99 protein-coding genes, 1 tRNA gene, 1 other RNA gene and 1 pseudogene (2 of these 102 only partly in view) are annotated in these 112,278 nt (G+C 68.2%); 50 read left to right on the top strand and 52 right to left on the bottom strand.

Annotated features, from left to right (window positions below; all coding sequences use genetic code 11):
- The 6 genes from AC3WJT_RS04250 to rpoH form a co-directional block, all read left to right on the top strand.
- Nucleotides 1-815 carry the 3' portion of a hypothetical protein gene (locus AC3WJT_RS04250; protein ID WP_492341818.1) on the top strand. The gene continues 82 nt to the left of window position 1, outside the view, so only the last 815 of its 897 coding nucleotides appear in the window; its start codon lies beyond the left edge, outside the window; the stop codon is at nucleotides 813-815.
- Nucleotides 816-945: 130 nt separating this feature from the next.
- Nucleotides 946-1,257 (top strand): ferritin family protein, encoded by a 312-nt coding sequence (locus AC3WJT_RS04245; protein WP_492341817.1) that lies wholly within the window; start codon nucleotides 946-948, stop codon nucleotides 1,255-1,257.
- Nucleotides 1,254-2,276: an RluA family pseudouridine synthase gene (locus tag AC3WJT_RS04240; RefSeq protein ID WP_492341816.1), complete on the top strand. Its 1,023-nt coding sequence runs from the start codon at nucleotides 1,254-1,256 to the stop codon at nucleotides 2,274-2,276. The genes AC3WJT_RS04245 and AC3WJT_RS04240 overlap by 4 nt, the downstream gene beginning before the upstream one ends.
- A gap of 354 nt (nucleotides 2,277-2,630) precedes the next feature.
- Nucleotides 2,631-3,209, top strand: coding sequence for a hypothetical protein (locus AC3WJT_RS04235; RefSeq protein ID WP_492341815.1), 579 nt, complete (start codon nucleotides 2,631-2,633; stop codon nucleotides 3,207-3,209).
- A gap of 78 nt (nucleotides 3,210-3,287) precedes the next feature.
- Nucleotides 3,288-3,572: a hypothetical protein gene (locus AC3WJT_RS04230; protein WP_492341814.1), complete on the top strand. Its 285-nt coding sequence runs from the start codon at nucleotides 3,288-3,290 to the stop codon at nucleotides 3,570-3,572.
- 172 nt (nucleotides 3,573-3,744) lie between these two features.
- Nucleotides 3,745-4,632, top strand: a complete 888-nt coding sequence (gene rpoH, locus AC3WJT_RS04225) for an RNA polymerase sigma factor RpoH (protein WP_492341813.1) — start codon at nucleotides 3,745-3,747, stop codon at nucleotides 4,630-4,632.
- Here rpoH and AC3WJT_RS04220 read toward each other — a convergent pair whose 3' ends face one another.
- The 4 genes from AC3WJT_RS04220 to AC3WJT_RS04205 form a co-directional block, all read right to left on the bottom strand.
- Nucleotides 4,633-5,439 (bottom strand): response regulator, encoded by an 807-nt coding sequence (locus AC3WJT_RS04220; protein ID WP_492341812.1) that lies wholly within the window; start codon nucleotides 5,437-5,439, stop codon nucleotides 4,633-4,635.
- A gap of 70 nt (nucleotides 5,440-5,509) precedes the next feature.
- A complete protein-coding gene (locus tag AC3WJT_RS04215) occupies nucleotides 5,510-6,550 on the bottom strand; it encodes a hypothetical protein (RefSeq protein ID WP_492341811.1) in 1,041 nt (346 codons plus the stop codon).
- A 163-nt stretch (nucleotides 6,551-6,713) separates the two neighbouring features.
- Complete coding sequence (locus AC3WJT_RS04210; RefSeq protein ID WP_492341810.1) at nucleotides 6,714-8,000, bottom strand: adenylosuccinate synthase; 1,287 nt, start codon at nucleotides 7,998-8,000, stop codon at nucleotides 6,714-6,716.
- Between the two features lie 153 nt (nucleotides 8,001-8,153).
- Nucleotides 8,154-8,978 (bottom strand): tetratricopeptide repeat protein, encoded by an 825-nt coding sequence (locus AC3WJT_RS04205; RefSeq protein ID WP_492341809.1) that lies wholly within the window; start codon nucleotides 8,976-8,978, stop codon nucleotides 8,154-8,156.
- Nucleotides 8,979-9,058: 80 nt separating this feature from the next.
- Here AC3WJT_RS04205 and AC3WJT_RS04200 point away from each other — a divergent pair, with 80 nt between their 5' ends.
- The gene (locus AC3WJT_RS04200; protein WP_492341808.1) at nucleotides 9,059-10,447 is read left to right on the top strand and encodes a leucyl aminopeptidase family protein; all 1,389 of its coding nucleotides are present in this window, start codon (nucleotides 9,059-9,061) and stop codon (nucleotides 10,445-10,447) included.
- A gap of 115 nt (nucleotides 10,448-10,562) precedes the next feature.
- Entirely contained in the window at nucleotides 10,563-11,624 is a 1,062-nt protein-coding gene (locus AC3WJT_RS04195; protein ID WP_492341807.1) for a substrate-binding domain-containing protein, read from the top strand.
- 106 nt (nucleotides 11,625-11,730) lie between these two features.
- Here AC3WJT_RS04195 and AC3WJT_RS04190 read toward each other — a convergent pair whose 3' ends face one another.
- Nucleotides 11,731-13,188: an SLC5 family protein gene (locus AC3WJT_RS04190; RefSeq protein WP_492341806.1), complete on the bottom strand. Its 1,458-nt coding sequence runs from the start codon at nucleotides 13,186-13,188 to the stop codon at nucleotides 11,731-11,733.
- A gap of 178 nt (nucleotides 13,189-13,366) precedes the next feature.
- Here AC3WJT_RS04190 and AC3WJT_RS04185 point away from each other — a divergent pair, with 178 nt between their 5' ends.
- From AC3WJT_RS04185 to AC3WJT_RS04165, 5 genes are read left to right on the top strand one after another with little or no spacing between them, the layout of a single operon-like run.
- Nucleotides 13,367-14,416, top strand: a complete 1,050-nt coding sequence (locus AC3WJT_RS04185) for a sugar phosphate isomerase/epimerase family protein (RefSeq protein ID WP_492341805.1) — start codon at nucleotides 13,367-13,369, stop codon at nucleotides 14,414-14,416.
- Between the two features lies 1 nt (nucleotide 14,417).
- Nucleotides 14,418-15,557, top strand: coding sequence for a Gfo/Idh/MocA family protein (locus AC3WJT_RS04180; RefSeq protein WP_492341804.1), 1,140 nt, complete (start codon nucleotides 14,418-14,420; stop codon nucleotides 15,555-15,557).
- Nucleotides 15,554-16,324 carry a TIM barrel protein gene (locus AC3WJT_RS04175; protein ID WP_492341803.1) on the top strand — a complete coding sequence of 257 codons (771 nt, stop codon included), beginning with the start codon at nucleotides 15,554-15,556 and terminating at the stop codon, nucleotides 16,322-16,324. Before AC3WJT_RS04180 ends, AC3WJT_RS04175 begins: the two co-directional genes overlap by 4 nt.
- Complete coding sequence (locus tag AC3WJT_RS04170) at nucleotides 16,324-18,015, top strand: GMC oxidoreductase (protein ID WP_492341802.1); 1,692 nt, start codon at nucleotides 16,324-16,326, stop codon at nucleotides 18,013-18,015. Before AC3WJT_RS04175 ends, AC3WJT_RS04170 begins: the two co-directional genes overlap by 1 nt.
- The gene (locus AC3WJT_RS04165) at nucleotides 18,015-18,743 is read left to right on the top strand and encodes a sugar phosphate isomerase/epimerase family protein (protein WP_492341801.1); all 729 of its coding nucleotides are present in this window, start codon (nucleotides 18,015-18,017) and stop codon (nucleotides 18,741-18,743) included. The genes AC3WJT_RS04170 and AC3WJT_RS04165 overlap by 1 nt, the downstream gene beginning before the upstream one ends.
- 8 nt (nucleotides 18,744-18,751) lie before the next feature.
- On the opposite strand, the gene AC3WJT_RS04160 is transcribed toward AC3WJT_RS04165, so the two are convergent.
- A complete protein-coding gene (locus AC3WJT_RS04160; RefSeq protein ID WP_492341800.1) occupies nucleotides 18,752-19,138 on the bottom strand; it encodes a DUF302 domain-containing protein in 387 nt (128 codons plus the stop codon).
- A gap of 34 nt (nucleotides 19,139-19,172) precedes the next feature.
- Nucleotides 19,173-20,033: an MBL fold metallo-hydrolase gene (locus AC3WJT_RS04155; protein WP_492341799.1), complete on the bottom strand. Its 861-nt coding sequence runs from the start codon at nucleotides 20,031-20,033 to the stop codon at nucleotides 19,173-19,175.
- A gap of 66 nt (nucleotides 20,034-20,099) precedes the next feature.
- On the opposite strand from AC3WJT_RS04155, the gene AC3WJT_RS04150 reads away from it, so the two are divergent.
- On the top strand, nucleotides 20,100-20,429 hold the full coding sequence (locus AC3WJT_RS04150; protein ID WP_492341798.1) for an ArsR/SmtB family transcription factor: 330 nt from the start codon (nucleotides 20,100-20,102) through the stop codon (nucleotides 20,427-20,429).
- Nucleotides 20,429-21,208 (top strand): sulfite exporter TauE/SafE family protein, encoded by a 780-nt coding sequence (locus AC3WJT_RS04145; RefSeq protein WP_492342369.1) that lies wholly within the window; start codon nucleotides 20,429-20,431, stop codon nucleotides 21,206-21,208. The genes AC3WJT_RS04150 and AC3WJT_RS04145 overlap by 1 nt, the downstream gene beginning before the upstream one ends.
- A gap of 15 nt (nucleotides 21,209-21,223) precedes the next feature.
- On the opposite strand, the gene AC3WJT_RS04140 is transcribed toward AC3WJT_RS04145, so the two are convergent.
- Genes AC3WJT_RS04140 through AC3WJT_RS04120 form a run of 5 tightly spaced genes read right to left on the bottom strand, consistent with a single transcriptional unit; the run spans nucleotide 21,224 to nucleotide 26,568 of the window.
- Entirely contained in the window at nucleotides 21,224-21,556 is a 333-nt protein-coding gene (locus AC3WJT_RS04140; protein WP_492341797.1) for an ArsR/SmtB family transcription factor, read from the bottom strand.
- 56 nt (nucleotides 21,557-21,612) lie between these two features.
- The gene (locus tag AC3WJT_RS04135; protein WP_492341796.1) at nucleotides 21,613-24,813 is read right to left on the bottom strand and encodes an efflux RND transporter permease subunit; all 3,201 of its coding nucleotides are present in this window, start codon (nucleotides 24,811-24,813) and stop codon (nucleotides 21,613-21,615) included.
- Nucleotides 24,810-25,841, bottom strand: coding sequence for an efflux RND transporter periplasmic adaptor subunit (locus AC3WJT_RS04130; protein WP_492341795.1), 1,032 nt, complete (start codon nucleotides 25,839-25,841; stop codon nucleotides 24,810-24,812). The genes AC3WJT_RS04135 and AC3WJT_RS04130 overlap by 4 nt, the downstream gene beginning before the upstream one ends.
- Before the next feature lie 34 nt (nucleotides 25,842-25,875).
- Nucleotides 25,876-26,238 (bottom strand): rhodanese-like domain-containing protein, encoded by a 363-nt coding sequence (locus tag AC3WJT_RS04125; protein WP_492341794.1) that lies wholly within the window; start codon nucleotides 26,236-26,238, stop codon nucleotides 25,876-25,878.
- 24 nt (nucleotides 26,239-26,262) lie between these two features.
- A complete protein-coding gene (locus AC3WJT_RS04120) occupies nucleotides 26,263-26,568 on the bottom strand; it encodes an ArsR/SmtB family transcription factor (RefSeq protein WP_492341793.1) in 306 nt (101 codons plus the stop codon).
- 157 nt (nucleotides 26,569-26,725) lie between these two features.
- On the opposite strand from AC3WJT_RS04120, the gene AC3WJT_RS04115 reads away from it, so the two are divergent.
- From AC3WJT_RS04115 to AC3WJT_RS04105, 3 genes are read left to right on the top strand one after another with little or no spacing between them, the layout of a single operon-like run.
- Entirely contained in the window at nucleotides 26,726-28,006 is a 1,281-nt protein-coding gene (locus AC3WJT_RS04115) for an NAD(P)/FAD-dependent oxidoreductase (RefSeq protein ID WP_492341792.1), read from the top strand.
- Between the two features lie 10 nt (nucleotides 28,007-28,016).
- Nucleotides 28,017-28,454 (top strand): thioredoxin domain-containing protein, encoded by a 438-nt coding sequence (locus tag AC3WJT_RS04110; RefSeq protein ID WP_492341791.1) that lies wholly within the window; start codon nucleotides 28,017-28,019, stop codon nucleotides 28,452-28,454.
- Between the two features lie 25 nt (nucleotides 28,455-28,479).
- Complete coding sequence (locus AC3WJT_RS04105; RefSeq protein WP_492341790.1) at nucleotides 28,480-28,683, top strand: YgaP family membrane protein; 204 nt, start codon at nucleotides 28,480-28,482, stop codon at nucleotides 28,681-28,683.
- Nucleotides 28,684-28,912: 229 nt separating this feature from the next.
- Here AC3WJT_RS04105 and AC3WJT_RS04100 read toward each other — a convergent pair whose 3' ends face one another.
- The 3 genes from AC3WJT_RS04100 to AC3WJT_RS04090 all read right to left on the bottom strand — a co-directional run bounded on the left by AC3WJT_RS04100 (nucleotide 28,913) and on the right by AC3WJT_RS04090 (nucleotide 43,757).
- Entirely contained in the window at nucleotides 28,913-40,876 is an 11,964-nt protein-coding gene (locus AC3WJT_RS04100; RefSeq protein ID WP_492341789.1) for a type I secretion C-terminal target domain-containing protein, read from the bottom strand.
- 197 nt (nucleotides 40,877-41,073) lie between these two features.
- On the bottom strand, nucleotides 41,074-42,996 hold the full coding sequence (locus AC3WJT_RS04095) for a sensor histidine kinase (RefSeq protein ID WP_492341788.1): 1,923 nt from the start codon (nucleotides 42,994-42,996) through the stop codon (nucleotides 41,074-41,076).
- The gene (locus tag AC3WJT_RS04090; protein WP_492341787.1) at nucleotides 42,993-43,757 is read right to left on the bottom strand and encodes a response regulator; all 765 of its coding nucleotides are present in this window, start codon (nucleotides 43,755-43,757) and stop codon (nucleotides 42,993-42,995) included. Before AC3WJT_RS04090 ends, AC3WJT_RS04095 begins: the two co-directional genes overlap by 4 nt.
- A gap of 765 nt (nucleotides 43,758-44,522) precedes the next feature.
- Between AC3WJT_RS04090 and AC3WJT_RS04085 the strand changes: the two genes are divergently transcribed.
- Nucleotides 44,523-45,737, top strand: coding sequence for a tyrosine-type recombinase/integrase (locus tag AC3WJT_RS04085; RefSeq protein ID WP_492341786.1), 1,215 nt, complete (start codon nucleotides 44,523-44,525; stop codon nucleotides 45,735-45,737).
- Between the two features lie 30 nt (nucleotides 45,738-45,767).
- Here the strand turns inward: AC3WJT_RS04085 and AC3WJT_RS04080 are convergent, their stop codons facing one another.
- From AC3WJT_RS04080 to hsdR, 4 genes are read right to left on the bottom strand one after another with little or no spacing between them, the layout of a single operon-like run.
- Nucleotides 45,768-46,397 carry a hypothetical protein gene (locus tag AC3WJT_RS04080; protein WP_492341785.1) on the bottom strand — a complete coding sequence of 210 codons (630 nt, stop codon included), beginning with the start codon at nucleotides 46,395-46,397 and terminating at the stop codon, nucleotides 45,768-45,770.
- The gene (locus AC3WJT_RS04075) at nucleotides 46,394-47,746 is read right to left on the bottom strand and encodes a restriction endonuclease subunit S (protein WP_492341784.1); all 1,353 of its coding nucleotides are present in this window, start codon (nucleotides 47,744-47,746) and stop codon (nucleotides 46,394-46,396) included. The genes AC3WJT_RS04080 and AC3WJT_RS04075 overlap by 4 nt, the downstream gene beginning before the upstream one ends.
- On the bottom strand, nucleotides 47,743-49,194 hold the full coding sequence (locus AC3WJT_RS04070; protein WP_492341783.1) for a class I SAM-dependent DNA methyltransferase: 1,452 nt from the start codon (nucleotides 49,192-49,194) through the stop codon (nucleotides 47,743-47,745). Before AC3WJT_RS04070 ends, AC3WJT_RS04075 begins: the two co-directional genes overlap by 4 nt.
- 11 nt (nucleotides 49,195-49,205) lie before the next feature.
- The gene (gene hsdR / locus AC3WJT_RS04065; RefSeq protein WP_492341782.1) at nucleotides 49,206-52,703 is read right to left on the bottom strand and encodes a type I restriction-modification system endonuclease; all 3,498 of its coding nucleotides are present in this window, start codon (nucleotides 52,701-52,703) and stop codon (nucleotides 49,206-49,208) included.
- A 136-nt stretch (nucleotides 52,704-52,839) separates the two neighbouring features.
- Here hsdR and AC3WJT_RS04060 point away from each other — a divergent pair, with 136 nt between their 5' ends.
- Together AC3WJT_RS04060 and AC3WJT_RS04055 are read left to right on the top strand one after the other, a co-directional pair.
- Nucleotides 52,840-53,622, top strand: coding sequence for a hypothetical protein (locus AC3WJT_RS04060; RefSeq protein ID WP_492341781.1), 783 nt, complete (start codon nucleotides 52,840-52,842; stop codon nucleotides 53,620-53,622).
- A 109-nt stretch (nucleotides 53,623-53,731) separates the two neighbouring features.
- The gene (locus AC3WJT_RS04055) at nucleotides 53,732-53,926 is read left to right on the top strand and encodes a helix-turn-helix domain-containing protein (protein WP_492341780.1); all 195 of its coding nucleotides are present in this window, start codon (nucleotides 53,732-53,734) and stop codon (nucleotides 53,924-53,926) included.
- A 474-nt stretch (nucleotides 53,927-54,400) separates the two neighbouring features.
- On the opposite strand, the gene AC3WJT_RS04050 is transcribed toward AC3WJT_RS04055, so the two are convergent.
- From AC3WJT_RS04050 to AC3WJT_RS04035, 4 genes are all read right to left on the bottom strand, one after another.
- A complete protein-coding gene (locus tag AC3WJT_RS04050) occupies nucleotides 54,401-55,081 on the bottom strand; it encodes a hypothetical protein (RefSeq protein WP_492341779.1) in 681 nt (226 codons plus the stop codon).
- A gap of 199 nt (nucleotides 55,082-55,280) precedes the next feature.
- Nucleotides 55,281-55,370 (bottom strand) — tRNA-Ser (locus AC3WJT_RS04045).
- A 97-nt stretch (nucleotides 55,371-55,467) separates the two neighbouring features.
- Nucleotides 55,468-56,232, bottom strand: a complete 765-nt coding sequence (locus tag AC3WJT_RS04040; RefSeq protein ID WP_492341778.1) for a crotonase/enoyl-CoA hydratase family protein — start codon at nucleotides 56,230-56,232, stop codon at nucleotides 55,468-55,470.
- Nucleotides 56,233-56,262: 30 nt separating this feature from the next.
- On the bottom strand, nucleotides 56,263-57,516 hold the full coding sequence (locus AC3WJT_RS04035; protein ID WP_492341777.1) for a dicarboxylate/amino acid:cation symporter: 1,254 nt from the start codon (nucleotides 57,514-57,516) through the stop codon (nucleotides 56,263-56,265).
- Between the two features lie 99 nt (nucleotides 57,517-57,615).
- On the opposite strand from AC3WJT_RS04035, the gene AC3WJT_RS04030 reads away from it, so the two are divergent.
- The gene (locus AC3WJT_RS04030) at nucleotides 57,616-57,990 is read left to right on the top strand and encodes a DUF1801 domain-containing protein (protein WP_492341776.1); all 375 of its coding nucleotides are present in this window, start codon (nucleotides 57,616-57,618) and stop codon (nucleotides 57,988-57,990) included.
- Here the strand turns inward: AC3WJT_RS04030 and htpX are convergent, their stop codons facing one another.
- The 3 genes from htpX to AC3WJT_RS04015 all read right to left on the bottom strand — a co-directional run bounded on the left by htpX (nucleotide 57,991) and on the right by AC3WJT_RS04015 (nucleotide 59,994).
- Entirely contained in the window at nucleotides 57,991-58,896 is a 906-nt protein-coding gene (gene htpX, locus AC3WJT_RS04025; protein ID WP_492341775.1) for a zinc metalloprotease HtpX, read from the bottom strand.
- 41 nt (nucleotides 58,897-58,937) lie between these two features.
- Entirely contained in the window at nucleotides 58,938-59,477 is a 540-nt protein-coding gene (locus AC3WJT_RS04020; protein WP_492341774.1) for a DUF4199 domain-containing protein, read from the bottom strand.
- A 100-nt stretch (nucleotides 59,478-59,577) separates the two neighbouring features.
- On the bottom strand, nucleotides 59,578-59,994 hold the full coding sequence (locus tag AC3WJT_RS04015; RefSeq protein WP_492341773.1) for a response regulator transcription factor: 417 nt from the start codon (nucleotides 59,992-59,994) through the stop codon (nucleotides 59,578-59,580).
- Between the two features lie 95 nt (nucleotides 59,995-60,089).
- Here AC3WJT_RS04015 and AC3WJT_RS04010 point away from each other — a divergent pair, with 95 nt between their 5' ends.
- The 7 genes from AC3WJT_RS04010 (at nucleotide 60,090) to dapE (ending at nucleotide 65,718) form a co-directional block, all read left to right on the top strand.
- Nucleotides 60,090-61,541, top strand: a complete 1,452-nt coding sequence (locus AC3WJT_RS04010) for an AMP nucleosidase (RefSeq protein WP_492341772.1) — start codon at nucleotides 60,090-60,092, stop codon at nucleotides 61,539-61,541.
- Between the two features lie 113 nt (nucleotides 61,542-61,654).
- Nucleotides 61,655-61,801 carry a hypothetical protein gene (locus AC3WJT_RS04005; RefSeq protein ID WP_492341771.1) on the top strand — a complete coding sequence of 49 codons (147 nt, stop codon included), beginning with the start codon at nucleotides 61,655-61,657 and terminating at the stop codon, nucleotides 61,799-61,801.
- Entirely contained in the window at nucleotides 61,798-62,088 is a 291-nt protein-coding gene (locus AC3WJT_RS04000; protein ID WP_492341770.1) for a type II toxin-antitoxin system RelE/ParE family toxin, read from the top strand. The genes AC3WJT_RS04005 and AC3WJT_RS04000 overlap by 4 nt, the downstream gene beginning before the upstream one ends.
- A gap of 54 nt (nucleotides 62,089-62,142) precedes the next feature.
- Entirely contained in the window at nucleotides 62,143-63,057 is a 915-nt protein-coding gene (gene argB / locus AC3WJT_RS03995; protein ID WP_492341769.1) for an acetylglutamate kinase, read from the top strand.
- The gene (locus AC3WJT_RS03990) at nucleotides 63,054-63,719 is read left to right on the top strand and encodes a pyrimidine 5'-nucleotidase (protein WP_492341768.1); all 666 of its coding nucleotides are present in this window, start codon (nucleotides 63,054-63,056) and stop codon (nucleotides 63,717-63,719) included. The genes argB and AC3WJT_RS03990 overlap by 4 nt, the downstream gene beginning before the upstream one ends.
- Nucleotides 63,716-64,561, top strand: a complete 846-nt coding sequence (gene dapD, locus AC3WJT_RS03985) for a 2,3,4,5-tetrahydropyridine-2,6-dicarboxylate N-succinyltransferase (protein WP_492341767.1) — start codon at nucleotides 63,716-63,718, stop codon at nucleotides 64,559-64,561. The genes AC3WJT_RS03990 and dapD overlap by 4 nt, the downstream gene beginning before the upstream one ends.
- Nucleotides 64,558-65,718, top strand: a complete 1,161-nt coding sequence (gene dapE / locus AC3WJT_RS03980; RefSeq protein ID WP_492342368.1) for a succinyl-diaminopimelate desuccinylase — start codon at nucleotides 64,558-64,560, stop codon at nucleotides 65,716-65,718. The genes dapD and dapE overlap by 4 nt, the downstream gene beginning before the upstream one ends.
- On the opposite strand, the gene AC3WJT_RS03975 is transcribed toward dapE, so the two are convergent.
- Entirely contained in the window at nucleotides 65,685-66,266 is a 582-nt protein-coding gene (locus AC3WJT_RS03975; protein WP_492341766.1) for a TetR/AcrR family transcriptional regulator, read from the bottom strand. The two genes, dapE and AC3WJT_RS03975, sit on opposite strands and share 34 nt — an antisense overlap.
- A gap of 62 nt (nucleotides 66,267-66,328) precedes the next feature.
- On the opposite strand from AC3WJT_RS03975, the gene AC3WJT_RS03970 reads away from it, so the two are divergent.
- Nucleotides 66,329-66,757 carry a PaaI family thioesterase gene (locus AC3WJT_RS03970; protein WP_492341765.1) on the top strand — a complete coding sequence of 143 codons (429 nt, stop codon included), beginning with the start codon at nucleotides 66,329-66,331 and terminating at the stop codon, nucleotides 66,755-66,757.
- On the opposite strand, the gene truA is transcribed toward AC3WJT_RS03970, so the two are convergent.
- Complete coding sequence (truA, locus tag AC3WJT_RS03965; protein WP_492341764.1) at nucleotides 66,745-67,488, bottom strand: tRNA pseudouridine(38-40) synthase TruA; 744 nt, start codon at nucleotides 67,486-67,488, stop codon at nucleotides 66,745-66,747. The two genes, AC3WJT_RS03970 and truA, sit on opposite strands and share 13 nt — an antisense overlap.
- Entirely contained in the window at nucleotides 67,488-68,414 is a 927-nt protein-coding gene (gene fmt, locus AC3WJT_RS03960; RefSeq protein ID WP_492341763.1) for a methionyl-tRNA formyltransferase, read from the bottom strand. The genes truA and fmt overlap by 1 nt, the downstream gene beginning before the upstream one ends.
- A 103-nt stretch (nucleotides 68,415-68,517) precedes the next feature.
- Here fmt and AC3WJT_RS03955 point away from each other — a divergent pair, with 103 nt between their 5' ends.
- On the top strand, nucleotides 68,518-68,832 hold the full coding sequence (locus AC3WJT_RS03955; RefSeq protein ID WP_492341762.1) for a cell surface protein: 315 nt from the start codon (nucleotides 68,518-68,520) through the stop codon (nucleotides 68,830-68,832).
- 3 nt (nucleotides 68,833-68,835) lie between these two features.
- On the opposite strand, the gene def is transcribed toward AC3WJT_RS03955, so the two are convergent.
- From def to ffs, 6 genes are all read right to left on the bottom strand, one after another.
- Nucleotides 68,836-69,384: a peptide deformylase gene (def, locus tag AC3WJT_RS03950; RefSeq protein WP_492341761.1), complete on the bottom strand. Its 549-nt coding sequence runs from the start codon at nucleotides 69,382-69,384 to the stop codon at nucleotides 68,836-68,838.
- A 5-nt stretch (nucleotides 69,385-69,389) separates the two neighbouring features.
- The gene (locus AC3WJT_RS03945) at nucleotides 69,390-70,655 is read right to left on the bottom strand and encodes a DNA recombination protein RmuC (RefSeq protein WP_492341760.1); all 1,266 of its coding nucleotides are present in this window, start codon (nucleotides 70,653-70,655) and stop codon (nucleotides 69,390-69,392) included.
- Between the two features lie 71 nt (nucleotides 70,656-70,726).
- On the bottom strand, nucleotides 70,727-71,329 hold the full coding sequence (gene recR, locus AC3WJT_RS03940; protein WP_492341759.1) for a recombination mediator RecR: 603 nt from the start codon (nucleotides 71,327-71,329) through the stop codon (nucleotides 70,727-70,729).
- 159 nt (nucleotides 71,330-71,488) lie between these two features.
- A complete protein-coding gene (locus tag AC3WJT_RS03935; RefSeq protein ID WP_492341758.1) occupies nucleotides 71,489-72,286 on the bottom strand; it encodes an SDR family oxidoreductase in 798 nt (265 codons plus the stop codon).
- A gap of 171 nt (nucleotides 72,287-72,457) precedes the next feature.
- Nucleotides 72,458-74,314: a DNA polymerase III subunit gamma/tau gene (locus AC3WJT_RS03930; RefSeq protein ID WP_492341757.1), complete on the bottom strand. Its 1,857-nt coding sequence runs from the start codon at nucleotides 74,312-74,314 to the stop codon at nucleotides 72,458-72,460.
- Between the two features lie 66 nt (nucleotides 74,315-74,380).
- Nucleotides 74,381-74,479: signal recognition particle sRNA small type (gene ffs / locus AC3WJT_RS03925), an RNA gene on the bottom strand.
- Between the two features lie 211 nt (nucleotides 74,480-74,690).
- Between ffs and nudC the strand changes: the two genes are divergently transcribed.
- The gene (nudC, locus tag AC3WJT_RS03920) at nucleotides 74,691-75,623 is read left to right on the top strand and encodes an NAD(+) diphosphatase (RefSeq protein WP_492341756.1); all 933 of its coding nucleotides are present in this window, start codon (nucleotides 74,691-74,693) and stop codon (nucleotides 75,621-75,623) included.
- A 133-nt stretch (nucleotides 75,624-75,756) separates the two neighbouring features.
- Here the strand turns inward: nudC and AC3WJT_RS03915 are convergent, their stop codons facing one another.
- Entirely contained in the window at nucleotides 75,757-76,197 is a 441-nt protein-coding gene (locus tag AC3WJT_RS03915) for an MAPEG family protein (RefSeq protein ID WP_492341755.1), read from the bottom strand.
- A gap of 86 nt (nucleotides 76,198-76,283) precedes the next feature.
- On the opposite strand from AC3WJT_RS03915, the pseudogene AC3WJT_RS03910 reads away from it, so the two are divergent.
- Nucleotides 76,284-76,372, top strand: a pseudogene (locus AC3WJT_RS03910) (hypothetical protein); the annotation flags it as partial.
- A gap of 8 nt (nucleotides 76,373-76,380) precedes the next feature.
- Here the strand turns inward: AC3WJT_RS03910 and AC3WJT_RS03905 are convergent.
- Nucleotides 76,381-77,229: a prephenate dehydratase gene (locus AC3WJT_RS03905; RefSeq protein WP_492341754.1), complete on the bottom strand. Its 849-nt coding sequence runs from the start codon at nucleotides 77,227-77,229 to the stop codon at nucleotides 76,381-76,383.
- Nucleotides 77,226-77,963, bottom strand: a complete 738-nt coding sequence (locus tag AC3WJT_RS03900; protein ID WP_492342367.1) for a 3-deoxy-manno-octulosonate cytidylyltransferase — start codon at nucleotides 77,961-77,963, stop codon at nucleotides 77,226-77,228. The genes AC3WJT_RS03905 and AC3WJT_RS03900 overlap by 4 nt, the downstream gene beginning before the upstream one ends.
- Nucleotides 77,964-78,130: 167 nt before the next feature.
- Between AC3WJT_RS03900 and AC3WJT_RS03895 the strand changes: the two genes are divergently transcribed.
- Entirely contained in the window at nucleotides 78,131-78,790 is a 660-nt protein-coding gene (locus AC3WJT_RS03895) for a c-type cytochrome (RefSeq protein WP_492341753.1), read from the top strand.
- A gap of 21 nt (nucleotides 78,791-78,811) precedes the next feature.
- On the opposite strand, the gene AC3WJT_RS03890 is transcribed toward AC3WJT_RS03895, so the two are convergent.
- A complete protein-coding gene (locus tag AC3WJT_RS03890) occupies nucleotides 78,812-80,020 on the bottom strand; it encodes a BaiN/RdsA family NAD(P)/FAD-dependent oxidoreductase (protein ID WP_492341752.1) in 1,209 nt (402 codons plus the stop codon).
- Nucleotides 80,021-80,075: 55 nt separating this feature from the next.
- Nucleotides 80,076-80,576: a hypothetical protein gene (locus AC3WJT_RS03885; protein WP_492341751.1), complete on the bottom strand. Its 501-nt coding sequence runs from the start codon at nucleotides 80,574-80,576 to the stop codon at nucleotides 80,076-80,078.
- Between the two features lie 145 nt (nucleotides 80,577-80,721).
- Here AC3WJT_RS03885 and AC3WJT_RS03880 point away from each other — a divergent pair, with 145 nt between their 5' ends.
- Entirely contained in the window at nucleotides 80,722-82,092 is a 1,371-nt protein-coding gene (locus AC3WJT_RS03880) for an MATE family efflux transporter (protein WP_492341750.1), read from the top strand.
- Here the strand turns inward: AC3WJT_RS03880 and AC3WJT_RS03875 are convergent.
- Entirely contained in the window at nucleotides 82,079-83,875 is a 1,797-nt protein-coding gene (locus AC3WJT_RS03875) for a flavin-containing monooxygenase (protein WP_492341749.1), read from the bottom strand. The two genes, AC3WJT_RS03880 and AC3WJT_RS03875, sit on opposite strands and share 14 nt — an antisense overlap.
- Nucleotides 83,876-83,989: 114 nt before the next feature.
- Nucleotides 83,990-85,594, bottom strand: a complete 1,605-nt coding sequence (locus AC3WJT_RS03870; RefSeq protein WP_492341748.1) for a GMC family oxidoreductase — start codon at nucleotides 85,592-85,594, stop codon at nucleotides 83,990-83,992.
- A gap of 157 nt (nucleotides 85,595-85,751) precedes the next feature.
- Here AC3WJT_RS03870 and AC3WJT_RS03865 point away from each other — a divergent pair, with 157 nt between their 5' ends.
- Nucleotides 85,752-86,546: a hypothetical protein gene (locus AC3WJT_RS03865; protein ID WP_492341747.1), complete on the top strand. Its 795-nt coding sequence runs from the start codon at nucleotides 85,752-85,754 to the stop codon at nucleotides 86,544-86,546.
- A gap of 6 nt (nucleotides 86,547-86,552) precedes the next feature.
- Here the strand turns inward: AC3WJT_RS03865 and AC3WJT_RS03860 are convergent, their stop codons facing one another.
- The 5 genes from AC3WJT_RS03860 to AC3WJT_RS03840 all read right to left on the bottom strand — a co-directional run bounded on the left by AC3WJT_RS03860 (nucleotide 86,553) and on the right by AC3WJT_RS03840 (nucleotide 91,072).
- Entirely contained in the window at nucleotides 86,553-87,719 is a 1,167-nt protein-coding gene (locus AC3WJT_RS03860) for an acyl-CoA dehydrogenase family protein (protein ID WP_492341746.1), read from the bottom strand.
- A gap of 9 nt (nucleotides 87,720-87,728) precedes the next feature.
- Nucleotides 87,729-88,583 carry a TauD/TfdA dioxygenase family protein gene (locus tag AC3WJT_RS03855; RefSeq protein WP_492341745.1) on the bottom strand — a complete coding sequence of 285 codons (855 nt, stop codon included), beginning with the start codon at nucleotides 88,581-88,583 and terminating at the stop codon, nucleotides 87,729-87,731.
- A 183-nt stretch (nucleotides 88,584-88,766) separates the two neighbouring features.
- Entirely contained in the window at nucleotides 88,767-89,597 is an 831-nt protein-coding gene (locus tag AC3WJT_RS03850; protein ID WP_492341744.1) for an enoyl-CoA hydratase/isomerase family protein, read from the bottom strand.
- Nucleotides 89,594-90,367: an SDR family NAD(P)-dependent oxidoreductase gene (locus AC3WJT_RS03845; RefSeq protein WP_492341743.1), complete on the bottom strand. Its 774-nt coding sequence runs from the start codon at nucleotides 90,365-90,367 to the stop codon at nucleotides 89,594-89,596. Before AC3WJT_RS03845 ends, AC3WJT_RS03850 begins: the two co-directional genes overlap by 4 nt.
- An 84-nt stretch (nucleotides 90,368-90,451) precedes the next feature.
- Nucleotides 90,452-91,072: a glutathione S-transferase family protein gene (locus AC3WJT_RS03840; protein WP_492341742.1), complete on the bottom strand. Its 621-nt coding sequence runs from the start codon at nucleotides 91,070-91,072 to the stop codon at nucleotides 90,452-90,454.
- A 182-nt stretch (nucleotides 91,073-91,254) separates the two neighbouring features.
- Between AC3WJT_RS03840 and AC3WJT_RS03835 the strand changes: the two genes are divergently transcribed.
- Nucleotides 91,255-92,379, top strand: a complete 1,125-nt coding sequence (locus AC3WJT_RS03835; RefSeq protein WP_492341741.1) for an acyl-CoA dehydrogenase family protein — start codon at nucleotides 91,255-91,257, stop codon at nucleotides 92,377-92,379.
- A 15-nt stretch (nucleotides 92,380-92,394) separates the two neighbouring features.
- The gene (locus tag AC3WJT_RS03830; protein WP_492341740.1) at nucleotides 92,395-93,651 is read left to right on the top strand and encodes an acyl-CoA dehydrogenase; all 1,257 of its coding nucleotides are present in this window, start codon (nucleotides 92,395-92,397) and stop codon (nucleotides 93,649-93,651) included.
- Between the two features lie 46 nt (nucleotides 93,652-93,697).
- Here the strand turns inward: AC3WJT_RS03830 and AC3WJT_RS03825 are convergent, their stop codons facing one another.
- Genes AC3WJT_RS03825 through AC3WJT_RS03815 form a run of 3 tightly spaced genes read right to left on the bottom strand, consistent with a single transcriptional unit; the run spans nucleotide 93,698 to nucleotide 96,079 of the window.
- Nucleotides 93,698-94,465, bottom strand: coding sequence for a DUF6065 family protein (locus tag AC3WJT_RS03825; RefSeq protein WP_492341739.1), 768 nt, complete (start codon nucleotides 94,463-94,465; stop codon nucleotides 93,698-93,700).
- Nucleotides 94,462-94,863, bottom strand: coding sequence for an OsmC family protein (locus AC3WJT_RS03820; RefSeq protein WP_492341738.1), 402 nt, complete (start codon nucleotides 94,861-94,863; stop codon nucleotides 94,462-94,464). The genes AC3WJT_RS03825 and AC3WJT_RS03820 overlap by 4 nt, the downstream gene beginning before the upstream one ends.
- Before the next feature lie 13 nt (nucleotides 94,864-94,876).
- Nucleotides 94,877-96,079, bottom strand: coding sequence for an acyl-CoA dehydrogenase family protein (locus AC3WJT_RS03815; protein ID WP_492341737.1), 1,203 nt, complete (start codon nucleotides 96,077-96,079; stop codon nucleotides 94,877-94,879).
- 102 nt (nucleotides 96,080-96,181) lie between these two features.
- Between AC3WJT_RS03815 and AC3WJT_RS03810 the strand changes: the two genes are divergently transcribed.
- From AC3WJT_RS03810 to AC3WJT_RS03775, 8 genes are all read left to right on the top strand, one after another.
- Nucleotides 96,182-97,063, top strand: a complete 882-nt coding sequence (locus tag AC3WJT_RS03810; protein ID WP_492341736.1) for an oxygenase MpaB family protein — start codon at nucleotides 96,182-96,184, stop codon at nucleotides 97,061-97,063.
- Nucleotides 97,064-97,112: 49 nt separating this feature from the next.
- A complete protein-coding gene (gene guaD / locus AC3WJT_RS03805) occupies nucleotides 97,113-98,411 on the top strand; it encodes a guanine deaminase (RefSeq protein ID WP_492341735.1) in 1,299 nt (432 codons plus the stop codon).
- Between the two features lie 173 nt (nucleotides 98,412-98,584).
- Nucleotides 98,585-99,517, top strand: a complete 933-nt coding sequence (gene cpaB / locus AC3WJT_RS03800; RefSeq protein ID WP_492341734.1) for a Flp pilus assembly protein CpaB — start codon at nucleotides 98,585-98,587, stop codon at nucleotides 99,515-99,517.
- A 5-nt stretch (nucleotides 99,518-99,522) separates the two neighbouring features.
- Nucleotides 99,523-100,866 (top strand): type II and III secretion system protein family protein, encoded by a 1,344-nt coding sequence (locus tag AC3WJT_RS03795; RefSeq protein WP_492341733.1) that lies wholly within the window; start codon nucleotides 99,523-99,525, stop codon nucleotides 100,864-100,866.
- Between the two features lie 9 nt (nucleotides 100,867-100,875).
- Nucleotides 100,876-102,036 (top strand): CpaE/TadZ family protein, encoded by a 1,161-nt coding sequence (locus tag AC3WJT_RS03790; protein ID WP_492341732.1) that lies wholly within the window; start codon nucleotides 100,876-100,878, stop codon nucleotides 102,034-102,036.
- Nucleotides 102,036-103,418 (top strand): TadA family conjugal transfer-associated ATPase, encoded by a 1,383-nt coding sequence (locus AC3WJT_RS03785; RefSeq protein ID WP_492341731.1) that lies wholly within the window; start codon nucleotides 102,036-102,038, stop codon nucleotides 103,416-103,418. The genes AC3WJT_RS03790 and AC3WJT_RS03785 overlap by 1 nt, the downstream gene beginning before the upstream one ends.
- A complete protein-coding gene (locus tag AC3WJT_RS03780; protein ID WP_492341730.1) occupies nucleotides 103,418-104,380 on the top strand; it encodes a type II secretion system F family protein in 963 nt (320 codons plus the stop codon). The genes AC3WJT_RS03785 and AC3WJT_RS03780 overlap by 1 nt, the downstream gene beginning before the upstream one ends.
- Nucleotides 104,381-104,384: 4 nt before the next feature.
- Nucleotides 104,385-105,326 carry a type II secretion system F family protein gene (locus AC3WJT_RS03775; protein WP_492341729.1) on the top strand — a complete coding sequence of 314 codons (942 nt, stop codon included), beginning with the start codon at nucleotides 104,385-104,387 and terminating at the stop codon, nucleotides 105,324-105,326.
- Here AC3WJT_RS03775 and AC3WJT_RS03770 read toward each other — a convergent pair.
- A complete protein-coding gene (locus AC3WJT_RS03770; protein WP_492341728.1) occupies nucleotides 105,323-105,805 on the bottom strand; it encodes a hypothetical protein in 483 nt (160 codons plus the stop codon). The two genes, AC3WJT_RS03775 and AC3WJT_RS03770, sit on opposite strands and share 4 nt — an antisense overlap.
- Nucleotides 105,806-105,906: 101 nt before the next feature.
- Nucleotides 105,907-107,115 carry an imidazolonepropionase gene (gene hutI / locus AC3WJT_RS03765; RefSeq protein ID WP_492341727.1) on the bottom strand — a complete coding sequence of 403 codons (1,209 nt, stop codon included), beginning with the start codon at nucleotides 107,113-107,115 and terminating at the stop codon, nucleotides 105,907-105,909.
- A gap of 63 nt (nucleotides 107,116-107,178) precedes the next feature.
- On the opposite strand from hutI, the gene AC3WJT_RS03760 reads away from it, so the two are divergent.
- The 4 genes in view from AC3WJT_RS03760 to hutG are tightly spaced (each overlapping or abutting the next) and all read left to right on the top strand, a layout consistent with a single transcriptional unit that may run on beyond the window.
- The gene (locus AC3WJT_RS03760) at nucleotides 107,179-108,504 is read left to right on the top strand and encodes a formimidoylglutamate deiminase (RefSeq protein WP_492341726.1); all 1,326 of its coding nucleotides are present in this window, start codon (nucleotides 107,179-107,181) and stop codon (nucleotides 108,502-108,504) included.
- Complete coding sequence (gene hutU, locus AC3WJT_RS03755) at nucleotides 108,501-110,171, top strand: urocanate hydratase (RefSeq protein WP_492341725.1); 1,671 nt, start codon at nucleotides 108,501-108,503, stop codon at nucleotides 110,169-110,171. Before AC3WJT_RS03760 ends, hutU begins: the two co-directional genes overlap by 4 nt.
- Entirely contained in the window at nucleotides 110,168-111,670 is a 1,503-nt protein-coding gene (gene hutH, locus AC3WJT_RS03750) for a histidine ammonia-lyase (protein WP_492341724.1), read from the top strand. Before hutU ends, hutH begins: the two co-directional genes overlap by 4 nt.
- Nucleotides 111,667-112,278, top strand: the 5' portion of a protein-coding gene (hutG, locus tag AC3WJT_RS03745; RefSeq protein WP_492341723.1) for an N-formylglutamate deformylase. Its footprint extends 168 nt past the window's final position; 612 of the gene's 780 nt are visible here — the first part of the coding sequence; its start codon is at nucleotides 111,667-111,669; its stop codon lies beyond the right edge, outside the window. Before hutH ends, hutG begins: the two co-directional genes overlap by 4 nt.

Here is a 112,278-nt window from a genome sequence, read left to right as displayed (position 1 = left end):
ACCTGGGCGTCGACAAGTCGGTGGTGGCGCGCTGGGCGACCGGCGCGGTCAGCCCGTCCGACCATAACCTGGCTGCCCTGACGACCCTGATAACCAGCCGAAAGCCCGGCTTCTCGATGCTCGACTGGGATCGACCGGTCGAGGCCCTGATGGCCCTGTTCGGCGGCGAGTCGCTCGGCGGCGGGGTCGTGGAGCCGCGCGGCCTGGACCTTCTCGATCCGCTGCTGGAACAGGCCCGGATGACCACGGCGCGCCGCGGCGCGGCCTATGAGGGCTTCTGGCAGTCGACCCGGCCGTCGGTGATGATGGAGGGCCGGTTCTTCCACGACCACGGCATGATCCGCCGCGAGGCCGACGGCCTGCTGCGGTTCCAGATGGGCGGCTCGGGCCTGCTGTTCCAGGGCTGGATGCTGCCGGCCGAGGGCCAGCTGTTCGTCATCCTCTACGACACGGTCGGCCTGACCCCGATCTTCCTGACCTTCAACGGCGTGCCGCTGCAGAAGGCCTCGCTGCTGGACGGAATCGTCATGGCCGCCGCCCTCAACGCCGCCCGCACGCCGTCGGCCTATCCGATCATCCTCGAGCGCATCGGCGACCTGACCGGCGACCGCGAGGCGGACGACCGGCGCTGCGAGGAGCTGCTGGCCATGGACCCGCTGGCCCCCGAGGGCTCGGTGCCGCCGGAGATCCACAACCACCTGATCCGCGATGTCGGGCCAGCGGCGGCCAGGGCCGGCGGCGATCTGTTCCTGCTGGCGCCGGTGACCACGACCCTGTCCCGCGGCGCCAGCGCCGGCGGGCACCTGACGGGCTGAAGCCTGCGCCTGTTCGTCACGGCCCGACTTGTCCGGACCATGTCGAAGAGAGGGAGAATTCGCGCTCCGATGGTGCGGAACCGGTCCGTCCGCGTTAGGAGTCTTCAACCCCGATCCAACGGAGCTCCGCATGTCGAGTGAAGGCCTTCACGTTCCCCGCGAGAAGCTGGGCAAGAAGACCCTGCTGCAGCACTACGCCATCACCTCGCTGATCGAGGAGCTGGAGGCTGTGGACTGGTATCGCCAGCGCGCGGACGACTGTGAGGACGAGGAGCTGAAGAAGATCCTCCTGCACAACGCCGCCGAGGAGCTGGAACACGCGGCCATGGCGCTGGAGTGGCTGCGCCGCAGCGACCCCGAGGTCGACAAGAACCTGCGCGAGTATCTCTTCAAGGAAGGCTCGATCACGGGCCACGAAGAGAAGGCGACCGGCAAGGCGTGACCCCGGTCGACGGCCTGCCCGATGATGAGGAAGCCCTTGAGCCGGACCAGCCCGGCGAGCGGGTGATCGAGATCACGCCTGAGGGCGCCGGCGCCAGGCTGGACAAGAGTCTGGCCGACCGGCTGCCGGAACTGTCGCGCGGGCGGGTTCAGGCCCTGATGGCGGCAGGCATGATAAGCCGCGACGGAACGGTGCTGACCGACGCTTCGGCGAAGGCGGCGGCGGGCCTCTACCGGCTGTTGATCCCGCCGCCGGAGTCGACAGAGGTGGTCGGCGAGGCCATCCCGCTGAGCGTGCTGTTCGAGGACGAGTATCTGATCGTCGTCGACAAGCCGGCCGGCATGGCCGCCCATCCCGGACCCGGGACGCCGGGCGGCACCCTGGTCAACGCGCTGATCCATCACTGCGGCACGAGCCTGTCGGGCATCGGCGGGGTCGCGCGCCCCGGCATCGTCCACAGGCTGGACAAGGACACCAGCGGGGTGATGGTCGCGGCCAAGACCGACGCGGCGCACCAGGGGCTCTCTGCGCTCTTCGCGACGCACGACATCGACCGGCTCTACATCGCGCTGACGCGCGGCGCGCCGAGCCCGTCGAAGGGCACGATCACGACGCAGATCGGTCGCAGCCAGCACGACCGCAAGAAGATGGCGATCCTCAAGACCGGCGGCCGCGAGGCGACGACCCACTACCGCGTGGAGCAGGCCTACGGACCGCAGGCGAAACCGGTGGCCGCGCGCGTCTCCTGCCGCCTGGAGACGGGGCGCACGCACCAGATCCGCGTCCACATGGCCAGCAAGGGCGCACCCTGTCTCGGCGATCCGACCTATGGCTCCGGACCGCCCGCCCCCGTCGTCCGCGACGCCATGGCCGCCGCCGGCCTCGAGCGCCAGGCGCTGCATGCGGCGGTGCTGGGGTTCGTGCATCCGGTCACGGGCGAGCTGCTGCGGTTCGAGACGCCCTTGCCGGAGGATATGCGGCGGCTGGAAGAGCGACTGGCGCGGATTCCTTCTCCCTGAGGGAGAGGGAATTTGAATCTGCACCGACCCTGCGAAACTCCCGCGACATATATTGTCGGGACGAGGCGAGACTTTCGAGGACTCGCCGCCCTCCCTTCTCCCCTTGCGGGAGAAGGTGGCCCGCGGAGCGGGTCGGATGAGGGGTCGATGGTCCGAGCCGCTTCGAAACGACGGGTCGCCCGCTCAGTAGTCTGGCGGCCCCCCTCATCCGTCGGCTACGCCGACACCTTCTCCCGCGAGGGGAGAAGGGTTCTGATCCTGATCTCGCTTTTGCTCGCTGCTTGCGTCCCGCCGCCGCCGGCGAAGCCGAAATCGCTGGTAACGCCAGCCGCCGTCTCGCCGGGCCTCGTCCCGTTGCCCTGCGCCGAAACCGGACCGCTGAGGCCGCATACGCGGGGCTACTGCCTGGCCCGGCGCCACTATGTCCGCGCGGGGCCGCGCGCGGCGCTGCTCGCGGCGGCGACCGCGCTGCAGGCGCGCTACCCGGGAACGGTCATCCGCTACATGGAGGGGTCCTGGCCCGCCGGGACGCGGCCGATGCCGCCGCATCTGTCGCATGGAGACGGGCGTCAGCTGGATCTGGCGCTGTTCTATGTCGACCGCAGGGGCCGGCCGCTGGAGCGCGCGCCGACCCGTTCGGGCTATGGCGCCTACGAACCGCCGCTGAAATCAGGCGACAGGCGTTGCACGGGCGCCACGAAACGCGCCCGAAAAATCGACGCGCCAGACCCGCGCGCGGATCGTCCCTGGCGACTCGATGAGGAGCGGTCAGCGGCCCTGATCCGGCTTCTCGTCGCCGACTCGCGGGTCCGGCGGGTGTTCGTCGAGCCGCACCTCAAGACCCGGCTGGGTCTTGGAACGCTGTCAAAAGTGCGCTTCGCCGGATGCCAGGCGGCGCGCCATGACGACCACCTGCATGTCGATTTCCACTGAAGCCGGAGCCTGACATTGATCAAATCCCCTGACCGGATTTGGCGGTAACCTGCCGTTGCTTCAACAGGAGGGTTCGTCATGACCACCGTAAGCATTCCCAGAACAGGCTTGGCTTTGGGCGTCCTGACAGGCGGGCTTCACGCCGCTTGGGCCGGGCTGGTGGCCGCAGGCTGGGGGCAGCCCTTCCTGGATTTCATTTTCCGGCTGCACTTCATCGATCCGCCCTACCACGTCGCCGCCTTTGATCTGGTCACGGCGGCGACCCTGGTCGGCGTGACCTTTGCGCTGGGCCTTCTCGGCGGCGTGACGCTGGCGATCGTCTGGAACAGCATCGGCGCGCGCGCGAACCCCCGCGCCGGGTAGATTTTTTCTGACAACCCACTGACACAATCTCGATATCCGAGCGCCACAGTCAGGGATTACAAATTCCTCACTGGCCTTCAAACGGCCGGAACGGCTTCCTATCTCGGAAGTTAGGGGGGCGCGGGACCACGCATTGTCGGCCACGCACCCGAGTTTGAAAGGGGATGTACCTATGGCCGCAACGTCTCTCGCCGTGATGACGCCCGATGGCGGTCTGTCACGCTACCTGACCGAAATCCGCAAGTTCCCCATGCTGGCCAAGGACGAGGAGTTCATGCTGGGCAAGGCCTGGAAGGAACACCAGGACCCTGAAGCCGCGCACCGCCTCGTCACCAGCCACCTGCGCCTGGTGGCCAAGATCGCCATGGGCTATCGCGGCTACGGCCTGCCGATCGGCGAAGTGATCTCCGAAGGCAACGTCGGCCTCATGCAGGCGGTCAAGAAGTTCGAGCCCGAGAAGGGCTTCCGGCTGGCGACCTACGCCATGTGGTGGATCCGCGCCTCGATCCAGGAATACATCCTGCGCAGCTGGTCGCTCGTGAAGATGGGCACCACCGCAGCGCAGAAGAAGCTGTTCTTCAACCTGCGCAAGGCCAAGGCCGAGATCAGCGCCTTCGAGGAAGGCGATCTGCATCCCGAGCATGTGAAGACAATCGCGACCAAGCTGGGCGTGCTGGACGAGGAGGTCATCTCGATGAACCGCCGTTTGTCCGGCGGCGACGCCTCGCTGAACGCGCCGATGCGCGCCGACGGCGAAAGCGAGTGGCAGGACTGGCTGGCCGACGACAACGCCGTCAGCCAGGAGACCCAGGTCGCCGAGGCCGAGGAAACCAGCCTGCGGATGGACCTGCTGCAGGAAGCCATGGCCGAGCTGTCGGACCGCGAGCGTCACATCCTGACCGAGCGCCGGCTGAAGGACGATCCCACCACCCTCGAGGAACTCGCCTCCGAGTACGGCGTCAGCCGCGAGCGGGTGCGTCAGATCGAGGTGCGGGCGTTCGAGAAGCTGCAGAAGACCATGCGCGCCGCCGCCCTTGAGCGGCAGATGGTCGAGGCCTGATCAGGCCGCGCGGGCGGCCTCGGCCGCTTCGGGCGGCATGAACACCAGAAGGCTGCCGATGGCGCCGTCCAGCGCCCGGCGATCCGTCGCGGTCTCGTCGGTGAGTTGCCGGCTGAGCGCCGCGGCGGCTTCCATCATGGTCGGATTGCTCACCGACACGGCCACCTTCTGGATGTCCGCGGCCTGGGCGAGCAGAGCGCGACGGGCCTGGGGCCAGTCACTGTCCAGGGCGCCGGCTGCGGCGCGAACGATCTTGAGGGCCTGGATCAGGCGCGCCTCGTCCGGCGTCTTGCGGGCGTCCGACTTGCGCTTGCGCGGGCCCGCATAATCGCCGGAGTTGAACCGGCGGCGGTCGGGCCCGACGTACTGCACGGCCTCGACCCAGTCGCGCGGCTTCAACGCCACCGCTTCCAGCCGCCGCAGCAGGTCCTTGATGGTGAAGGGCTTGCGCAGGAACTCATGCACGCCCGCGTCGCGCGCGCCGAGGATCGCCTGGGCCGTCGCCTCGCCGGTGACCATGATGATCGGCGCCTTGCGGCAGCTGAAGTCGCTGCGGCGGATCGCGCGGGCCAGCCGGGCGCCGTCCAGCGACGGGCCGGAGTGCTCCATGAAGATGATCTGCGGGTCGACCACGGCGGCCATCTGCAGCGCCTTCTGGTCCGTCGCCGCACTGACGATCTGGGTCGCGGCGATGGACCTGAGCAAATCCGCCAGCAACTTCACCGCTGCCGGCTGCGGCTCAACGATAAGAACCCGCTGAAGGTGCGGGGCCAGCCGTTGATGCAACTTGTCTTCGGCAGTGAACAAGGCTGGCTCCGGAGTCCCTGAATGGATCACCATTTGTCCGGGAAACCGGTAAAGAACGGCTTGACGAAAATCAGATCGCCAGTTGCTCCCCGAGGCCGGCCTCAAAATCCTGGAAGATGTCGATCGCCTCGTCGACCATCACCATCGCCAGGCGACTTGTCGGAAACCGGTAGCGCCAGAAACTGGCGATGTGCGAGACCTGACCGACCTTCTCGCCAAGGGACAGAAACTGTTGTGGCGCGTCGAGGAGGAAGCGCCGGAAGGCGGCGGGGTCGCCTCTCTGGGTCAGGCCTTCGAAGGCGCGGTCATAGGCCCTCAGCGCCCGGTCGATCTCGCTTCTCTGGGCCAGGATCGCGCGCTTGATCCGCTCTCGCGCCCCATCGAGATATTGCCCGGTCTCCAGGTCCCGGGGCCCGGAAATGGTCAGCGTGCCGATCTCCCTGGCCACCGCCGCAAGTTGCGGCTGCAGCACGGTCAGCATCCATTTGTAGTAGAGGAAGCCCTTCCAGCTGAAGACGCCCTCGCTGAACTCCTGCCCCTCCAGCATGAAGGTCGCGCGGAGGGGCTCCAGGCGTTCGTCGATATCGGTCGACAGCAACGCCTCCACCAGCCGCGCCGTGAAGGTCCCCTTGCCCGTCCGGGCGTAGGCGAGGCTGACCAGCCCTTCGACCTGCATGGCGACGTATCCGTGCATGGCTTCAAGGTCGGCCGTCGAGATGGCGAAATAGCAGGGCGCCACGTGATGGTTATGCCGCCGCAGATGCTCCCGCAGCAGAAACGGGTCGAGCGAGGGCAGGCTGTCCAGCAGCCGCAGAACGGTCACGTCATGATCCAGCGCGCGGCTGTCGGCGCACGCCTCGCGCAACAGATCCATCCAGCCGCGCTGACCGACAAAGAACGACTGACCGCCGAGCGCCAGATCGCTGCGCTCGAACGGAATTATGATCTTGGTCGCCGAGGTCCGGTAGTCGTCGAAGACGTAGGTCTCATCGGGGCGCAGCCGATGCTTCAGAATCATCGAGGCGTTGAGCACGCGGTTGCGGAACAGCGGGCGTTCGGCCCAGTCGGGGCGGCCGACATTCTGGGAAGCGATCGCAAGCAGGTTCAGCACGCGACTGGTCGAAGCCGTCCGCTCAAGCGATCGCAGACTGCGCGCTGTGCGGTCTGTCGTCGCCGCCAGTTTTGCCCTGCGTCTCGCCCGCACCCGATTCCCCTTTGCCTGAACAGGCTAGAGATCAGGGCTGAGCATTCGATTACCGGACAGAGTTAACGGTTTACCCCTCGAACGGATCGCGCATCAGGATCGTGTCGTCGCGCTCGGGACTGGTCGAGAGCAGGGCGACGGGCGCGCCGATCAGCTCCTCGATCCGGCGCACGTATTTGATCGCGCTGGCGTTGAGATCCTTGAACGAGCGGGCGCCGGCGGTGCTTTCACTCCAGCCGTCCATCTCCTCGTAGATCGGCACGGCGGCGGCCTGGTCGCGCATCCCGGCGGGCAGGTAGTCGTAGGTCTTGCCGTTGATGTCGTAGCCGACACAGATTTTCAGGGTCTTCAGCCCGTCCAGCACGTCCAGCTTGGTCAGGGCGATGCCGGCGATGCCGTTGATCGCCACCGACTGGCGCACCAGCACCGCGTCGAACCAGCCGCACCGGCGTCCCCGGCCGGTATTGGTGCCGACTTCGCGGCCCACGGTCGCCAGATGCTTCCCAACCTCGTCATTCAGTTCCGCGGCGAACGGGCCCTCACCGACGCGCGTGGTGTAGGCCTTGACGATGCCCAGAACGTAGCCGGATCCGCGCGGGCCCATGCCCGAACCGGCGGCGGCCTGGCCGGCGACCGTGTTGGACGAGGTGACGAACGGGTAGGTGCCGTGGTCGACGTCCAGCAAGGCGCCCTGGGCGCCCTCGAACAGGATGCGACGGCCGGCCTTGTGGGCCTGGTCCAGCAGACGCCAGGCCGGCTGGGCGTAGGGCAGGATCTTCGGCGCCAGCTCAAGCAGGTCGGCGAGCAGGGCCTTGCCATCCGCTTCCGGCAGAGCCAGGCCGCGGCGCAGCGCGCCGTGGTGCGACAGCAGCCGGTCGATCTTGGCTTCCAGCGCCTCGGGATCAGCGAGGTCGGCGACCCGGATCGCCCGGCGACCGACCTTGTCTTCATAGGCCGGGCCGATACCGCGGCCGGTCGTGCCGATCTTCTGCGTGGAGGCGGCCTCACGGGCCTGATCCAGATCCTTGTGCAGCGGCAGGATCAGGCAGGCGTTGTCGGCCAGGACCAGCACGTCCGGCCCGATCACCACGCCCTGTTCGGCGATCTTCTCGATCTCGCCCAGCAGGTGCCAGGGATCGACGACCACGCCGTTGCCGATCACCGACAGCTTGCCCTGGACGACGCCCGATGGCAGCAGCGCCAGCTTGTAGACCTTGCCGTCGACGACAAGCGTATGGCCGGCGTTGTGGCCGCCCTGGAACCGCACCACCACGTCGGCGCGGTTGCTCAGCCAGTCGACGATCTTGCCCTTGCCCTCGTCGCCCCACTGGGCGCCGACAACGGTCACATTGGCCATGGATACGATCCTCCCGCCTGCCGGGACGATCCAGCGCGCCCTTCGACAGGCTCCTCGGCGCGTGGACTTGGGATCAATTGTGGGCCGCGCGAAGCGACCGCGGCGGCGTATAGCGAGCGGGGCGGAGCCCGTCCACCCCACAACGCGTGTGGACTAGGACCCGCCGCGCGTGACCGCGCTCCACGACCGGCCCTCGCCCGTCGGGGCCTTGGCGGTGGCGGCCTTGAGCCAGGCGATGTTGTTGGCCGCCTGGTCGGGCGGAAGATCCTGACGGACCAGCTGTTCGGCTTCCGCGAGACGCCCCTGCAAGCCGACCACCAGCGCCAGATTCTGGCGCACCCGTGCGTCAGCGCGCGGAAGGGCAGCTGCCTGGCGCAGCAGCTGCTCCGCCTGGGCCAGATCGCCGTGACCGGCATGGTACATGGCCAGATTGGCCAGCACCGCGGGCTCGTTCGGAGCGAGGGTCAGGGCCAGCCGATGAGCGGCCAGCGCCTCGCCATCACGGTCCGCCTGTTCATAGGCGACCGCCAGCAGGGCGACCGGTCGCCAATCCCGCGGCGCGAGGGTCTGGGCGCGGCGCGCCGGTTCAATGGCGTAGAAGCCCTGGCCGCGGCCGATCTGGGCGCGGGCGGATTCGAGCAAGGCTTCGAGGTTGTCGGGCTGGATCACCAGCACCTGGCCGGCGGCGTCATAGGCCTCCGGGAAGCGGCCGAGCTGGCGCAGCGAGACGGCGAGACCGAGACCGGCCTCGACATCGCGGGGGTCGATCTCGAGCTCGCGGGCCCAGAAGGCCGCCCGGGCCAGCGGGTCGATGCGCCTGGCCTCGGCGCGTTGCGTGGCGCCGGCCTTGGCCCGCAGCACCGGGCCGCCTGTCGCCGTGGCGGACGGCGCCGTGGGCGCCGGCGCAGGGGCGGCGGCCAGGGCGGGTGTGGCGGCGAGGGTCAGAATGGTTGCGGCGAGGGCCGGCATGCGACACATGGGAGGCGAGCCTTTGACGAGGTCTGACCCGCAGCCTCGCCCGTTCGGCTCAAGGAATCGTTAAGCATAATCCGGCGCCCATGACCGAAGCCCTGCTCTCCGCCCCTGACGGGCCGACCATCCCCGTTTCGATCCTCGCCGAAGGCGACCTCGCCGGCCTGTCGTCCTTTGAGCAGGGCCTGGCCGCAACGGCAGAGTTCAAGGGCAAGTCCGGCCAGCTGCTGGCCGTGCCCGGCGACGACGGCAAGACCGTGCGGGTGCTCTTCGGCCTCGGCGATCCGGCCAGGGCGGAAGCCATGTTGTTCCGCGGCCTGTCATCCCGGCTGTCGGCGGGCGACTACCATCTGGAGGACCTGCCCGACGGCCTGGACCCCACCCTGGTCGCCACCGCGTTCGCGCTCGGCGGCTACCGGTTCGACCGCTACCGCAAGAAGCGCGACGCCCAGGCAAGACTGGTGGCTCCGACCGGCGCGAACCTCGCCGAGGCGCGCGAGACCGCCCACGCCTGCGCCCTGGCGAAGGACATGGTCAACACCCCGGCCAATGACATGGGGCCGCGACAGATCGAGACCATCACGCGCGAGATCGCCGAGCGGCATGGCGCCGCCATCTCGGTCATCACGGGCGACGACCTGCTGGCGCAGAACTATCCGGCCGTGCACGCCGTCGGACGCGCCGCCGATCCGGCACGCGCGCCCCGGATGATCGAGCTGGGCTGGGGCCGGACGGGCGACCCGCTGGTGGCCCTGGTCGGCAAGGGCGTGGTGTTCGACACCGGCGGCCTCGACATCAAACCGTCCGCGGGCATGCGCAACATGAAGAAGGACATGGGCGGCGCCGCCCATGTCCTGGCCCTGGCGCGGATGATCATGGCCGCCGGCCTGCCGGTGCGACTGGCCGTTCTGGTCCCGGTGGTCGAGAACGCCATCAGCGGCGACGCCATGCGGCCCGGCGATGTGCTGGACACCCGCAAGGGCCTGACTGTCGAGGTCGGCAACACCGACGCCGAGGGCCGGCTGATCCTGTCGGACGCCCTGACCCGGGCGGCGGAGCTGGAGCCGGCGCTGACCATCGACATGGCCACCCTGACCGGCGCCGCGCGGATCGCGCTCGGACCGCAGGTCATTCCGTTCTTCACCGACGACGAGGCGCTCGCCACCGAGATCGCCACGGCGTCGCGCGCCGTCAGCGATCCGCTTTGGCGGCTGCCGCTCTGGGCCGGCTACGACGAAGCGCTGGATGGCGACGTCGCCGACCTCAAGAACGACCCGGACGGCTGGGCCCAGGCGGGCTCGGTGACCGCCGGACTGTTCCTCAAGCGCTTCGCGCCCTCCGGACCGTGGGTCCACTTCGACATCTTCGCCTGGAACCCGAAGGGCCGGGCGGGCTATCCCGTCGGCGCCGAGGCCCAGGCGATCCGGGCGCTGTACGCCATGCTCAAAACCCGGTTCGGCAAGGCCGCCGGCTGACCCCGGGATGGTCCCGGCCGGCGGACGGGTCAGGATAACGTCACGCGGAGCTTTAAAACCACGCCTCGCAACGATACTTGAAGCGACAGTCAGCCCACGGATTCGAGGACACCCCATGCGCACCTTCTTCTGCCTTGTCGCCGGCGTCGGCGTCCTGATGACCGCGGGCTGTGACAGCAAGCCGGCGCCGTCTTCCAGTGGAACCCGCGCCGGCCCCTGGGCCGCGGGTTCGTCCACGGTCTTCCCCTTCGCCACCCGGGTCGCCGAGAACGTGGCCCGGACGACCGGCGGCCCCACGGCCAAGGTCGAGTCCCTCGGCACCGGCGGCGGTTTCAAGCTGTTCTGCGGCGGCACGGGGTCGAGCTATCCCGACATCGCGAACGCCTCCCGCGCGATGAAGGCTTCCGAGTTCGAGCAGTGCGCCGCCAACGGCGTCACCGACCTGATCGAGATCCGCATCGGCTACGACGGTGTGGTCATCGCCACCGGCCGTCAGAACGCGCCGTTCAACCTGTCGCTGGCCGACATCCACCGCGCGCTCGCCGCGGACCTGCCGGCGGCCGGCGGCTTTGCGCCGAACGGAGCCAGGACCTGGGCGGATGTCGCGGCCGGTCTTCCGGCGAAGCGCATCCAGGTATACGGGCCGCCGCCGACCTCCGGCACGCGGGACGCCTTCCTGGAACTGGCCATGGAGGCGGGCGCCGCGAAGGATCCCGTGCTCAAGGCGCTGAAGGGAAGCGACGAGAAGGCCTTCAAGACCCGCAGCAGCCTCCTGCGCGCAGACGGCGCCTGGGTGGACTCGGGCGAGAACGACAACGCGATCATCGGCACCCTGACCAAAACCCCCGGGGCGTTGGGCGTCTTTGGGTACTCCTTCCTCGATGAGAACCGCGACCAGGTCGCGCCCATCACGGTCGGCGGCGTCGCCCCGACCCTGGCGACCATCAGCGACGGATCCTATCCGCTGTCTCGGTCGCTGTTCATCTACGTCAAGAAGTCCAACCTCGACGTGATTCCGGGCCTGCAGGCGTATGTCAACGCGTTCGTGTCAGACGCCGCCAGCGGCCCTGGAGGTTATCTCGTCGATCGCGGGCTCATCCCGCTGAGCCCCGAAGCCCGGACGGCCGAACGGGCGAAGGTCACCGCCCGCACGACCATGGCGGCGCCGACCCACTAGGGTTCAGAGCCTCGAAGGCTGTTTGTCCGGGGCCGTCCGGTTGAGAGGGCGAAGCGTCGCCGCCCGACCTCTCGATCCGCGTCCGGATGAACAGCTGTCATGGCTGTCATGTCCGACCAGGCTTCAGACCGATGCGGGTTCTCACCGAGTCGACCAGCGTCGCCCGCTTGCCGAAGACAATCCGATTGACGCTGAGGGCGAAGGCGACACAGGCGCCCAGCGTCACGACCATCAGGTGGATGTAGTGGGTCGGCGTCCAGACGAAGGTGAACCCGGCATAGAGCAGGGTTCCGAATACGACCGCACCCATGACCGCGCGGGCGTCCACGTTGCGGAACATCAGGCCGACGATGAAGGCTGACAGGATCGGCATCGACAGCAGGCCGTTGAGCTGCTGGACCAGGTTTATGATCGACGCCGCGCCCATGTAGACGGGCACCAGCAGGACCGAGAGCACCATGAAGGTCAGCGAGATGATGGTGTTCAGCCGACCGACGTTCGGCTTCTCGGCGACGAACTTCTCGTGCAGGTCGCAGACGTACAGCGTGACGGACGAATTCAGCACCGAGGTGTAGCTGGTGAGCAGCGCCGCGGCCATGAAGGCGGCGAAGGCGCCCGACAGCCAGCCCGGCATCACCATCGCGACGACCCGGCCGTAGGTCGCGTCGCCGGCGTCTCCGAAGAGCTTGTAGGCGGCGACGCCGGGGACGACGACGATCGCGGGGACGATCAGCAGGCGGATCACCGCGGCGGCCAGGACGCCCTTCTGCCCTTCCCGAAGGCTGGGCGCGGCCATCGCCCGCTGGGTGATCGTCTGGTTGGTGCTCCAGTAGAACATCTGGATGAAGATCATCCCCGTCAGCAGGGTCTGCCAGGGGATCGGCGAGTCCTTGCCGCCGATCATGCTCAGGCGGTCGGCGGGGATGCCGCTGAAATCGAAGTCGATCGCCGCCATCGCCAGAACCATCACCAGAAGAGCCATGCCGAGCACGCCGATCCCTGAAATGGTGTCGTAGACCGCGACGGCGCGCAGACCTCCGCCGATCGCGTAGGCTCCGCCCAGGATCGCCATCGCGGCGGCGATGACGATCAGCGGAATCTCGACCCCGAACATCGTCTTGAGGAACAGCGAGCCCGTGTAGAGCATGATCGGCAGATAGATGAACACGTTGCCGAGCAGGAACAGCACCGACACAACGGCCCGCAGGTGTTTCGAGCCGTACTTGCGCTCCAGCAGTTCGGTCGTGGTGGTGCAGTTGTTGCGATAATAGATCGGCAGGAAGATCCAGCAGAGCATCAGGAGGCCGACGATGGCCGAGAGCTCCCACCAGGCGAGCAGCAGCATCTGGTTGCCGTTCATCCCGACCAGCTGGTCGGTCGAGAGATTGGTCAGGGTGATCGAGCCGGCGATGAACGGCCAGGTAAGGTTGCCGCCGGCGAGGAAGTACTCACGGTTCGAGTCGCTGGAGCGACCGCCCATTCGCGCAACCTGCCAGCCCGTGAGGATGGCCATGAGCGCGGTCAGGCCGCCGAAGACGGCCCACTGAATCAGATCGGTCTGCAAGGCTTCCCCCCGGGTCCGCAGAGTCGCGGTCTGCGAAGTTCGCCGTGCTTGGCCGCCCGACGTCAACTGCAAGCCCGGCGAAGGTGAACGACCCGCTCGCCAAAGGCTCCGCGCATGCTAGCTTCCTGCGGACAAGGGATGGGCGGTCCGATGCAGGCGGCCCTCTGGAGGAGGATGCATGAAGGGCCCGGCTATCTTTCTGGCGCAGTTCGCCGGCGACGAGTCGCCGTTCAACAGCCTGGAGTCCATCGCCCGCTGGGCCGGCGAGCTCGGCTACAAGGGAGTCCAGATCCCGACCTGGGACCGACGGCTGTTCGACCTGAAGCTGGCCGCCGAAAGCGACGCCTACTGCGACGAGGTGAAGGGCGTTCTGGCGGCCGCCGGGCTTGAGGTGTCGGAACTGTCGACCCACACCCAGGGGCAGATGGTCGCGGTCCATCCGGCCTATGACGAGATGTTCGACGGCTCGGCGCCGGCGCGGGTGCGGGGCAACCCCAAGGCCCGCCAGGAATGGGCTGTAGAGCAGGTCCTGCTGGGGGCGAAGGCCTCGAAGCGGATGGGCCTTCCGGCCCACGTCACCTTTTCAGGTTCGCTGGCCTGGCCCTATCTCTATCCTTATCCGCAGCGGCCGGCCGGGCTGATCGAGGAAGCGTTCGACGAGCTGGCCCGCCGCTGGCGGCCGATTCTCGATGCGTTCGACGAGGCCGGGGTCGACCTCTGCTACGAGATCCACCCGAGCGAAGACCTGTTCGACGGCACGACCGTGGAGATGTTCTGGGACCGCGTGGATCATCATCCGCGCGCCTGCCTGCTGTACGATCCCAGCCACTTCCTGCTGCAGCAGTTGGACTACCTGGAATACATCGACCTCTATCACGAGCGGATCCGGATGTTTCACGTCAAGGACGCCGAGTTCCGGCCGACCGGGCGGCAGGGCGTCTACAGCGGCTATGCGCCGTGGAAGGAACGCGCCGGCCGGTTCCGCTCGCTCGGCGACGGCCAGATCGACTTCAAGGCCATCTTCTCCAAGTTCGCCCAGTACGGCTACCAGGGCTGGGCGGTGCTGGAATGGGAGTGTGCGCTCAAGGACCCCGTTCAGGGCGCCCGGGAAGGCGCGACCTTCATCCGCGACCATATCATCCAGGTGACCGGCAAGAGCTTCGACGACTTCCTGGCCACGGACGTCGACGCGGCGGCCAATCGGCGACTGCTGGGCCTCGACCGCTGAGATGCGTCTTTCGCTGGGGATGATCGGGGGCGGCGAAGGCGCTTTCATCGGCGGCGTGCACCGTATGGCCGCGCGGCTTGATGACCGCTGGACCCTGGTCGCGGGCGCGTTCAGCGGCGACGCCGGACGCTCGCGCGCATTTGGCCAGGAGCTCGGTCTCAGCGACGAGCGCTGCTACGGCGACTGGCGGGCGATGGCGCAGGCGGAGGCGACGCGGCCCGACCGGATCGACGCCGTGGCCATCGTCACGCCCAATCACCTGCATCACGGCCCGGCGAAGGCGTTCCTCGAGGCCGGCATCGCGGTGATCTGCGACAAGCCCCTGACCACCGGTCTGGCGGACGCCCTGGACCTGGCCGACACCGTGGCGCGAACGGGCGCGCCGTTCGTGTTGACCCACAACTACAGCGGCTATGCGATGGTCCGGCAGATGCGGGCCATGGTGGCGGCCGGAACGCTCGGCGCGATCCGGGTGGTCCAGGCCGAGTACGCCCAGGACTGGCTGGCCACGGCGCTGCCCGGCAACAAGCAGGCGGACTGGCGGGGCGATCCGGCGCAGGCGGGGCCCGGCGGGGCGCTGGGCGACATCGCCACCCATGCCTACCACCTGGCGACCTATGTCGTCGGCGCGGCAGCCGATCAGGTCAGCGCCGAGACCTCGCGGTTTGTCGCCGGCCGGCGGCTCGATGACGACGTCCAGCTGCGACTGCGCTGGGCCGGCGGCGCGCGGGGACAGCTCTGGGCCAGCCAGGTCGCGGTTGGAGCCGCGAACGGGTTGCGGCTTCGGATTTACGGCGAGACCGGCGGGCTGGAGTGGTCGCAGGAGGATCCGGATTTCCTCCGTTACACGGCGCTCGGCCAGCCGCCGCAGATTCTGCGGCGCGGCGGGCCCGGCCTGTCAGCGGCCGCGCAGGCGGCGACGCGCATCCCGGCGGGCCATCCCGAAGGCTATCTGGAAGGTTTCGCGCAGATCTACGCCGACGCTGCGGATCTGGTGGCCGCGCACAAGGCAGGCCGGCCGGCGCCTGCGACCCACCTGCCCGGCGTCACCGCCGGCGTCGAAGGTGTCCGGTTCATCGAGGCGTCCGTGCGCAGCGCCGCCGCCGACGGCCGCTGGACCGCCCTTGGAGACAGCGCATGATCCGGCAGAGTTTCGCCTGGTGGTCGTTCACCGCCGGTCGGGAGGTCGACCCCAAGACCTTGCTGCGCGAGGCCGCCGCGGCCGGAGCCCAGGGCGTGGAGATGCTGCCCGAGCCGCTCTGGCCGGTAGCGAAAGACGCCGGGCTGTCGATCGTCACCCTGACCGGCCATACGCTTGAGCGCGGCTTCAACGACCGCTCCCTGCACGCCGATCTGACCGACGAGGTTCGCCGCAACATCGACACAGCCGCCGCCGGCGGTTGCGAGGCGGTTATCGTCTTCTCCGGCAACCGCATCGGCGACGGCGCCGACGGGCCGGCCATCGACGCCTGTATCGAGGGTCTCGCGCCCGTGGTGGCCCATGCCGAGGCGGCGGGGGTGCGACTGCTGATGGAACTGCTCAACAGCAAGGTCGACCATCCCGGCCACCAGTGCGACCGGACGGACTTCGGCGCGGCGGTGGTCCGCGGCGTCGGCTCGCCGGCCCTGCGGCTGCTCTACGACGGCTACCACATGCAGCTGATGGAGGGCGATCTGATGCGGACGATCCGCGCCAACATCGACCTGATCGGCCATGTCCACACCGCCGGCGCACCCGGCCGTCGCGACCTCGACGACCGTCAGGAAATCAACTGGCCGGCCATCGCGGGGCTGCTGCGCCACCTCGGCTACCGCCACTGGGTGGGGCATGAGTTCGTGCCCCGAGGCGAGCCCGTCCCGGCGCTTGCGGCGGCCATCTCGCAGTTCGAGTTGAAGGGAGCGGCGTGATGTTCGACGCCATTGTGGTCGGGTCCGGGATCAGCGGAGGCTGGGCGGCCAAGGAGCTCTGCGAGCGCGGCCTGAAGGTGCTGATGCTCGAGCGTGGTCCGGAGGTCACCAACGGGCCTGACCAGAGCCATGATCTGTCGCTCAAGCTCCGCCGGAGGGACGACCAGATCCCCCAGCCGGAGCGTGACCTGCACTACCCCTACCACGTCGGGGTCACCTACGCCCTTTTCAACTCCAACAAGGCCCTCTGGGCCAGCGATCACGACCACCCTTACGAGACGGTTCCCGGCAAGCCCTATCGCTGGATCCGCGGCTATCATCTGGGCGGACGGTCGCTGACCTGGGGACGGCAATCCTACCGCTGGGCGCCGCAGGACTTCCTGTCCAACCTGCAGGACGGCCACGGCGTCGACTGGCCGATCCGCTACGAGGACCTGGAGTCCTGGTACGACCATGTCGAGGCCTTCGCCGGGATCAGCGGCGACTACGACGGCCTGGAGCAGTTGCCCGATGGCGACTTCCTGCCGGCCTTTCCGTTCAACGACGTCGAGCTGGCGGCCAAGGCGCGGATCGAGGCGGACTTCCCCACGCGCCGGATGATCATGGGGCGGACGGCCAACCTCAGCCGCGTCGCCAAGGCGCAGATGGACGTCGGCCGCAGGCGCTGCGAACAGCATGTGAAGTGCCATCACGGCTGTCCGTTCGGCGCCTACTTCTCAAGCCAGGCTGCGACCCTGCCGGCGGCGCAGAAGACCGGCAATCTGACCGTCCTGACCGACCGCGTCGTCGAGAGCGTCATCCATGACCCGGCGACGGGCCGGGTGACCGGGGTGCGGACGATCAACCGGCTGGACAAGTCCGGCGAGGTGTTCGAGGCGCGGATCGTGTTCCTCAACGCCTCGGCGATCAACACCGCCGCCCTGTTGCTGAACTCGAAGTCCGAGGCCTTCCCGCGCGGCCTGGCCAACGGCAGCGACCAGGTCGGCCGCAACCTGATGGACCACGTCAGCACCAAGCCGATCGTCGGCAGCATCCCGGGCTTCGGCGACGTGCCGTTCCAGAATGACCGACCGACCGGCATCTACATCCCGCGCTACGCCAACGTCACGGAGTCCGACAAACCGTACGTCCGCGGCTTCGGCATGCAGGGGGGCGCGGTCCGCTCCCGCAATGTCGAAGGCGCCGTCCAGGGCGTGGGGACGGGTGACGAGGATGAGGGCCACCGGGGCTGGCGGTTCTCGCTGCTGCCGTTCGGCGAGGTGCTGCCCGACCCCGAGAACCGCGTCACGCTGTCCGCCACGCGAAGGGACAGCTGGGGTATTCCGGTGCCGGTCATCGGCGCCACGCACGGGCCCAACGAGTACGCCATGATGCGGGCGGCGGCGCGGGATGCGGCGGAGATGCTCGCGGCCGCCGGCTGCACCGACATCACCGACTGGGAGGCGGCCAGCGCGGAGCTGACGCCGCCGGGCGACCGCATCCACGAGATGGGCACGGCCCGCATGGGACGCGACCCGGCGACCTCGGTGTTCAACGGCTGGGGACAGGCGCACGAGGCGCCGAACCTGTTCTGCTCCGACGGGGCGGTGATGGCCTCCAGCGCCTCGATGAATCCCTCGCTCACCTACATGGCGCTGACCGCGCGGGCGGCGAACCATGCGGCTGATTTGCTCGAACAAGGAGCCCTCTGATGACGCCCGTCGGCCTCCAGCTCTACACCCTGCGCAAGCCGTTCGCGGAGGATCCGCTCGGCACGCTCGAGCGCATCCGCGCGGCAGGCTACGACGCGGTCGAGTTCGCCGCCCCGCTCGACATGGACTTCGCGCCGCTGGCCGCGCGGATGCAGGACATCGCGCTCGACTGTCCGTCCGTGCACATCGGCCTGGCCGATCTCGTCGGGCAGCCCGGGCGGGTGCTTGAGGTCGCCAGAACCCTGGGCTGCCGCTTCATCGTGCTGCCCTTCGTCGATCCAAACGAGGCGGACTGGAAAGCGGTCCTCTCCCAGGCGCAGACCTTCGCCCGGCAGGCCCGGGACGAGGGCTTCCGCTTCGCCTACCACCACCACCACTTTGAGTTCGACACCGCCCGCGGGTTCCGGCCGTTCGACGTGCTGGTCGGCGACTCCGACCCTGCGCTGCTGTTCTTTGAACTGGATGTCTTCTGGCTGAAGACCGCCGGCGAGGATCCGCAGGCGATGATCGAAAAGCTCGCCGGCCGGGTGAAGCTGCTGCACCTCAAGGACTTCGCAGCGGACGGCAAGATGACCGACGTAGGCTCGGGCACGCTCGACTTCCCTGCCCTGATCGCCGCCGGCAAGGCCGCGGGGGTCGAGCACATGTTCGTCGAGCACGACTTCCCGCCCAAACCCTACTGGCCGAGCGTCGAGGCGAGCGTGGGATATCTGCGGACGCTGGGCTGACGTTTCCGCTACAGGCGGTCGATCGCCGCCCTGAGCTTCTCGCCGACGATGGCGGCCTGGGCCTTCAGCGCGGCGTTTTCGATCGATTGCATCGAGGCGGCGGGATCGATGGCGGCGACCTCGATCTGGCCGTCGTCAGCCTCCTGGACGATGACGTTGCAGGGCAGCATGAGACCCACCTTGTCCTCCAGCAGGAGCGCCTCATGGGCCAGGGCCGGGTTGCAGGCGCCGAGGATCAGGTAGGGGCGAAACTCCGCGCCGATCTTTGTCTTCAGGGTCTGGCGAATGTCGATTTCGCTGATGACCCCGAAGCCCTCGTGCGCGAGCGCGGACTTCGTTCGGGTGACCGCCTCGTCAAACGACGTGTCGAGCAGCTTCGAGAAATAGTAGCTCATCGGAAATCCAGTCCTTTGGTGCGGTGGTCGGACGTCAGGCGACCGTGACGGGCAGCTTCAGAAAGACGCGCCCGTTCGAGGACGCGGGCGGCAGGGCGCCGGCGCGGATGTTGACCTGCAGGGACGGCAGGATCAGCGCGGGGGGCGCGAGGGTGGCGTCGCGGCGCTCCCGGAGCGCGACGAAGTCCGCCTCGCTAACGCCGTCCCGGATATGAACGTTCCGCGCGCGCTCCTCCGCCACCGTGGTCTCCCAGACGAAGGAGGTCCGGCCTTCCGGCAGATAGTCGTGGCCGACGTAGACACGCGTCTCGGGCGGCAGATCGAGGATGCGGCGGATCGACCGGTACAGCGCGTGGGCGTCGCCGCCGGGGAAGTCGGTCCGGGCGGTGCCGTAGTCCGGCATGAAGAGGGTGTCTCCGACGTAGGCGGTGTCGCCGATCAGATAGGTCACGCAGGCGGCGGTATGGCCGGGGGTGTGCAGGACCCGGATCGGCGTCTCGCCGAGGTCGATGACTTCGCCGTCGGCGACAAGCCGCCCGAAGGCCGATCCGTCCGGAACGACGTCATCGGCTTCGAAGAGGGCGGCGAAGTGGGCCTGGACCTCGCCGATGTGCTCGCCGATGACCACCTTGGCTCCCGTGGCGCGGCGGAAGTGCTCGGCGGCGGACAGGTGGTCGGCGTGAGCGTGGGTCTCGAGCACGTAGCGCAGGTCCAGCCCCAGGTCCCTGACAGCCGCGAGGACCCGGTCCGCGAAGCCGGTCGAGACCTTTGCCGAGGCAGGCGCGTAGTCCAGCACCGGATCGATGACGGCTGCGGCCATGGTCGCCTCGTCCCAGACCAGATAGGTCACCGTGAACGTCGGCTCGTGGAAGAACGCCTTTTGATGAACGGTCATGTGGATCTCCTTCATCGCCTAAATATGCCATCTTGCTAAATTAGCAAGTGACTATATATTGAGCTCATGATCGCGAGCGCCCAGACCGACGTCGACCTCGTCGCCAACGCCCATTCGGCGGCCGACCTTCTGAGGGTTCTGGCCAACGCGCGGCGTCTTCAGGTGCTGTGCGCTCTGCGCCCCGGGGAGCTGTCCGTCGGACGAATCGCAGAGCACGTCGGCCTGTCACAATCGGCGCTGTCGCAGCATCTCGCGCGCCTGCGCCAGGACGGGGTCGTGGCGACCCGCCGTCAGGGGCAGACCATCTTCTACCGGATCGCTGATCCGGACGTCATGACGGTCCTTGAAGCCGTCTCCAGCGTCATGACAGGCCGCCGGGCAGGAGCAGACCGATGATCGACATCACACTTTCGAGCGGCGCGCTGGCCGTTGCGAGCGGCGCGCTCGTCGGGTTGCTGCTGGCCCTGTTCGGCGGCGGCGGGTCGGTTCTGGCGACGCCGTTGCTGCTCTATGTCGTCGGGGTCAGGGACCCGCATATCGCTATTGGCACCTCCGCCGCGGCCGTCGCCGTCAACGCCCTGATCAACCTGGTCGGCCACGGCCGAGGCGGGCGGGTGAAGTGGCCGTGCGCGACCGTCTTCGCCGCCGCCGGTCTGGCGGGCTCGTTCATGGGCTCGAGCCTGGCCAAGCAGGTCGACGGCCAGCAACTGCTGCTGTTCTTCGCCATGGCGATGGCGGCGATCGCCCTGTCAATGCTCCGCCGGCCGAAGAGCGAGGGCGATCCCGCCGTTCACATCACCTGGCAACTGACGCTCAAGCTTGCGCCATTGGGCCTGCTGACCGGACTCGCCGCGGGTTTCTTCGGCATCGGCGGCGGCTTCCTCATTGTGCCCGGTCTGATGGCGGCGACAGGCATGACCCTGGCCAACGCCGCGGCGTCCTCGTTGCTGTCGGTCACGCTGTTCGGCGCGGCGACCTCCGCCAACTATGCGTTGTCCGGGCTGGTCGACTGGCCAGTGGCCGGTCTGTTCATTCTGGGCGGCGCGGCGGGCGGCTGGGCCGGGCTGAAGGGCGCCGGGCTGCTAGCCGGCCGGGCGCTGCTGGCGCGACGTCTGTTCGCCGGACTGGTTCTGCTGGTCGGGGCCTACGTGGCCTGGCGGGCGCTGGGCGCGTAGCGGCCGCGACGCTCGCTAGCCGTCGCGCTTGTAGATCTCGCACAGCGTGTCGAGCATGCGGATCGCCGCCGGATCATCGAGCCGGTAGTAGATCGTCTGGGCCTCTCGCCGCGTCGCGACCAGACCTTCGGCGCGCATCTTCGCCAGGTGCTGTGAGGTGGCCGACTGGGCAAGGCCGACATGGGCCGACAGGTCGCCGACCGAGCTCTCGCCTTCGATCAGCTTGCACAGGATCAACAGCCGCTGTTCGCTCGCCAGCAGCTTGAGCATACGGGCCGCCGCATGCGCGCTGTCAGCCAGCTCGGTCAGCTCGCTGGAGGGGGGGCGTTCGGCGGTGATGCTGCTCATGGGCCTAATGTAGAAACCGCGCATATATGTTCAAGCCGGTTTGCGCGCCGCGGTCGCTATGCCGCGGCGGTCCGCCGGGGCTGGTCGTCTCTCAGCACCACATAGATCGCCGGGATCACCAGCACGGTCAGCAGGGTGGAAGACGCGAGGCCGAACAGCAGCGAGATGGCCAGACCCTGGAAAATCGGGTCGAACAGGATCACCGCCGCGCCGATCATCGCCGCCAGCGCCGTAAGCACGATCGGCTTGAACCGGATCGCGCCGGCCTCGAGCAGCACCTCGCGTAGCGGGCGGCCGTCACCCTGGCTGTGGCGGATGAAGTCGACCAGCAGGATCGAGTTGCGGACAATGATCCCGGCCAGCGCGATGAAGCCGATCATCGAGGTGGCCGTGAAGGGCGCCTGGAACAGGATGTGACCGATGACGATGCCCACCAGCGTCAGCGGGATCGGGGTGAGAATGACCAGCGGCAGACGGAAGCTTTTGAACTGGGCGACCACCAGGACATAGATGCCGAGGATCGCGACCCCGAAGGCGGCGCCCATGTCGCGGAAGGTCACCCAGGTGATCTCCCACTCGCCGTCCCACAGGACGGTCGGGCGACTTTCGTCCGTCGGCTGGCCGTTCAGGCGGATGTCGGGCTTGGGAACGTCCTTCCACTCCCCTTCCCTGATGGCCTTGTCGACGGCCATCATCCCGTAGATCGGCGCCTCGTAGGCGCCGGCGAGCTCGCCGAGGATCATGTCCACGTCGCGCCCGTCCCGGCGGAAGATGTGCGTCGAGCCGGCTTCCTCGCTGGCGGTCACCACTTCGCCCAGCGCGACCAGGCGGCCGGTCTGCGACTGGGCCACCGGCATGGCCGCGAGGCCTTCGCCCCAGCTGCGCGAGGACTGTGGCAGGCGAACGGAAATCTCCAGGGGGTCGCGGCCTTCGCCGCGGTGGGCGTAGCCGACCACCTGGCCGCCGAGCGCCGCGCCGATCGAATCGTAGACGTCGCGGTCGGTGACGCGCAGCGCCTCCAGCCGGTCACGGTCGGGAACCAGGCGCAGACCAGGCCGGGGCTGGCCGTAGCTGTCGTCGACATCGACGATGTACGGCACGGACCTGAACGTCGCCTTGACCCGTTCGGCCACGGCGCGGCGGGTCTTCGCGTCGGGTCCGTAGATCTCGGCCAGCAGGGTGGCCATGACCGGCGGTCCGGGCGGCGCCTCGACCACCTTGATCGACGCTCCCGCGGGCAGGGCCAGCGCGGCCAGCCGTTTGCGCAGGTCCAGAGCGATCACATGGCTTGAGCGGCTCCGCTCGTCCTTGGACGCGAGAGCGACGGACAGGTCGCCCATCTCGGGCTTGTTGCGGAGGTAGTAGTGCCGGACCAGGCCGTTGAAGTTGAACGGCGAGGCGGTCCCGGCATAGGCGTCGATAGCGATCACCTCGGGCAGGGCCCGGGTGATCAGCGCGGCGTCGTTCAGCACCCGCTGGGTCGCCTCAAGCGATGTGCCCTCCGGCAGGTCGACGACCACCTGCAGTTCGGACTTGTTGTCGAACGGCAGCAGCTTCACCGTCACCGTCCTGGTGGCGAACATCGCGCCGGCCAGCAGGGTGGCGACGCCCACGGCGATCAGGAAGATCCAGGCGCTGCGGCGGGTCGCGATCACCTGTCCGGCGACCTTGCGGTAGATCGCGCCGAGCTTCCCCTCGCCGTGATAACCGCCGCCGGCGGCCAGGGTCTTGCGGGCGAACCGGACCATCAGCCAGGGCGCGATCACCACGGCGACGAAGAACGAGAAGACCATGGCCGCCGAGGCGTTGATCGGGATCGGCGCCATGTAGGGGCCCATGAGCCCCGACACGAAGAGCATCGGCAACAGCGCCGAGACCACCGTCAGGGTCGCCACAACGGTCGGGTTGCCGACCTCGGCCACGGCCTCGACCGCCGCATCGATGCGGCTGCGATCGTCGTTCATCGCCCAGTGGCGGGCGATGTTCTCGATCATCACGATGGCGTCGTCGACAAGGATGCCGATGGAGAAGATCAGGGCGAACAGGCTGACCCGGTTGATCGTGTAGCCCATCAGATTCGAGGCGAAGAGGGTCAGCAGGATCGTCGTCGGGATGACCACGGCGGTGACCGCCGCCTCGCGCCAGCCGATCGCCAGACCGATCAGGATGACGATCGACAGCGTCGCGAGGCCGAGGTGGAACAGCAGTTCGTTGGCCTTCTCGTTGGCTGTCTCGCCGTAGTCGCGGGTGACCGCGACGCTCAGACTGTCGGGCAGCAGGGTTCCCTTGAGGGCCTCCACCCGGGCGAGCACCGCGTGGGACACGACGACAGCGTTCGCGCCCTTGCGCTTGGCGATGGCCAGGCTGACGGCGGGCGCCTGGCTCCAGGCCTGGCCGACCCGGGCGAAGCGCCATGCGCGGGCCTGATCCTCACGCGGCGCCTCGATGACGGCCGCGACGTCGCGGACATAGACCATCTCGCCGCGCGCGGACGGCAGGGCGATCAGACCGATATCGACAACACTGGTCAGGGTGCGGCCAACCGAGACCTGGACAGCTTGCCCGTCATTGCGGACCTGGCCGGCGGGGAAGGCGCGATTGGCCTGGCGGATGGCGTCCATCAGGCCGCCCAGGGACACGCCGTGCAGCGCGAGCTTCGCCGGATCGGGTTCGACGCGGATTTCCTGCGGCCGGCCGCCGGCGATGAAGGTCAGGCCGACATCGTCGACCTTGGCGACTTCCGTCCGGAGCTTGCCGGCCAGTTCGTAGAGCGCCTGGTCGGTCCACTGTCCCGCCGCGCCGGGCTTTGGCGACAGGGTCAGGACAAGGCTGGGCACATCGTTGATGCCGCGGGTCTGGATCAGTGGCTCCGGGATCCCCGCAGGGATACGGTCCATGTTCGCGCGGATCTTCTCGTGGATGCGGACGGCCGCCGCGTCGGGATCGACCCCGACCTTGAAGCGGGCGGTGACCATGACCTGGTCGTCGTCGGCGAAGGTGTAGACGTGCTCGACCTCGGCGACGCTCTTGACGATCGTCTCGAGCGGCTTGCCGACCAGTTCAACGGCGTCAGGGGCGCGCAAGCCGGGCGCGGCGACCATGATGTCGACCATCGGCACGCTGATCTGCGGTTCCTCCTCGCGCGGAATGCTCACCAGCGCGAGCAGGCCGACGGCGATGGCGGCGAGCAGAAACAGCGGCGTCAGCGGCGACTTGATCGTCGCCCGGGTCAGGCGTCCGGAGAGGCCGAGGTTCATGGGTTCGCCCCTGCCGGAACCAGCACATCGCCCGGGCGGACGCCGGACAGCAGTTCAACATCGTCGGCCGTCCGTGTGGCGGTGGTCTGCACGGGAACCTCCGAGACCGTCCCGTCGCGACCGGCCAGACGGACGTAATCGATGCCGTAGCGGGTCGAGACATAGCGCCGGGGGACCACCAGCGCCTGCCGCTGGCCGATCGTTACGCCGACGCGGACGCGTTGGCCGACGAGGTCCTCCGGCAGTCCCGGAGCGGTCACATCAGCGATGACCTGCCCGGCGGTGACGGAGGGGTAAACCTGGGAGACGCGTCCGGTGGCTGCGACGCCGCGCAGGTCCTCGGCGGAAAGCTGCACCTCGTCGCCGACCTTCAGGGTGCGGGCCTGGCCTTCGGGCAACTCCAGCCGCACGACCGTCGGCCCGGCGGTAACCCGCGCAACCGACTGGCCCGCCATGACGACCGAACCGACCGGCACGTCCGCGACCAGAACCCGTCCGGACGCGGGCGCCAGAACAGCGCCCTGGGCGCCGAGTTCGGCGCTGGCGGCCCGCTGGGCTTTCGCAGCGGCCAGGGTGGCGTTGGCCGCCTTGGCCATGGCCTCGACCTGGTCCATCCGGGCCTGGGCGTAGATGCCCTGGTTGAACAGGGTGCGGGTGCGGGTCAGGTCGCCCTGCGCTCTCGCCGCGTCGGCGGCCGCGGCCGCGACCTGGGCGTCGTAGGAGGCCGTCACCAGGGCCAGCCGGTCATCCCTGACCGTGGCGATCAGCTGCCCCTGGCGGACCAGGTCGCCTTCCTTCACGCGCAGGGACACCAGGACGCCCGAGATCCGCGACCGGGCTTCGCCCATGTCCCGCGTGGTCAGCGTGGCCGACACCGGCTTGATGTCCGCGACCGTGCTGTAGGCCACCGTCAGGCGGCCGACCGCCGGCGCCTGCACAGCGACCGGCTGCTCGGGCGCGGACTCACCGCAGGCCGACAACAACAGAACGGCGCCGAGGGCGCCTAGGAGGAAAGGAAGTCTGGCCATGGTCTGCCCGTTCGTGGGTTCTGGTTTCGAGCGACTAGCGCGCGTCGCGCACTTGGCCCGTTCCGGAGTCGATGGTGACGGTCGGAAGTCCTGCGGCCTTCCAGGCGGCGATACCGCCGGCCAGATGGGAGTCGATGCTGTGGCCGGCCTTGAGGCTGTGGCCGACGGCCGTCGCGGATCGCTTGCCCGACCCGCACTGGAAGACGATCAGCCTGTCGCCGGCGGGAGGCAGGGCGCCCGGGTCAAACGTCGAGAGCGGGAAGTTGAGCGCCCCGTGAATGCGTTCCGCGGCGAACTCGGCCGGCTCGCGCACGTCAATCAACAGGATCTCGTGCGCCTCGAGGGACGCCTTCACCTGCTGCGGGGTCAGGTCTTTGGTCTTGGGAGAGCCGAACATCGGGTGGTCCTTTCAGACGAGCGGTCAGGCGACCGAGCAGAATTGGTTGGACAGGGTTTCCACCACGGCGCGGGCATGGCCGCTCCGGAGCGCGTAATAGATCGTCTGGCCGTCGCGACGGGTGGAGACCACGCCGTCCCGACGCAGGAGGCCCAGATGCTGCGAGGCCAGGGTCTCGCGCACGCCGAGCCGTTGCGCCAGCGCGCCCACCGACTGTTCGCGGTCGAGCAGGGCGCAGACGATCATCAGCCGATGCGGATTGGCCAGCGCCTTCAGGAGGGCGCAGGCCTGGTCAGCGGAAGCCTTGAGAGCGTGGTCTTCAAAATTCATAGTTGCGTATATGCGGCTATTCACATATTCAGTCAAGCGCACTGAGGATCTGCCTACGCCCTTCGCCGGCGCCCGGGCGTGATCCTGATCAAGGCCGGTCATCCGGAAATGGCGGACACCCCGTCAACAACCGGAGGCCTCTGGAAGGAAACGGAACATGGGCAAGCCGCGTATTGTCATCCTGGGCGCAGGACTGGGCGGCGCGATCGCCGCGTTCGAGATCAAGGATGCGGTCGGCGATCGCGCCGAGGTCAGCGTTGTCTCGCAGGGCGATACCTTCCACTTCGTACCGTCGAACCCCTGGGTCGCCGTCCACTGGCGCAAGCGTGAGGCGATCGAGGTCAACCTGCCTCCGGTTTTCAGGAAGAAGGGCGTGAGCTTCTCGGGCGTCGGCGCAAAGCGGGTCTCGCCGGGCGAGAACCGGATCGAACTCAATGACGGCGAGACGCTCGCCTACGACTACCTGGTCATCGCCACCGGACCGGATCTGGCCTTCGACGAGATCGAGGGGCTTGGACCGCACGGCGGCTTCACCCAGTCGATCTGTCATGTCGACCATGCCGAGACGGCGGCGGCGGCGTTTGACCGGTTTGTCGAGAACCCTGGCCCCATCGTCGTAGGCGCCGTCCAGGGCGCGTCCTGCTTCGGCCCGGCCTACGAGTTCGCGATGATCCTGGACACCGAACTCAAGCGCCGGAAGATCCGCGACAAGGTCCCGATGACCTTCGTCACCTCGGAGCCCTACGTCGGCCATCTGGGGCTGGACGGTGTCGGCGACACCAAGGGCCTGCTCGAAAGCGAGATGCGCGACCGGCACATCAAATGGATCACCAACGCGCGCGTGACCTCCGTCGAAGCAGGGATGATGCACGTCGAGGAGGTCGCCGAGGACGGGGCGGTCAGGGCCGCCCACGACGTCCCGTTCAGCTATTCGATGATGCTGCCGGCGTTCCGCGGCGTGGACGCCGTGCGCGGCATTGACGGCCTGACCAATCCGCGCGGCTTCATCATCGTCGACAAGCATCAGCGCAACCCGACGTTCCCGAACGTCTTCGCGCTCGGCGTCTGCGTCGCCATCGCCCCGACCGGCAAGACGCCTGTCCCGGTCGGCGTTCCCAAGACCGGCTTCATGATCGAAAGCATGGTCACGGCGATCGCCCACAATCTCGGCGATCTCGTCGCCGGCAAGCCGTCGACTCATGAAGCGACCTGGAACGCCATCTGCCTGGCCGACTTCGGCGACGGCGGCGTGGCCTTTGTCGCCCAGCCCCAGATTCCGCCCCGCAACGTCAACTGGTCGGCCAGCGGCAAGTGGGTCCACCTGGCCAAGGTCGGCTTCGAGAAATACTTCCTCGCCAAGGTCAAACGCGGCGAGAGCGAGCCCTTCTACGAAAAGCTGGCGCTGGACGTGATGGGCATCCGCAAGATCAAACCCTGAGGCTGCGACCATGCGACAGTTCGTTTGCCCCGCCTGCGGCGCGACCAACCGGTCGCCGCCCGAGCGCGACGCCCTGAAGGCCAAATGCGGCCGCTGCGCCGAGCCGCTGTTCACCGGCCATCCGGTGGAGGTCAGCGGCCAGGCCTTCAGGACCCACCGGCGCGCCACCCAAGGGGCCGCGGTGCTGGTCGACGTCTGGGCGCCCTGGTGTGGGCCCTGCCGGACCATGGGTCCGCAGTTCGCCGCCGCCGCGCCCCGGCTCGAGCCGGATGTGCGTCTGCTGAAACTCAACGCGGATGAAGAGGGCGCCACGACCGCCGAGCTCGGCGTGTCGGGCATCCCGGCCCTGATCCTGTTTCGCGACGGCAAGGTCATCGCGCAACAGGCCGGCGCCATGACCGCCAACCAGATTGTCGCCTGGACCACCCAGGCGCTCGCCAGGGCTTAGGCCTGACGTCCCCGAGGAGAACTCCATGACCGTTGATCGCGCTGTCTTCATCTTCGCCGGCCTGGTCGTGCTGGCCGGCGTCACGCTGGGCCACTACGTCAGCCCCTGGTGGCTGCTGCTCAGCGCCTTTGCCGGCCTGAACATGATCCAGGCGGCTTTCACCGGCTTCTGCCCCGCCGCACTCGTGTTCAAGAAGCTCGGCGTCCGGCCCGGCGCCGCCTTCCGCTGATCCACGCTTCGCGGGCCTTCGCCGCCGGTGTGCGGGCCGATGTCCTTCGACAGCAGGCCTGACGGCGTCAGTCGCGAGCGTATCTCATCGTTTGTGGGCGCCCGCGGCGACCGGAGCCGAGTGCGCGGGGTGGATGGCGGTGCAGGCAGTCAGTAGCGAATCCTTCTCCGCCATTTCCGACCAGGCCCGGGCCGCCCTTCCGACCGGGTGAGGCGCCGGGGCGGTCATCCTACAGCAGCCAGCCTCCGTCGAGGTCGCCGACGCCAGTATAGAGGTTGCCTGTGGTCCCCCGGTGGTCGCCGGTAATGGAGATCCTGAAATCGGCCTGGCCGTCGCCATTGACGTCGAAGGCGACGGACGTGGTTCCGGCGGTGTAGAGCACCACCGCCTGGCCAGCGACCTTGGTGAACCGGTTCACGAAGCTGAAGGCCTGGTCGCCCGCGAGCAGGCTGTTGGCGTCGATGGCCGACAGGTCGATGACGTCCCCGGCGGCGAAGGCCAGGTCGAGGATGCGGTCGGTCTCCATCTGGGCGGCGAGATCGTCGTTGCTGTAACGGAAGGTGTCCGCTCCCAGGCCGCCGATGAGGGTGTCGGCCCCGGCGCCGCCCGCCAGGACGTCATCGCCCCCCTGGCCTTCGAGGGTGTCCCGGCCGCCGGCGCCGTCCAGAGCATTGGCCCCGTCGTTGCCGATGATGCCATTGGCCAGGCCATTGCCCCCGCCGGCGATATCCGAGGCGCCGGTGAGACGGAGTTTCTCGACCTCGGCCCCCAGGGTGAAGCTGATCGACGCTTCCACCGAGTCTGTGCCGCCAAGGGCCAGCTCGACGATCACATCGGCGATATCGTCGATGACATAGGTGTCGTTGCCCAGACCGCCCTCCAGGGTATCGGCCCCGGCCCCTCCGTCCAGCAAGTCGTTGCCGGCGCCTCCGGACAGGACGTCGACATCACTTCCGCCGAAGAGAGAGTCGTGGCCGCTCCCTCCATCGAGCGTGTCAACGCCCTCGCCGCCGTAGAGCGTATCGTTGCCGCCGGCTCCGATGAGGAGGTCGCCGCCCGCCAATCCCCACAGGGTATTGGCGACGGCGTTGCCGGTGATCTGGTTGGAGGAGAGATTACCGAGGCCGATTGCAGCTGCGCGGGTCAGAACGAGATTCTCGACCCCGCCTGACAGAATGAAATCGACCGAGCTGTTGACGGTGTCATTACCGCTTCCGCCGGTTTCATCAACGACGTCGCCGATGTTGTCGACGATGTAGGTATCGTCGGCATAGCCACCCAGCATCCAGTCGGCTCCGCCGCCGCCGTCCAGACGGTCGTTGCCGCCATTCCCGACCAGCATGTCATCGCCCCCGCCTCCGCTCAGGGAGTCCACGCCGTCGCCGCCGACGAGCAGGTCCGCGGCGCGGGAGGCGATCACGCTTGTCCAGAGCTTTGCCCCGACCGTCGCGTTGCTGAAGGCGAGGTATTCGATGCCTGTCAGGTGGTCGCGGCCGTCATTGCCGGCGCTCGTCCGCTTGTCCTCTAGCCAGAACCCGCTGTAGCCATCCGATGTGATGGTGTAGTCGGAATGGCGGCCGGTCAGGACGACCGTGTCGACCCCACCATGGCCGTCGATGTCGTCATCGCCGCCGCGACCAGACAGAACATCGTCGCCGTCGGAGCCATAGAGTAAGTTGTCGGATGCGTTGCCCGTAACCGTGCAGGCGGCCAGGAGAAAACACCACTCAACCTCATCCGGAAGGACCAGACTGATGAGTGTCCCGGCAGAGTCCAAGCCCTCGCCGGCCCGCTCGAGTATGACGTCATTGATATCGTCGATATAATAGGCGTCGTCTCCCACACCGCCGATCATCAGATCCGCGCCGCGTCCGCCGTCCAGAATATCGTGGTCGCCATTGCCGATGAGCGTGTCGTCGTCATCCCCCCCGAACAGATAGTCCTGCACAGCGCCGCCTATCAGCGTGTCATCACCTCCACCGCCATAGAGAATGTTTTCCCCTGCGCCGCCGTAGATGGTGTTGTCGTGGGCATTGCCCGCCCCCTCGAAATCGCCCTCGCCAATGAACCGGACAATCTCGATGGAATTGTCCGAGGCGTGATCCGGATCAACCAGCTCATCGAGGGAAAGGTCGTTGTCGGTGGTCAGCACGGTATCGGTGCCTTCGCCGGGCCTCTCGACGACCATGTCATTGTGCCAGTCGGCGTCGACAACATAAACATCATCGCCAAGGCCGCCGATCATCAGGTCATCGCCCCCGCCAGGGCCCCCGTCGATGACGTTGTTCGCGTCGTTGCCGACGATAAGGTTGGACCCCGTGTTGCCCGTTCCGGAGATGGCTCGGTCGCCGGTGAGATAGAGGACTTCGACGTTCGCGCCGAGCGTGTGCGAAACATCGGACATGACAGTGTCCGTCCCCGCGTCGGCCTCTTCAACAACCTGGTCGCCCTCGCCGACAAAGTAGAGGTCGTTCCCGCCACCGCCCGCTAACGTGCTTGCAGCCCCGTTCCCGGTCAGGATGTTGTCGAGCGCGTTGCCTGTGCCCGTCAGCGCCGCGCCGCCGACAAGAACCAGCTCCTCGATGTTGTCGCCCAGGGTGAAGTCGGCCGCGGCCAGGACCACGTCCCGACCGCTGGAGGCCGCCTCAATGGCCTGATCGCCAGTGTTATCAACAAGATAGGTATCGTTCCCGGCCCCGCCCGAGAGCGTGTCCACGCCAAGACCGCCATCGATCCGATTGTCACCGGCGTTGCCCTGGATCGCGTTGTCGAGCTCGTTGCCCGTGCCGTCGAGGTCGTCCGGACCGACGAGCGTGAGGTTCTCCGTATTGTCGCCCAACCTGTAGTCAATGCTCGCCAGAACCAGGTCCAGCCCGGCCAGGGCCCCTTCCAGAACCCGATCGCCGACGTTTTCTACGGTGTACTCATCGTCGCCTGCGCCGCCCGACATGGTATCGGCGCCTAAACCGCCGTCGAGCCGGTTGTTGCCTGAATTGCCCGTGAGCACATTGTCGCGATCGTTGCCCATCCCGTCGACATCGCCGACGCCCGTCAGGGTCAGGTTCTCGAACGTGTCGCCGAGCGTGTAGGTGGACGCGATCTCGACCGTGTCGGTTCCCTCGCCGGGCAGCTCCACGATCGTGTCGTCGAGATCGATGCGGTAGGTGTCATCGCCCCCGCGACCGAACAGCCGGCTGGCGCCGGCATTGCCCGTCAGGATGTTATCCAGCGTATTGCCGAAGCCGTCGATGTCGGATCCGCCGGTGAGCGTCAGGTTCTCGACCTCGAGCTCAAGCGTATGGGTAACCGAGGACTCGACGGTGTCGACCCCGCCGCCGGCGGCTTCGACGATCACGGCCTCATTGTCAGCGATGACATAGACGTCGTCGCCGCGGCCGCCTGCCAGGGCGTCCGCCCCGCCGCCGCCTGTCAGCCGGTTGGCCCCGTCGTTACCGGTGATCTCGTTGGCCAGACGGTTGCCCGACCCGTCCACGTCGGCCGTGCCGGTGAGAATGAGATTCTCAATGTTGTCGCCCAGCGTGAAGCTCGCCGAGCTCCAGACCGTATCGAGACCCTCATCCGCGGCTTCGATGGCCGTGTCGGCGCTGTCGTCGACGGTGTAGTGATCATCGCCCGCTCCGCCTGACATGGCGTCGACGCCTTCACCGCCGTCCAGATCATCATTGCCGGCCTCGCCGACGAGCGTGTCATTGCCGCCCTCGCCGGACAGATGATCGTCCGCGAAGCTCCCGGTGATGGTGTTGTCCGCCGCCGAGCCGCTGCCCGTGAAGGCGAGCAGGCCGGTGTAGGTGACATTCTCGATCTCGGCATGATCATCGAGGTCAAACGCGGTCTGTACGGTCTCGAAGGTGTCGCTGCCCTCATCGGCCAGTTCGGTGATCGTATCCTCGCCGGTGAAGACGTAGGTGTCGTCGCCGGCGCCGCCGGCCAGGTCGTCCACGCCGGAGCCGCCGTTCAGGCGATCGGCCCCGGACCCGCCTTCGAGCACGTCGTCGCCTTCGCCGCCCTGGAGGATGTCATCGTCCTCAAGGCCGTGGATGACGTCGTTCCCGCCGAAGCCGTAGAGGATGTCGACCTGCGGCGTACCAATCAGCACGTCATCGCCCGCGCCGCCGTTGAGCAGGACGCCGGTGACGGTGGTTGCGAGCTCGAGGAGCTGGTCGGCGAACTGGATCGCTTCGACATTGACCAGATGGTCAGCGCCATCGTCGCCGTTCTCGGCGAAGTTGTCGACGACAAGATAGCCGCCGGCGCCGTCGGACGTGATCGTGTAGTCGCTCCGGACCCCGCTCAGGATCAGGATGTCGCGATCAGCACCGCCGTCGATCTCGTCGTCGCCCGCGCCGGCCGTGATGGTGTCGTCGCCCGCGCCGCCGTCGATGATGTCGAGGCCCGCGGCGCCGGTCCCCTCGTCGGAACTGATGATGTCGTCGCCGGCGCCGCCCGCGATCACATCGTCGCCGCCGCCGGCATAGAGGCTGTCGTTGCCCCCGTCGCCGTGGAGGGTGTTGTCGCCGTCGAGGTCGAGGAGCGTATCGCCGTCGTCGCCGCCGAACACGGTGTCGTCGCCCAGCCCGCCGACGATGTAGTCGTGGCCGGCTCCGCCGACGAGCGCGTCGTTACCGGCATCGCCGTAGATGTCGTCGTCGTCGTCGCCGCCTTCGATGGTGTCGACGCCGAAGCCGCCGCGCAGGAGATCGTTCCCCGCGCCGCCGTTCAGAACGTCGTCTCCGTCTCCGCCGAGCAGGGCGTCATGGCCTTCGCCGCCGGTCAGGCTGTCCGCGCCGGCGCCGCCGTCGAGGTGGTCATTTCCGGCCAGGCCGTCGATCGTGTCGTCGCCGTCGCCCGCCAGGAAGGCGTCGTCCAGGGCGGTCAGACTGGCGACCTGGTCCGTGGCTTCGGCGCGGCGATCCAGATAGTCGCCGCCGACCGGTGCGAGTTCGACCACGCCGCCGATCGAGCTGAAGCGGAGCGTTTCGACATCGGCCAGGAGATCGGTCCCGGCGCCGCCACGATTGTCGATCACACGGACGCCGTCGGCGCCGACCGTGATCGTGAAGTTGCCCCGCGCGCCGTCGTAGTCGGCGATGTCGAGGCCGCCGCCGCCGTTCAGGACGTCGTCACCCTCGGCGCCCGACAGCACGTCGTCGCCCATGCCGCCGTGCAGGTCGTCATCCGTCTCCACGCCGTGGAGGATGTCGTCGCCTTCGCCGCCGTCGAGCATGCCGCTGCCGACGAGGGTGTCATTGCCCGCCTCGCCGTACAGACTGTTGGCGCCGACCGTGTCGGTGAGCATGTCGTCGCCCAGGTCGCCGTGAAGCGCGTCGGCGTCACCACCCCCGCCCAGCATGTCGTCGCCCTCGCCACCGAACAGGGCGTCCGCGCCTGAACCGCCGTCAAGGTTGTCGACGCCGGACCCGCCTCTGAGCAGGTCGTCGCCTTCGTCACCCGACATCGCGTCGTCGCCTTCCGCACCGTCGAGCATGTCGTCGCCCTGACCGCCCGCGAGGACGTCCGCGCCGTCGCCGCCCCAAAGGACGTCATCGTCAGCGCCGCCGTCGAGGCTGTCGCTATCCAGCCCGCCGATGAGCCAGTCCGCTCCGGTCCCGCCGTCCAGATCGTCGGCGCCCTGGCCCCCATCGAGCACGTCGTCGCCCGCGCCGCCTTCCAGGTGGTCTGCGCCGTCGAGACCCTGCACGTCATCATCGCCGGAGCCGGTATTGACGAACCCGCCTAGCGACAGAAGCCCGATCGTGTCGTCGCCGGCCGTGCCGACGATGTTCAGGCCGGGATCGCGCGCCGGCTCGTAGTCGCCGTCGGCGAAGCGGAGCAGGGTGATCCCGACGAGGCTGTCCTGTCCTTCCGGGGAGCCCGGACGGTTGTCGGTGACAAGAACCACGCCGGCGAGCTCGACGACGGTGTAGTCGTCGCGGTTGCCCGAGTAGACGGCGATATCAATGTGCCCGGGTTCGGTCCCGCCAACAATCTCGTCATCGCCGCCGCCGCCGACGAAGGTGTCGTCGCCGAGGCCGCCAAGCAGCCTGTCGTCGCCGGTTCCGCCGTCCAGGCTGTCCGTCCCGTCTCCGCCGTCGAGGGTGTCGTCGCCACCGCCCCCGGCCAGCAGGTCCGCGCCGTCGCCGCCGCTCAGCCGCTGGGCGGCTGAGTCGCCCGAGAGGTGGTCGTCTCCCAGGCCGCCGTCGCCCTCGCCGCCGCCGGTGACGAGGATCTCGTCATTCCCCTCGTCGCCATACAGCAAGCCGGACCCGGTCAGGAGATCCGCCCCCGCGCCGCCGCTGAGCACGCCCTGGCCGGCGACGAGGTCGTCGCCGGCGCCGCCGTAGAGGACGTCCCGGCCGGCCCCGCCTGACACGATGTCATTGCCCATGCCGCCGTCGAGGACGTCGTCGCCGCCTTCGCCGAGCAGCACATCATTGCCTGCGCCGCCGGCGGCCGTGTCGGCGCCTTCGCCGCCGCGCAGGTTGTCGTGCCCGTCGCCGCCGTCGAGCACGTCGTCGCCGCCGAGCCCTTCGATCAGGTCGTCCTGGCTCGAGCCGGTGAGCGACTCTGCGGTCGTTCCGCCGACGATCCACTCGCCCGCTTCGCCCGCAACGTTGACTGTGTGATCGGTAAACTCGGCGCGCTCGACCTCCGTGAGGCTGTCTTCACCCTCGGACGTCCAGTTGGCCAGGATGCGGAATCCGCCCGCCCCGTCGGCGACGATTGAATAGTGGTCGCGCTGGTCGAGGTAGACTGCGGTGTCGAGCCCCTGGCCGCCATCCAGCGTGTCATCGGACGCAAAGGCCGGCAGGGCGTAGGGCGTGGCCCGCGCCTCTCCGGCGCCGATCGCATAGCGATCGCCTTGCAGCCGGTCGTCCCCGGCGTCGCCGTGGAGGGTCTGCGCCCCGTCCAGAAGGCCGGCGTCCGTCCAGCCGGCCAGCACGTCGCTGCCGGCATCGCCGTGGCCGATCCCGCCGTCCGCGACCAGCACCAGGTCGTCGTCGTCGCCCCCGAAGAGCTGACCGTATCCGCTGAGGGTGTCGTCACCCTCATCGCCATGCAGTTCCCCGGTCGACGCGACGATGACGTCGTCGCCCTCTCCGCCATGAATGAGGCCGACGCCGGCGAGCACGTCGTTGCCGACGTCGCCGTACAACTCCCCGGCGCCGACGATGATGTCGTTGTCCGCGCCGCCGGACAGCACGTTGGGACCATCATCGTCGAAGATGTAGTCGACGCCGTCGCCGCCGAGGATGGTGTCGCCGCCATGACCGCCGGAGAGGATGTCGCCGTCCGCTCCACCGTCGAGGGTGTCGTCGCCCGCGCCGCCGTCGATGTGGTCGACGCCTTCGCCGCCCAGGAGGGTGTCGCTGGCAGATCCCCCCTGCACGAAGTCGGCGCCCGCTCCGGCGTCGGCGGTGTCCGTGCCTTGCTGACCGAAGATGCGGTCGTTGCCTTCAAAACCGGTCAGGCTGTCGTCGCCGGCCTGGCCGAGCAGGATGTCGTCCGCCGTGGTTCCGGCCAGCGTCAGCGCCATCACGGGCGCGGCAGGCAGGGCGATCTCGGTATCGGCGAAATGGAGCAACTCGACGCCCTGGAGGACGTCGACGCCGTCGGGCGAGCCGCCTCTCAGATCGCGAACCGTGACGCTGCCGTCGGCATTGCCTTCGATCCGGTAGTCGCCGCCGACGATGACGAAGGTCCCGTCCGGCTGGACCGGGGTCGCATAGCCCCAGCCGCTCATCCCACCTGAGTAGAAGGCGGTGTCGTAGTCCTCGCCGCCGTCGAGGCGGTCATCGCCGGCGCCGCCGACCAGGCGGTCGTCGCCCGCGCCGCCCAGGACCACGTCGTCGCCGCCACCGCCTTCAACCTGATCCGCGCCGTCGCCGCCATCGAGCAACTCGACGCCGGATTCGTCGGCGCCGATCCAGCCTCGCAGGGTGTCGGCCCCGTCGCCGCCCAGGCCGATGCCGCCTTCGGTCAGCACCAGATCGTCACCGTCGCCGCCGTCCAGCACGCCGGATCCGGTGAGGGTGTCGTCGCCGCCGTCGCCGAACAGCGCACCCGTCCCCGACAACTGGTCGCGGCCGCCCCCGCCGGACAGCACGCCCGCGCCGGTGATGACGTCGTCGCCCAGGTCGCCGGAAAGCGTGTTTTCACCGTCGGAGTCAGTCAGGCGATCGTTGCCCGAACCTCCACGGAGGAAGTCATTGCCCAGGCCGCCGGTCATAACGTCGTCGAAGCCCGTGCCGACCAGTTGTTCGCTGGCGTCGCCGCCCGCGAAGATCGCGCCGGTCTCGCTGTCGGACAGCAGGACATCGCCGTCGGCGAAGCGCAACGTCTCAACGCCAACGACCGTGTCGGCGCCGTCCAAGCCCTGGTTGTCGATGACCAGGTAGCCGCCGGAGCCGTCCTGGGTGATCGTGTAGTCGCCTCTGGCGCCGGCGTAGATCGCGACGTCCGCGCCTTCGCCTCCATCGATCATGTCGTCGCCGGCCTCGCCGGTGATTGCGTCGTCGCCATCGCCCCCATGGAGCGTGTCATCGTCGTCGGAGTCCGTCGTCCGGCCGCCGATCAGGACATCGTCGCCCTCGCCGCCATCCAGGAAGTCGGCGCCTGCGCCACCGTTGAGGACGTCGTCGCCGCGATCGCCGTGGTAGGATCCCGCACCGTCCCATCCGAGAATGGCCGCCATCAGGTCATTGCCATCTCCGCCATGAGCGACCGCGTTTCCACTGAGCTGGAGAACGTCGTCGCCGTCGCCGCCGTAGAGGAGCCCGCTGCCGGCCACCACGTCGGCGCCTTCATCCCCGTTGAGAACGCCGGAGCCGGACACCGCGTCATTGCCGAGACCGCCGGACAGAACGCCCGCCCCCTCCAGAACGTCGTCTCCGTCCTCGCCGAAGAGCAGGTTCTCGCCTTGGTGGTCGACCAGATGATCATTGTCCGCACCCCCGCGGAGGTCGTCGTCGTGCGTTCCCCCGTCGAGGTAGTCCTCGTCCTGGCCGCCCTCGAGCAGGTCGTCGCCGGAGCCGCCGTAGAGCGTGTCGGCGCCGACCCCGCCGATCAGCTGGTCGGCGCCGTAGCCGCCGACGAGGTAGTCCTGACCTTCGCCGCCATCGACCACGTCATCGCCGCCACCGGCGTCGATGTGGTCAAATCCGCCACCGCCGAATACTGTGTTGTCGGCTCCGAAATCCGGGTTCAGCACCGTGGTGAGTCCGCCGACGTAGTGCGGGTCCAGCGCGCCGGCTTCGAGGTAGAAGGTGGAGCCCGGCAGCAGATCGTCGCCGGCAGTCCCGTAGAATGTGCCGCCCGTGCGGAACGACAGTCGCAATTCGACGTCGGCGAAGGCGATCAGCTCGATGTTGGTCAACGTCAGCACGCCGTCCGGCGCGCCCGGCCGGTTGTCGGTGACCGTGAAGACGCCGCCGCCGTTGTCGACGACGGTGTAGTCGGCCTGGCGTCCGGACAGCACCACGACGTCGTGGTCGTCTCCGCCATCGATGGCGTCGGCGCCGGCGCTGCCGAGGAACAGATCGTCTCCCGCGCCGCCGCGCAGGTTCTGGTCGCCCGCGCCGCCCTGCAGGACGTCGGCTCCGTCGCCACCGTCGCCGCTGCCGCCGAGGACTGTGATGATGTCGTCGCCGACGCCGCCGTCGAGCGCGCCCGCGCCGGTGATGACATCGTCGCCCTCGCCGCCGTCGATGAGATTGAGACCGACCCGGTCATCGATGAGGTCGTCGCCGCCGCCGCCGAAGATCGTGTCGGCGCCGCCCTGGCCGTACAACTGATCGGCCGCGCCCCCGCCGTCGAGCACATCGGCGCCGTCGCCGCCCGACAGGATGTCGACGCCATCAAGGCCGGTGAGCGTGTCCGCGCTGGCGCCGCCGGTCAGAACATCATCCCCGTCGGAGCCGGTGAGGGTCAGCCCGATCGCCGAGGGCGCATAGGCGGGCGAGAAGTTGTCGCTGGTCAGGTCGGCGGCCGTGACGCCCAACAGCATCAGGACGGCTTCCCAGCCTTCGGCGCCGGCCAGGCCGTCGCGATCGATCTCGAGTATGACTTCGGAGCCGAGCTGCCTGACGCGCAGATAGCCTTCGGCGAACGGGTCCGCGCCCGTCGGGAAGGCCGACATCCAGTTGAACAGGCCCGACAGGTCGATGACGTCGCCGCCCGCGCCCGCCGTAAAATCCCGGATGATGTCCACAGCGCCCACGCCGGGATCCACGTCCGCCAGCACATAGGTGTCGATGCCCGCGCCGCCGCTCAGCACCGCCGTCGCCCCGTCCGCCGCGACGCCGACGAAGCGATCGGAGTCAGCGCCGCCGTCGGCGACATCGGAGCCCAGCGACACGTCCAGCGTGTCGTCGCCCGCTTCGCCGTTCAGGATATCGGTTCCGGCGCCGCCCACCAGCGTGTCGGCCCCGCCGCCGCCGTCGATCCTGTCATTGCCCTCGCCGCCGCGGATGAGGTCGTTCAGCGAGCCCGCGGTCGCCGTGTCGTTGCCGGCGCCGAGGTCAACCCCGGACTGGAACCAGACCTCGATGGAAGCCGTCGAGATCTCGCCGAAGGTGACCACGTCGGCGAAGGCCGAGCCGGTGAACGCGGCGAGCGCCTCGATACCGGTGATCGCGCCGCCGTTCACCCAGCCGGTTCCACCGCCCCAGAGGTCGGACAGATCGGCGACGATGCCGGCGTCTGCCCCGGAGTAGTCGATCACGATCCGGTCGGTCCCGGCCCCGCCGTCGATGGTGTTCGAACCGACGCCGCCCTGCAGGGTGTCGTTCCCGTCGCCGCCGAACAGGGTGTCGTCGCCTTCATCGCCGGCCAGGAAATCATCGCCGTCGCCGCCATCGATGACGTCGTCGCCCGCCCCACCGTAGACAACGTCGGCCAGCGCGCCGGCGGTCGCCGTGTCATCGCCGCCGCGAAGATGCACGCCCACGGAGAAGAAGACTTCGATTACGGCGGTCGAGACGTCTCCGATCGTGACAACGTCATCGAACTCGGTGGTGTCGAGCATGCGCAGGGTCTCGACGTTGGCGACCACGCCGCCGTTCACCGATCCGGTCCCGCCGCTCCAGACCGCCGAAAGGTCAATGACCGCGCCGGCCGCGGCGTCCCGCAGGTCGATCCACAGGGAGTCGACTCCGGCGCCGCCGTCGATGTCATCTACGCCCGTGCCCCCGTACAGGGCGTCGTCGCCTTCGCCGCCCCTGAGCACATCATCGCCGGCTTCACCGTACAGGGTGTCATTGCCGCCACCGCCCAGCAGCTGGTCGTCGCCAAGACCTCCGTAGAAGCGGTCGTTCAGCGCGCCGCCCACACCGATGTCGTCGCCGCCGTGCAGCAGGACGCCCGGGGCCCAGAAGTCGCCGAGCCCGTCGGTGGCGATGTCGCCGGTCATCACGGTGTCGTCGTAGTTGGTGGCCTCCAGCCGTGAGAGGGCTTCGACATCAACCACGGTTCCGCCGTTGACCAGCCCGATGCCGCCGCTCCAGAGCAGCCTCAGGTCGACCTCGATGCCGGTCGCGGAATCGCCGAAGTGGATCGAGAGCGTGTCGGTGTCCGCGCCGCCTTGGACCGTATCGGCGCCCGCCGTGACAAAAAAGAAGTCGTCGCCCGCCCCACCCGACAGCAGGTCGTCGCCGCCTTCGCCATAGAGCGTGTCGTTCCCGCCGTAGCCGTACAGCTCATCGTCGCCCTCGCCGCCATAGAAGCGGTCGTTCAGCTCGCCGCCGCTAGCGAGGTCGTCGCCGCCGTACAGCAGGACGCCCGGCGCCCAGAAATCGCCGATGCCGTCGGTGGCGACGTCGCCGATTGTCACAATGTCGGCCTGGCTGGTGGCCTCCAGGCGGCCGAGCCGTTCGACGTTGGTGATGGCGGCGCCGTTGACCCATCCTGTTCCGCCGCCCCAGAGCGCGCTCAGGTTGATGAACAGCCCCGCAGCCGACTCGCTGAAGCGAAGGACGATCGTGTCGGAACCTTCACCGCCATCAACCGTGTCGGCGCCGTCTCTGAGGATGATCACATCATCGCCGGGGCCCGCGTGCACGGTGTCGTCGCCGCCCGCGCCGTCGATGGTGTCAGCGCCATCGCCGCCCGTGATGACATCCGCTTCGGCGCCGCCCACCAGGACGTTGTCGTCGTTGTCACCCACGAGGTCCGTCATGCCGCTCACTCCAGTTGTCCCGGAGCGCGAACACGACGTCGAGAGCCGACCGTTATCGACCGAAGAGGTCGTCGGACGGCGTGCCGCAGATGCGGCAGCGGGCTCGCGCCGGGGTGAGACAGGATCCGGGATCCCGTGTCTCAGGCGCTGCACTTCGCTGCGACGGGCTGCCTCTCACAACCCCATGCATATGTGGGCTATCCGTGAGGGATAAGCGCGTAGAGCACTGTCCCCGAAGGGTCTCCGGGCGTGAGTTCGAGCTCGCCGCCCAGCTCGGCGACCCTGCGCCGCATGCTCAACAGACCCCGACCTTCCTGAGGCTGATCGGGCATGCCCCGCCCATTGTCGATGACCCGGATCTCGAGGCCCTTCGCCACTTCCTCGACGTTCAGATCAACGCGCGAGGCGCCGGAGTGCTTGATCACGTTGGTGATCGCCTCCTGCAGCAGGCGATAAATCTGCAAGATTTCCTGCGGCCGATAGGTGCGCCCTTCCGGGCCGAACGCGTCGGACCAGTGCGCTTCTACTCCGGCGGCCTCCAGGCGAGGCAGGATCCGGTCTCTGAAGGCGTGCAGGGCCTCCTGCAGGTTGTCGCCGGCGCTGTCCATCGAGTCGATGATGAGCCGCAGGTCATCGATGATCACCTGGACAGCGTCCGGCAGTTCAGCGGGATTGAAGCGCTTGCTGCGCGCCATGGCCAGCAAGCTCATCAGCTGACCGCCGACGCCATCGTGCATGTCGGAGATCAGCCGCTGCCGCTCGGCGTTGATCGTGTTCAGCCGCTCTTGCTCGCGCAGCCGGAGATAGGAGTCCCGGATTTCCTCTTCCTTCTCGGCGACCTGGATGGCGAGTGACGCCCGCGCGGTCTCTGCCTGCCGGTACAGCAGGAAGCCCCGGTAGAGCATGATCACGCCCAGACCCGTCGCCAGGTAGAACGGCAACAGGTGCCTCGTGTTGAAGGTCATCGGAATGAGCAGCCACGACGTGATCTGGCTGTTGATGGTGGTCACGACGTAGATCGAGAACACCACGAGCGGCCAGAGCGCCTGGCCTGGGTCCCGTCGGAACCAGAGCAGCAGCCGCACGCCGGCATAGATCGCGGTGATGAACAGATACGGCGCGTCGACGTAGGTCAGGACCGGCGTCCAGCCGACGATGTATGCGATCAGGACAAGTCCCAGCAGACCGAGAGTCACCGTGTGCAGCAGGATCGCCTCGATCCTGCCGCGCGATTTTCGGCTGAGCACGAGCACGAAGTCAGCGATGGTCGCGCCGTTGAGGATCGAAACCGCCGCCCCGACCGCGGCGTACGCAGCCTGATCGAAACGCCAGTCGTTCCACAGCGAGTAGTATGACCTGGCCGCCAGGGCGATCATCATCAGGCCGAAGGACAGGAACAGCCGACGATTGTCGGCGATCGGCAACAGGAGAAGCCCGGCCAGGCCGACGAAGGCCGCCAGGCCGATTGCGAGCCACGGCGTAACGATCCGCATTTCGACGGCCTTGTCCCGCAGGCCATCGAGCATGCGATAGTCGCCGAACTGGACGTGGGTGACGATGGGCAGGCAGCCGTTGTGCCTGACCAGCAGGTCGATCCGGTTTGTTCCCGCTACGAGCATTTTGTCGGGCAGGGTGAGCAGATAGGGCCTGCGGCCGTCCCGCGAGGGCTTTGCGTCGAACTTCCCTCGCGGCTGGTCGATCAGATGGCCGTTCAGGTAAACGGCGACGTTGTCCGCGGCGAACTGGACGAGCAGTCCCTTGGCCTCCCCGCCGGGTTGGGCCTCGAACGGGAGCTGGACCCGCATGCCCACGCCTTCGTGTCCGCGTGTGCAGGTGTTCCTCAGCGCCTCGGGCGGCACCATCGGCAACCGTCCCTCCTTCACACCCGGCCCGGGTCGAAGAAGCTCCAGCGTCGCTGGCGGGGTCGTGATGTCCACGCGCTGGGCGAGCGCCTGCCGGATCAGCAGCTGGTCAATGACCTGCGGGGGTTGCGGCAGTTTCTGGACCGCGGCGGAAAACCACCAGAACGAACCGTGGATACCAGCCACGAGAACAGCCATGACGACCCAGGCCCGCCAGCCCGGAGCGGGGCGGACAATCGCTTCGAGCCAGGATTTCATAGCCTGATCACTCCCGACGCCAGCGCCTCGAAGACGGCTTCGCCCTTCGAGTTGACGCCCAGTTTGCGGTAGATGTTCTTCACATAGTCGGCGACGGTGTTGGGAGAGATGCCCATGATCCCCGCCGCTTCCTTGTAGCTCAGGCCCTTCGCCAGCACCTGCAGAAGCTCGACCTCGCGATGGGTGAGCGTCAGGCCCGATTGCAGCGGGGTCGCCGCCGCGGGAGCCGCTTGCTCGCGCACGCGCCGCAGCAGGTGGGCTGCGGCGGCGGAACTGATCGGCGACGCGCCGGCCAGGGTCGCGAAGATCTCGCGCACGAAAATGTCGTCCTCGGTGTCCTTGAGGAGATAGCCGTCTGCGCCGGCGGACAGGGCATCCATCACCCGGCGCTCGTCGCTGAACAGCGTCAGCACCAGGATCCGACAGCCGGAAAGTTCCGTGTCCTGGCGCACCCGGCGGATGACATCGATACCGGACCCGTCCGGAAGCCCGAGATCGAGGATCAGGAGGTCGGGTTTCTTTTTGATGACAGCTTCGCTCGCCGCCACACTGGCGGCCTCGGCGATGATCTCGAAGCCGGGGGAGACGGTGAGGATGTCGACGAGATGGGCCCTGATGGACGGATCATCCTCGATCACGCCCACCCTGATCGATCGCGACCCGGGCGCCGGCTGCAATTCCTCTCCGCAGCCGCTCATCTCGCTCCCCTGACCGTGGTCTGCAATCGGCCTCCAGGTGCGACCAGACTCGAAGAACGCCATTTTATGACCGCACCGGCGCCGCGCAAGGCTGCCCAAAGGGAAGCCCGGGCCCAATCTGCAACCTTCGATGCCGCAGGCGCCTCCGCCCGGTTGCGATGTTCGTTGCCACGACCGTTTGGCCGTGGGGGCAGCGCCATGTCGATAGCCGCTGCACGTCGGGGTCGAAGCGGCGGGCGCCCCTTGGCTGAATTCCGCGGGAAGAGGCCCGAGCCTTCTGGAAGGGCCTGCCTACGGGCGCAAACTCAATATCTGCAGATGGCGCATTGCCGCCGCTCACCACGCCTTCCGGCGACTCCAGCCTTCAGTCGGTGTTCCTGGATCCACCGCATACGTCCCCGGCTTTCGGGTCGAGTTGCGGACAAGCGCCTCGTCCGACGATTTGAGTACGGGACCTCGCGCCCTTGCGGCCTGACCACCCATGGCTCGATCTTCAACCGGCCGCCGACATCGGTGATCACGCCCAACGCCTGAAGCGCCGGATCGCAGGATTTGGGGCCGATGATGGCGAACCGGACTTCGATGACCGCCTCCGGTCGCCTGGCCTCGATCGGAGGAAGACGACGCGGGGCGATGGCGGAGAGGGTGCCCGCCACACACATGTCCATAGGTGTCCACAGATGTCCAATAAAACCATTATAAAACAATAACTTACGCGCCATTTGTCTTCGCCTGTGCGCGCTTGTGCGGTAGTATCCAGAGCCGGAAGTGGGACCGAAAGTGGGACCCGCGAAGGGATCTGAGAGAATGGCGAGAACTCTACATCGATTGAAGGCGAAGCAGTTGGATGCGCTGGGCGTGGGCCGTCACGCCGATGGCGGCGGGCTCTATCTCGTCCGCGACAAGGAAGGCCGGTCACGCTGGGTCCTCAGGTGGAACCGGGGTGAGGTCAGCAGGGAGATGGGGCTGGGATCAGCGGGACCCGGCGGGGTATCGCTGGCAAAGGCTCGTGCGAAAGCGGACCAGGCGCGCAGCATCCTAGAGGATGGCGGCGACCCCATCGAAGTGCGCAATGCGGAGGCCGCGCCGCCCGTGCGCATCCCGACGTTCGGAGAGTTGGCCGACGAATACATCGAAGCCCAGTCGCCCCAGTGGCGGAATGACAAGCACCGGGCGCAGTGGGAAATGACCCTGACGGTCTATGCAAAATCCCTTCGTGACCTGCCTGTCGATCGCGTCACGACACTGGCGGTCATGGCAGTCCTGAAGCCGATCTGGCTGGCCAAGCCCGAGACGGCGTCGCGCCTTAGAGGACGGATCGAACGGGTGCTGAACGCTGGCAAGGCCCAAGGCTTCCGAAGCGGCGAAAACCCGGCCCAGTGGCGCGGCCACCTTGACCTGCTGCTCCCGCCCCGCAAGAAGCTCTCACGCGGCCATCATGCCGCGCTCCACTATACGAAGCTCCCGGACCTCATCACGCGCCTCAGGACCCGCGAGGCGGTCTCCGCGACGGCTCTGGAGTTCCTGATCCTGACCGCAGCGCGCACGAGCGAGGTGCTTGGCGCGACGTGGCAAGAAGTCGACATGGCGAACAGGGTCTGGACCGTTCCGGCTGAGCGCATGAAGGCAGGCCGAGACCATCGTGTTCCCCTCAGCGGCCGTGCGATGGCGCTTCTTAGAACTATCAAGCCGCTGACCGCCGGCAAGGCTCAGGAACAGCGGCCGATCTTTCCGAGCCATGACGGGGGTCCGTTGTCCACGAACGCGCTGAGCAAGCTCATGGAGCGGTTGGGCTGCGACGACACCGTTCACGGGTTTCGTTCATCATTCCGGGACTGGGCCGGTGAGGTCTCAAGCCATCCCCGTGAAGTCGCTGAAGCAGCTTTGGCGCACACCATCGGCGATGCGACCGAGCGGGCCTACAGGCGGGGCGATGCTCTGGAAAAGCGCCGCAAGCTCATGGATGCCTGGGCGACCTACATTGAGCCCAAGGCTCAAGGTGGAAAGATCATTCCCTTTGGCAAGACCGCGAAGTCCGCTTAGCGGTGCATCGCCTGCCCTACTCGAACGCCATCAAGCGGCGTGGTGATCAAATCCCGGCTTCACCACCAAGCACGGCGACGAAAGCAGGCCAAGGTCGGTCGACCATCCGGTCCGCAAAAGGCTGGCCCCCAACAAACTAAACACGGCGGCCTCATCGATCGCGGAGCAATAGGCGCCAGAGCCGCACAGAAGGCCCCTGGCGGCCTCGGCAGCGATCCGGGCGTCGTCGGCATGGTCCAGACCTTTGGCGGCCCCTGTGACGAAAGCCTCGAAGAACAGGGCCTGCCCAGGCGCCGCAGGCGGCGTGTTCCAGTCCGTGGCGCCCACCGCATCCGGTAACCGCGAGCGCAGACCTGTGAGCGTGTATGTGACCACCGCCAGAGCTGCGGCGGTCACGGTGGCTCCGGCGCCAGCGCTCCACGGGCGCGAGCCTTCGCCCCGACGGCCCGAGAGCACGTCCATCGCAACCGTTCGAGCGGGGATGAAGAGCGGCGCCTCAAAGCCGACGGCCATGGGCCAAGACCTGCCCAACTCTCCCATCTGGTCGACGAAGGCGTCGAGGTCGCTGCCAGTCCGCGCGGTCTCGTTCGGCGGCAGGATCGCCCAGCCGAGCTTGCCGCTGCGGGGGGAGCCCACGTCGATGACGCCGATAGCAATCAAGTTGAGCTGTCCATTCCAGCACCGGAGCGCTTCCTACCACGTCTCGCGCCAGCGGGTGCGGCGGCCCGTTCGGCGCGGATGCGTTCCAGAAGGACGCTGGCGGGTTCATCAGCGGGGTCCTGGTGGACAAGATCGCCCCGAAACGCCTTGGCAAGCACTGCCTGATCGAGCCGGTCCAGCAGCTTGCGCGCGGCGGTAGCCTCGGCGGTCAGGCGGTCGATTTCGGCGAACGCTTGATCAATTTGTCGAACGACTTCGGCTTGCTTGTTGAGTGTCGGCAATGGGATCAGAATTTCACGGACATCTTCAAGATTGAGCCGTGGCACAGCCGTTCCCAGTCGAGCATCGCCATACTGTCCAACGGCCAATGGTGACTTTAGGAAATAGGCCAAATACTCCGGGAACAGGCGATCTGGAGCGGGACGAATCCGGCAGGAGGACTGGGTAATGTTTGCGCCAGCCAGCTCTTCAGGCACAATCGCCACTTTGCCGATCGTGCCCACGATCGACAGCAGGACGTCTCCAGTCTCCAAGGTCGATCGCCGGTATTTTTGGGCAATGTCAGGAGACGTGCGGCGCATCATCGTCGGGTCGAGACGTCCGTCGACAATTTCTGTTGGTCGCACATATGGAACGCCGCCGGGTATGTCGGGGCCGGGTTGAAGTATCCCGTATATGATCGATGCGCCCTTAGGTGTGATGTTCTTCAGCGGTTCATTAGCGTGGACGTCCACCCGGTAATAGGCGTCCAGAACAGCGTCTTTGTAGCGCTTTGCGAGGGTGGGAATACGGTCGAGGTCGGTGCGCGCGCGGGCCGTGCGGGCGTTCAGGGCGTCGAGCCTCTCCACGATCCGCTGCTGCTCGGCGGCGGGCGGGACACAGATTGGAACGGCGGCTAGATCGCTGCCCCTCAAGTTATTGATGGTTATGCCAAGCGCAACGCGCTCTACGAATGATCTGTATTCATCCGTTCTGAAGAAATTTCGAAGCCAACCAGCCAGTTCTGGCGCGCACGGCCGCACGACCGTGCAAAAGGCACCAAACCCTGCATCGCCGAACTCAAGCGTAGCAGGGGCCGCCTTTCCCACCACCGTGCGCGACCCCGATGATGATGCAATCACTAGGTCGCCGAGACGGAGAAGTTGGTGCGAGGCCACGAACTGACTTGGGACATAGACCAAGTCGTCTCGATTGAGCCTGCCTGCATGAATGTTATTGGCTCGCAATACCGGGACCAAGTCCGGCCCGGGCTGACTGCGAGCAGCACTTTTGTCATATGACACCCCGCGCACGAGGTCGAAGAGGTCGGCGCCGGTCGCGGATGCCCAGCCCCCCGGGAGCTCGCTCACGCTTCCATCTCCGCCGGCACAGCCTCCTCGCCCGCAAGCTCGGCATCCACCGCCTCCACCTCCAACAGAGCGGCCCGAAGGTGCCCCATGATCGCGGCGGCAATGTCCTCCGGCTCAGCCAAGTCGTCGTCGGCGTCGTCGCTATCGTCGCGCAGCCAAGAGATGTCGAGATTGTCGTTGCGGGCGTCGATGTCCGCGCGGCTGAACCGTCGGAAGCGGCCTTCCTCGCCCTCTTCGGTGCGGGCTGAGCATCCGTTCTGGTCGTCGCCATAGGCCGCCTCGAATGGCGCGAAGTCGGCCAGGGTCAAGGGCCGCGTCTTGCCGAACGCAGCCATGTTGGCGCGCATGTCATAGACCCAGATGGCCTTGGTGTTGGCTCGATCGGTGGTTCCCCGCCGCAGGAACAGGACGTTGGTCTTGACCCCCTGGGCGTAGAAGATGCCCGTCGGCAGCCGCAGGATGGTGTGCAGGTCGGCCAGCTCCATCACCCACTGGCGCAGACGCCGGCCGGTGTTGTCCTCGAACAGCACATTGTCGGGCAGAACCACCGCCGCGCGACCGCCCGGCCTAAGGGCGCGGACGATATGCTCAACGAAGGCCAGTTGCTTGTTGGAGGTGTCGGCGGTGATCGAGAAGTCAGCTCGGCTGGGCCGCCCGCCGCCCTTCTTGGTGCCGAAGGGTGGGTTGGTCAGGATCAGGTCGGCCTTGCCCAGCGCCTCGCCGTCTGGTGACAGACTGTCGCCCAGAACGATGGGGCTTTCGATGCCGTGGAGCATGAGGTTCATCAGGGCCAGACGGTGAGTCTCCGGAACCAGTTCGACGCCGACAAAAGCGCTGGTCCGCTGAAAAAACCCTTGGGCCTGCGGCAGGGTGAACAAGTCGTCGGTAGCGTCCTTGATGTAGCGGTCGGCCGCGACGAGAAAGCCGCCCGTCCCAGCAGCCGGGTCCTGAATGACCTCTCCCGCTTGAGGCTTCATTAGCCGCACGATGCAGTCGATCAGCGGGCGCGGGGTAAAGTATTGCCCAGCCCCGGACTTCTTCTCCCCGGCGTTCTTTTCCAACAGGCCTTCGTAGAGTTCGCCGAGGCCCTCCTCGCGCGCCGAGAACCAGTCGAGGTCGTTGATCGCGGTGGTCAGGGTCTTGAGGTTGGCGGGTTTGCGCAGCTTGGTCTGGGCGTCGGTGAAGATCGCCTGCACGGTCGGATCAGGCGCGCGGCCCAAGTCCAGGAGGGCGCGCTTGTAGTGGTCTAGCTGGTCGATGCCCTCGCGGCTGGCGATCTGCCGCCAGCGATAGTCGGCCGGGATGCGCGTCTCGCGCTGGGTCTCCTCCATCATCTTCAGGAAGAGCAGGAAGGTCAGCTCGGTGACGTAGTCCTGATAGGTGACGCCATCATCTCGGAGGACGTGGCAGAGGTTCCACAGCCTCCCTACGATGTCCTGTGTGGTCACTCGTCCACGCGTCAGCTCGCCGTTCGCCATACTTCCTCACTAATGTCCGCCAACAGAGCCTCGAGCTTGCCGTCAAAGCGACGGTTTAGCTGCTTGAAGCCACCATGGTCACGGAAGGGGTCCTGGTCGAGCGACTGGCGGTCGACCACTATTTCCTTCTCGATCTGCTCCCCGATTCTCTGCAGCCAGCGCTTCTGGACATCGGTCCATCCGCCTCGCTGAAGGATGGTGTCGATAGCCCGCTTCACCCGGTCGGCATAGGGGACCAACGGATCGCCGAGAGCCGCCTGACGGACGAACCCGATTATCGAGGCGGCTATGTCGCGATTGGTCGTTTCGACCAGTGCGCGGCGCATATTCGCGTCGCTGTAGCCCTCAGCGTCGAGCCGTAGGCGCAGCTGACGGAGTTCCTCGCGGGTGAGATCCTTTGGTCGTGTCACCACGACATTGAGCGCAGCAATGCTGTTCTGGTTGTTGCGGACGAAGGCGGCGAAGGCGCCCAGAAAGTCTTCGGGTCGCGTGGCATTGCCATAGCCGCGCGTGACGGAAACGACTTCGTCGGGGTGGTCGGAAATAGGCACCATCCGCGGCGTCCCGCCGTCAGTGCTCCAGTCGAGGGCCGGGCCCAAGCGTGGACGCTCTTTTGCCCAGGCAGCCAGCGCCTCGGGCTCACCGTGCCGAAAACGATCCATTGTGGCTTCGGGCGGCTCTCCGGCCGCCAGTTCGACCTGGGCGCGGCCTTCATCCGTCAGCTTCCTGAGCCGCCGGCTCATGCGGACGATGATCTGGTCGCGGACGTCGGCACGGTGGCGCGCATCGTCAATGCGGACCAGTTCTTCGAGCAGTTGGGTCAGCGTGAGCTTCGGATCGGCCGCTACGGGCCGCATCTCGGTCAGGTGCTGCAGCCGCTCGTAGAGGTCGACGGCATCAAAAATCCGGAACGTCTCCTTGCCGATGTCGGGGCAAAGCCGTGTGGCCCGACCAAGCATCTGTTCGTAGAGGATGCGGCTGTTCACCCGCCGCAGGAACACAAGGTTGGTGATCTTGGGGACGTCAACGCCGGTGGTCAGCAGGTCCACCGTGACCGCAATTTTCGGCAGGGCGTCATTGCGGTAGCTCTTGATCAGCTTGCCGACCTTGTCGACGCTGCCCGTGACTTTGCGGATCGATGCGTCCTCGATGTCGCCATAGGCCTCGCGAAATGCCTTGCGCAGCTCGTTGACTACCATGTCGGCGTGCGCATCCGACGCTGCAAACACCAGCGTCTTGTCCGGCAGAGACAGGTCGATGTGTTTGGTCAGTTCCTCGGCCACAGCGCGGTTGAAGGCCTCGGTGATGACCGACTTGTTGAAGGTCTCGACGTCAAAATCCAGATTGTCCGGCAGGGTGAAGAGTTCAAGCTGACCCGTCGGTGCATGAATGAAGGGCACCTGCTCTTCGGCCACGAAATGGATGCCGGACTGGGCAAGCGCCGTCGTGATCCTGACCGGTGGTTCGTGGTCGATCAGGAAGTCGTCAATCACCGCCTCGCGATAGGTGTAGGTGAAGACCGGCCGCCCGAAGATTTCGACCGTGTGGAGCGCCGGGGTCGCCGTCAGGCCGATTTTCACGGCGTCGAAGTGATCCAGAACCCTTCGGTATTTGGAAACGTAGTCGTCCTGATTGCGGAAGCTAAGCTCGCTGTCCGACATCTCGCGGTCGAGCAGGTAGCCGCGGTGGCACTCGTCAACGACGATCAGATCATACTGGTCCACAGGCGGAATAGCGGCTGGCGTGTCAGCGAACAGGACCCTTCGGACCAGCCCTTGGATGGTGCAAATATGGACCCGAGTTTCCGGGTCCGGTGTGATGTCGCTGAGCCCCTTCAGGCCGAAGATTTCCGCGAAGGCTTTGCCGCTGACGACCTTGGTGGTGGTGAACTCGTCTTCGGTTTGATTGCCCAGTGCGCTCCGATCGACCACGAAGCAAATACGCCGGAAACGCTTGGCTGCGATCAGGCGGTAAAGGAGGGCAATGGCCAGCTTCGTCTTGCCAGTTCCAGTCGCCATCGCCACGAGCATGTGGCTACGGTCCTCGGCAAGGCCTCGCTCAACCGCTTCGATTGCGCCCTGTTGATAGGCGCGAAGGGGAAAGCCGAACTCGAAGCCCATCGCCGCGAGGGCAGCTTCTGCAGCATCACGGTCAACCTCAAGGCGCTCCAACAATCCTTGTGGAGATGGCCAGGCGTCGAGCGGGGCGGCCGGGTTGGTGGTCTTCCGAGTGTCTCGCCGCCAGATCCCGGACGCCGTCTCAAGTTGCCGAAGATAGGGGCGGCCGTTAGTCGAGAAGATGAAGGGGGCTTTGTGTTCGCCCCAAGGGCCTCCGAGTGCCTGTTGAGCGGCCTCAATCCGGATGCCGGTAGAGTAGCGTTCCGCCTGCGGCAGAACTTCCATGACGTTGCGGTTCCTGCGCTTGGCTTCGATGACCCCGACGAGTGACAGGCCCGCGAACAGTGCGTAGTCGGCAGGTCCGCTGTCCGTTGGCCATTCGGCGATGGCGAGGTTGCGTCCCTTTGCCGGTCTGGCGCCAGAGGCAAACCGGAGAGCAGAAGTATCGGCCTCCCAGCCTGCGTCCCGAAGCTGCTGGTCGATCAATTCGCGGGTGGCTGCCTCGTCGAGATTGATCCGTGCTTCTGCCGCGCCGGCGGCTTCGCGCAACATTGCGAGAGCAGCAGGAGGCGTAGCCACAGCCGCCACCTGAAGGGCCTCAAGTTGGTTCGTGACCTCGACCTTTGCGGCTTCGGCATCTTCCGCCAGTCGCTGCCAAACTTCGCGCTCTTCGGCTTCGGAAGCGGCTCTATCCTCGGCGCTCCGATGTTGCTCCACGAGCCGGTCAGCTTGTGCCTGGGCGACTTCGGCTGCCGTGCGGTTCGCTTCGGCCTCCGCCCGAAGTCGCTCCAGCTCTGCTCGAAGCTCGACCGTTGGGTCAACGGGAGCAGGCGGCGGGGTGAAGGGGCCCGGCGAGAGCGTCGCATCACCGCCGTAGCTGCGAACCCACCACAAGGCCAACTCGCGTGCGACCTTCAGTCCGTTGAGAGCGGTCGCGAAGTCATCCCGTCCCTCGTGCGCGGCTTCGTTTCCGAAGCGTCGCAGGAAATGGAACATGTCGAGGGTTCGGCTGGGAGCGTAGCCAGCGCGCGCCAGAGCCCCCAGGACGGCATGGAAGGGCTCGTCAGGAGTGGCAAGCAGCCCGGATCGCGCACTGACCTCCTGCGCCAACAGCTCGCCAAACTGGCGAAGCTTGAAGAGGCAGGTGTTTGGATCTGTCCGGAAGTAGTGCTCGGCCAGTGCCGCGAGCCGGAAAAGCTGGTCGCCATGGGGCTTCAAGAACCCGAAATTGGCGCTGACCCGCTGCATGTGACCCCGTGAACAGGCGCCGCATCGCCTCAAAGCGAAACGCCACACCCCGCAACCCAGAAGATTGCAGGTCCACAGGCTGCACATCAAGGTGTTGGAGGTGACGGGGCGCATTGAATTGCTTCGCTCCCGTTGATTCTGTTGTCTCAAGGAAACTGAGCATGGCGGACGGTGGATTAGTCTGGACGGGCGAAAGCGGGATTTGGCATGATCGCCTTGGCGCGCAACGCCCTTCCATCGGACACCTGTGATGCAGCGGAGCCAGTTCGGCGCCTTCGCGAAGCTCGAACCCAAACCGCCCCGCTTCAGCGCAAACGTCAACATCAAGGAACTCTACCGGCAGGCCGGCGCGCTCGTTGTGCGGGCGGCTGACCAAAGGGCCATCGTCAGGGCGTCGATTGGGATCGACCTCGAGCGGGTCAAGGGGCCGCCCGGCGAAGAAGTGGAAACGCGCGCCGAGCTGGTCGACTACGCCATCAGGATTGCTCTGCAGCAGGCGGTCGAGGGCGGCGACCTTCAGCTCTTCGTATATCTCGGCACGCTCCCCGGCGGCGGCCGCTTCTTCGCGCTCCCGCGAAACGCCTTGGCGGCTCCGCGCTACTTCGTGAGAGAGTTCGGCGGGCAGGTAGTCCCCGAGCCTCTGCGCTATGTGCCCGTGCAGACTTGGGCGAACGGTGTCTTCGCCACGCACGAGTGCGACCCCGCGCTGGTCGAGATTGCCGAGGCGGAGTTTCAAGTCTTCACGACGACGACCAGCAGGGACGCGACACTGGCGATGCTCCGACGCACCATCCAATATGGGCGCCGAACGGACGGCTTTGCGGAAAGCACTTCCGAGCCCAGCGAGGATCTGATCGCTGCCTCCATCCGGTCGCTCGCCGCGGATCGCCAGGGGAGTTTGCCGCTGAACGACGGCGCGCGGCTCTTGATGGCCCTGCACCCCGGACTACGCCGTGATGAAGCCCGAGCCTGGATCAGGCAGGTGCTCGGGGCCCGACGCCCCGGGCCCCCCGCTGGACCGCGCCGAAGCTGACCCGAAAATCGTGCGGACATGAATTTCAGCGCCGCACGATTGCACTATTTGCACCCTCCGAAGTTCGGGTGAATTGAGATGGTCGCCTCTGGACGGAAGAGCGACCGCAATGACCAAGAGCACGACCGAAGTGGAACCCCGCGCTTACCGGGTGCAGGACTTCTGCCGCGCCTACGGCCTGTCCCGCTCGTCCGTCTACAACCTGATCAACAGCGGCAAGCTCCACTCCGTTCGTGTGGCGGGGCGTCGCCTGATCCCCGCCGATGCGGCGGAAGCGCTGCTGAGCAATTCAGAGGCCTCCTAGCGCTCGTTCAAGCCCTCCCTGCGGGCAGTGCGGCAGGGCGCTCGATGAACCGGACGGTTAACGGTGGCGGCGCGAGCGGATCGGCTACCACGGGATGTGATCAAGCCAAGGGCGGCCCGAAAGGTGGAGGCCCGATCACCAGCGCGACGCAGCGCTGAAAGCAGCCACCAATCCTTCCCCCGCGTCGGGAGGTAGGGGCCCTGGTGCGGGGGGTCGGCTCCGTCGAGCTGGTCAACATTGCAGCGGGCATAGGGGCTCCCCTGTCGGCCATTCAGCGGCCGCCGGGGAGTCTCCCTATGCCCAATACAAAGGGTCTCACCATCGAGCTGATAGGTAAGAGAACCCGGCTTAGAGGGCGCGATCACTATAGCAAGATCACTACAAGGTGGTCCGGCCAGAGAGGGCAGGACGGGAGCAGAAAGATCGCGCGCCGACCAACGCGGCGTGCGGGTCGAGGCCGGTGTCGATTGGGTATCAAGCGGCTTCGCTGAAGGACATGCCAACAGACTTGAGCCAGCTATTCCACCCGCGCAGGAACGATACGTAGTCGGCCGTTGCTATTCGCAGCGCTCGCAGCTCCATCAATCGCGGGGGTTTGGCGACGTAATCGTATTTCCCCGAGACGAAGGCGAACATTTCGGCAGCCCTTCCCTCGGCCTGCCTTCCCTCGCTGTCGAGATAGAGGATGCCGCCGTGCGACAATGCGTTCCTCAGGCAGCCCGCCCACATCGACGGCTGCATAGCGGCTGCGGCACGCGCCGAGTCCTCTTCGGCCAGTTGTCCTTCAAGGTTTTGGGAGAAGGCCTGAGTGAGGTCTAGCGTTTGATCGTAGGCGGCCGATGCGAAGCGCCAGGCACCTGGCTTAAAAAATGGCAGTCGATGAATGTGGGCTGCTCGTAGCCCAGTATCGAGCGCCTCAGCGACCTCGGGCCTCAAGTGTCGTTCATTGACATAGTAGTCTGCGTTCCCGTCCCGCGGCTTCCAGATGCGTTCGATAGGAAGCACGATCATCGGGGTGGACATCGCCAGAACAAATGTCGTGGAAAGCCCGCCAAGCGCTGACGACCCTACTTTCTCGGCGTCGGTTAGCAGGGCGTCGATGAGCGCCATGCATCGATCGGGCAGTTCGAGTCCGTAGTGAAGCGGTGCGCCCATCGGAGCTTCTCCCTTATTCTGAGCGGCCTACCACCGATGCCGCGCCGCGCAGGCTGCCTTCAGCCCTCAGCCAAAGCCCGAAAGGTGGCGATGGCGCGCATTTCCTACACTTCGGGCGTCCTGCGCGGGACCCAAAGTGGGACCGAAAGTGGGACCGGACCGCCTCGGCGGCGAATTTCCCTTATTTTTCAGGCAAGGGTGGCGGAGAGGGTGGGATTCGAACCCACGGTGCCCTTCCAGGCACGCCGCATTTCGAGTGCGGTACATTCGACCACTCTGCCACCTCTCCGTAGACGCCGGGTGTGAGGGTCATGAACCCCCTGAGTGCGAAGGCGCGGAACCTAGCGACGCCGTCCGGGGAACGCAAGCGGCGGATTGAGCTTCCGTCAGAACCGGCCGCCCCGGCCCTGGCCGTCGGTGAACCGTGCGGCGCCGGCGGCGGTCTCACCGGAGTTGAGCGTCTCGTAGCCCAGCGCGATCTCGCGGGCCGTCGCCGCGTCCCAGTCGAGGCTCCATTGCTCGAGCGCCGACTGACGGTCATTGCGCATGCAGCCCTGCGGGAAGGCGGCGATCTGCTGCGCGAGTGCGATGGCGGCGTCCAGCGCCTGGCCATCCGGGACCACGCGGTTGGCCAGGCCCATGGCGAGGGCCTCGTCGGCCGCCACGGGCCGGCCGGTCAGGATCATGTCCATGGCCCGTGATTGGCCGATCAGGCGCGGCAGGCGCACCGTGCCCAGGTCGATCAGCGGGACGCCGAAGCGGCGGCAGAAGACGCCGAAGGTCGCTCCGGCCGCCGCCACGCGCAGGTCGCACCACAGGGCCAGTTCCAGCCCGCCGGCGACAGCGAATCCCTCGACCGCCGCGATGACCGGCTTGCCGAGCTGCAGGCGGGTCGGGCCCATCGGGCCGAAATCGCCCGTCCGTTCGACCCTGTTGCCGCCGCCCGTGGCAATGGCCTTGAGGTCCGCGCCGGCGCAGAAATTGCCGCCGGCGCCGGTGAGGACCGCGACCGACGCGGCGTCATCGGCGTCGAAGGCCCTGAAGGCGTCGTACAGCCGCCGCGCTGTCGGGCCGTCCACCGCGTTGCGGCGGTCCGCCCGCTCGATCGAGACGATGGTGACAGAACCGTCCCGGGTAACAGAGACGCTCATGCCGGTTCTCCCTCTCGAGCGGCGCGCGGATCAGGCAGCGGCGGGTGCGGGCTTGTCCGGCTCGCCCTCGCCCAGCTGGCCCTCCCACTTGGCCACGACCGCGGCCGCCACCGAGTTGCCGACCACGTTGGTCGCCGAGCGGCCCATGTCGAGGAGGTGATCGACCGCCAGGATCAGGGCGATGCCGGTTTCGGGCAGGTCGAAATAGGCCAGGGTGGCGGCGATGACGACCAGCGAGGCGCGGGGCACGCCGGCCATGCCCTTGGAGGTGACCATGAGGAGCAGCAGCATGGTGATCTGCTGGCCGATGCTCATCTCGACGCCATAGATCTGGGCGATGAACAGGGTCGCGAAGGTGCAGTACATCATCGACCCGTCCAGATTGAACGAGTAGCCCAGCGGCAGAACGAAGGACGCGACCTTTTTGCTGACGCCGAACTTCTGCAGCGCCTCAAGGGTGCGGGGATAGGCGGCCTCCGAGCTGGCGGTGCCGAAGGCCAGCAGGGTCGGCTGCCAGACGCTGCCCAGCAGGCGAAGGACCCGCGGCCCGACGATCAGGAATCCGGCGAGGGCCAGCAGGCTCCAGAGCACGCCCAGCGACAGATAGAAGCCGCCGATGAACTTCGCGTAGATGGCCAGGATGTCGATGCCGTACTTGGCCACGGTTCCGGCCAGGGCGGCGAAGATGGCCAGCGGGGCCAGCCTCATCACATAGCCCGTGACCTTGAGCATGATGGCGGCCAGCTGCTCGACCAGCACCAGGATCTGCGGCGCCTTGTCGTCCAGCGACGCGACGGCGACCCCGATGAAGATCGAGAACACCACGATCTGCAGGATCTCGTTGTTGGCCATCGCTTCGAAGATGGACTTGGGGAAGACGTGGGTGATGAACTCCTGGATCGTCAGCTTGGAGGCGTCGACCGCGGCCGCCGAAGCTTCCGGAATCGGCAGGGTCAGGCCCACGCCCGGCTGCAGCAGATGCACCATGACCAGGCCCAGCAGCAGCGAGAAGATCGAGGCGGTGATGAACCACAGCATGGTCTTGGCGCCGACGCGGCCGACGCTTGCCGCATCGCCCATGTGCGCGATGCCCGCCACCAGGGTGGAGAAAACCAGCGGCGCGATGATCATCTTGATCAACCGCAGGAAGACGTCGGTGATCACCTTGAACCAGCCGACGGCCGACTCTGTCTGGGCCGCGTCGAGGTACTGGTTGCACCACCAGCCGACGCCGATGCCCAGGACCATGGCCAGAACGATGAGGGTGGTGAACAGGCGATTCATGCGACGTCCCCGGAAGGCTTGAGCCCCTTTTTCACCGGGATCGTCGCGCGCGTCCATGCGCTTGCGTTATCCTGCGTGAAACGGATGGCGGGAGCGGTCATGAGCAGCGGTCTCGACGGTGTGGCCCAGACCCTGGCGGCCCTGATGCAGAGGGCGGCGCCCGGCATGTCGGCCAGCGTGTCAGACGGATACGGGCTGCAACTGGCCGCGCCCTGGGACAATCCGGCCAGGCCCGGCGAGCGGATGTGGTTCGGCGGCATCCGTCGGGGGAAGGCCTATGTCAGCGTCCACCTGATGCCGGTTTACACCCATGCCGATCTGGCCGCGAAGATCCCGCCAGCGCTGAAGAAGCGGATGCAGGGCAAGAGCTGCTTCAACTTCAAGGCCGAGGATCCCGCACTGTTCGAGCAGCTCGAAACCCTGATCCGGGAGTCGGCGGCGGCCTATGCCGAGCCGTTCAGCCTGAACCGCTGATCAGCTCCACGGCCCGGCGCGGCGGGTCGGCGGCACCGAGGTCCCGCCCCGGCGCGTCCCGCCAGACAGCTTCAGCAGCGCCTCGACGCGGTTGGCCGTGGCCGGATGGGTCGAGAACAGGTTGTCGGCGCCCGTTCCGGCCAGCGGATTGATGATGAACATCTGGCCGGTGGCGGGATTGCGCTCGGCGGTCTCGTTGACCGTCCGGTGGGCGAAGGCCTCCATCTTCTGCAGGGCGCTGGCCAGCGCGTCCGGATCGCCGCTGATTTCGGCGCCGCCGCGATCCGCCTCGTACTCCCGGCCCCGACTGATGGCGAACTGGACCAGCGCCGCCGCGATCGGCGCGAGGACGGCGATCAGGATCGTGCCGATCATGCCCGCCGGCCGGTCGCGGTCGCCGCCGAAGAAGAAGGCGATATTGGCCAGACCCGAGATGGCCCCGGCGATCGTCGCCGTGATCGTCATGGTCAGGGTGTCGCGGTTCTTCACGTGCGCCAGTTCGTGCGCCATCACGCCGCGAATCTCGCGCCGGTCGAGCATGCGCAGCAGGCCGACGGTAGCGGCTACGGCGGCATTCTCCGGATTGCGGCCGGTCGCGAAGGCGTTCGGCTGATCGGTCTCGATGACATAGATGCGGGGCCTCGGCAGGCCGGCGCCGTCCGCCAGCGCCAGGGTGTCGTCGACATAGTTGCGGATCAGCGCGTCGGGATGGGACCCGTCGACCTCGACCGCGCCGTACATGCGCAGGACGATCTTGTCGGCGTTCCAGTAGCTGAACAGGTTCATGCCGACCGCCAGTGTCAGGGCGATCAGCATCCCGGCCGTACCGCCGATCAGGAACCCGGCGACAACAAAGATGGCCGTCAGGGCGGCCAGCAGCATGAAGGTGCGGAGCGAGTTGTTCATGTCCGGAGATGTGGTTCCGGATTCCCGCTCCGCAAGACCCGTCAGCCCTGCACGACCTTCATCGGCAGGAAGCGGCTGTTTCGCAGCAGGCCGGCGGAGACCCCGGAGACCAGCAGCCCGACGGGGAAGATCTCCGCGAAGGTCATCGGCAGCCGGAACAGGGGGTTGGCGTACTTAACCTGCATCGCCTGCATCTCGGCGGTCAGCCGGGCGAGCGCCTCGGGCGAGTCGCCCCTGGCCCGCGCGCGCTCGATCATTGCCTGGCTGTAGTCGGCCATGAAGGTGAAGTTGGTTGCGTGGAGGGTGATCTCCCAGGCGATCACATAGATCAGGCTGGCCACCAGGCTGATGCCCAGTCCGACCAGCAGGGCTGGAAGGAAGCGGATCACCCCGCCCAGGGCGCGGTCGCGATAGTGCTTCACCCCGACGAAGGTGAAGGTGAAGGCCAGCAGCATCAGCGCGTAGCCGGTGAACAGCGAGTGGCTGCCGTCGCCTTCCTTGCCGAAGATCATCATCAGGTTCATCGGCACGGCGACGACGGCGCCGGCGAGAAGACCGAAGATCAGGATTGTGCGGAGCATGGTGATTGTCCCCCAGTGGATTGGATGCCCCAGCCAAGCCCGGACCCCGTCGCGGGAACAATCGCCCAAAAGGGTGATTTCGGGAAACTCACCCGATTGGTCAGGGGATCAGCCGCAGCTCGCGGGCCCGCAGGATGGCGTCCGTCCGGCGCACGGCTTCGAGCTTCTCGTACAGCCGGGCGACGTGGGTCTTGATCGTGTTGGGCGAGAGGTTGAGCTGTCGGGCGATCTCCTTGTTCGACCGGCCGGCCGCCAGCAGACCAAGGACCTCGTGCTCACGCCGGGTGATGCCCAGCGTCGTCAGGGCGGGCTGGTTGAGCTCGAAGCCGCCCGACAGCACCCGCGGCCGGAACAGGCGCGCGCCGACCCAGACCCCGAGCCCGAGAAAAGCCGCGGCGACCAGGGCGATCCACACCGCGCCGACATGGGTGCGAGCCCAGATGCGATAGTCCAGCCACTGCAGGGCCACCGCCCCCAGGGCCAGCGCCAGGCCGTAGATCAGCACCGTCTTCCACATGGGGACGAGCCTAGTGTCGGCGTCGGCCGTGCGCCAGTGCGGGCTCGCGCCGCCCCCCATCTCGCCAAGTCACGATCAGGTCGCTATAAGCAGCCATGACACATGAGAAAGAAGCAGCCGCCATCGTCGAGCGGCTTATTGAAGAATACGAACGGTCCGTCTCCGCCCTGAGGGGCGCCCTGAAGACCTTCCTGACAACCGGCCAGCGTCCCGACCCCGCCCTGCGGGCCGATGGCGCCTTCGTGTATCCCGAACTGCGGATGCACTGGAGCGGCGAGAACGGCTATCCGCGGATCAGCCGCGCCTACGCCCGGATCGGCCTGCCCGGCGACTACGCCACGACGGTCACCCGTCCGGCGATGTTCAAGGACTACCTGATCGAGCAGCTGGCCCTGATGATCCAGGACTTCGGCGTTCAGCTCGACGTCGGCCGGTCGATGCAGGAGATTCCGTTCCCCTACGTGCTGGACGGCGGCGATATTGCCATGGCCGACGTCAGCGCCAGCGAGATCGCCCGCTGGTTCCCGACCACCGAACTGGCTCACATCGGCGACGAGGTGGCGGACGGTCTCTGGGACCCGATTCTCGAGGCCTCGCGGCCGCTGGCCCTGTTCGACGGTCTGCGCACCGACTTCTCGCTGGCGCGCCTGAAGCACTACACCGGCGCTCCTGCCGAGGACGTGCAGCAGTACATCCTGTTCACCAACTACCACCGCTATGTCGACGAGTTCGTCCGCTGGGGCTGCGAGCAGCTGAAGGTTCCCGGCACGCGGTTCACGGCCCTGTCGGCGCCGGGCAACATCACGGTGACCAAAGACTCTCCGAACCCGGAGATGACCATCGCCAACGGTCCCTGGCGGCGACACCAGATGCCGGCCTACCACCTGATCGCTGAAGACGGGCAAGGGGTGACCCTGGTCAACATCGGCGTCGGTCCGTCCAACGCCAAGACCATCACCGACCACCTGGCGGTCCTTCGTCCGCAGGCCTGGATCATGATCGGCCACTGTGGGGGCCTGCGCGGCAGCCAGACGATCGGCGACTATGTGCTCGCCCACGCCTATCTGCGGGACGACCATGTGCTGGACGAGGTCCTGCCGCCGGACATCCCCATCCCGAGCATCGCGGAGATGCAGCGCGCCCTCTACGACGCGGCCAAGCTGGTCAGCGGCGAAAGCGGCGAGAGCCTCAAGCGTCGCCTGCGCACCGGCACCGTGGTGACCACCGACGACCGGAACTGGGAGCTGCGCTACACCTCCTCGGCCCTCCGGTTCAACCAGAGCCGGGCCGTGGCCATCGACATGGAAAGCGCCACCATCGCCGCCCAGGGCTACCGCTTCCGGGTGCCCTACGGCACGTTGCTCTGCGTATCGGACAAGCCGCTGCACGGCGAGATCAAGCTGCCGGGTCAGGCCAACGCCTTCTACGAACGCGCCATCAGCCAGCACCTGCAGATCGGCATCGCGACCGTAGACCTGCTGCGGGCGGAGGGGCCGAACTTGCACTCGCGCAAGTTGCGTGCGTTCGACGAGCCGCCGTTTAGATAGAGCTGGTCAAGGAGGCTATTTGCGCGTAGGTTTGGTCCATGGCCGGCTCGCGAAAATCAGCTGACAAACTTCTATCTACCACCCAGATGCCGGGGGTAGAGGAGACGGGCGCCGTGTTCGAAGCGCCGGCTTACGACCGATGGACCATCGCTCGTGAACGGTTGGCCGAGTACAGGCGAACCGGTGAGGCGGTCTCGGTGGACGAGTTCATGGCCGAGCTTGATCGGCAGATCGAACTGGCTCGAGCGAACAAGGCTTGACGACCAGCATCTTACTTGCGGCCGAAGCCCAACGAGACGCTGTACGGTTGGCCGCCTTCATTGCCTCAGGCAGGCCAACCGCCGCCCGCAGGGCCAGAGCTACAATCCTCTCGGCGATTCAGTCGCTCGACCGGTTTTCAGAGCGCGGCGCGCCTGCGGGCCAGCCACCGGACGGTCTACGGGAGTTGTTCGCGCCCTTCGGCAGAGCCGGGTATGTGATTCAGTACGTCGTCGACGCTGATCAAGTCACAGTCCTGCGGATCTTCCACAGCCTCGAAGAGCGGTGACACCGCGTCGCCCATCCGCTATCGACCCGCACGACGATACGGGAGCTCAGCGCCTTGACCGACAAGACCGAGGAAGCCGGCTGGGCGACCGCGAAAACCCTCGCCGAAGCCCTGCCCTACATCCAGATCTACGACCGCGAGACGGTGGTGATCAAATACGGCGGCCACGCCATGGGCGAGGACTCTGTGGCGAAACTGTTCGCCGCCGACGCGGTCCTGCTCAAGCTGATGGGCGTCCATCCGGTCGTCGTGCACGGCGGCGGGCCGCAGATCTCGCGCATGCTCGACCGGGCCGGGGTCAAGTCGACCTTCATCGACGGCCTGCGGGTGACGGACGAGGCGACGATGGAAGTCGCCGAGATGGTTCTCTCCGGCGCGATCAACAAGGAAATCGCCAACTGGATCACCCTGGCCGGCCGTGAGGCGGACGTGCGGGGCGTCGGTCTGTCCGGCAAGGACGCGCGGCTGATCACGGTCACCCGCGCCCGCCGCACCAAGAAGGACCCCGACAGCAACATCGAGCAGGTCGTTGACCTGGGCTTTGTCGGCGAGCCGCAGAAGATCGATCCGACGCTGATCCAGGTGCTGATCAAGTCGGACCATGACTACATCCCCGTGGTGGCGCCGATCGGCGTCTCCGAGTCCGGCCAGACCTTCAACATCAACGCCGACACCGTCGCCGGCGCGCTCGCGGGCGCGCTGAAGGCCAAGCGCATGCTGCTGCTGACCGACGTCGCGGGGGTCAAGGACGCCAACGGCGAGCTGATCCGCCAGATGACTGTCGCCGAGGCCTTCGAACTGATCCGTACGGGCGTCGCCACCGGCGGCATGATCCCCAAGCTGGAAACCGCCATCGCCGCGGTCGACGCGGGGGTCGAGGCCGTGGTCATTCTCGACGGACGCCGGCCGCACGCCATGCTGGTCGAGCTGTTCACCGAGCACGGCGCGGGAACGCTGGTGAAGGCGTGACCGACCTTACGCACATCGACACCTGGCTGTTCGATCTCGACAACACCCTCTACCCGATCGAGAGCGAGGTCATGACGCTGGTTTCCGGCCGCATGACCGACTTCATGGAGCGGGTGACGGGACTGCCCCGCGAAGAGGCCCGGGCGATCCAGAAGCGCTACTACCATGAGCACGGCACCACGCTCGCCGGCCTGATGGCCAACAACCACGGCATCGATCCGGAAGACTTCCTGACCGCGGTTCATGACGTCTCGCTCGACGCGCTGTCGCCCGATCCCGCCCTGACCGCCGGGCTGGAACGGCTGCCCGGCCGGCGGCTGGTGTTCACCAACGGCTCGGCCAGCCATGCGGAACGCGTGCTCGACCGGCTCGGCATCGCCCACGTCTTCGAGGACATCTTCCACATCGCTGCGGCCGGCTACATTCCCAAGCCGTCGCCCGTGACCTTCGGCATGATGATCGCCCGCCACGGCGTCACCGCCGCCGGGTCGGCCTTTTTCGAGGACAGCGAGCACAACCTCGCGCCGGCCGCGGCCCTGGGCATGACCACGGTTCTGGTCGGCGCCCACGCCGCCGACTCGACCGCCTCCTTCGTCCACCACCGCGCAAGACACCTGGCCGAGTTCCTCAACGACATCCGGGTGAAGGAAACCGACGCATGACCGCCGTAACGCTCGCCGACCTGGAAACCGAGATCGAGGCCGCCTGGGACGCCCGTGACGCCGTGTCCCCGGCGACCACCGGTCCGGTCCGCACGGCCATCGAGGAGACCCTGTCGCTGCTCGACAGCGGCAAGGTCCGGGTGGCCGAAAAGATCGATGGCGAGTGGATCGTTCGCCAGTGGGCCAAGAAGGCCGTGCTGCTGTCCTTCCGCCTGAACCCCAACGCCGTCATGCGCGCCGGGACGCTTGGCGGCGCGGTCGGTCCCTGGTGGGACAAGGTGGCCAACAAGTTCGACGGCTGGGAAGCGCCGCAGTTCGAGGAAGCCGGCTTCCGCGCCGTGCCCGGCGCGATCGTGCGCCGGGGCGCCTATGTGGCGAAGAACGTGATCCTGATGCCCTCGTTCGTGAACATCGGCGGCTTCGTCGATGAAGGGACCATGGTCGACACCTGGGTGACGGTCGGCTCCTGCGCCCAGATCGGCAAGCGGGTGCACCTTTCGGGCGGCGTCGGCATCGGCGGGGTGCTCGAGCCCCTGCAGGCCAATCCGACCATCATCGAGGACGACTGCTTCATCGGCGCCCGGTCCGAGGTCGTCGAGGGCGTCATCGTCGGCCAGGGCAGCGTGCTCAGCATGGGCGTGTTTCTCACCGCCACGACCAAGATCGTCGACCGCAAGACCGGCGAGGTCCACCGCGGCTATGTCCCGCCCTACAGCGTGGTCGTGCCCGGCAGCCTGCCTGATCCCCACGGCGGCCCGAGCCTCTCCTGCGCCGTCATCGTCAAGACGGTCGACGCCCAGACGCGCTCCAAGACCTCGATCAACGACCTGCTGCGGGACTGACCGTGATCGACGTTCTCGACCTTGCCCGCGACCTGATCCGCCGTCCGTCGGTCACGCCGGCTGACCTCGGCGCGATGGATATCGTCCAGCAAGCGTTGGAAGGGATGGGCTTCGCCTGCCGGCGGATGAAGTTCGGCGAGATCGAGAACCTCTACGCCCGGCGTGGAACCGCCAGCCCCAATCTCTGTTTCGCCGGGCACACGGACGTCGTGCCCGTGGGCGACGCCGGGGCCTGGACCAGTCCGCCGTTCGAGGCGGCCCTCGCCGATGGCGTCCTGATCGGCCGCGGCGCGGTCGACATGAAGGGCGGCATCGCCGCCTTCATCGCCGCCGTGTCCGGATATCTGGCCAACGGTGAGCCGAAAGGTTCGCTCAGCTTCCTGATCACCGGCGACGAGGAAGGCATTGCGCTGGATGGCACCAAGCGGGTTGTCCAGACGCTCGCCGCCGAGGGCGAGGTGATCGATCACTGCATCGTCGGCGAGCCGTCCAGTTCGGCTCGGCTGGGCGACATGATCAAGATCGGCCGGCGCGGCAGCATCAACAGCTGGATCACGGTCGAGGGCGTGCAGGGCCATGTGGCCTACCCCCAGCGCGCGGCCAATCCGGTGCCGGTCCTGATCGACCTGCTGTCCCGCCTGCAGGGGCGGGTGCTGGACGAGGGCTTCGAGGGCTTTCAGCCGTCCAACCTGGAAGTCACCACCATCGATGTCGGCAACACCGCCACCAACATCATCCCGCGCGAAGCGAAGGCGCGGATCAACATCCGCTTCAATCCGGCCCACAAGGGCGCCGAGCTCGAAGCCTGGATCGCCGAGACGGCGGCGGCGGCAGGGCAGGGATTCAGCGGAAGGGTCGAGGTCAAGTCGATCATCAGCGGCGAGGCCTTCCTGACCCGGCGCGGCCCGTTCACCGACCTGGTCGCCGCGGCGATCAGGGAGACCACCGGCGAGGACACCGACCTGTCGACAACCGGCGGCACCTCCGACGCGCGGTTCATTCGCGACCTCTGTCCGGTGCTGGAGTTCGGCCTGGTCGGCGCGACCATGCACGCGGTCGACGAGCGTGTGCCGGTCAGCCAGCTGTACGACCTGCAGGCTGCCTACCAGAGGATCATCGAGCGCTATTTCGAGCGCTTCGGCGACGCCTCGGCGTAGCCCCGCACGAGGCGCACCAGCGCCTCCTCAAGGTCCGGCGACCCCAGCAGGGGCGAGTCTTCCAGCACCGCCGCGCGCACCACGCCCATGATCGCGCGGGACAGGACGAAGGCGTGGACCGGCCGCTCGCCGTCGCGGACGAAGGGCGCCACGCCGGCATCGACCTTGTCGGCCATGCCCGGCACGGCCGGGTCGCGCAGGATCGCCTCCAGCACCGCCCGCCGCGCGGCGTGACGGCCGTCGAAGGCGGCCAGTTGGGCGCGGATCGCCGCCCGCGCCGGATCGACCCCGGCCTCGATCGCGACGCGCGTCGCCTCGGCCATGGCCGCCCGCTCCCGCGCGCCCAGGGCGTGGAGGATCGCCGCCTTGTCCGGAAAGTACTGGTAGAGGGTGCCGACGCTGACCCCCGCCCGCGCGGCGACGTGGTTGGTGGTAAAGGTTTCGCCCGCCTCGAGAATGCGAGTAGCCGCCTCCAGAATGGCGTCCACCGTGGCCTTCGATCGGCCCTGACGCGGACTGCGGCGGGCGTTGGCGGCGACGTCTGACATGCGAGTCCCCTTATAGCCGAGCAAGCCTCACATTTCCGACTTCGGAATCGAAGGGGCATTGCATGACCTGGGCCACCGACCGGCTGGACGCCCTGATCGCCGGCGTCGCCGAGCCGCCGCCTGTTGTCGCCGTCCTTCGCCTTGGCCTGCTCGAAGCCTGGGGCGAGGGCTGGGCGCGCAAGCGATGGGAGCCGCAGCCCGAGCTGATGAACGGCGACGGCTCGATGTTCGGCGGCTATCTGGCGGCGCTGGCCGACCAGATGATGGCCTTCGCCGCCATGACCGTGATCGAGGCCCCGTCAGCATTCCGGACGACAGACCTGCAGATACGCTTCTTCAAGCTCGGGCGCGCCGATCCGCTGCTGATCGAGGGTCGCGTGGTGGCCCGGTCACGACAGCTGATCTCGGTCGAGGTCGAGTTTCGTCGCGAGGACGGCGAGCTGCTGGCCAAGGCGACCGGCCAGCAGTTTGTGACGCCCTACCCTTCGTAGCCGACGCCGGTCAGATACAGCCCGTCCGCGGGCGCGACCTGGCCGCAGGCCGTCCGGTCGCGGGCCTCAAGCGCGGCCTTCAGATCGGCGGCGGTCCAGCGCCCGAGGCCGACCTCCACGATCGAGCCGACCATCGAGCGCACCTGCCGGTGCAGGAACGACCGCGAGGCGAAGACGAGATGCACCTCCTCGCCCTCGCGATGGACCGCCGCGACATCCAGCGTCTTCATCGGCGACTTCGCCTGGCACTGCATGTCGCGGAACGTCGTGAAGTCGTGGTGGCCGGTCAGCGCCTGCGCGGCCTCATGCATCCTCGCCGCGTCCAGCGGCTTGCGCACATGCCAGACGCGCCCCTTGTCCAGGGCGGCCGGCGCCGGGCGGTTGAGCACGCGATAAAGGTAGCGCCGCTCGATCGCCGAGAAGCGGGCGTGCCAGTCGTCGGAGACATCCTCGACCTCGAGAACAGCGATCGGCTCGGGCCGCAGATGGGCGTTGAGGGCGTCGCGCACCACATCGGCCGGCCAGGCCTTGCCGAGGTCGACGTGGATGACCTGGCCGGTCGCATGGACTCCGGTGTCGGTCCGGCCGGCGGCATGTATCCGGAGAGTCTCGCCGGTAAAGCCCAGCACCGCGGCCTCGATCGCGCCCTGGACGCTGGGCAGCCCGTCCTGGGCCTGAAAGCCGCGATAGGGGCGACCGTCATACTCGATGGTCAGGCGATAGCGGGGCATCAGGCGAGCACGGTCCCGGCGGCGAGCGGAAAGCCGCGCAGGAAGTCCGCCGCGTCCTGCGCCGACTTGCCTTCGCGCTGGGCCCGCAAAAGGCGCAACGCGCCGGTCCCACAGGCGATCAGCAGGCTGTCATCGAGCGTCTGGCCCGGCGTTCCGGACCCCTCCTCAACCCGCGACAGCAGAGCCTTCACGCGCACCGGTCCCTTGTCGGACGGCGCCTCGAACCAGGCGCCGGGGAAGGGCGACAGGCCCCGGATGTGCAGGTCCAGCTCCGTCGCCGAACGGGTCCAGTCGATACGGGCCTCCGCTGGCCGGATCTTCTTCGCATAGGTGACGCCCTCGGCGGCTTGCGGAACCTCGACGGCCGTGCCCGCCGCGATGGCGGCCAACGTCGGCGGCAGCAGCCGCGTGCCGGCCTCGGCCAGCCGGTCGTGCAGCGTTCCGGCGGTATCCAGCGGGCCGATACGCACCGTTTCGGTCGCCAGAACGGCGCCCTCGTCGAGGCCGAGACTCATGCGCATCACCTGCACGCCGGTGACACTGTCCCCGGCCATCAGGGCGCGCTGGATCGGCGCCGCGCCGCGCCAGCGCGGCAACAGCGAGGCGTGTACATTGAAACAGCCGAGCCGGGGCGCATCCAGGACCTCGGAGACCAGGATCTGGCCGAACGCCACGACGACGGCGGCGTCGAGGTCCAGCGCCTGGAACGCCGAAAGCTCTTCCGGCGCCTTCATCGAGACCGGCGTGCGCACCATCAGGCCGTGCGACTCGGCGAAGGCGTGCACCGGAGAGGGTTGCAGCGTCTGGCCACGGCCGCGCGGGGCGGGCGGCTGGGAATAGACGCAAACCACCTCATGCCCGGCCGCGAGGATGGCGGCGAGACTCTTGACGGCGAAGTCGGGCGTTCCGAGAAAAGCGAGGCGCATGGGCGGGGTTTAGCCGTGACGGCGCTCCGGCGGAAGTCGCCGGGAACCCGACGCTTCACAGATCGTTGATCGGTGGAACGAAACTCAACAACGGGATTCCGCCATGCGCACACTGCTCATCGTCACGCTCGCCGCCGCCGGCCTCGCCCTCGGCGCCTGCTCGAAGGAAGATCGCGCCGATGTCGGTGAAGGCGCGGCCGCGGTCGGCAGCGAGGTCAAGGAAGCAGCGAAGGAAATCGCGGCCGATCCGGACGTGAAGGACGCCGGCGCGGCGATCGGCAACGCGGGTGCCGAAGCCGCCGATGCGGTCAAGGATGCCGCCGCCGATGTCCAGGACGGCGTCGCTGATGCCTCTGCCGAGGCCAAGCGCGAAGCCGAGGAGCAACGCGCGGCCAGCGGCGACACGAGCCGGAAGTAGGGGTTACGCCGCCCGGGCGGCCTTCTCGACCTTCTTGATCGCCCGTTCGCGCTTCAGGCGTGACAGGTGGTCGATGAACAGCACGCCCTTGAGGTGATCCATCTCGTGCTGGATGCAGACCGCGAACAGGCCGCTTGCGTCCTCGTCGACGGCCTCGCCGGCGTAGTTGAGGTAGCGTATCTTCACCCGGGCCGGGCGCTGGACGTCGTCATAGATCTCCGGAACCGACAGACAGCCCTCCTCGTAGGAGGCGAGGTCCTCGGACGACCAGACGATCTCGGGATTGATGAAGTAGCGCGGGTTGCGCCGCCCCTCGTCATCGCCCTCCTCCGCGCCCTCGCGGTCGCCGAGGTCCATGACGATGATCTGTTTGGGCTCGCCGACCTGCACGGCCGCCAGGCCGATGCCGGGCGCGGCGTACATCGTCTCGAGCATGTCATCCATCAACAGGCGCAGATCGTCGGTCACGCCGCCTTCAACGGGCGTGGAAACCTGCTTGAGCACGGCCATATCGGCGGCGTTGTCGACGGTGAGGATACGGCGGAGGGACATGGTGGTCAGGAGGTAGGGGCGGCGTCCGGAGCCGTCAAGGCGGCGGCGTCCGCGGGCGCAAGCTTGGCAAGGGTCCGGACGGCGGTCTCCACCGGCTCGATCGGCGCGATCTCCTTGCCTTCGTGGTCGACCTTGAGGTCCTCGAAGCGGCGGGCCTGGGTCAGCACCTGTGTCTCCAGCGATCCGACGAACTGGTTGTACCGGGCCACCGCCGTTTCCAGCGCTTTGCCGAGGCCCGCGGCGTGGCCGCCCATCACCGACAGCCGCTTGTAGAGCTCGCGGCCGAGCACGGCGATCTTGTCGGCGTTCGCGGCCTGCTCCTCGACCCGCCAGCCATAGGACACGGCCTTGCACAGGGCGAACAGCGTGGTCGGCGTCACGATCACGACGCGCGAAGCCATGGCCTGGTTCATCAACTCGGGCTCATGGTCGAGGGCGGCGGCCAGGAAGGCGTCGCCCGGCACGAACATCGCGACGAAGTCGGGGCTCGGCTTGAACTGGTCCTGATAGGCCTTGGACGACAGCTGCCGCACGTGGGTTTTCATGCTGACGGCGGTCCGCAGGGACGCGGCCTGGCGCTGGGCGTCCTCGTCGCCGTCGGACGGCTCGCCGAAGGCCAGCGAGACCTTGGCGTCGATCACGAACTTTCCGCCGCCGGGAAGGTGAACGATGAAATCCGGACGCGTCTGGCGGCCTTCTTCATTGGCCTCGGAGCGCTGCTCCTCGAAGTCGAACCGTCCCGCCATCCCCGCGGCCTCAAGCACGTTGCGGCAGGTCTGCTCGCCCCAGCGGCCCCGGCGGCCGGTGTTGCCCTTGAGGGCCTCGGTCAGCCGCCGCGCCTCATCGCGCGTGGCGGTCGAGGCGGTCATCAGCTGCGCCAGCTGTTCGCGCAGGCCGCCGGTCTCCTCGGCGCGGGTCTTTTCGACCGCTGTGACGTGCGCTTCGAACTTGGCAAGGCTCTCGGCGACCGGCTTCAGCTGCGCGGCGAGGCGCTCCTGATGCAGCATCTCGCGATTGCGGAAGGTCTCGTCCGTGCGCTTGAGCAGCGCTTCGGCGGTCGCGGTGGCCGTCTGCTCGGCCTGGGCCCGCAGATAGTCGCCCATGGTCGCCCGCGCGTCCTCCTGCAGACGGGCCCGCTCGACGGCCCCGGCCAGCTCGGTCGCCAGCTTCACCGACTGGCCGCGTTCGCGCAGCCACAGGACCAGCACGCCCAGGAAGGCGATGGCGAATACAGCGGCGGCCAGGACGGCGATGGTTACGGGATCGTTCATGCTCCGTTCCTAGACGGATTCAGCACAGCCGTCATCCCGGGCCTTGTGCGCAGCATGACGGCGAAGGGAACCTACGCCGGCCGCCGGGCGCGCAGCGCCTGGGCGATGGTGCCGTCGTCCAGCCAGTCGAGGTCGCCGCCGACGGGCACGCCGCGCGCCAGCATGGTGACGGGCACCTGGGAGGGGACCAGCCGCTCGGCGAGGTAGTGGGCCGTGGTCTGGCCGTCGACCGTGGCCGGCAGGGCGAGAATCACCTCCCGCACCTCGCCCTGCGAAACCCGGTTCAGCAGCTCGGCGACGCGCAGTTTCTCCGGTCCCATGCCGTCCAGCGCCGACAGCAGTCCGCCGAGGACGTGGTAGCGGCCACGGAAGGCGCTGGCGCGTTCAAGCGCCCAGACCGATCCGACCTCCTCGACCACGCACAGCAACCCGCCGTCGCGGGCGGCGTCAGCGCAGATGGCGCAGGGGTCGGCGGTGTCGAGCGAGCCGCAGGTGGTGCAGGTCCGGACCTTGGCCCGGGCGTCGACCATCGCGTCGGTCAGGGGGTCCAGCAGCTGTTCCCGCCGCTTCAGCAACGCCAGCGCGGCCCGCCGCGCCGACCGGGGCCCCAGCCCCGGCAGCTTGCCCAGCAGGGCGATCAGTCGCTCGATCTCGGGTCCGGCGGTGGCGGCCATGGAGCTGTCTTAGCAGGCTGTCGCGGCGGGGAAAGGGTGCGTGGTTCGAGACGCGATCCCGAGGGATCGCTCCTCACCATGACGAAGACTTTTGCAGCTCAATCCTGTTCGTCATCCTGAGGAGCGAGCCTCAAGCGAGCGTCTCGAAGGACGCAACGCCTACTCCTCGGCGCGATTGAACAGGCCCGCCTGGATCATCTGGTCGCGGACCATTTCCGGCTGGGCGGTCTGCAGCTGATCGAAGGCTTCCAGCTCGCTCGGCACGTACCAGTGGATCTTGTCGGTGTGGTAGGCGGACCAGACGGCCTCGGCCACTTCGCGCGGCGGGGTCAGGCGCCACATGCCTTCGGTGGGGGCGCCCGCCTTCGCCTCATCGGGCAGGATCGGCGTGTCGATCAGACCGGGCAGCGTATCGGCCACACGCACGCCGAACGGCTTGAGCTCCACCGACAGCGCCTCGGTGAAGCCCTTCACCGCGTGCTTGGTCGCCGAGTAGACGGCGATGTTGGCCATGCCGAAAATCGCCGAGCTCGACGAGGTCGAGAAGCACAGCGAATTCGGCGTCGCCTTCAGGAAGGGAATGGCCAGGTTGATGCCGCTGAGCACCGCCACCAGGTTGATGTTGATCACCGCCATGGCGTCTTCCCACGGCATGTCCGCGTAGGGCCCGCCCCGGCCGATGCCGGCGTTGTTGAACATCACGTCCAGCTTGCCGTCTGTCGCGTCGGTGAACTCGGTCAGGGTCGCGCGGTAGGCGTCGCGGTTGGTCACGTCGAGCTCGCGGACCATGCAGTTGTCCCAGCCGAGCTCCTGCTCCAGCGCGCGCAGGCCGTCCTTGTTGACGTCGACGCCGCCGACGTACCAGCCCTTTTCCGCGAACAGCCGGGCCGTCTCCAGCCCCATGCCCGAGGCCGCGCCCGTGATGAAGATCGCCTTGCGGCCGTTGGCTTTGGACATGGTTCAACTCCCTTGATGGTCAGCGCATCTGGCGGCGCGGATCCATGGTGCGTCCTTCGAGACGCTCGCTTGAGGCTCGCTCCTCAGGATGACGACTACGGGGGATCCAATACTGCCCGTCATGCTGAGGAGCGGACTCTCGGGTCCGCGTCTCGAAGCACGCAGGGAGGCTCAGTCCTCCTCGACATCCTCGTCGGGATTGACGCTAACCGCTTCCCCCTGCGGAACCGCAAGCTGCCTGACGCCGAGCAGTTCGGCGCCGGGGAAGGCGTCCATCACCGACATCACGAACGGGTCGGCCAGAATGGCCGCGCGGGCCTCGCCTTCCTCGCGCTTCTGGCGCTCCCAGGCGCTTTCGGCCCCGCCACCGCCGGCGGTGGCCACCAGCCAGGTCTGGCCCGTCCATTCCTTGAGCTTCAACGCCAGACGGCGGGTCAGGTCGGCGGGCGCGCGGGGCGCGGGCTCGAACTCGATGGCCCCGGGCCGGAAGCTGATCGGCCGCACAAACTGCTGCACGTCCATCAGCAGGGTGATGTCGCGCTTGTTCTGGATCAGGGCCAGCACGTCGTCGAAGGACGCGAGGGCGGTGGTCGCCTGGGGCGCGGTCTGCGGCGCGAGCGGGGCGATCCGGGCCTGGGCCGCGAAGGCGCCGGCGGCCTGGGCGGTGGCTCCGCCCCCGCCGCCGGAGGGCGAGACGCCGCTTCCGCCGCCCGGCATCGGCTCGCCGTCACGCAGCGCCTTCAGCGCCTCTTCAGGCCCCGGCAGGTCGGCGGCGTAGCAAAGCCGGATCAGCGCCATCTCGACGGTCGCCGACGGATCAGGCGCGCGGCGCACTTCCTCATAGGCCTTGAGCAGCATCTGCCAGACCCGCGAAAGGGTGCCCGCCGAGGCCGTCGCCCCGATCGCCGCGAGGCGTGCGGCCTGGTCCTTGGGCAGGTGCAGGGCGTCGGGGCCCAGGGCCTTGGCGACGGAGGCGCCGTGATTGTGCTCCAGCAGGTCGAGCATCACCTGGGCCGGATCGACGCCGAAGCCCCAGAGGTCGCGATACTGCTGCAGCGCCGCGGCGGTCTGGCCGCCCATGATCTGCTCGAACAGGGCGATGGTCAGGGCGCGGTCGGCCAGGCCCAGCATGTCGCGCACAATGGCGGCCGATACGACCTGGCCCTTGTCGGCCTGAACGATGGCCTGATCGAGCAGCGACAGGCCGTCGCGCACCGATCCCTCGGCGGCGCGGGAAATCAGGGCCAGGCCTTCGGCGTCGATACGGGCGCCCTCGGCCTCGGCGATCTTGCCCAGGTGCTTGACCAGCACCTCCGGCTCGACCCGGCGCAGATCGAAGCGCTGGCAGCGGCTGAGGATGGTCACCGGCACCTTGCGGATCTCGGTGGTGGCGAAGATGAACTTGGCGTGCGGCGGCGGCTCTTCCAGCGTTTTCAGCAGGGCGTTGAACGCCGCCGTCGAAAGCATGTGCACTTCGTCGATGACGTAGACCTTGTAGCGCGCCTCGGTCGGGGCGTAGCGCACCCCGTCCAGCAGTTCGCGCATCTCGTCGACCTTGGTGCGGCTGGCGGCGTCGAGTTCCAGCACGTCCATGTGCCGCCCCTCGACGATGGCGCGGCAGTGGCGGCCGTCGACGCTGAGGTCGACCGAGGGCTGGTGGACGGTGTCGCTCTCGAAGTTCAGAGCCCGCGCGAGCAGGCGGGCGGTCGTCGTCTTGCCGACGCCACGCACCCCGGTGAGCATGAAGGCGTGGGCGATGCGGCCGCTGGCGAAGGCGTTGGTCAGGGTCCTGACCATGGCCTCCTGGCCGATCAGATCCTCGAAATTGCGCGGGCGGTACTTGCGGGCCAGCACGGTGTAGGCCGCGCCCTGGTCCTGCGGCTCGGCCATCGGCGCTGGAGCGGGCGGCGGTGCGGGTTCAGGGGAAGGTTCCGGCGCGCCGAAGATGTCCGCCGTATCGGGATCGCGCTCGGGGAGCTCCTCGTCCCAGGGCGGCGGCGCTTCAGCGGAGATATCGGAATCGGCCATCGACCCTATGGTCTCACACCCGCTCATCCCCGCGAAGGCGGAGAACAGCAAAAGAACTTATGGGAAGGGTGGAGACCGGACAACGACCCGGAGCAAATCTCGTTGTGGCTGCTGCCTTCCGGCCCTGACCAGGTTGGCGAGGCGTCCGCCCATCGCCGATCTCCAAGGCCTATATCGTGGATCGGAGGGGCGGATGCAACCTTGGGATCCGCAAATCCTCCCCGCCGCGGCGGGGAGGGGAACCATCCGAAGGATGGTGGAGGGGAGTCGGTGCACGGACTCCCCTCCACCGCCTCCGGCGGTCCCCCTCCCCAGCAAGGCTGGGGAGGATGTTCTTGGGTTGCGTCCAGACCTCGTTTGATGGAACGAAGCCGACATGGCCCTTTCAGCGATCTCCAACGTCTTCTCCGGCAACCCCCTGAACCGCGTCAGCGAACGCCGCGGCGACCAGGACTGGCTCGATAGCCTGCTGGCCGATCCCGGCTCGCTGGCGATCCCGCTGTGGAACGGCCAGCCCCTGACCGAGAAGGGCAAGGACGGCGGCGTCCAGCTGGCCTATGTGCCGGCGAAAATGGGGCTGGAGCTGGCCGGCGGCGTCTGGGAGCGGCTGCTGTTCCTCGGCCTGTGGAAGGACACCGCGGTGTTCGCCGTCGACATGGAGGGCGGCCTCGACCCCTGTGACGGACCGCTGGAGGGCGTGGGGCAGTTCAAGGACCTGCGCGCGGTGGCCACCACCCTGCCCGCGGCCGAGGCCGCGATCACGGCGACGGCCAAGGGGATGTTCGAATGGCGCCGCAAGCACCGCCACTGCGCGGCATGCGGCCAGCAGAGCGAGGTCGCCGAGGGCGGCTGGAAGCGCGTCTGCAGCAGCTGCAAGGCAGAGCACTTCCCGCGCACCGACCCGGTGGTGATCATGCTGGCGACGTTCGAGGGCAAGTGCCTGCTGGGCCGCCAGGCGATGTGGCCCAAGGGCATGTACTCGGCGCTGGCCGGCTTCCTCGAGCCCGGCGAGACGATGGAAGAGGCCTGCGCCCGCGAGCTGATGGAAGAGGCGGCGCTGACGGCGACGAAGGTACACTACCACTCGACCCAACCCTGGCCGTACCCCAACTCCCTGATGATCGGCCTGATCGCCGAAGTCGACAGCGCCGACGCCCGGCCGGACCAGACCGAGCTGGAGGCCGTGCGCTGGTTCACGCGCGAGGAAGCCCGCCAGCTGGTCAACGGCGGCTACGACGGCTGCTTCGCCCCGCCCCCGCTCGCCATCGCCCACCAGCTGGTCAAGAGCTGGGCGGAGGGTGAGGACTGATCGCGGGCAGTCCCTGTGTGGTTCGAGACGCTCGCTTGAGGCTCGCTCCTCACCATGACGACCAACGGGAAAACACGCCCCTCTACGTCATCCTGAGGAGCGGACCCTCAGGTCCGCGTCTCGAAGGACGCACCTAGCCTCCGACCACGCCCATCACCACGCACCCGGTCCAGACAATCAGCACGATGGTCGACAGGCTGAACACGAGGAAACGCACGACCACGGCGTTGACGGTGACCTGCACCAGGCTGTGCAGGATGCGCAGACCGACGTAGGCCCAGGCCAGCGCCGCCGTGCAGCCGTTCTGCATGCTCAGCAGATAGGTCAGGAACGCCAGCGCGTAGAAGATCGTCGGCTGTTCCATCAGGTGGTTGTAGTTGTCCGCTGCGGCGCGAACGTCGTCCGGCAGCCCGTTCAGCGAGCCCGGAAACCGCCCGTCCTGCGGCTTGATTCCGGCCTTGCCCATGGCCGGGATGCGCTTTGCGTACATCCACACCCAGATAAGCAGCGACCAGACGATCAGCGCCAGAACCGGCGCCAGGACGGACTGAAGATACGGAATGCCTTGAATCACGGTTGCCTCCCCAGGCGGTTGCTTTTGGGGGAGGCTAGACTGACGCGACCGCTCTGCGAAGGGGAGGGATCAGAGCAATCCATCCCTGTCATCCCGGCCGCAGCGTAGCGAAGAGCCGGGACCCAGCTTCGTCCGGTTCGGTCCCGGATCGTCCCTTCGGGCCGTCCGGGATGACAGGTTGGGTCAGACCCTGTCCCGGAACGGATCGGCCGGGAAGACTCCGAGGATCTCGACCTTCTCGGAGAAGTAGCCCAGCTCCTCGAGCGCCAGGGCGAGGCCCCGGTCCTCCGGCCGGCCGTCGACCTCGGCGTAGAAGAAGGTCGCGGTGAAGGCGCCGCCCTCCATGTAGCTTTCCAGCTTGGTCATGTTCACGCCGTTGGTCGCGAACCCGCCCATGGCCTTGTAGAGGGCCGCCGGGATGTTCTTCACCTTGAAGCAGAAGCTGGTGATGCAGCGGCTGGTGAACGGCGGCGGCGGCGGCGCCTTGTCGGCGGTCATCACCAGAAAGCGGGTAGTGTTGTGCCGCTCGTCCTCGATGTCGCGCATCAGGATGTCGAGGCCGTAGATCTCCGCCGCCAGGGCCGGGGCGATGGCGCCGCGCGTGGGGTCGGGGTGCTGGGCCAGGGCCCGGGCGGCGCCGGCGGTGTCGCCCACGGCCTCCATGGCCACGCCCAGCTTCTTCAGGCTGCCTTTGCACTGGTGCAGGGCGATGGCCATGCTCGAGACGGTCTTAACGTCGGCCAGCCTGCCGCCCTTGTTGACCATCAGCTGGAAGCGGATCGGCTTGAACCGCTCGCCGATGATCTTCAGGCCGGAGCTGGGCAGCAGATGGTGAACGTCGGCGACGCGGCCGGCGATCGAGTTCTCGACCGGGATCATGCCCAGCGCGCAGGCGCCGGATTTCACCGCGTCGAAGGCCTCCTCGAACGTCGGGTAGGGCGCGGCTTCGTGGTCGGGGAAATAGGTCCGGCAGGCCTCGTGGCTGTTGGCGCCGGGTTCGCCCTGGAAGGCGATCTTGGGGAGAACACTCATCGTTCGGCTTTCGCGTAGGCCCGGGCCGCCTCTAGGTCGGCCGGGTTGTCGACGGAGATCGGGGCCTCGTCCGCGACGGCGGCCCAGTACGAAAGGCCCATTTCCAGGCCCCGCAGCTGCTCCAGCTTCTCGCGCCGTTCGAGGGGCGAGGGCGGAGCGGTGTTAAATCGCTCCAGCGCCGCGCGCCGATATCCGTAAATCCCGACGTGCCGCCAGACGGGACCGTCGCCGTAGAGGGTCGATCGGGTGAAGTAGAGCGCCCGGCCGCTGGCGTTGTCGGCCGTCATGGCCAGCACCGCCTTGACTACATCCGGATTGGACCGGTCTTCGGCCGAGGCTTCCGGCGCCACAACGGTGGCCACGTCGCAACCGGGTTCACGCGCCAGCAGGCCGGCGCAGGCGGCGATGATGGAGGCCGGGACGAACGGCATGTCGCCCTGCAGATTGATCACCGCGTCGTGGACGCCGCCCGGATCGAGGGCCTCCAGCGCCGCCTGTATCCGGTCGGACCCGGAGGGCAGCGCGGGATCGGTCAGCACCGCCAGCCCGCCGGCCGCGCGCACGGCGTCGACGATTTCAGGGTCGCCGGCGGCGACCGCGACGGGGCCCACGGCGGCCCGTTCGGCCTGGCGCAGAACGCGGACGATCATCGGCAGGCCGCCAATATCCGCCAGCGGCTTGTCCGGCAGTCGGGTCGCGGCCATGCGGGCCGGAATGAGGACGATCGGGTTCATCAGTCTGGGCATCGATCAATTCGACGGTCCGGACCCCCGGGCCCGTCTTGCGCGAGGGGCGGTAGCGTGTAAGAGAGCCCGGCGCAATAAGGGGCGCGTCGTGGGATTCCCACAGCGCTGATTCTGGCTCGCGGCGCGGGCCGACTTGAGGACTGAGACAGGCGGATATGAGCGATCTTACGTTCAACAAGATCGCCGGCGGTTTGCTGGCGACCGGACTCGTCATTTTCGGCCTGCGCGAGCTGACCACCATCGTGTTCGAGCATCACCAGCCCGAGAAGGCCGGCTATGCCATCGCCGTGGCCGAAGGCCCCGCCGATGGTCCCGCCGCCGAAGTCGCGCCGGACTGGGGCACGGTCATTCCGGTGACCAACCCCGAGGTCGGCAAGGCTGTCGCCGCCAAGTGCGCCTCGTGCCACACCTTCGACGCCGGCGGCGCCAACGGAACCGGTCCGAACCTCTACGGCATTCTCGGCCACAAGCCGGGCGCCCGTCCGGGCTTCGCCTACTCGCCCGGCATGCTCGAATACGCCGCCAGCCACCCGGTCTGGACCTGGGACGAGCTCGACCAGTTCATCAAGGCCCCGCAGAAGCATGTTGCGGGCACCAAGATGGGCTTCGTCGGTCTTAAGAAGCAGGAAGACCGCATCTCGATGCTGGCCTACCTGAACTCGCTCGGCGCGACCCTGCCGCTGCCCGCGCCCAAGCCCGCCGCGGCTCCGGTCGCGGAAGCCCCGGCAGCGGAGGCTCCGGCCGAAGGCGCCGCTCCGGTCGCGGCTGCGGCTGCTCCGGCCGCCGCTCCCGCACCGACGGCTCCCGCCCACTAGGCACCGCTCGAAGCGGGTCTTTCAGGCCCGCTTCAGCCAGTCGATGACACCGGCCGCCGCCGTGGCGCCCGAGGCCATCGACGCCTGTAGAAGATAGCCCCCCGTCGGGGCTTCCCAGTCCAGCATCTCGCCCGCGACGAAGACGCCGGGCAGCGCCTTGAGCATCAGGTCGTGATCGACCTGGTCCAGGGCCACGCCTCCGGCGGAGGAGATGGCCCGGTCCAGACCCTGCACGCCGGTGAGAGTCAGGCGGACCGCCTTGATGCGACGCGCCAGCTTGTCGGCGCCCATGGGCAGGTCGCCCGGAATCTCGCGCAACAGACCGACAGCCACGGGCGACAGGCCGCCAGCCTTGCGCAGCCAGTTGGTCACGCTGTCCTTGCCGCGCGGCCTGGCCAGACGGGCCGCCAGCGCCTCGATGGAAAGGTCGGGACGAAGATCCACGACGAGGGTCGCCGCGCCGTCGCGCCCGATCGCATCCCGCAAGCCCGCCGACAGGGCATAGACCGCCCCGCCCTCGATCCCGTAGCGGGTGACCATCGCCTCGCCGCGCACGCCGGTCTCGCCATGGGTCATGGCGACGGGCTTGAGCGGCTGTCCGGCGAATCGGTCGGCGAAGATCGGCGACCAGGCGTGGTCGAAGCCGACATTCGACGGCCTGAACGGCGCCACGGTCACGCCCTTTGCCGCCAGCCAGGGCGTCCACCGGGCGTCGGATCCCAGACGGGGCCAGCTGCCGCCGCCCACGGCCAGCACGACGGCGTCCGGCCGCTCGAGGCCGGGGTCTGCCGGCGTGTCGAACGTCAGACCGTCCTCGGCGAAGCCGGTCCAGCGGGATCGTGTCCGCAACTCGACGCCCGTCGCCGCAAGCCGGGCCAGCCAGGCCCGCAACAACGGCGACGCCTTCATGGCCCGCGGAAAGACCCGGCCTGACGAGCCGACGAAGGTGGCCTGACCCAGCCCCTCCGCCCAGCCGATCATGTCTGTCGGCGAGAACCGCTCCAGCCATGGCGCGACGACCGCCTTCGCCTCGCCATAGCGATTGAGGAATCCCTCCAGGGGCTCGGTGTGGGTGAGGTTGAGCCCCCCCCGTCCGGCCATCAGCAGCTTTCGCGACGGCGAGGGCATCGCCTCGTGCACCACCACGCCGTGGCCGGCGGCGGCGAGGCGCTCGGCCGCCATCAGGCCGGCGGGTCCGGCTCCCACGATATGGACGATGTGACGGGTCATGCGCCCTTCCTAGACCCCCGACGGCTCTACGGGAACGCTCCTGGCCGGAATGCCTTCAGTTCACCCCGCCGCTGACCGCCGTCGCCGCCGGATCAGCGATCCAGGCCGGCCAGATGTCCAGCGGCCAGCCGGCCTCCGCCTGCAGCCGGTGCATCACCGACAGGGTCTGGCGCAGGGCGGCGACGCTGAGGGTGACGATCCGCGACTCTCCGTCGCCGAAGTCGAAGGTCAGCGTCATCTGCTCGCCCGGCGGGCTGATATGGACGGCGGTGACCAGTCCGGCTGTCATGTCCGGCCCGGGCTGGACGCCCGGCGTCTTGCCGAAGTCCGCCATCGCGGCGGCCTGCTCCCACGACTGGGCCGCCGTTTCCGCCCCGGCCGGCAGCTTCAGGGTGACCACCTGCTGAAGCATCGGCACGAGCGCGGTGACGAGGGCGCGGCAGAGCCGCTGCGTCAGCCACAGGCGCGTGATCCCGCCCGCCAGGTCTTCCGTATCCAGCGCCAGCCGGTCTTCGGCGATGGCGTAGAGCAGGGAGACTTTCCGGATTTCGGCCATGACGTCCTCATGCGGCCGGTCCACTGGCCTCCTGCGCGGACCCTGCCGACCGTCGACCGCGACAGCAAGTCCCGCCGACGCATTTGCGACTGGACCGCTCACCGCCCGCCTATAAAGTAGCAAATCGAAACGCAGGTGGGGAACGATGACGCAGACGACTGGTGGCGCCGCGCCGTCCCACCCCTTGCTTGTCGCGCCGGTCGCGCCGACCCTGGCGAAACTGGCCGCCCCCAACCTGCTGGGCATGCTGGCCACGACAGCCGTTTCGATCGCGGAAACCGCCTACATAGGTCGCCTCGGCGCCGAACCGCTGGCCGCGGCCGCGCTCGTCTTTCCGCTCGTCATGCTGATGGGGATGATGAGCGCCGGCGCCATGGGCGGGGGCGTCTCCTCCGCCGTCAGCCGGGCCCTGGGCGCAGGCGCAACGGAGCGGGCCGAGGCGTTGGCGCGTCATGGCGCGGTCATCGGCCTGGGCCTTGGACTGTTCTTCTCGATCGTCCTGTCACTGTTCGGCCGCGGGATGTTCGCCCTGCTGGGCGGGGATGGCGAGACGCTGCGGCAGGCGGTGATCTATTCGAACATCGTCTTCGCCTTCGCGGCGGCGATCTGGCTGTCGAACATGTTCGCCTCCGTGCTGCGTGGGTCCGGCGACATGGTCGGCCCCTCGGCGACGATGCTGGGCGGCGCGGTGCTTCAGATCGTACTGGGCGGAGCGCTGTGCTTCGGCTGGGGGCCGGCGCCACAACTGGGCATCATCGGGGTCGGCCTGGGCCAGGCGGCGTCCGCCACCTTCATGGCGGTCGTCCTGTTCCTGCTGTTGCGCCGGGGCAAGGCGCGCGTGCGCCTGCACCTGAGCGGCCCGTTCACCCGGGCCCATTTCGACGACATCCTCAAGGTCGGGCTGCCGGCAATGCTGTCGCCGATCCAGACCGTCGGAACCGTGCTGGTGATCACCGCAATCGCCGCGCGGTTCGGCGTCCACACTCTGGCCGGGTACGGCATCGGCTCACGGCTGGAATTCCTGCTGGTGCCGATCGCGTTTTCCGTCGGCGTGGCCTCCCTGCCGATGGTCGGACTGGCCATCGGCGCAGGCGACGTGACGCGCGCGCGCAGGGTGGCCTGGACGGCGGGCGCCATGGCCGGGGTCGCCCTCGGCGTTCTGGGCATGGTGCTGGGCCTGTTTCCGGAAATCTGGGTTTCGATCTTCACCCATGATCCCGAGGTGCGCGCCGCCGGCTCCCTCTACCTGCACTTCGTCGGGCCGTGCTTCGCCTTCTTCGGCCTGAGCCTGGCGCTGTACTTCTCATCACAGGGCGCGGGCAGGATCATGGGGCCGCTGCTGGCGGGCACGGCGCGGCTCGCCGTTGTCGCGATCGGCGGCATCATCCTGGTCAAGACGCAGGCTCCTCCCTGGACGCTGTTCGCCCTGGTCGCCCTGGGCATGGTGGTCATGGGGACGGCGACCGCCGCCGCCGTCGCCCTGACACCGTGGGGGCCGCGGCCTATCCGGATGTGAGCTCCAGGCCCTCGAGAGTCCCGGCCGCCCGCCATTCCTCCATCAGCTTGATGAAGGCGATCGAGCCCTTGCCGTAGGACCCGTTCCGCGCGGCCAGCGCCGAGGGCTTGCCCTCGTTGTTGTAGTAGCCGGGCGTGCATTCCTCCTGGAACTGCTGCCGCATCAGGGCCGAGTCGATGATCGTCTGGACCCAGGCCTCCTCCGCCGCGCGCGACGCCTCGACCGTCCGCGCCTGGCGCTGCTGCGCCTCGGCGATGATCCACGAGGCATGCTGCGCCTGGGCGTTCAGCATGTGCGGATAGTTCACCGAGAAGCCTGACTGGCTGTTGGAGAAAATGAACAGGTTGGGGAAGCCGTGCACGTGCATGCCGTGCAGGGTCGACACGCCGTCCTTCCATTTTTCGGTCAGGGTCAGGCCGCCCCGGCCGACGACCTCGTACCCGGCGCGGCGGGCGTAGCTGGTGCCGACCTCGAAGCCGGTGGCGTAGACGAGGCAGTCGACCTCATAGGCCTTGCCGTCGACCCAGACGGCGTTCTCGCTGATCCGCTCGACGCCCCGCCCCTGGGTGTCGATCAGATGCACGTTCGGCCGATTGAAGGTCGGCAGGTAGTCGTCGTGGAAGCAGGGGCGCTTGCAGAACTGGTTGTACCAGGGCTTCAGCGCCTCGGCCGTGGCCGGATCGCTGATCAGCGCGTCCACCCGGCTGCGGATCTGTTCCATCTTCTTGAAGTCGGCCAGCTGCATCAGCTCCTGCAGGCTGCGCGGCGCTTCGCCGGCGGCCTGGGTCTGGCGGCCGATCAGCAGGATGTTGCGGATGATGTCGGTCCAGCCGTCGCCGACCAGGTCTTCCTTCTCGAACCCGCCCGAGACGAGGTTGTTGAAGTTGTCCATCCGGCGCTGCTGCCAGCCCGGCTCCAGCGACGCGGCCCAGTCCGGATCGGTCGGGCGGTTGTCCCGGACGTCGATCGACGAGGGGGTACGCTGGAAGACGAACAGTTCCTTCGCCGAGGCGCCCAGATGCGGCACGCACTGTACGGCGGTCGCGCCGGTGCCGATGATCCCGACGCGCTTGTCAGCCAGACCCGTCAGGTTCCCGAAGGAATCGCCGCCGGTGTAGTCATAGTCCCAGCGGCTGGTGTGAAAGCTGTGACCCTTGAAGGTCTCCACGCCCGGGATGCCCGGCAGCTTGGGACGGTGCAGCGGGCCGTTGGCCATGCAGACGAAGCGCGCCTTCATGGCGTCGCCGCGATTGGTGCGGATAATCCAGCGCGATGAGGCCTCGTCCCAGTCCATCGCCGTGATCTCGGTCTGGAAGCAGACGTCGCGATAGAGGTCGAAGTGCTCGCCGATGCGTCGGCAGTGGTCGAGGATTTCAGGCGCCCGCGTGTATTTCTCCACCGGCACGTAGCCGAGCTCCTCGAGCAGCGGCAGGTAGATGTAGGATTCCACATCGCAGGCCGCGCCGGGGTAGCGGTTCCAGTACCAGGTGCCGCCGAAGTCGCCGCCCTTCTCGATCATGCGGATATTCTGGACGCCGGCCTCGCGCAGCCGCGCCCCGGCCAGCAGGCCCCCGAAGCCGCCGCCGATCACCACCACCTCGACCTCGTCGGTCAGCGGCGCCCGGGTGAAGCCCGGCTCGACATAGGGGTCGTCGAGGTAGTGGGCGAAGTCGCCCTTGATCTCGCGGTACTGCTCGTTGGCGTCATCGCGCAGCCGCTTGTCGCGCTCTGCCCGATACCGTTCACGCAGCGCCTGCGGGTCGAATCCGAGATCGTCGGCCATGGTCTTCTCCCTGCACGCCCGGACGTCCGTACCGGCGGTTCCAAACAGCTGTTTGGCCGATGCACGCTAGGGAAATCAAGCGTCTCGATTGTGCGAAACGGCGTGGCCACGGCCTCATCGCCGGTCCTCAAGGATCATCCGGGCCGCCTTCTCCGCGATCACCATGGTCGGGGAGTTGGTGTTGCCGGACGTGATGCGCGGCATCACCGACGCGTCGGCGACCCGCAGGCCGGCGATTCCGATGACCCGGAGCCGCGCATCGACCACGGCGGCCGGATCGGACGCCAGGCCCATCCTGGCCGTGCCGACCGGATGGAAGATGGTCGTGCCCAGATCGCGGGCGGCGGCCAGCAGGCCGGCCTCGTCATCGACCGCGAAGCCGGGTTTCATCTCGTCCGGGTGAAAGCGCGCCAGCGGCGGCCGGCCCACGATCCGGCGCACCAGTCGCAGGGAGTCGACCGCCACGCGGGCGTCTTCGTCGGTATCGAGATAGTTGGGCTGGATCACCGGCGGGGCGGCGGGATCGGCGCTGTTGGTATGGATCGAGCCCCGGCTGGTCGGACGCAGATTGCAGACGCTGATCGTGATCGCCGGGAACGGATGCAGCGGATCGCCGAACCGTTCAAGCGACAGCGGCTGGACGTGGAACTGCAGGTTCGGCGTTTCCTGGTCGGGCGACGAACGGGCGAAGGCGCCCATCTGTGACGGCGCCATCGACATCGGCCCGCGGCGCAGGGCGGCGTACTCGAGCGCCATCAGCGGGCGGCGCCAGAACGAGGCGTAGAGGGCGTTCATCGTCGGCACGCCGCGCACCCTGTAGACGGGCCGGATCTGCAGATGGTCCTGCAGGTTCTCGCCCACGCCCGGCGCGTGCCGGACCGGCGCGATGCCGAGGGCCTGAAGTCTGGCGCTGTCGCCGACGCCGGACCGCTCGAGCAGTCCGGGCGAGTTGACCGCCCCGGCCGCCAGCACGACCTCTCCCGAGGCGCGGGCTTCGACCGTCTGGCCGTCCCGGGTCCAGGCGACGCCGACGGCCCGGCCCTTCTCGATCAGCACCCGGTCCACGCGCACGCCAGTCTCGAGCTTCAGGTTGGGCCGTCTGAGCACCGGTTTGAGAAACCCGCGCGCGGCGCTCCAGCGGAGACCGGCCTTCTGGTTCACCTGGAAGTAGCCGCTGCCGGCGTTGTCGCCGCTGTTGAAGTCCGACACCGGCGCCATGCCCTCAAGGGCGGCGGCCTGCGCGAAGGCGTCCAGCACCGCCCAGCGCATGCGCGGGTGCTCGACCCGCCATTCCCCGCCGGAGCGGTGATGCTTCGTAGGCGGTGCGATATGGTCTTCCTGCGCCAGGAACAGCGGCAGCACATCGTCCCAGCCCCAGCCCGTCAGGCCCAGCTGCCGCCAGCCGTCATAGTCTGCCGCCTGGCCGCGCATGTAGATCATCGCATTGATCGCGGATGACCCGCCGATCACCTTGCCGCGCGGGTACTTCAGGCTGCGGCCGTTCAGCCCGGGCACGGCCTGCGTCTCGTACATCCAGTCCGCGCGCGGATTGCCGATCGAGAACAGGTAGCCGACCGGAATGTGGAACCAGATCCAGTCGTCCTTGCCGCCCGCCTCGAGCACCAGCACGCGGTTGCGCGGATCCGCGCTGAGCCGGTTGGCCAACACGCACCCGGCCGAGCCCGCGCCGACGATGATGTAGTCGAAGGTCTGATTCATCCCGTTCCTTTTCCGTCATCCTCGCCCTTGTGGCGAGGACCCCTCGTTCAGTCGCAGCAGCGCCGCCCGGGCCTGACGCTTTCGCGACGACTTGAGAGGGATCCTCGGGACAGGCCCGAGGATGACGGCGGTGGGGGTGTCGGCTAGGCTCCCGGCCATGACCCTCAACCGCACGCTCACCGCCTTCAACACCGCGACCGCCAGCGAGAACCGGATCCATGCTGACGACGTGGCCAGCCGGTTCGGCTTCACCGGCGGACTGGTGCCGGGTGTCGACGTGTTCGCCTACATGGCCCACGCGCCGGTCGCCCTGTGGGGCCGCGACTGGCTGAGCCAGGGGCGCATCCGCGCGAAGTTCGGCAAGCCGGTCTACGACGGCGACGAGACGCGGGTGACGGCGGAAGAACAGCCGGACGGGTCGCTGGCGCTGGCTGTTTCGGCGCGCGGCCTCGACTGCGCGAGCGGCGCCGCCTGGCGCGCCGATGATGCGCCGGTCCCGGCAATCCTGCCGGAAGGAGATCTGCCCCGACCCGAAGACCGCGCCCCGGCGTCGCCGGACAGTCTGCCGGTCGGGCTGGTGCTGGGGACGCTGAAGGAGCTCTATTTCGCCGACGTCGGCCTGTCCCACCTGCAGAACACCCGCGAGGATCCGGACCTGTTCGACGGCGGCAACATCGCCAACCCCGCCTACATGCTGCGTCGCGCCAACTACGTGCTGGCGCAGACCGTGAAGCTGGGCCCCTGGATCCACCTGGAAAGCGACGCGAGACTGCACGGCCTGATCACCGACGGCGAGCAGCTGGAGACCCGGGGCGTCGTCGTTGCCAACGAGGAGAAGAACGGCCACCTGATCGTGACGCTCGACTTCACCGTCTCCAGCCGCGAGCGCCTGGCCATGTCCGGCCGCCACTGGGCGATCTATGCGCCCAGACAGGTGCGGGAGAAGGCGTAGGCGGGACTACCGCTTCAGCCCCAGCTTATCGCGGGCGATGACCCAGCGGTGGACTTCGCTCGGACCGTCGTAGATCCGCATCGTCCTCATCTGGCCGGCCATCATCTGCAGCGGCAGTTCCTTGGTCATGCCCATGGCCCCGAAGGCCTGCATGGCCTGGTCGATGACCTCCCAGCCCAGCTCGGTGCCGAACACCTTGAGCATGGATATCTCGACGCGCACGTCGCGGCCCTGGTCGAGCTTCCAGGCGATGTCGTAGGCCATCAGCCGGGCGGCGTGGATCTTCGTCGAGGCGTCGGCGACCCACCACTGGATAGCCTGGCGGTCGGCGAGTTTGGCGCCGAAGGTTTCGCGCTGGCCGGCGTGCTCGATCATCATGTCCAGCGCGCGCTGGGCCAGGGTGTAGCCCCAGATACCCATCTGCAGCCGCCGGGTCGACAGACGGGTCTGCATCGGGGCGAACCCCTGCCCTTCCTTGCCGAGCAGCTTGGAGGCCGGCACGCGGCAGTCCTCGTAGACCACCTCGTAGGTGACCTGCCCGCCGATCATCGGGATGGCGCGCAGCACGTTGAAGCCGGGCGTGCCCTTGTCGACCAGGAAGGCCGAGATGCCGCCGCGCGCGCCCTTGGCCGGGTCGGTGACCGCCATGGTGACGGTGAAGTCGGCTTCCTTGGCCTTGCTGATCCAGATCTTGCGGCCGTTGATCACCCAGTCATCGCCGTCGCGCACGGCCTTGGTGATCATCCCCGCCGGGTCCGCGCCGGCGCCGGGCTCGGAAATCGCGATCGCGCTGATCGCCTCGCCGGCCACATAGGGCGCCAGATACTGGATCCGCTGCTCGTCGTTGACCGTAGCCATCAGCATACGGAGGTTCGGCGAGTCCGGCGGCAGTACATAGGGCGTGACCGTCTTGCCCATCTCCTCATAGACCCCGACCATCGCGACCATCGGCAGGTCCGCGCCGCCGACATCCTCGGGCGCGTCGAGGCCCCAGAGGCCCAGCTCCTTGCTGACCTTGTCGATCGGCTCGCGTTCGGCGGCGGTCAGGGCGATCGACTCCCCGGCGGCGTCGCGCGCCAGCACGGCGGGCTCCAGGGGGATCAGCTGGTCGCGAACGAACTTCGCGACCAGATCCTTGAGCATCTGGTGCTCTTCGGCGAGTTGGAAATCCAAGTCAGGTCCTCAGGCAAAAACGGGAATGGGCTGTTCGCCCGCAACGGTGGTTCTGTGCATCACCCGGCGGTGGCCGTCATAGCCGCCGGTCGCGTTGTGCAGACAGCAGCGGTTGTCCCACAGGATCAGCATATCGGGCCGCCATTTGTGGCGATAGACGAACCGGTCCTGCAGCATGTGGCGGTAGAGGAAGGACAGCAGGTTCTCGCTCTCCGCCTCGGTCATGCCCGCCACGCCCAGGGTGTAGATCGGGTTGACGAACAGGGCCTTGCGGCCGCTGACCGGATGGATGCGGACCAGCGGGTGTTGCTGCTGACTGTCGGCCTCGACGCAGTTGATGATCTGCATGCTGCGACCGGGCTTTTCGTTCGCGTAGACGCCGTTGGCGCCGTAGGGCCGGGTCGCTGAGTGGATGGTCTGCAGGCCGTCGAGAAAGCCCTGCATCACCGGGCTGAGCGCCTCGTAGGCGCGGCAGCCGTCGGCGAACTCGGTGTCGCCGCCGACCGGTGGAATGACCTTGGAATGGAGAATTGTGGCCGCCGGCGGGGCGGCCTGGAAGCTCCAGTCGCTGTGCCAGGCGCCGCCGAACACGCTGTTGGTCTCGTCCGGCTCGCGGCGGACCTCGAGGATGTGCGGCCGGTCGGCCAGCGGCTTCACGTACGGATCCAGGCCGAAGTCGCCGAACTGCAGCGTGAAGGCTTCGAGCTGGTCATGGTCGAGCGGCTGGTCAGGGAACCAGACCACGCCATGCGCCGCCCAGGCCGCCTTGACCGTCGCCAGCTGGCCTGCGGGCAGCGGCGCGCCGATGTTCAGGCCGGTGATCTCGGCGCCGAAGCCCGAGGCGTTGGGCGTGACCGTGACCATGTGTGCCTCCCCATCTTGTTTTGTCGCACAGTCGGCTCGAAGCGATTGCAGAGCAAGATTGCGTGGTTCGAGACGCTCGGCCGGGGCCTCGCTCCTCACCATGACGATCAGGGGTGAGGGCGCAGGAGCCCGTCATCCTGAGGAGCGAGCCTCAGGCGAGCGTCTCGAAGGACGCACCCAACCCTACCCCTTCGCCTTGCTGTAGTCCGGCTCCCGCTTCTCGAGGAACGCCCGGACTCCCTCGGCGAAGTCGCCATCGCTGCTGGCAAGGATCTGGTTCCGGTCTTCCATGGCGATCGTGGCCTCAAGACCGTTGGCGTCGATGGCGTGGTTCAGCGCCTCCTTGGTCAGGCGCAGGCCGAGCGGCGTCGCGTGCAACATGTCCTTCACGAAGCCGCGGGCCTCGGCCTCAACCTGGTCGGGTGCAACGACACAGCTCGCGAGACCCAGCTGATGGGCGCGGTCGGCGCTGATGAAGCGGCCCGTCAGCATGAACTCGGCCGCCACGGAACTTCCCACCATGCGCGGCAGGAAATAGCTGACCCCGATATCGCAGGCCGACAGGCCGATGCGGATGAAGGCGGCGTTCATGCGCGTCCTCGGGGTGACGATGCGGACATCGCTGGCCAGGGCCAGGGCGAAGCCGCCACCGGCCGCCGCGCCGTCCACGCAGGCGATGATCGGCTGCGGACAACGGCGCATGGCGATGACGATCTCGGCGATGCTGCGCTGGGAATCCAGACCGTCGGCGATGCGACGCTGGCCGTTGCTGTCGCTGCGCTCCTTCAGGTCGAGGCCGGCGCAGAAGGCGGGGCCGGCGCCGGCCAGCACGACCACGCGCACGTCGCGTCGCCAGTAGAGGTTCACGAACAGGTCGCGCAGCTCGGCCGTAAGACGACGGTTGAGGGCGTTCAGGCTGTCGGGGCGGTTCATCGTCACCCAGAGGGCGTCGCCCTCCTGGCGCAGGGCCAGATGCTCATAGGGCTCGGACGCCATGGTGATGGTCACGCTCATCGGGTCTGACCTCCATCGACGGGAACGACGGTCCCGTGAACAAAACTGGCTTTGGGGCTCATGAGGAAGGCGGCGACTGAACCGATCTCCTCGGGCAGGCCGTAGCGTTTCATCGCCACCTCGCGGTCGATCCAGCGCTGCCAGTTGGCCGCGCGCGGGCCGTCCATCCGCTCCTGCCAGGTGCCGCCCGGGAAGATGATGTTGCCAGGCGCGATGGTGTTGACGCGGACACCGCTTGGGCCGGTGATCTTCGCCAGCTCCTTGCCCAGGTGGTTCATTGCCGCCTTGGCGGTGCCGTAGGTCAGGGGCGTGCCCAGGGCGCCCAGGCCCGCAATGGAGCTGATCATCAGCACCGAGCCTTCGCCGCGCGGCCCCATCATGCGGTAGGCCGCCCGCGCCAGCCGCCAGGCGGAGGTCAGGTTCTGGGTGAAGCCGGCGTCCCAGGTCTCGTCATCCACCTCCGCGCCCGGCGGGCACGGATGCAGGCCGACATTGGCGACCGCGCCGTAGATCGCACCCAGCGCGGCTTCGGCGCCGGCCAGGGCTTTCTCGATCACGTCGGTCTGGCGCAGGTCGCCGGCCATGGCCCAGAGGTTGTCGGCGCCGTACTGCGCGGCGAGGCGTGCCCGGGTTTCCTCCAGCGCCTCCGCGCCACGGGCGGTGATGGCGACCTTCGCCCCCTCGGCCAGACAGGCCTCGACGATGCCAAGGCCGATGCCGCGGCTTGCGCCGGCGACAAAGATGGTCCTGCCCTTGAGTCCCAGATCCATGCCGCCGTCTCCCGTGTTTCGTGGTTGGCGGCCATCTGACGCGCGCGACCCAACGTCAGGCAAGGGCGTCGCGGAAGTCGGCCGTCAGTCCACGGGCATGGAGTTCGCCAGCGCACGCCCATACGCCTCGCGGCCCATGGTGCGCTCGAGGTAGGCGGTTTCGGCATCGCCGAGCGTGACCACGCCTTGTCTGCGGCCGAACTCCAGCGCGTAGGTCATCGAGATGTCGGCGGCGGTGAAGGCCTCGCCGGCGATCCAGGTCGACCGTTCGAGCTGCCGCTTCACCAGCAGCAGCCGCTTCTCCGCCCAGAACAGCGCCTGGCGGGCGCCCCAGTTGTCCCGTTCGGCCTCGGGCGCCAGGAACCGGCTGACCACCGGAACCATCATCAGGGTCGCCAGGCCGGCTTCGCCCAGATGCAGGAACTGCTGGTAGGCCGGGAAGGCTGGATCAGCCGCCGCCGGCGCCAGCGGCGTCGGGCCGTAGCGGGCCATGAGGTATTCCATGATGGCGATCGACTCGACCATGGTGACGTCGCCGTCCTGCATCGCCGGGATGTAGTAGGCCGGGTTCACCGCCAGCAGCGCCGCATCCGGGGTCGCGGACAGCATGTCCACCTGCTGCAGGCGGTAGGCGAGGCCCATCTCCTCCATCAGCCAGACGACCCGGAGGGATCGCGAGGTCTGTCCGCCGAATACGGTGATCATGCCGTGATCCTTCCCTGTCGCCGCTCCGGTTCATCGTGCCACGCCGGAAGCGTGAGGCAACATCCTCGACTGTGCTCCGGGCAGCCCGGACAGGTCGGGCCATGATGGACTCCTGAGAGGGCTTGGCTGCCCTCGCGTGAAGGGGTTCAAGTGGGGGGAACTGAGGTTCCCGGGAGGCCCGCATGAATTTCGATTTCTCCGACGAGCAGAAGCAGCTGCAGGACCAGGCGCGGCGCTATCTGGCCGACAAATGCCCGCCGTCAGCCGTGCGGGCCGTGCTTGAAGGCGAGCAGGTCTACGACCGCGAGCTGTGGACCGGCCTGGGCGAGATGGGCTTTCTGGGCGCGGCGATCCCCGAGGAATACGGCGGCGTCGGCCTTGGACACCTCGAACTGTGCGTGATCGCCGAAGAGCTGGGCCGCGCCATCGCGCCCGTGCCGGTGGCCTCCTCGATCTACCTGGTCGCCGAGTTCCTGATGGCCGCGGGCTCCGAAGCCCAGAAGCAGGCCTGGTTGCCGAAACTGGCCAGCGGCGAGACCATCGGCGCCTTCGCCTATGGCGAGGGCCTTGGCCGCGTGACCGAGAAATCCATCAAGGCCAGCGTGTCCAACGGCAAGCTCAGCGGGACCAAGACCCCGGTCGCCGACGGCGAGATCGCCGATGTCGCCGTGGTCGCGGCGCGCGAGGGCGGCAAGGTCTCGCTGTTCCTCGTCGACCTGACCGGACCGGGCGTGACGCGTACGGCCGTCGACAGCATCGACCCCACACGCGGGCAGGCCACCCTGACGTTCGTCGACGCCCCGGCCGAGCGGCTGGGCGCGGCGGGTGAAGGCTGGCGTCTGGCCGCCGAGGTCATGGACCGCGCCGCCATCCTGCTGGCCTTCGAACAGGTCGGCGGGTCGGACCGGGCGCTGGAGATGGGCCGCGACTATGCCCTGGAGCGGATGGCCTTCGGCCGCCAGATCGGCTCGTTCCAGGCGGTCAAGCACATGCTGGCCGACATGTATGTGTCGGCGACATTGGCCCGCTCGAACGCCTACTACGGCGCCTGGGCGCTCTCGACCGGCTCGTCGGAGCTGCCCGTCGCGGCGGCCACCGCGCGGGTCTCGGCGACCCAGTCGTTCCAGCACTGCGCCAAGAACAACATCCAGGTGCACGGCGGCATGGGCTTCACCTGGGCCTTCGACTGCCACCTGTATTACCGCCGTTCGAACGGCCTGGCCCTCGCGCTGGGTTCGCAATCGACCTGGGAAGACCTGCTGATCGACCGCCTGCGCCAGCGCAACGACGCTCCGGCCGCCGCGTAAAGAAGGAACGGACAGATGAACTTCGACGACACACCCGAAGAAGCCGCCTTCCGCGCCACGGCCCGCGCCTGGATTGAGGCCAACGCTCCGAAGGAACTGGAAGCCGAGCTCAAGGGCGGCGGCTTCGGCAACAATGGCCTGAAAAGCGTCGACCCGATCCAGGTCGCCAAGGCCTGGCAGAAGAAGAAGGCCGAGGCTGGCTGGGCCTGCCTGCACTGGCCGAAGGAGTACGGGGGCCGGGGCGCCACGCCGATCGAACGCGTGATCTGGGGCCAGGAAGAGGGCGTCTACGGCGCGCTGAGCGGCCTGTTCATCATCGGCCACGGCATGTGCGGCCCGACGGTGATGGCCTGGGCCGACGAAGCGACCAAGGAGCGGCTGCTGCCGCCGCTGGCGTCCGGCGAACACATCTGGTGCCAGCTGTTCAGCGAACCGGCCGGCGGCTCAGACCTGGCGGGTCTGCGGACGGCGGCGGTTCCGGCGACGGACGGCTCGGGCGACTGGATCATCAACGGCCAGAAGATCTGGACCAGCGGCGCCCAGCACAGCGACTACGGCATCGTCATCACCCGCACCGACCCGACCGTGGCCAAACACAAGGGCCTGACCATGTTCTGGCTCAGCATGAAGACGCCGGGCATCGAGATCCGGCCGATCAAGCAGGCCAACGGCCAGTCGGGCTTCAACGAGGTCTATTTCACCGACGTGCGCATCCCCGACAGCCAGCGCCTCGGCGCGGTGGGCCAGGGCTGGAGCGTCTCGCTGACCACTTTGATGAACGAGCGCCTGTCGATCGGCTCGGGCATGCCGACCGGCTTCCCGGAGCTGTTCGACTTCTGCATGAACCTGCAGACCGAGGACGGCCTGGCCATCGACGACCGGTCGGTGCGCTCGCGGCTGGCCGGCTACGCGGTCAAGGCCAGCGGCCTGAAGTACACCGGCATGCGGGCCATCTCGGCCCTGTCGAAGGGCGAGACGCCGGGACCGGAAAACTCCATCGGCAAGCTGGTGGCCGGGGCGACCATGCAGGAGCTGGCGATGTACGCGCTGGACCTCCAGGGCCAGGGCGGCGTGGTGTCCGATCCGGACAAGGCGGCCGCCGGCGCGCGCTTCCAGCAGATGCTCCTGCGCTCGCCCGCCACGCGGGTCGAGGGCGGCACGGACGAGATCCTGCGCAACATCATCGCCGAGCGGGTGCTGGGTCTGCCCGGCGACATCCGCGTGGACAAGGATGTCGCCTTCAAGGACATCCCCACCTCGGGTCGCGGCTAGGGGCGACCCGGAACGGCCGGCGAGGCGAAATGGGGCGCTTGCGCCGCTACTTCGCCCGCCGGAACGGCTTGACCCGCAGTTTGGTCCGATGATCCGGGGCGGCCTCGACCTGGCCGGATTCAGTCGTGCCGCGCACGTAGATCTTCTGCCACTTCTCGGCCTGGGCAGAGGATCCGGGGGTCTTGAGATCAGCGTTGAAGTTGTTTCGGCTCGCTGACCACGCCTCGTATTCCGCCTTGAGCACCGGGTCGTCCGACAGGTTGCGGACCTCCGGCTGCAGGGACTCCACCTCGCCCCGTTTGACCGGGAAGATGTGGCAGATCGGCTCGTCCTTTTCGAAGCGCAGCAGCACGTTCGGCCGGGTGAAGACCCAGTTCATCGTGAAGCTGAACGGCATCCAGTCCGTCTCGACCACGCCGCTGAGCGGATAGATGCCGTCCTTGGGCCGGTTGATCGGCCCCTGGATCATCAGGTCGTAGCCCGGTTCCGTGCGGAACAGGGCCGGGATGTGGAAGGTCAGGATGCCGTGGCCGAAATGGCTGATCGCCGGCGCCGACGTGCCGGTGTCCGGCCCGACCACCACCGCGTCGAGACCCGGCTTTCCGGTCCAGCCCGCCGAGAAGCCGGACGGCGAGAGCATCTCCCAGCCGTGAGCGTTGGCGATGTTCAGGGGCAGGCAGCGATAGGCGAACCGGTCGTGGGTGGCGTGCATCCACTCCCGCTCCAGCGGCGCCGGCCGGATGATCAGCGGGGCGTCGCCGATGACGAAGGCCGTCAGCTTGCCCGGCGCCTTTGGCGTGTCCGCCTCGCTCATGCCGCCGCCTCTGTATGCAGGCTGGTGACGATGTCAGCCCCGCCCTTGAGCGTCAGGGTCACCGGCGTGCGTTCGGCGATGTCGGCCAGGCGCGCGCGCTGGGCGTCGTCGAGCACGCCCGTCAGGCGCAGCACCCGATCGATGTGTGACCGGTCGCCGTCCTTGTAGTGTTTCAGGTCCACCTCGACCGCCGTCAGCGGCCAGCCCTTCCGCTCGGCGTACATGCGCAGGGTGATCGCCGTGCAGGCGCCGAGGCTGGCCAGGAGCACGTCGTAGGGCGCGGGCCCTGCGTCCTGCCCGCCGAGCGACAGCGGCTCGTCGACCACCAGGCTGTGCCGCCCCGCGACCACCGTCGTCGCCCAGTCCGTGGTTCCGATCGTTGCGACAGCGTGGGCCATGGGCGGCGCCTTCCTAGAGCCTGAGCACCAGCCGGGCCATGATGTCCCGCTGGATCTGGTTCGAGCCACCATAGATCGAGGCCGCGCGGTTGTTGAGATAGCGGGCCATGGCGATCACGCTGTGGTCGGGACCGATCGGCGTCTGGTTCGAACCGGGATCACGCGCCTCCGGCTGGTCGACGGCGGCGTAGTGGTTGGCGATCTCGATGGCCAGTTCGTCCAGCCGTTGGGTACATTCCGTCGACTGGGTCTTGAGCATCGAGGAGGCCGGACCTGGGTTCTTGCCGCCGGCCAGGGCCGACATCACCCGATGCTCGGTGATCTCGATCGACTCGACCAGAATCTCGGCCTCGGCGAGACGCAGGCGGAAGTCCGGATCATCGATCAGCGGCGAGCCTTCGTCCGAGACCTCGTTCTCCGCCATGGCCTTCAGCTTGGCCACGCTGCCGCGCAGGCCGGGCGCCGAGCTGCCGCCACGCTCGAACTCGAGCAGGTATTTTGCGACCGTCCAGCCGTCGTTCTCCTCGCCCAGGCGGCCCGACTTGGGGACACGGACGTTGTCGAAGAACACCTGGTTGACCTCGTGCTCGCCCGCCAGGGTGATGATCGGCTTCACCTCGATGCCCGGCGTATCCATCTCGAGCAGCAGGAAGGTGATTCCCTGCTGCGGCTTGCCGCCCGACCAGGTGCGGACCAGGCAGAACATGCGGTTGGCGAAGTGGGCGTGGGTGGTCCAGATCTTCGAGCCGTTGAGGATGTAGTCATCGCCGTCGCTCTCGGCGCGCATCTGCAGGCTGGCGAGGTCCGACCCCGAGCCGGGCTCGGAGTAACCCTGGCACCAGTAGTCCTCACCCGCGAGAATGCGCGGCAGGTAGAAGGCCTTCTGCTCGGGCGTGCCGTATTTCTGGATGCAGGGACCGACCATCCGCAGGCCCATCGGCGACAGCGACGGCGCGCCGGCGCGCGTGCATTCGGCGGCGAAGATGTAGCGCTGCATCTCGTTCCAGCCGCAGCCGCCGTATTCCACCGGCCAGCTAGGGGCGACCCAGCCGCGGGCGTGCAACTTCTTCTGCCACGGGATCGAGTACTGCTTGTCGACGAACACGCTGGTGACCATCCGGCCCGCCTGGCGCAGCTCTGGCGTCAGGGCTTCGTCGAGAAAGGCGCGGACTTCGTCGCGGAAGGCCAGTTCTTGCGGCGTCAGGTCGAGGTTCATGTGCGTCTTCCATCCCTTTGCGGCAACTGATCAGACTGCCGGTCCTTCGCCTAGACCGGCGGACGCCACGTGACGCAAACTGTTTTCGTGAGGATCAGCCCGATGGCCAACGCGCTCAGCGACCGGATCAACGCCGCCGCCCTGGCCTATATGCAGCCGGAGGGCGTTCCGGCGTTCGACTTCACGACCCCGGCGGGCGAGCCGGCGCTGGCGGACGCCGACTCGGTGTCGTGGCGCGTGTTCAGCAACTCCGTGGCGCTGTTCATCGGCGGGGTGACCGCCGTGCTGCTGGAGCTGGCCGAGCCGCGCGTGCGGTCGGGCGTCTGGGCCCACACCAGCTTCCGCACCGATCCCCTGCCCCGCATGAAACGCACCGGCATGGCCGCGATGGTGACCGTCTACGGCGCGCGCAGCCGGGCCGAGGCGATGATCGCCGGCATCGGACGGATGCACGGGCGGGTCAGCGGCGTGACCCCGGACGGCCAGCCCTATCGCGCGGATGATCCGGAACTGCTCGACTGGGTTCAGGCGACCGCGTCGTTCGGATTCATGGAAGCCTATCATCGGTATGTCCGCACCCTGACGGCCGACGAGCGAGACCGGTTCTACGCGGAGGCTGCGCCTGCGGCCCGGCTCTACGGCGCCACCGGTGCGCCGACCTCGGTGGCCGCACAGGAGGCCTGTTTCGAGGCCATGCGGCCAAGGCTCGAGCGGTCGGAGATCGTCAGCGAGTTCCTCGACATCATGCGGCGGACCGCGATCCTGCCCGGCCCGCTGCGGGCGGCGCAGGGGTTGTTCATCCGGGCGGCGGTCGAACTGCTGCCGGCCTGGACACGGGAGGTTCTGGGTCTGGACGCCCGGCAGGGGCTGAAACCCTGGGAAGGCCGGCTGGTGCGCGCCGCCGGGGCGATGGCGGACCGTATGCCGCTGCCCGGCGGACCACGGGAGCAGGCCCGCAAGCGTCTGGGCCTGGCCGCCGCCTGACGCGGCTTTTCCTTGCCAGCACCGGCGGCTCAGGGTCCAACCTAGGCGTATGTCCGATGTCCGCGCCTGGCGCGCCGCCCTGGTCCATTGCCTCGACGATCCCGGCCGCGCGGGGCCGGATGCGGTCGTCCACCACGCAGATGGCCTGCTGCTGGTCGAGGATGGCCATGTCGCCGCCTGCGGCGCATGGGCCGACCTCGCCCCGACGCTCGCGGCCGACGTCGTCGTCGAGGCGCTGCCCGGCCGGCTGCTGAGCCCGGGCTTCGTCGATACCCACATCCACTTCCCGCAGATCGACATGATCGCCGCCTTCAGCGGGCAACTGCTCGACTGGCTGGAAGAGAAGACCTTTCCTGCGGAACGGGCCTTCGCCGACCGGGCGCATGCCGATGCGGCGGCCCAGGCGTTTCTCGACGAACTGCTGCGCAACGGCACGACCACGGCGATGGTGTTCGGATCGGTGCATCGCGCCTCGGTCGACGCCCTGTTCGAGGCGGCGCTGGCGCGGAACATGCGGCTGATCGCCGGCAAGTCGCTGATGGACCGCGGACCGGCTGACCTGAGCGACACGGTCGCGCGCGGCCGTACGGAGACCGAGGGCCTGATCCGCGACTGGAGCCGCCGGGGCCGGCTGGGCTACGCCGTCACGCCCCGGTTCGCCCTGTCCTCATCGCCGGAGCAACTGGCGGCGGCGGGCGAGATCCTGCACGCGCATGACCATGTCTGGATGCAGACCCATCTGGCCGAAAACCCGCGCGAGGTCGAGGCGGTGACCCGGGCCTTCCCGGACGCACGCGACTATCTGGACGTCTACGACCGGTTCGGGCTGGTGACGGACCGCTCGGTGTTCGCCCATTGCATCCACATGACCGACCGGTCTCTGCACCGGATGAGCGAGGCCGGGGCGGCGATCAGCCATTGTCCGACATCGAACCTGTTCCTTGGCAGCGGCCTGTTCGATCTGGCGCGCGCGCGGGCGCATGGCGTTGCGGTGGGACTGGGCACGGACGTCGGGGCGGGAACCAGCTTCTCGATGCTGGGAACGGCCGCAGCGGCCTGCAACGTGGCGCAGTTGAAGGGCGGGCCGCTCGACCCGCTGCGCGCCTTCTGGCTGGCGACGCGCGGCGGCGCGCGGGCGCTGGGGCTGGAAGACCGGATCGGCAGCTTCGCCGTCGGCTGCGAGGCGGATTTCGTCGCCCTCGATACGGCGGCCACGCCGCTGCTGGCCCGGCGGCTGGCGGGGGTCAGCGATATTCGCGAGATTCTGTACGCCCTGATGGTGCTGGGCGATGACCGGGTGGTGGCGGACGCCTGGCTGGCCGGCGTCCGCGCGCACCGCCGGGGCTAGCTCCCGGGCAGCACATGGTTCCCGGATATTAAGCCTAATACTTGCCTGCACAGACAGGGTTTACGACGCTTCATTGTATTCGTTGAATATATTTCAAGGGCTGACTGTAATTCTGATGGCCGTGTCGGGGAGAGCGTCGAAAATCGGCGTCTCGATTACGGGGGTTCCGCAGGATGCGAGTCGCCACCATTGCCAGTCTTGGCGCGTCTGCCCTTCTGGGCGTGGGCGCATTGTTCGTGGCCAAGGTCTGGTTGCCCAATTCGGCGCCGGGCGCCAGTCGCGCCGCCGCGGCGGATTCGTCAGCCGTCGCTCTGATGCCCGTGGTGGCCGCATCGGGGGCCGTTCCGTTCGGCCAGAAGCTTGAAGCGAAGAACCTGACCATCATCCGGATGCCCGCAGGCGCCGTGCCTGAGGGAGCCTATAGCTCGATCCAGCAGGTGATCGGCCTGGACGGCGGCGCGCCGGTGACGCTGACCTCGCTGGTCAATCGCGAGCCGATCCTGCCGGCCAAGGTCAGCGGCGGAGGCGTCAAGGCGTCGGTCGCGGCGACCATCTCGCCGGGCATGCGGGCATACACCATCAAGGTCAACGAGGTCGCCGGCGGCGGCGGCCATGTCCTGCCGGGCGACCATGTCGACGTGGTTCTGGTGCAGGAACTGACCGACAAGGGCGCCGTCGAGGGCGCCGCGACGGCCAAACTCTACATCTCGACCCTGGTGCTCCAGAACGTCCGGGTGCTGGGCATGGACCTGATCGCCGACCAGGCCTCGACCGAGAAGTTTCCGCCCAAGACCGCCACGCTCGAGGTCACCGTGCTGGACGCCGGCAAGCTGGCCGCCGCCGGTGAAGCGGGCATCCTGTCCCTGTCCCTGCGCCGCAGCGGGGCCACCGACGTGGCCGAGATCCGGGCGATGACCCTGCCGGAGATGCTGCGCAGCGACCGCATGGCCGGGATCACCCCGGTCAGCGCCGCGCCGCCGCGTCGCAGCACGCCGCGGCGCCAGACACCCTCGGGCGCCGCCGCCCCCGCTACCCGTGGCCTGGTGGTGACCCAGGGCGGCAAGCGGGAAACCGTCTCCGTGCCTTCAGAGCGCTTCGGGAGCTGACCATCATGCGTCGCATTGCAATCGCCTGCGCGGCGGCCCTCGCCTGCGCGCCTGTCGCCTCGCCCGCCGGGGCCCAGGCCTTCGTCGCCAGCTCGCTGGTCGGTGAACTGGCCCCCAGCCGCGTGATCACCGTGCCCAAGGACAAGTCGATCGCCTTCCGGCTGATGGGCAGCGCCGGCGAGATCGTCGTGGCCCAGCCGGACGTGGCCGAGATCGTCGCCAACACCGACCGCAGCGTCTACGTCCGCGGCAAGGCGCTCGGGACGACCAACATCCTGATCTATGACCCGGCCCACCGTCTGATCGAGGTGATCGACGTGCGGGTGGCGCAGGATCTCGAGTCGCTGCGCGCCGACTTCGCCGCCGCCCTGCCCGGCGAGCCGATCCGCATCCTGCCGATGGCCAACGGCATCCTGTTGTCGGGCGAGGTGTCGACCTCGTCGGTCGCCCTGCGCGCCAAGGCCATTGCAGAGCGATATGCACCGGCGGCGGTGACGTCCGACCTGACAGTCCAGTCCGCCCAGCAGGTGATGCTGGAGGTGCGCGTGATCGAGGCCAGCCGCTCGGCCCTGAAGGATTTCGGCGTCAACATCGACGTCGCCAACAACTCCGGGATCGTGTTCGGCTCGGGTACGGGCCTGGTCGGCCTCAATGCGCCGCAGGGCACGCTGACTGTCTCGACCAACGTCGGACCGACGACTATCGAGGCCACCCTGCGGGCGCTGGAAGAGAAGGGGGTCATCCGCACTCTGGCCCGGCCGAACCTCGCCGCCATTTCCGGCGAGGAAGCCACCTTCCTGGCCGGCGGCGAGTTTCCCTACCCGGTGCCGACCGGCCAGGGCGACATCACCATCGCCTTCAAGCCGTTCGGCGTGACGCTGAAGTTCACGCCCGTCGTGCAGGACGGCGGCCTGATCCGCCTGAAGGTCGCCCCCGAGGTCAGCCAGCTGGACACGCGCCAGAGCCTGCGCCTGTCGGGCATCGAGGTGCCCAGCCTGCTGGTCCGCCGCGCCGGGACGACCATCGAGCTGAAGGACGGCGAGACCTTCGCGATCGCCGGCCTGTTCCAGCAGGACTACGCCAACACGGTCAGCCAGATCCCCTGGGCCGGCGACATCCCCGTGCTGGGTTCGCTGTTCCGTTCCTCGCGCTGGAAGAAGCAGGAGACCGAACTGCTGATCCTGGTCACGCCGCGCCTGGTGACGGCCTCCGAAAGCCGCGCGCTGTCGCCCGACCCGTTCCACGGCTCGACGGAGCCGAGCGCGATCGACGTGATCCTCAACGGCATCGCCCTGGATCGCGCCATGGCGCCGGCTGCGCCCTCCTATTCCGACTCCACCGGCTCCTGAGGCAAGGTCATGAGTTTCGCAGGACGACGTGTACTGATTATCGGAGCCGGCCTCGCCGAGCTGGCGGGCCGGGCGCTGGAGGGTGCGGTCATCGAGACCGCCGCCGCCGAAACCCTGAACGGACGATCGCTGCAGACCGATCCCCCGGACCTCGTGCTGATCGATACGGCGGGCGCGGACGCTGACGCCGTGGGCGCGGCCATCGCGACGCTCGGCCGCGCGCCGACGCCGCCGCCGACGTTGCTGGTGGGCGAGCATCTGCCGGTGGCGCTGGTCCGCGCCCTGATGCGCCTGCCGCGCTCCGATGTACTCGAAGCCCCGTTCTCGCCGGACGACCTGTCCCAGGCGGCCCAGCCCCTGATGACGCCCCATCTTGCGCCGATTCACAACGCGCCCTCGCGGTGCTGGACGGTGATGGGCGCCGTGGGCGGCGCCGGCGCGACGACCCTGGCGATCGAGACCGCCTGCGCCCTGGCCGAACGTTTGCCGGGGCCGCGCCGGGTCTGTCTGATCGACCTGAACATCGCCGACGGCGCGGCGGCGGCCTATCTCGCCGCGCCCGCCAACATGCTGCTGAGCCGCGCCTCGCAGGCGCCGGAGCGGATCGACGCGGCCCTGCTGGACGCCTTCGTCTCCCAGGCGCCCGGCGGCATCGACCTGCTGGCCTCGGCTCGTGATTGCCACGCGTTCGACACCACATCGGGCGAGGCGGTGCTGCGGATCCTCGACGTCGCCTGCCAGGTCTATGACGCCGTCGTGGTCGACGCACCGCGCCATCGCCGGGCCTGGACGCTGGACGTCCTGTCGGGGTCGGACGAACTGCTGGTGGTGTCGGAGCTGACGGTGCCGGCGTTGCTGGCGGCGCGGTCGCTGGCCGCCGAGATCGAGGCCGAGCTGCCCGACGGGCCGCCGCCGCGCATCGTGCTCAATCGCCTCGCCAAGCGGGTCTTCGGCCCCGCGCCCTCGATGGTCGAGGCCGAGAAGGCGCTGCAACGCCGCGCCATTGGCGGGATCACCTCGGACTGGGAGGCCGCCGCCGCCTCCGCCAACCTCGGCGGTCCGATCAGCCAGCACCGGCCCAAGTCGCGGATCGTCAAGGATGTCGGCGATCTCGTCGACCGGCTGATGGCCTCGCCCGCGGTGCGCGGCGACATGGCGAGGGTCGCCTGATGAGCCGGTTCTCCCTGCGCCGCGCCGTCAAGGACGAGCCCGCTCCCGCCCCGGTCGTCGCCGCGCCCGTTCTGGTCGTCGAAGCTCCGGTGGCCCCCGCGCCGCACGTCTCGGACGAGCAGCTGGACATGCGGCTGCGGCTCCACGCCCGGCTGATCGAGGAGATCGACCTTTCCAAGCTGGGCGAGCTGGACGAAACCGAGATGCGGCGGCAGGTGCGTCGCCTGGTCGGCGACTTCGCCCGCGACAGCCGGCTGGCGCTGAACACCGCCGAACTCGACCAGATGGGCGAGGAGGTGTTCGATGAAATGGTCGGCCTGGGCCCCATCGAGCCCCTGCTCAAGGACGAGTCGATCAACGACATCCTGATCAACGGTCCGTTCCAGGTGTACGTCGAGCGGCGCGGCGAGCTGGAGCTCACCCCGATCCGCTTCCGCGACAACGATCATCTGCTGCGGATCGTCAACAGGATCGTCGCGGCGGTCGGGCGGCGGATCGACGAGTCCAGCCCGATGGTCGACGCCCGCCTCGCCGACGGCAGCCGGGTCAACGCCGCCATCCCGCCGATCGCCATCGACGGGGCCTGCGTCTCGATCCGCAAGTTCTCCAAGAAGCCGCTCAGCTTCGAGCGGCTGGTCGCGGTCGGCGCAATGCCGGCCTGCGTCGCCGAGTTCCTCGCCGGAGCGGTCAGGGCGCGGGTTTCGACCGTCATCTCCGGCGGCACGGGGTCGGGCAAGACGACCCTGCTGAACGCCTGCTCGGCCGCCATCAGCCACGGCGAGCGGCTGATCACCATCGAGGACGCCGCCGAACTGCAGCTGCAGCAGCCGCATGTCGTCCGTATGGAGACGCGGCCGCCGAACATCGAGGGCAAGGGCGAGATCCGTCAGCGGGAGCTGGTCAAGAACGCGCTGCGGATGCGGCCCGACCGGGTCATCCTGGGCGAAGTCCGGGGCGAGGAAGCCTTCGACATGCTCCAGGCCATGAACACCGGCCACGAAGGCTCGATGGCCACCATCCACTCCAACTCCGCCCGCGAGGCCATCACCCGTCTGGAGCAGATGGTCGCCATGGGCGGCATGACGCTCAGCGCCGAGGCCGTCCGTGGGCAGATCGCCGCCGCCGTCGGGATGGTGGTCCAGGTGATGCGGCTGTCGGACGGCAAGCGGAAGGTGATGAGCGTCACCGAGATCACCGGCATGGAGGGCAATGTCGTGCAGATGCAGGACATCTTCGTCTTCAACCGCCTGAAGACCGAGCCGGACGGCACGGTGATCGGCGAGTTCCGCGCGACGGGCCTGCGCCCCAAATGCCTCGACGAGATGATCCGCAAGGGCATCCCGTTCGACACCGCCAACTTCGATCCGCAGCGGGCGCTGTGATGCCAAACGTCGAGCCCCGCATCGTCTTCATGATCCTGATCGCGGCGGCTGTGTTCGCCGCGGCCCAGGCGGTGTGGGGGCTGGCGCGGGTGGCGGGGACCAAGCGCAAGGTCAACAAGCGGCTGCATCTGGCGCAGAGCGTCACCAACCTGGCCGACCTGGTGGTCGAGTTGCGCAAGCAGCGCGGGTTGGACGAGCACGGCAACAGCCGCATCCTCGTGCGCTGGTTCTCGGATCTGGTGATCAAGTCCGGCGTCAGCTACCAGCCGCGGACCTGGGCGCTCTATGCCGCCGGACTGGCGCTGGGCAGCTATCTGGCGGTCTTTCTGTGGACGAAGAACCCGCTGTTCGGCCTGGTGGTCGCGCCCCTGTTCGCGTTCGGTCTCCCGATCCTGTGGCTGAAGTTCAAGGCCGCCGCCCGGGCCAAGGCCGTCGGACTGCAGTTGCCGAACGCGCTGGAGATCATCGTCCGCAGTCTGGAAGCCGGCCACCCGGTGCCCACCGCCGTCGCCCTAGTCGGGCGGGAGATGCCGGATCCGCTGGGCAGCGAGTTCGGCATGGCCGGGGACGAGATCGCCTATGGCGCCACGCTGGAGCAGGCCGTCGGGCGCGTCGCCGACCGCTGTCGCCATCCGGACGTCGACCTGTTCGCCGCGACCATCCGGTTGCAGGAGCGCTCGGGCGGCAATCTGACCGGACTGCTGAAGATGAACGCCAAGGCCGTCCGTGAACGGCACAAGATGCGGCTTAAGATCAAGGCCGCCTCTGGCGAGGGTCGCGCCTCGGCGATCATCCTGACCTCCGCGCCGTTCGCGGTGCTGGCCATCCTGCAGGTGGCGAGCCCGCACTTCTACGGCGACGTGATCCACGAGAAGGCCATCCAGATGGGGCTGGCGGCGCTCGGCTGCTGGATGTTCATCGGCAACATGGTCATGCGCAAGATGATCGACATGAGGATCTGAGCCCATGGATCCGGTGCAACTCCAGACCCTGCTGACCTGGGCCGCCGTCGGGCTGATCACGCTCGGCGTCGGCGGCGCGGCCCTGATCGGACTGCGCGAGGCGCAGAACGGCGCGCGGCGCCGGGCGCGGCTGTCCGGAGCGGTCGTCGTCCAGACCGGCGGCGGCGGGTCGGCGGCGCTGGCGGGCGTGGTCAGCGGCGTGAAGCGGCTGGGCGACCGGATGGCGATCCAGGACCCGGCGCAGCTGTCGACCATCCGGGCGCGGCTGATCCAGGCCGGCTGGTTCAGCCGCGAGGCCGTGGCGGTCTATCTCGGCGCCAAGGCCGTCGCCCTGCTGCTGGCGACCGTCGCGACCATCCTGACCGTGCCCTGGGCGATCAGCGGCGGCGGCGGGATGGGCGCGATCCTGCTGGCCGGCGGATTCGCGGTGGCGGCGCTGCTCGGTCCGGAACAGGTGATCAAGGCCCGCCGGCGCAAGCTGGAGCTGGAATACATGGACGGCTTCCCCGACCTGCTCGACCTGCTGGTCGCGTCGGTCGAGGCGGGCCTCTCGCTGGACGCGGCAGTCAGCCGGGTCGGCGAGGAACTGAGCCGCCGCTACGTGCATCTGGGCGAACACCTGCGGTTCCTGACGCTGGAGCTGCGCGCCGGCCGCTCCCGCAAGGAAGCCTGGTCGAGCTTCGCCGAACGCCTCGCCATCGACGACGCGCGGGCGCTGGCCACCATGCTGCGTCAGTCCGAGGAGATGGGCACCAGTCTGGGCGACACCCTGACCGTCTTCTCCGAGGACATGCGCGCCAAGCGGATGCTGCGGGCCGAGGAGAAGGCCATGAGCCTGCCGGCCAAGCTGATGATCCCCCTGATCCTGTTCATCTTCCCCTGCCTGATGGGGGTGCTGATCATGCCGGCGGCGTTCCGCATCAGCCAGACGCTGATGGCGAACTAGAGCGCCAGCACGATCACCGGCAGGACCGTCCCGGCAGCCAGCAGGATCAGCGTCAGCCGGCGCTGGCGCGTGTTGCTCAGCGCCATCCAGACCCCCAGGACGCTGGAGACGGCCATGCCGGCCGAGATCAGCAGGAAGGTCCATTTGACGAGGGTCTCGCCGAGCGGCGCGGCCTTTTCTTCGGGCTCAGGCCTGGCCGGCGCGGCGGCGGGCGCAGCAGCCTCGGGCGGGCGGGCCCGGACGGGGCGTAGGGCGTAGGTCTGGTGGATGTGCACCTGCCCGAGCTTCTCGATGACCGGCAGCGGCCGGTAGTTACCTTCCGCCTCATGCAGCTTGAACAGCTGCAGCATGCCGGTGAGGGCGAACAGCATCAGGCTCGGCGCGACGAACACGGCCACCCAGAAGTGCAGCTGACGCACGAGGCGCAGGCGTCCGGCCCGCCGGTTGTGGGCGATCTGTTCAACGGTCTTGTCTGACACGAGCTGTTTCCTGGCGAGCGGCCTCGGCCGCGTGGGTTGAAACGCCCCGTGTTGCGATGCGCCACGCGCCCATCCCGCGCCATGATCGAGGTCAATCGGGCCTAGGCCACGACCGGCGTCCCACCGCGCCAGGACCGGTGCAGCAGACGGCCGCCGAGCCAGTAGCTGAGCTCGGCCGGGCGTTCGATATCCCAGACGGCGAGGTCGGCGGCCTTGCCGGGTTCCAGGGTTCCGGTCTCCGCGGCGATGCCCAGCGCTTTCGCGGCGACACGCGTGGTCCCGGCCAGCGCCTCCTCCGGGGTCAGACGGAACTGGCTGCAGGCGAGCATCATCGCCGCCCGCAGGGACAGCATGGGTGAGGTGCCGGGGTTGCAGTCGCTGGCCACCGCCATACCGACGCCCGCCGCGCGCAGGGCGTCCACCGGCGGCTTCTGCGTCTCCGCCAAGGCCACGAAAGCGCCGGGCAGCAGGACAGCGACGGTTCCCGCCTTGGCCATGGCCTCGACGCCGGCCAGTGAGGTGAATTCGAGATGGTCCGCCGACAGGGCGCCGTACCGCGCGGCCAGCGCCGCGCCGTCGCCGTCCGACAGCTGGTCCGCATGCAGACGGACCGGAAGGCCTAGCGCCCTGGCCTTGTCGAACAGCCGTGAGACCTCCGCCGGCGTGAAAGCGATGCCCTCGAGATAGGCGTCGACGATGTCCACCAGTCCCGCAGCCTTCGCCGCCGGCAGGGCCTCGTCGATGATCATCGACACGTAGGCGTCGCGGTCCTGGTCCTTCGGAACCGCATGCAGGCCGAGGAAGCTGGTCACCACCCGCACGTCGCCGTCGAGATAGCGGGCGGCGCGGAGCATCTTCAGCTCGGTTTCCAGATCGAGGCCGTAGCCGGACTTGATCTCGATCGTGGTGACGCCCTCGGCGATGAAGTTGGCCAGCCGCTTGCGGGCCGACCGGATGAGGCCGGCCTCGGTCGCTGCGCGGGTCGCCGCCACGGACGAGCGGATGCCGCCGCCGGCGTTGGCGATCTCCTCGTAGGTCGCGCCTCCGAGCCGCGCCTCGAACTCGCCGATACGGTCACCGCCAAAGACCAGGTGGGTGTGGCAGTCGATCAGGCCCGGCGTGACCCAGCGCCCGTCGAGCCGGACGGTGCTGACGGCCTGGAAGTCCGGCGCCTCATGGCGCGGGCCGATCCAGGCGATCCGGCCGTCCGCCACCGCGATGGCGCCCCCCTCGATCGCCCCATAGGCGGCGCCGCCGACGGTCATGGTCGCGGCGCGGCAGTCGGTGAGGAGGAGATCGATTCGGGTCATCGCAGGGTCTTGCCAGCTTACCCTACGGAGGCCTAGCTACGAGCCTCCTTGGGCCGAGATCACGTGGACATCATCTTCGAACAGGCGCGGCTGCCCGGCGGCTGGGCGCGCAACGTGCGCTTTACGGTGGAGGCCGGTCGCATCGCCGCGATCACGCCGGACGCTGATCCCGCCGGCTGCACGCGGGTGGCCGGCGCGGCGATTCCGGCGATCACCAACCTGCACAGCCACGCCTTCCAGCGGGCCATGGCCGGTCTGGCCGAGCAGTCGCGGGCCGGGGTCGATGACTTCTGGGCCTGGCGCGGCGCGATGTACGGCTTCCTGCGCAAGCTGACGCCGGACGATGTCGAGGCCATCGCCGCGATGCTCTATGTCGAGCTGCTGGAACAGGGTTACGGCGGGATCGTCGAGTTCCACTACCTGCACAACGCCCCCGATGGCCGGCCCTATGCCGATCCGGCGGAGATGGCGCACGCCATCCGCCGGGCCGCGGCGACCAGCGGCATCGGCCTGACGCTTGCGCCAGTGCTCTACACCTCCAGCGGCTTTGGCGGGAAACCGGCGCTGGACGGCCAGAAGCGGTTCCTGATGGACCCTGACGCCTTCCTGCGTCTGCTGGACGACACCGACGCGGAAGCCCTCGCCTTCCACAGCCTGCGGGCCGTGACGCCGCAGCAGATGGCCCGGGTGCTGGAGCAGGTCGGCCCGGAGATCCCGATCCACATCCATGTGTCCGAACAGACCGGCGAGGTCGACGAATGCCTCGCCGCGACCGGCAGGCGGCCAGTCGAATGGCTGCTTGACCAGGGACTGCTGACCCCGCGCTGGACGCTGGTGCACGCCACCCACATGACCGACGCGGAGGCCGAGGGCGCGGCTCGCGCCGGGGCCACCGTGGCCCTGTGTCCGTCGACGGAGGGCAACCTTGGCGACGGCTTCTTCAACGCCCCGGCCTTCCTCGGCGCGGGCGGATCGTTCGGCATCGGATCCGACAGCCATGTCTCGACCAGTCCGGTCGAGGAACTGCGCTGGTTCGAATACGGGCGGCGGTTGCAGGCGCGCAAGCGAACCCTCGGCGCCGGGGGCGGAGAGCATGTCGGCGCCTGGCTGTGGCTCGCGGCGGCGGAGGCGGCGGCGCGGCCAACCGGCCGGTCCGCCGGGGCGCTGGCCGTCGGGGCCTCGGCCGATTTCGTGGTGCTGGACACCGACCATCCGGCCCTCGCCGGCCGTGACGGCGACCTGATCCTCGACAGCCTCGTTTTCAGCGGCCAGGGCTGCGTCCGCGAGGTCTGGGCCGGCGGGAAGCGCCGCGTCGAGAACGGCCGACACATCGCGCGCGAGGCTGTCGCCCGCGCCTATCGCAAGACCATCGAAAGACTGAAGGCATGAGCACCAGCAACAGCCGCATCGTCCGCGCCGCGCACGGGACGGAGATGACCTGCAAGTCCTGGCTGACCGAAGCCGCGCTCCGCATGCTGATGAACAACCTGGATCCCGACGTCGCCGAGCGGCCCGAGGACCTGGTCGTCTATGGCGGCATCGGCAAGGCGGCGCGGGACTGGGCCAGCTTCGACGCCATTGTCGCCACCCTGCGGCGGCTGAACGACGACGAGACGCTGCTGGTCCAGTCAGGCAAGCCGGTGGGGGTCTTCCGCACCCATGCCGACGCGCCGCGCGTACTGATCGCCAACTCCAATCTGGTGCCGAAATGGGCGACCTGGGAGCATTTCCACGAGCTCGATCGCAAGGGACTGATGATGTACGGCCAGATGACGGCCGGATCGTGGATCTACATCGGCAGCCAGGGCATCGTTCAGGGCACCTACGAGACCTTCGTCGAGGTCGGTCGCCAGCATTTCGGCGGCGACCTGACCGGCAAGTGGATCCTGACCGGGGGCCTCGGCGGCATGGGCGGGGCCCAGCCGCTGGCGGCGACCATGGCCGGCGCCTCGATGCTGGCCGTCGAGTGTCAGGCCCGCTGCATCCAGCGCCGGCTGGAGACCCGCTATCTCGACGAGGCCACCGAGGATCTCGATGACGCCCTGGCCCGTATCGAACGGGCGACGAAGGAGGGCCGGGCCCTCTCCGTCGGCCTGCTCGGCAACGCCGCCGACATCTTCCCCGAACTGGTCCGTCGCGGCGTGCGGCCGGACGTAGTCACCGACCAGACCAGCGCTCACGACACCATCAACGGCTATCTGCCGAGGGGCTGGACCGTCGAGCGCTGGGAACAGGCGCGGGCCGCCGATCCGGCCGGCGTCGACCGGGCGGCGCGGGAATCCATCGTGCCGCACGTCCAGGCGATGCTCGACTTCCACAACCAGGGCATCCCGGTCCTCGACTACGGCAACAACATCCGCCAGGTGGCGAAGGACGAGGGGCTGGAGCACGCTTTCGACTTCCCGGGCTTCGTGCCCGCCTACATCCGCCCGCTGTTCTGCCGCGGCGTGGGACCTTTCCGCTGGGCGGCGCTGTCGGGAGATCCGGAGGACATCTACAAGACCGACGCGGCGATGAAGCGCCTGTTCCCTGACAATGTGCACCTGCACCGCTGGCTCGACATGGCGAAGGAGCGGATCGCCTTCCAGGGCCTGCCTGCGCGGATCTGCTGGATCGGGCTGGGCGACCGGCACCGGGCCGGGCTGATGTTCAACGAGATGGTCGCCAGCGGCGAGCTGAAGGCGCCGATTGTCATCGGCCGCGACCACCTGGACAGCGGCTCCGTCGCCAGCCCCAACCGTGAGACCGAGGCGATGCAGGACGGCTCGGACGCGGTCAGCGACTGGCCCCTGCTCAACGCCCTGCTCAACACCGCGGGCGGCGCGACCTGGGTGTCGCTGCATCACGGCGGCGGGGTCGGCATGGGCTACAGCCAGCACGCGGGCGTGGTGATCGTGGCCGACGGCACGCCGGAGGCGGCCAAGCGGCTGGAACGGGTGCTGTGGAATGATCCCGGTACCGGCGTCATGCGCCACGCCGACGCCGGCTACGATATCGCCATCGACTGCGCGCGCGAGCAGGGCCTCGACCTGCCGTCGCTGGAGGCGGCGCGATGACCCCGGCGCTCGTCTTCGGCGACGACGCCATCGGCATCGAGCATGTCCGGGCGGCGCTCGCGGGTCCCTGCCAGACGGCGCTCAGCGACGGCGCGCGGCAAGGCATCGCGCGATCCGCCGCCACGATCGACGCCATCCTCGCCGACGGACGCACCGTCTATGGCGTGAACACCGGCTTCGGCCTGCTGGCGAAGAAGACCATCGCCCCGGACCAGCTGGCGGAGCTGCAGCGCAACCTGATCCTGTCGCATTGTTGCGGCGTCGGCGCGCCGCTGCCGGACGATGTGGTGCGGTTGATCCTGCTGCTGAAGATCGCAGGGCTTGCCCGCGGCTTTTCCGGCGTGCGGCTGCAGTTGATCGAAACGCTCGTCCGGCTGCTTGCGCTGGATATCCTGCCCGTCATTCCGGAAAAGGGTTCGGTCGGCGCGTCGGGCGATCTCGCGCCGCTGGCGCATCTGGCGTCGACCCTGCTCGGCGTAGGCGAGCTGAAGGTCGCCGGGAAGGTCGTTCCGGCGGCGGAGGGCCTGAAGGCCGCCGGGCTCGAACCGATCGTTCTGCGGGCCAAGGAGGGCCTGGCGCTGATCAACGGGACCCAGGTCTCGACCGCCCTGGCGCTGAAGGGGCTGGTGCTCGGCCAGAACATTTTCCAGGCGGCTCTGGTGGCCGGCGCGCTCAGTGTCGACGCCCTGGCCGGCAGCGATGTGCCGTTCGACCCGCGCATCCACGCCGCCCGTGGCCAGCCGGGCCAGATCGAGGTTGCGCGCCGCCTGCGCGCCCTGCTCGACGGCAGCCAGATCCGCGCCAGCCATGCGGACTGCGACCGCGTGCAGGATCCCTACAGCCTGCGGTGCCAGCCGCAGGTCATGGGCGCCGTGCTCGATCTGCTGGAGAACGCCCAGCGCACCCTGCTGATCGAGGCCGGGGCGGTGACGGACAATCCGCTGGTGTTCGCCGAGACAGGCGAGGCCCTGTCCGGCGGCAACTTCCACGCCGAGCCGGTGGCGTTTGCCGCCGATACGCTGGCGCTGGCGCTGGCGGAGATCGGCTCGCTCAGTGAGCGGAGGACCGCCCTGCTGGTTGACCCGACGATGAGCGGCCTGCCCGCCTTCCTGGTGGCCGAGAGCGGGGTCAATTCCGGCTTCATGATCGCCCAGGTGACGGCCGCCGCCCTGGTCAGCGAGAACAAGGGCCTCAGCCACCCCTCCAGCACCGACAGCCTGCCGACCAGCGCCAACCAGGAGGATCACGTCTCCATGGCCACCTACGGCGCGCGGCGGCTGACGCAGATGGCCGACAACGCCGCCGCCATCGTCGGCATCGAACTGCTGGCCGCCGCGCAGGGCATCGAGTTCCGCCGGCCGCTGCGGTCGTCCGGGCCGCTGGAGACGGCGCATGGGCGGATCCGTACGGTCGCCGCGCCGTGGGACCGGGACCGCTACTTCGCCCCGGACATCGCGGGGGTCACGGCGCTGGTGCTGGCCGGGGCGTTCGGCGCATGACCGCCCCCCTGGTGACCGCCCGCGCCTCGCCGCTGATCATCAGCTTCCCGCACGTCGGGACCGACATCCCGGACGCCATCGCGGCGCGGATGACGCCGGAGGCCTTGCGGCTGGACGACACCGATTTCGAGCAGCCGGCCCTGTATGGCTTCGCCGACGAACTCGGCGCGACGACCGTCGTCGCCCGTTGGTCGCGGCTGGTGATCGACGTGAACCGCCCGCCGGACAATGCGCCGCTGTACCCCGGCCAGTGGGGCGCGGGGCTGACGCCGACCGAAACCTTTGCCGGAGAGGCCGTCTATCAGGCCGCCGCTCCCGACGAGGCGGAAATCGCCGACCGGCGCGAGCGCTACTGGCGGCCCTATCACGCGGCCCTGGCCCTGGCCGTCGCCACGGCGCTCGACCGCTACGGCGTCGCCCTGCTGTGGGACGCCCATTCGATCAGCGGCGTCGTGCCTCGGCTGTTCGAGGGGACGCTGCCGGACCTGAACATGGGCACCGCCTCGGGCGCGGCCTGCGGTGACGCCGTCAGCGCCGCGGCGTTCGCCGTCTGCCAGGGCGGCCCGTTCAGCGCCGTGCTCAATGGCCGCTTCAAGGGCGGCTACATC

Source organism: Caulobacter sp. FW305-C-30-S16 (assembly GCF_058783025.1).
This window is presented reverse-complemented; position numbering and strand designations above follow the sequence as displayed.

What these genes read in the sequence shown, in the direction of transcription:
- AC3WJT_RS04245 (WP_492341817.1), top strand. Translation starts at nt 946, where the DNA reads ATGTCGAGTGAAGGCCTTCACGTTCCCCGCGAGAAGCTGGGCAAGAAG.
- AC3WJT_RS04230 (WP_492341814.1), top strand. Translation starts at nt 3,288, where the DNA reads ATGACCACCGTAAGCATTCCCAGAACAGGCTTGGCTTTGGGCGTCCTG.
- rpoH (WP_492341813.1), top strand. Translation starts at nt 3,745, where the DNA reads ATGGCCGCAACGTCTCTCGCCGTGATGACGCCCGATGGCGGTCTGTCA.
- AC3WJT_RS04210 (WP_492341810.1), bottom strand. Translation starts at nt 8,000, where the DNA reads ATGGCCAATGTGACCGTTGTCGGCGCCCAGTGGGGCGACGAGGGCAAG.
- AC3WJT_RS04205 (WP_492341809.1), bottom strand. Translation starts at nt 8,978, where the DNA reads ATGTGTCGCATGCCGGCCCTCGCCGCAACCATTCTGACCCTCGCCGCC.
- AC3WJT_RS04200 (WP_492341808.1), top strand. Translation starts at nt 9,059, where the DNA reads ATGACCGAAGCCCTGCTCTCCGCCCCTGACGGGCCGACCATCCCCGTT.
- AC3WJT_RS04195 (WP_492341807.1), top strand. Translation starts at nt 10,563, where the DNA reads ATGCGCACCTTCTTCTGCCTTGTCGCCGGCGTCGGCGTCCTGATGACC.
- AC3WJT_RS04185 (WP_492341805.1), top strand. Translation starts at nt 13,367, where the DNA reads ATGAAGGGCCCGGCTATCTTTCTGGCGCAGTTCGCCGGCGACGAGTCG.
- AC3WJT_RS04180 (WP_492341804.1), top strand. Translation starts at nt 14,418, where the DNA reads ATGCGTCTTTCGCTGGGGATGATCGGGGGCGGCGAAGGCGCTTTCATC.
- AC3WJT_RS04175 (WP_492341803.1), top strand. Translation starts at nt 15,554, where the DNA reads ATGATCCGGCAGAGTTTCGCCTGGTGGTCGTTCACCGCCGGTCGGGAG.
- AC3WJT_RS04170 (WP_492341802.1), top strand. Translation starts at nt 16,324, where the DNA reads ATGTTCGACGCCATTGTGGTCGGGTCCGGGATCAGCGGAGGCTGGGCG.
- AC3WJT_RS04165 (WP_492341801.1), top strand. Translation starts at nt 18,015, where the DNA reads ATGACGCCCGTCGGCCTCCAGCTCTACACCCTGCGCAAGCCGTTCGCG.
- AC3WJT_RS04160 (WP_492341800.1), bottom strand. Translation starts at nt 19,138, where the DNA reads ATGAGCTACTATTTCTCGAAGCTGCTCGACACGTCGTTTGACGAGGCG.
- AC3WJT_RS04155 (WP_492341799.1), bottom strand. Translation starts at nt 20,033, where the DNA reads ATGACCGTTCATCAAAAGGCGTTCTTCCACGAGCCGACGTTCACGGTG.
- AC3WJT_RS04150 (WP_492341798.1), top strand. Translation starts at nt 20,100, where the DNA reads ATGATCGCGAGCGCCCAGACCGACGTCGACCTCGTCGCCAACGCCCAT.
- AC3WJT_RS04140 (WP_492341797.1), bottom strand. Translation starts at nt 21,556, where the DNA reads ATGAGCAGCATCACCGCCGAACGCCCCCCCTCCAGCGAGCTGACCGAG.
- AC3WJT_RS04135 (WP_492341796.1), bottom strand. Translation starts at nt 24,813, where the DNA reads ATGAACCTCGGCCTCTCCGGACGCCTGACCCGGGCGACGATCAAGTCG.
- AC3WJT_RS04130 (WP_492341795.1), bottom strand. Translation starts at nt 25,841, where the DNA reads ATGGCCAGACTTCCTTTCCTCCTAGGCGCCCTCGGCGCCGTTCTGTTG.
- AC3WJT_RS04125 (WP_492341794.1), bottom strand. Translation starts at nt 26,238, where the DNA reads ATGTTCGGCTCTCCCAAGACCAAAGACCTGACCCCGCAGCAGGTGAAG.
- AC3WJT_RS04120 (WP_492341793.1), bottom strand. Translation starts at nt 26,568, where the DNA reads ATGAATTTTGAAGACCACGCTCTCAAGGCTTCCGCTGACCAGGCCTGC.
- AC3WJT_RS04115 (WP_492341792.1), top strand. Translation starts at nt 26,726, where the DNA reads ATGGGCAAGCCGCGTATTGTCATCCTGGGCGCAGGACTGGGCGGCGCG.
- AC3WJT_RS04110 (WP_492341791.1), top strand. Translation starts at nt 28,017, where the DNA reads ATGCGACAGTTCGTTTGCCCCGCCTGCGGCGCGACCAACCGGTCGCCG.
- AC3WJT_RS04105 (WP_492341790.1), top strand. Translation starts at nt 28,480, where the DNA reads ATGACCGTTGATCGCGCTGTCTTCATCTTCGCCGGCCTGGTCGTGCTG.
- AC3WJT_RS04100 (WP_492341789.1), bottom strand. Translation starts at nt 40,876, where the DNA reads ATGACGGACCTCGTGGGTGACAACGACGACAACGTCCTGGTGGGCGGC.
- AC3WJT_RS04095 (WP_492341788.1), bottom strand. Translation starts at nt 42,996, where the DNA reads ATGAAATCCTGGCTCGAAGCGATTGTCCGCCCCGCTCCGGGCTGGCGG.
- AC3WJT_RS04090 (WP_492341787.1), bottom strand. Translation starts at nt 43,757, where the DNA reads ATGGCGTTCTTCGAGTCTGGTCGCACCTGGAGGCCGATTGCAGACCAC.
- hsdR (WP_492341782.1), bottom strand. Translation starts at nt 52,703, where the DNA reads ATGCGCCCCGTCACCTCCAACACCTTGATGTGCAGCCTGTGGACCTGC.
- AC3WJT_RS04060 (WP_492341781.1), top strand. Translation starts at nt 52,840, where the DNA reads ATGCAGCGGAGCCAGTTCGGCGCCTTCGCGAAGCTCGAACCCAAACCG.
- AC3WJT_RS04055 (WP_492341780.1), top strand. Translation starts at nt 53,732, where the DNA reads ATGACCAAGAGCACGACCGAAGTGGAACCCCGCGCTTACCGGGTGCAG.
- AC3WJT_RS04050 (WP_492341779.1), bottom strand. Translation starts at nt 55,081, where the DNA reads ATGGGCGCACCGCTTCACTACGGACTCGAACTGCCCGATCGATGCATG.
- AC3WJT_RS04040 (WP_492341778.1), bottom strand. Translation starts at nt 56,232, where the DNA reads ATGAGCGTCTCTGTTACCCGGGACGGTTCTGTCACCATCGTCTCGATC.
- AC3WJT_RS04035 (WP_492341777.1), bottom strand. Translation starts at nt 57,516, where the DNA reads ATGAATCGCCTGTTCACCACCCTCATCGTTCTGGCCATGGTCCTGGGC.
- AC3WJT_RS04030 (WP_492341776.1), top strand. Translation starts at nt 57,616, where the DNA reads ATGAGCAGCGGTCTCGACGGTGTGGCCCAGACCCTGGCGGCCCTGATG.
- htpX (WP_492341775.1), bottom strand. Translation starts at nt 58,896, where the DNA reads ATGAACAACTCGCTCCGCACCTTCATGCTGCTGGCCGCCCTGACGGCC.
- AC3WJT_RS04020 (WP_492341774.1), bottom strand. Translation starts at nt 59,477, where the DNA reads ATGCTCCGCACAATCCTGATCTTCGGTCTTCTCGCCGGCGCCGTCGTC.
- AC3WJT_RS04015 (WP_492341773.1), bottom strand. Translation starts at nt 59,994, where the DNA reads ATGTGGAAGACGGTGCTGATCTACGGCCTGGCGCTGGCCCTGGGGGCG.
- AC3WJT_RS04010 (WP_492341772.1), top strand. Translation starts at nt 60,090, where the DNA reads ATGACACATGAGAAAGAAGCAGCCGCCATCGTCGAGCGGCTTATTGAA.
- dapD (WP_492341767.1), top strand. Translation starts at nt 63,716, where the DNA reads ATGACCGCCGTAACGCTCGCCGACCTGGAAACCGAGATCGAGGCCGCC.
- AC3WJT_RS03975 (WP_492341766.1), bottom strand. Translation starts at nt 66,266, where the DNA reads ATGTCAGACGTCGCCGCCAACGCCCGCCGCAGTCCGCGTCAGGGCCGA.
- AC3WJT_RS03970 (WP_492341765.1), top strand. Translation starts at nt 66,329, where the DNA reads ATGACCTGGGCCACCGACCGGCTGGACGCCCTGATCGCCGGCGTCGCC.
- truA (WP_492341764.1), bottom strand. Translation starts at nt 67,488, where the DNA reads ATGCCCCGCTATCGCCTGACCATCGAGTATGACGGTCGCCCCTATCGC.
- fmt (WP_492341763.1), bottom strand. Translation starts at nt 68,414, where the DNA reads ATGCGCCTCGCTTTTCTCGGAACGCCCGACTTCGCCGTCAAGAGTCTC.
- AC3WJT_RS03955 (WP_492341762.1), top strand. Translation starts at nt 68,518, where the DNA reads ATGCGCACACTGCTCATCGTCACGCTCGCCGCCGCCGGCCTCGCCCTC.
- def (WP_492341761.1), bottom strand. Translation starts at nt 69,384, where the DNA reads ATGTCCCTCCGCCGTATCCTCACCGTCGACAACGCCGCCGATATGGCC.
- AC3WJT_RS03945 (WP_492341760.1), bottom strand. Translation starts at nt 70,655, where the DNA reads ATGAACGATCCCGTAACCATCGCCGTCCTGGCCGCCGCTGTATTCGCC.
- recR (WP_492341759.1), bottom strand. Translation starts at nt 71,329, where the DNA reads ATGGCCGCCACCGCCGGACCCGAGATCGAGCGACTGATCGCCCTGCTG.
- AC3WJT_RS03935 (WP_492341758.1), bottom strand. Translation starts at nt 72,286, where the DNA reads ATGTCCAAAGCCAACGGCCGCAAGGCGATCTTCATCACGGGCGCGGCC.
- AC3WJT_RS03930 (WP_492341757.1), bottom strand. Translation starts at nt 74,314, where the DNA reads ATGGCCGATTCCGATATCTCCGCTGAAGCGCCGCCGCCCTGGGACGAG.
- nudC (WP_492341756.1), top strand. Translation starts at nt 74,691, where the DNA reads ATGGCCCTTTCAGCGATCTCCAACGTCTTCTCCGGCAACCCCCTGAAC.
- AC3WJT_RS03905 (WP_492341754.1), bottom strand. Translation starts at nt 77,229, where the DNA reads ATGAGTGTTCTCCCCAAGATCGCCTTCCAGGGCGAACCCGGCGCCAAC.
- AC3WJT_RS03900 (WP_492342367.1), bottom strand. Translation starts at nt 77,963, where the DNA reads ATGAACCCGATCGTCCTCATTCCGGCCCGCATGGCCGCGACCCGACTG.
- AC3WJT_RS03895 (WP_492341753.1), top strand. Translation starts at nt 78,131, where the DNA reads ATGAGCGATCTTACGTTCAACAAGATCGCCGGCGGTTTGCTGGCGACC.
- AC3WJT_RS03890 (WP_492341752.1), bottom strand. Translation starts at nt 80,020, where the DNA reads ATGACCCGTCACATCGTCCATATCGTGGGAGCCGGACCCGCCGGCCTG.
- AC3WJT_RS03885 (WP_492341751.1), bottom strand. Translation starts at nt 80,576, where the DNA reads ATGGCCGAAATCCGGAAAGTCTCCCTGCTCTACGCCATCGCCGAAGAC.
- AC3WJT_RS03880 (WP_492341750.1), top strand. Translation starts at nt 80,722, where the DNA reads ATGACGCAGACGACTGGTGGCGCCGCGCCGTCCCACCCCTTGCTTGTC.
- AC3WJT_RS03875 (WP_492341749.1), bottom strand. Translation starts at nt 83,875, where the DNA reads ATGGCCGACGATCTCGGATTCGACCCGCAGGCGCTGCGTGAACGGTAT.
- AC3WJT_RS03870 (WP_492341748.1), bottom strand. Translation starts at nt 85,594, where the DNA reads ATGAATCAGACCTTCGACTACATCATCGTCGGCGCGGGCTCGGCCGGG.
- AC3WJT_RS03865 (WP_492341747.1), top strand. Translation starts at nt 85,752, where the DNA reads ATGACCCTCAACCGCACGCTCACCGCCTTCAACACCGCGACCGCCAGC.
- AC3WJT_RS03855 (WP_492341745.1), bottom strand. Translation starts at nt 88,583, where the DNA reads ATGGTCACGGTCACGCCCAACGCCTCGGGCTTCGGCGCCGAGATCACC.
- AC3WJT_RS03850 (WP_492341744.1), bottom strand. Translation starts at nt 89,597, where the DNA reads ATGAGCGTGACCATCACCATGGCGTCCGAGCCCTATGAGCATCTGGCC.
- AC3WJT_RS03845 (WP_492341743.1), bottom strand. Translation starts at nt 90,367, where the DNA reads ATGGATCTGGGACTCAAGGGCAGGACCATCTTTGTCGCCGGCGCAAGC.
- AC3WJT_RS03840 (WP_492341742.1), bottom strand. Translation starts at nt 91,072, where the DNA reads ATGATCACCGTATTCGGCGGACAGACCTCGCGATCCCTCCGGGTCGTC.
- AC3WJT_RS03835 (WP_492341741.1), top strand. Translation starts at nt 91,255, where the DNA reads ATGAATTTCGATTTCTCCGACGAGCAGAAGCAGCTGCAGGACCAGGCG.
- AC3WJT_RS03830 (WP_492341740.1), top strand. Translation starts at nt 92,395, where the DNA reads ATGAACTTCGACGACACACCCGAAGAAGCCGCCTTCCGCGCCACGGCC.
- AC3WJT_RS03825 (WP_492341739.1), bottom strand. Translation starts at nt 94,465, where the DNA reads ATGAGCGAGGCGGACACGCCAAAGGCGCCGGGCAAGCTGACGGCCTTC.
- AC3WJT_RS03820 (WP_492341738.1), bottom strand. Translation starts at nt 94,863, where the DNA reads ATGGCCCACGCTGTCGCAACGATCGGAACCACGGACTGGGCGACGACG.
- AC3WJT_RS03815 (WP_492341737.1), bottom strand. Translation starts at nt 96,079, where the DNA reads ATGAACCTCGACCTGACGCCGCAAGAACTGGCCTTCCGCGACGAAGTC.
- AC3WJT_RS03810 (WP_492341736.1), top strand. Translation starts at nt 96,182, where the DNA reads ATGGCCAACGCGCTCAGCGACCGGATCAACGCCGCCGCCCTGGCCTAT.
- guaD (WP_492341735.1), top strand. Translation starts at nt 97,113, where the DNA reads ATGTCCGATGTCCGCGCCTGGCGCGCCGCCCTGGTCCATTGCCTCGAC.
- cpaB (WP_492341734.1), top strand. Translation starts at nt 98,585, where the DNA reads ATGCGAGTCGCCACCATTGCCAGTCTTGGCGCGTCTGCCCTTCTGGGC.
- AC3WJT_RS03795 (WP_492341733.1), top strand. Translation starts at nt 99,523, where the DNA reads ATGCGTCGCATTGCAATCGCCTGCGCGGCGGCCCTCGCCTGCGCGCCT.
- AC3WJT_RS03790 (WP_492341732.1), top strand. Translation starts at nt 100,876, where the DNA reads ATGAGTTTCGCAGGACGACGTGTACTGATTATCGGAGCCGGCCTCGCC.
- AC3WJT_RS03785 (WP_492341731.1), top strand. Translation starts at nt 102,036, where the DNA reads ATGAGCCGGTTCTCCCTGCGCCGCGCCGTCAAGGACGAGCCCGCTCCC.
- AC3WJT_RS03780 (WP_492341730.1), top strand. Translation starts at nt 103,418, where the DNA reads ATGCCAAACGTCGAGCCCCGCATCGTCTTCATGATCCTGATCGCGGCG.
- AC3WJT_RS03775 (WP_492341729.1), top strand. Translation starts at nt 104,385, where the DNA reads ATGGATCCGGTGCAACTCCAGACCCTGCTGACCTGGGCCGCCGTCGGG.
- hutI (WP_492341727.1), bottom strand. Translation starts at nt 107,115, where the DNA reads ATGACCCGAATCGATCTCCTCCTCACCGACTGCCGCGCCGCGACCATG.
- hutU (WP_492341725.1), top strand. Translation starts at nt 108,501, where the DNA reads ATGAGCACCAGCAACAGCCGCATCGTCCGCGCCGCGCACGGGACGGAG.
- hutH (WP_492341724.1), top strand. Translation starts at nt 110,168, where the DNA reads ATGACCCCGGCGCTCGTCTTCGGCGACGACGCCATCGGCATCGAGCAT.